At 45.1% G+C, this 115,343-nt stretch carries 98 protein-coding genes (2 of these 98 cut by a window edge); 41 read left to right on the top strand and 57 right to left on the bottom strand.

All coding sequences use genetic code 11. From position 1 onward, the window contains the following. Both L0660_RS19825 and lhgO read left to right on the top strand, forming a co-directional pair. Window positions 1–388, top strand: the final stretch of a protein-coding gene (locus L0660_RS19825; protein WP_235161027.1) for an anhydro-N-acetylmuramic acid kinase. It extends 806 nt beyond the left edge of the window; only the last 388 of its 1,194 coding nucleotides appear in the window; the start codon falls outside the window, past its left edge; the stop codon is at window positions 386–388. 34 nt (window positions 389–422) lie between these two features. Continuing rightward, window positions 423–1,622 (top strand): L-2-hydroxyglutarate oxidase, encoded by a 1,200-nt coding sequence (lhgO, locus tag L0660_RS19820; protein WP_233799077.1) that lies wholly within the window; start codon window positions 423–425, stop codon window positions 1,620–1,622. 81 nt (window positions 1,623–1,703) lie between these two features. Here the strand turns inward: lhgO and L0660_RS19815 are convergent, their stop codons facing one another. From L0660_RS19815 to L0660_RS19760, 12 genes are all read right to left on the bottom strand, one after another. Further along, complete coding sequence (locus tag L0660_RS19815) at window positions 1,704–3,164, bottom strand: amino acid permease (RefSeq protein ID WP_233799078.1); 1,461 nt, start codon at window positions 3,162–3,164, stop codon at window positions 1,704–1,706. 126 nt (window positions 3,165–3,290) lie between these two features. Further along, window positions 3,291–6,266, bottom strand: a complete 2,976-nt coding sequence (gene secDF / locus L0660_RS19810; protein WP_235161024.1) for a protein translocase subunit SecDF — start codon at window positions 6,264–6,266, stop codon at window positions 3,291–3,293. A gap of 178 nt (window positions 6,267–6,444) precedes the next feature. Then, entirely contained in the window at window positions 6,445–6,834 is a 390-nt protein-coding gene (locus L0660_RS19805; protein WP_233799080.1) for a hypothetical protein, read from the bottom strand. 102 nt (window positions 6,835–6,936) lie between these two features. Next, complete coding sequence (locus tag L0660_RS19800; RefSeq protein WP_235161023.1) at window positions 6,937–8,055, bottom strand: P1 family peptidase; 1,119 nt, start codon at window positions 8,053–8,055, stop codon at window positions 6,937–6,939. An 82-nt stretch (window positions 8,056–8,137) separates the two neighbouring features. Continuing rightward, window positions 8,138–9,091, bottom strand: coding sequence for a DUF4249 domain-containing protein (locus tag L0660_RS19795; RefSeq protein WP_235161022.1), 954 nt, complete (start codon window positions 9,089–9,091; stop codon window positions 8,138–8,140). A 23-nt stretch (window positions 9,092–9,114) separates the two neighbouring features. Continuing rightward, window positions 9,115–11,481, bottom strand: a complete 2,367-nt coding sequence (locus L0660_RS19790; protein WP_235161021.1) for a TonB-dependent receptor — start codon at window positions 11,479–11,481, stop codon at window positions 9,115–9,117. A 221-nt stretch (window positions 11,482–11,702) separates the two neighbouring features. Then, window positions 11,703–12,194: a 2-amino-4-hydroxy-6-hydroxymethyldihydropteridine diphosphokinase gene (folK, locus tag L0660_RS19785; protein ID WP_235161020.1), complete on the bottom strand. Its 492-nt coding sequence runs from the start codon at window positions 12,192–12,194 to the stop codon at window positions 11,703–11,705. A gap of 88 nt (window positions 12,195–12,282) precedes the next feature. Then, window positions 12,283–12,522: a 50S ribosomal protein L28 gene (rpmB, locus tag L0660_RS19780; protein ID WP_026632020.1), complete on the bottom strand. Its 240-nt coding sequence runs from the start codon at window positions 12,520–12,522 to the stop codon at window positions 12,283–12,285. Between the two features lie 93 nt (window positions 12,523–12,615). Further along, window positions 12,616–13,302, bottom strand: coding sequence for a response regulator transcription factor (locus L0660_RS19775; RefSeq protein WP_233799085.1), 687 nt, complete (start codon window positions 13,300–13,302; stop codon window positions 12,616–12,618). Window positions 13,303–13,308: 6 nt separating this feature from the next. Beyond that, on the bottom strand, window positions 13,309–14,553 hold the full coding sequence (locus L0660_RS19770; RefSeq protein ID WP_026632018.1) for a sensor histidine kinase KdpD: 1,245 nt from the start codon (window positions 14,551–14,553) through the stop codon (window positions 13,309–13,311). Between the two features lie 41 nt (window positions 14,554–14,594). Further along, complete coding sequence (locus L0660_RS19765) at window positions 14,595–15,440, bottom strand: N-acetylglucosamine kinase (protein WP_235161018.1); 846 nt, start codon at window positions 15,438–15,440, stop codon at window positions 14,595–14,597. A 54-nt stretch (window positions 15,441–15,494) separates the two neighbouring features. Continuing rightward, window positions 15,495–15,725, bottom strand: coding sequence for a cytochrome b5 domain-containing protein (locus tag L0660_RS19760; RefSeq protein WP_233799087.1), 231 nt, complete (start codon window positions 15,723–15,725; stop codon window positions 15,495–15,497). Window positions 15,726–15,862: 137 nt separating this feature from the next. Here L0660_RS19760 and L0660_RS19755 point away from each other — a divergent pair, with 137 nt between their 5' ends. From L0660_RS19755 to L0660_RS19745, 3 genes are all read left to right on the top strand, one after another. Further along, the gene (locus L0660_RS19755; protein WP_026632015.1) at window positions 15,863–16,318 is read left to right on the top strand and encodes a hypothetical protein; all 456 of its coding nucleotides are present in this window, start codon (window positions 15,863–15,865) and stop codon (window positions 16,316–16,318) included. Window positions 16,319–16,420: 102 nt separating this feature from the next. Next, window positions 16,421–17,440 (top strand): thiamine-phosphate kinase, encoded by a 1,020-nt coding sequence (thiL, locus tag L0660_RS19750; protein WP_235161017.1) that lies wholly within the window; start codon window positions 16,421–16,423, stop codon window positions 17,438–17,440. 127 nt (window positions 17,441–17,567) lie between these two features. Then, window positions 17,568–18,428 carry a hypothetical protein gene (locus L0660_RS19745; RefSeq protein ID WP_235161016.1) on the top strand — a complete coding sequence of 287 codons (861 nt, stop codon included), beginning with the start codon at window positions 17,568–17,570 and terminating at the stop codon, window positions 18,426–18,428. Between the two features lie 55 nt (window positions 18,429–18,483). Here L0660_RS19745 and L0660_RS19740 read toward each other — a convergent pair whose 3' ends face one another. After that, entirely contained in the window at window positions 18,484–19,314 is an 831-nt protein-coding gene (locus L0660_RS19740; protein WP_235161015.1) for an aminotransferase class IV, read from the bottom strand. Between the two features lie 139 nt (window positions 19,315–19,453). Between L0660_RS19740 and L0660_RS19735 the strand changes: the two genes are divergently transcribed. Further along, entirely contained in the window at window positions 19,454–20,425 is a 972-nt protein-coding gene (locus L0660_RS19735; RefSeq protein ID WP_409013447.1) for a polyprenyl synthetase family protein, read from the top strand. Between the two features lie 27 nt (window positions 20,426–20,452). Further along, window positions 20,453–21,073 (top strand): rhomboid family intramembrane serine protease, encoded by a 621-nt coding sequence (locus L0660_RS19730; protein WP_026632010.1) that lies wholly within the window; start codon window positions 20,453–20,455, stop codon window positions 21,071–21,073. Here L0660_RS19730 and L0660_RS19725 read toward each other — a convergent pair. Together L0660_RS19725 and secA are read right to left on the bottom strand one after the other, a co-directional pair. Beyond that, window positions 21,065–21,724 carry a phosphatidylserine decarboxylase family protein gene (locus L0660_RS19725; RefSeq protein WP_026632009.1) on the bottom strand — a complete coding sequence of 220 codons (660 nt, stop codon included), beginning with the start codon at window positions 21,722–21,724 and terminating at the stop codon, window positions 21,065–21,067. The genes L0660_RS19730 and L0660_RS19725 overlap by 9 nt on opposite strands. 134 nt (window positions 21,725–21,858) lie before the next feature. Further along, window positions 21,859–25,206 (bottom strand): preprotein translocase subunit SecA, encoded by a 3,348-nt coding sequence (gene secA, locus L0660_RS19720; RefSeq protein ID WP_235161013.1) that lies wholly within the window; start codon window positions 25,204–25,206, stop codon window positions 21,859–21,861. A gap of 295 nt (window positions 25,207–25,501) precedes the next feature. Here secA and L0660_RS19715 point away from each other — a divergent pair, with 295 nt between their 5' ends. The 7 genes from L0660_RS19715 (at window position 25,502) to bshC (ending at window position 35,965) form a co-directional block, all read left to right on the top strand. Next, window positions 25,502–25,735: a PspC domain-containing protein gene (locus tag L0660_RS19715; protein ID WP_235161012.1), complete on the top strand. Its 234-nt coding sequence runs from the start codon at window positions 25,502–25,504 to the stop codon at window positions 25,733–25,735. Between the two features lie 162 nt (window positions 25,736–25,897). Next, entirely contained in the window at window positions 25,898–27,076 is a 1,179-nt protein-coding gene (locus tag L0660_RS19710) for an acetyl-CoA C-acyltransferase (RefSeq protein ID WP_235161009.1), read from the top strand. A 102-nt stretch (window positions 27,077–27,178) separates the two neighbouring features. Continuing rightward, the gene (locus L0660_RS19705; protein ID WP_235161007.1) at window positions 27,179–28,195 is read left to right on the top strand and encodes a glycosyltransferase family 2 protein; all 1,017 of its coding nucleotides are present in this window, start codon (window positions 27,179–27,181) and stop codon (window positions 28,193–28,195) included. Next, on the top strand, window positions 28,182–29,297 hold the full coding sequence (locus L0660_RS19700) for a glycosyltransferase (RefSeq protein WP_235161005.1): 1,116 nt from the start codon (window positions 28,182–28,184) through the stop codon (window positions 29,295–29,297). Before L0660_RS19705 ends, L0660_RS19700 begins: the two co-directional genes overlap by 14 nt. A 1-nt stretch (window position 29,298) precedes the next feature. Next, window positions 29,299–32,190 (top strand): putative Ig domain-containing protein, encoded by a 2,892-nt coding sequence (locus tag L0660_RS19695; protein WP_235161003.1) that lies wholly within the window; start codon window positions 29,299–29,301, stop codon window positions 32,188–32,190. 144 nt (window positions 32,191–32,334) lie between these two features. Continuing rightward, window positions 32,335–34,149: an acyl-CoA dehydrogenase family protein gene (locus L0660_RS19690; protein ID WP_235161001.1), complete on the top strand. Its 1,815-nt coding sequence runs from the start codon at window positions 32,335–32,337 to the stop codon at window positions 34,147–34,149. 262 nt (window positions 34,150–34,411) lie between these two features. Further along, window positions 34,412–35,965, top strand: coding sequence for a bacillithiol biosynthesis cysteine-adding enzyme BshC (bshC, locus tag L0660_RS19685; RefSeq protein ID WP_235161000.1), 1,554 nt, complete (start codon window positions 34,412–34,414; stop codon window positions 35,963–35,965). 14 nt (window positions 35,966–35,979) lie between these two features. On the opposite strand, the gene L0660_RS19680 is transcribed toward bshC, so the two are convergent. From L0660_RS19680 to L0660_RS19670, 3 genes are all read right to left on the bottom strand, one after another. Then, the gene (locus L0660_RS19680; protein ID WP_233799101.1) at window positions 35,980–37,038 is read right to left on the bottom strand and encodes a hypothetical protein; all 1,059 of its coding nucleotides are present in this window, start codon (window positions 37,036–37,038) and stop codon (window positions 35,980–35,982) included. Continuing rightward, on the bottom strand, window positions 36,998–37,606 hold the full coding sequence (locus L0660_RS19675) for a hypothetical protein (RefSeq protein WP_235160997.1): 609 nt from the start codon (window positions 37,604–37,606) through the stop codon (window positions 36,998–37,000). Before L0660_RS19675 ends, L0660_RS19680 begins: the two co-directional genes overlap by 41 nt. Window positions 37,607–37,699: 93 nt before the next feature. Next, entirely contained in the window at window positions 37,700–38,263 is a 564-nt protein-coding gene (locus L0660_RS19670) for an RNA polymerase sigma factor (protein ID WP_233799103.1), read from the bottom strand. A 204-nt stretch (window positions 38,264–38,467) separates the two neighbouring features. On the opposite strand from L0660_RS19670, the gene L0660_RS19665 reads away from it, so the two are divergent. Then, window positions 38,468–39,691: a 4-hydroxy-3-methylbut-2-enyl diphosphate reductase gene (locus tag L0660_RS19665; protein ID WP_235160996.1), complete on the top strand. Its 1,224-nt coding sequence runs from the start codon at window positions 38,468–38,470 to the stop codon at window positions 39,689–39,691. Window positions 39,692–39,841: 150 nt separating this feature from the next. Beyond that, on the top strand, window positions 39,842–45,301 hold the full coding sequence (locus L0660_RS19660; protein WP_235160995.1) for an alpha-2-macroglobulin: 5,460 nt from the start codon (window positions 39,842–39,844) through the stop codon (window positions 45,299–45,301). Here the strand turns inward: L0660_RS19660 and L0660_RS19655 are convergent, their stop codons facing one another. After that, the gene (locus L0660_RS19655; RefSeq protein ID WP_235160994.1) at window positions 45,302–46,042 is read right to left on the bottom strand and encodes an MIP/aquaporin family protein; all 741 of its coding nucleotides are present in this window, start codon (window positions 46,040–46,042) and stop codon (window positions 45,302–45,304) included. It lies immediately after the preceding gene. A 151-nt stretch (window positions 46,043–46,193) separates the two neighbouring features. On the opposite strand from L0660_RS19655, the gene purB reads away from it, so the two are divergent. Continuing rightward, complete coding sequence (gene purB / locus L0660_RS19650) at window positions 46,194–47,549, top strand: adenylosuccinate lyase (protein ID WP_026631994.1); 1,356 nt, start codon at window positions 46,194–46,196, stop codon at window positions 47,547–47,549. A gap of 233 nt (window positions 47,550–47,782) precedes the next feature. Here the strand turns inward: purB and L0660_RS19645 are convergent, their stop codons facing one another. Then, entirely contained in the window at window positions 47,783–50,332 is a 2,550-nt protein-coding gene (locus tag L0660_RS19645) for an adenosylcobalamin-dependent ribonucleoside-diphosphate reductase (protein WP_235160993.1), read from the bottom strand. A 528-nt stretch (window positions 50,333–50,860) separates the two neighbouring features. On the opposite strand from L0660_RS19645, the gene L0660_RS19640 reads away from it, so the two are divergent. From L0660_RS19640 to L0660_RS19610, 7 genes are all read left to right on the top strand, one after another. Next, a complete protein-coding gene (locus tag L0660_RS19640) occupies window positions 50,861–52,129 on the top strand; it encodes a cation:dicarboxylate symporter family transporter (protein ID WP_255703598.1) in 1,269 nt (422 codons plus the stop codon). 37 nt (window positions 52,130–52,166) lie between these two features. After that, window positions 52,167–53,030, top strand: a complete 864-nt coding sequence (locus L0660_RS19635) for a KilA-N domain-containing protein (RefSeq protein ID WP_235160991.1) — start codon at window positions 52,167–52,169, stop codon at window positions 53,028–53,030. Between the two features lie 32 nt (window positions 53,031–53,062). Beyond that, window positions 53,063–54,793 (top strand): M3 family oligoendopeptidase, encoded by a 1,731-nt coding sequence (locus L0660_RS19630; RefSeq protein ID WP_235160990.1) that lies wholly within the window; start codon window positions 53,063–53,065, stop codon window positions 54,791–54,793. A gap of 76 nt (window positions 54,794–54,869) precedes the next feature. Beyond that, a complete protein-coding gene (locus L0660_RS19625) occupies window positions 54,870–55,121 on the top strand; it encodes a hypothetical protein (protein WP_026631989.1) in 252 nt (83 codons plus the stop codon). A 240-nt stretch (window positions 55,122–55,361) separates the two neighbouring features. After that, on the top strand, window positions 55,362–56,435 hold the full coding sequence (locus tag L0660_RS19620) for an NAD-dependent epimerase/dehydratase family protein (RefSeq protein WP_235128412.1): 1,074 nt from the start codon (window positions 55,362–55,364) through the stop codon (window positions 56,433–56,435). Between the two features lie 55 nt (window positions 56,436–56,490). Then, window positions 56,491–57,438: a glycosyltransferase gene (locus L0660_RS19615; RefSeq protein ID WP_235128413.1), complete on the top strand. Its 948-nt coding sequence runs from the start codon at window positions 56,491–56,493 to the stop codon at window positions 57,436–57,438. Between the two features lie 5 nt (window positions 57,439–57,443). Then, window positions 57,444–59,051 carry a hypothetical protein gene (locus tag L0660_RS19610; RefSeq protein ID WP_235160987.1) on the top strand — a complete coding sequence of 536 codons (1,608 nt, stop codon included), beginning with the start codon at window positions 57,444–57,446 and terminating at the stop codon, window positions 59,049–59,051. On the opposite strand, the gene L0660_RS19605 is transcribed toward L0660_RS19610, so the two are convergent. The 4 genes from L0660_RS19605 to L0660_RS19590 form a co-directional block, all read right to left on the bottom strand. Continuing rightward, a complete protein-coding gene (locus L0660_RS19605) occupies window positions 59,046–59,495 on the bottom strand; it encodes an Rrf2 family transcriptional regulator (RefSeq protein ID WP_233799112.1) in 450 nt (149 codons plus the stop codon). The genes L0660_RS19610 and L0660_RS19605 overlap by 6 nt on opposite strands. 181 nt (window positions 59,496–59,676) lie before the next feature. Next, on the bottom strand, window positions 59,677–62,082 hold the full coding sequence (locus L0660_RS19600; RefSeq protein WP_235160985.1) for a 3-hydroxyacyl-CoA dehydrogenase/enoyl-CoA hydratase family protein: 2,406 nt from the start codon (window positions 62,080–62,082) through the stop codon (window positions 59,677–59,679). A 16-nt stretch (window positions 62,083–62,098) separates the two neighbouring features. Next, on the bottom strand, window positions 62,099–62,563 hold the full coding sequence (locus L0660_RS19595; protein WP_026631983.1) for a MarR family winged helix-turn-helix transcriptional regulator: 465 nt from the start codon (window positions 62,561–62,563) through the stop codon (window positions 62,099–62,101). Between the two features lie 148 nt (window positions 62,564–62,711). Further along, window positions 62,712–63,959, bottom strand: a complete 1,248-nt coding sequence (locus L0660_RS19590) for a peroxiredoxin (RefSeq protein ID WP_235160984.1) — start codon at window positions 63,957–63,959, stop codon at window positions 62,712–62,714. Between the two features lie 139 nt (window positions 63,960–64,098). Here L0660_RS19590 and rsmH point away from each other — a divergent pair, with 139 nt between their 5' ends. The 5 genes from rsmH to mraY all read left to right on the top strand — a co-directional run bounded on the left by rsmH (window position 64,099) and on the right by mraY (window position 70,457). Next, the gene (gene rsmH / locus L0660_RS19585) at window positions 64,099–65,016 is read left to right on the top strand and encodes a 16S rRNA (cytosine(1402)-N(4))-methyltransferase RsmH (protein WP_235160982.1); all 918 of its coding nucleotides are present in this window, start codon (window positions 64,099–64,101) and stop codon (window positions 65,014–65,016) included. 25 nt (window positions 65,017–65,041) lie between these two features. Then, the gene (locus tag L0660_RS19580; protein WP_026631980.1) at window positions 65,042–65,467 is read left to right on the top strand and encodes an FtsL-like putative cell division protein; all 426 of its coding nucleotides are present in this window, start codon (window positions 65,042–65,044) and stop codon (window positions 65,465–65,467) included. Between the two features lie 60 nt (window positions 65,468–65,527). Further along, window positions 65,528–67,672 carry a penicillin-binding protein gene (locus L0660_RS19575; protein ID WP_233799117.1) on the top strand — a complete coding sequence of 715 codons (2,145 nt, stop codon included), beginning with the start codon at window positions 65,528–65,530 and terminating at the stop codon, window positions 67,670–67,672. A 7-nt stretch (window positions 67,673–67,679) separates the two neighbouring features. Further along, entirely contained in the window at window positions 67,680–69,158 is a 1,479-nt protein-coding gene (locus L0660_RS19570) for a UDP-N-acetylmuramoyl-L-alanyl-D-glutamate--2,6-diaminopimelate ligase (RefSeq protein ID WP_235160981.1), read from the top strand. A gap of 84 nt (window positions 69,159–69,242) precedes the next feature. After that, window positions 69,243–70,457 carry a phospho-N-acetylmuramoyl-pentapeptide-transferase gene (gene mraY, locus L0660_RS19565; RefSeq protein WP_026631977.1) on the top strand — a complete coding sequence of 405 codons (1,215 nt, stop codon included), beginning with the start codon at window positions 69,243–69,245 and terminating at the stop codon, window positions 70,455–70,457. Between the two features lie 228 nt (window positions 70,458–70,685). Here the strand turns inward: mraY and L0660_RS19560 are convergent, their stop codons facing one another. Together L0660_RS19560 and aroB are read right to left on the bottom strand one after the other, a co-directional pair. Further along, on the bottom strand, window positions 70,686–71,261 hold the full coding sequence (locus L0660_RS19560; RefSeq protein ID WP_026631976.1) for a DUF4136 domain-containing protein: 576 nt from the start codon (window positions 71,259–71,261) through the stop codon (window positions 70,686–70,688). Between the two features lie 90 nt (window positions 71,262–71,351). Beyond that, window positions 71,352–72,386, bottom strand: a complete 1,035-nt coding sequence (aroB, locus tag L0660_RS19555; RefSeq protein WP_235160980.1) for a 3-dehydroquinate synthase — start codon at window positions 72,384–72,386, stop codon at window positions 71,352–71,354. 295 nt (window positions 72,387–72,681) lie between these two features. Here aroB and L0660_RS19550 point away from each other — a divergent pair, with 295 nt between their 5' ends. Continuing rightward, window positions 72,682–73,737 carry a VOC family protein gene (locus L0660_RS19550; RefSeq protein ID WP_233799120.1) on the top strand — a complete coding sequence of 352 codons (1,056 nt, stop codon included), beginning with the start codon at window positions 72,682–72,684 and terminating at the stop codon, window positions 73,735–73,737. A gap of 42 nt (window positions 73,738–73,779) precedes the next feature. Here the strand turns inward: L0660_RS19550 and L0660_RS19545 are convergent, their stop codons facing one another. Next, on the bottom strand, window positions 73,780–74,715 hold the full coding sequence (locus tag L0660_RS19545; protein ID WP_235161139.1) for a 1-acyl-sn-glycerol-3-phosphate acyltransferase: 936 nt from the start codon (window positions 74,713–74,715) through the stop codon (window positions 73,780–73,782). A gap of 188 nt (window positions 74,716–74,903) precedes the next feature. Between L0660_RS19545 and L0660_RS19540 the strand changes: the two genes are divergently transcribed. From L0660_RS19540 to L0660_RS19525, 4 genes are all read left to right on the top strand, one after another. Beyond that, window positions 74,904–75,944 (top strand): hypothetical protein, encoded by a 1,041-nt coding sequence (locus L0660_RS19540; protein ID WP_233799122.1) that lies wholly within the window; start codon window positions 74,904–74,906, stop codon window positions 75,942–75,944. 47 nt (window positions 75,945–75,991) lie between these two features. Next, window positions 75,992–76,840 (top strand): TIGR01459 family HAD-type hydrolase, encoded by an 849-nt coding sequence (locus L0660_RS19535; protein ID WP_233799123.1) that lies wholly within the window; start codon window positions 75,992–75,994, stop codon window positions 76,838–76,840. Window positions 76,841–76,933: 93 nt separating this feature from the next. Beyond that, the gene (locus tag L0660_RS19530) at window positions 76,934–78,475 is read left to right on the top strand and encodes a YifB family Mg chelatase-like AAA ATPase (RefSeq protein WP_235160978.1); all 1,542 of its coding nucleotides are present in this window, start codon (window positions 76,934–76,936) and stop codon (window positions 78,473–78,475) included. 60 nt (window positions 78,476–78,535) lie between these two features. Beyond that, window positions 78,536–79,225: a Uma2 family endonuclease gene (locus L0660_RS19525; protein WP_235160974.1), complete on the top strand. Its 690-nt coding sequence runs from the start codon at window positions 78,536–78,538 to the stop codon at window positions 79,223–79,225. Here L0660_RS19525 and L0660_RS19520 read toward each other — a convergent pair. The 3 genes from L0660_RS19520 to L0660_RS19510 form a co-directional block, all read right to left on the bottom strand. Beyond that, window positions 79,189–80,004, bottom strand: a complete 816-nt coding sequence (locus tag L0660_RS19520) for a hypothetical protein (protein WP_409013440.1) — start codon at window positions 80,002–80,004, stop codon at window positions 79,189–79,191. The two genes, L0660_RS19525 and L0660_RS19520, sit on opposite strands and share 37 nt — an antisense overlap. Before the next feature lie 144 nt (window positions 80,005–80,148). Further along, window positions 80,149–80,970, bottom strand: a complete 822-nt coding sequence (locus tag L0660_RS19515) for an enoyl-ACP reductase (RefSeq protein WP_026631967.1) — start codon at window positions 80,968–80,970, stop codon at window positions 80,149–80,151. A gap of 114 nt (window positions 80,971–81,084) precedes the next feature. Further along, on the bottom strand, window positions 81,085–82,104 hold the full coding sequence (locus L0660_RS19510) for a carboxylesterase (RefSeq protein WP_233799126.1): 1,020 nt from the start codon (window positions 82,102–82,104) through the stop codon (window positions 81,085–81,087). Between the two features lie 63 nt (window positions 82,105–82,167). On the opposite strand from L0660_RS19510, the gene L0660_RS19505 reads away from it, so the two are divergent. The 3 genes from L0660_RS19505 (at window position 82,168) to L0660_RS19495 (ending at window position 85,535) form a co-directional block, all read left to right on the top strand. Further along, window positions 82,168–82,854 (top strand): response regulator transcription factor, encoded by a 687-nt coding sequence (locus L0660_RS19505; RefSeq protein ID WP_026631965.1) that lies wholly within the window; start codon window positions 82,168–82,170, stop codon window positions 82,852–82,854. Window positions 82,855–82,992: 138 nt separating this feature from the next. Continuing rightward, window positions 82,993–83,973: a porphobilinogen synthase gene (hemB, locus tag L0660_RS19500; RefSeq protein ID WP_235160973.1), complete on the top strand. Its 981-nt coding sequence runs from the start codon at window positions 82,993–82,995 to the stop codon at window positions 83,971–83,973. A 38-nt stretch (window positions 83,974–84,011) separates the two neighbouring features. Then, window positions 84,012–85,535 (top strand): M28 family peptidase, encoded by a 1,524-nt coding sequence (locus L0660_RS19495; RefSeq protein ID WP_235160970.1) that lies wholly within the window; start codon window positions 84,012–84,014, stop codon window positions 85,533–85,535. Between the two features lie 107 nt (window positions 85,536–85,642). Here the strand turns inward: L0660_RS19495 and L0660_RS19490 are convergent, their stop codons facing one another. The 5 genes from L0660_RS19490 to L0660_RS19470 all read right to left on the bottom strand — a co-directional run bounded on the left by L0660_RS19490 (window position 85,643) and on the right by L0660_RS19470 (window position 91,276). Next, the gene (locus L0660_RS19490; protein WP_235160967.1) at window positions 85,643–86,380 is read right to left on the bottom strand and encodes a hypothetical protein; all 738 of its coding nucleotides are present in this window, start codon (window positions 86,378–86,380) and stop codon (window positions 85,643–85,645) included. A 30-nt stretch (window positions 86,381–86,410) separates the two neighbouring features. Beyond that, the gene (locus L0660_RS19485) at window positions 86,411–88,591 is read right to left on the bottom strand and encodes a DPP IV N-terminal domain-containing protein (RefSeq protein WP_235160965.1); all 2,181 of its coding nucleotides are present in this window, start codon (window positions 88,589–88,591) and stop codon (window positions 86,411–86,413) included. A gap of 77 nt (window positions 88,592–88,668) precedes the next feature. After that, complete coding sequence (locus L0660_RS19480) at window positions 88,669–88,827, bottom strand: Arc family DNA-binding protein (RefSeq protein WP_157486768.1); 159 nt, start codon at window positions 88,825–88,827, stop codon at window positions 88,669–88,671. A 1-nt stretch (window position 88,828) separates the two neighbouring features. Continuing rightward, a complete protein-coding gene (locus tag L0660_RS19475; RefSeq protein WP_235160964.1) occupies window positions 88,829–89,692 on the bottom strand; it encodes an SPFH domain-containing protein in 864 nt (287 codons plus the stop codon). Window positions 89,693–89,824: 132 nt separating this feature from the next. After that, window positions 89,825–91,276, bottom strand: a complete 1,452-nt coding sequence (locus tag L0660_RS19470; RefSeq protein ID WP_235160963.1) for an energy transducer TonB — start codon at window positions 91,274–91,276, stop codon at window positions 89,825–89,827. A 177-nt stretch (window positions 91,277–91,453) separates the two neighbouring features. Between L0660_RS19470 and L0660_RS19465 the strand changes: the two genes are divergently transcribed. After that, a complete protein-coding gene (locus L0660_RS19465; protein ID WP_235160961.1) occupies window positions 91,454–92,326 on the top strand; it encodes a UDP-2,3-diacylglucosamine diphosphatase in 873 nt (290 codons plus the stop codon). Continuing rightward, entirely contained in the window at window positions 92,323–93,435 is a 1,113-nt protein-coding gene (locus tag L0660_RS19460) for a glycosyltransferase family protein (protein WP_235160959.1), read from the top strand. Before L0660_RS19465 ends, L0660_RS19460 begins: the two co-directional genes overlap by 4 nt. Here L0660_RS19460 and L0660_RS19455 read toward each other — a convergent pair. From L0660_RS19455 to L0660_RS19435, 5 genes are all read right to left on the bottom strand, one after another. Further along, the gene (locus tag L0660_RS19455; protein ID WP_235160958.1) at window positions 93,432–94,019 is read right to left on the bottom strand and encodes a hypothetical protein; all 588 of its coding nucleotides are present in this window, start codon (window positions 94,017–94,019) and stop codon (window positions 93,432–93,434) included. The two genes, L0660_RS19460 and L0660_RS19455, sit on opposite strands and share 4 nt — an antisense overlap. A gap of 24 nt (window positions 94,020–94,043) precedes the next feature. Next, the gene (locus L0660_RS19450) at window positions 94,044–95,333 is read right to left on the bottom strand and encodes an LVIVD repeat-containing protein (protein ID WP_235160957.1); all 1,290 of its coding nucleotides are present in this window, start codon (window positions 95,331–95,333) and stop codon (window positions 94,044–94,046) included. Between the two features lie 193 nt (window positions 95,334–95,526). After that, a complete protein-coding gene (locus L0660_RS19445) occupies window positions 95,527–96,762 on the bottom strand; it encodes a serpin family protein (protein ID WP_235160956.1) in 1,236 nt (411 codons plus the stop codon). A gap of 78 nt (window positions 96,763–96,840) precedes the next feature. Next, entirely contained in the window at window positions 96,841–98,400 is a 1,560-nt protein-coding gene (locus tag L0660_RS19440) for a hypothetical protein (protein WP_235160955.1), read from the bottom strand. Further along, entirely contained in the window at window positions 98,369–98,938 is a 570-nt protein-coding gene (locus L0660_RS19435; RefSeq protein ID WP_235160954.1) for an RNA polymerase sigma factor, read from the bottom strand. The genes L0660_RS19440 and L0660_RS19435 overlap by 32 nt, the downstream gene beginning before the upstream one ends. 283 nt (window positions 98,939–99,221) lie before the next feature. Between L0660_RS19435 and L0660_RS19430 the strand changes: the two genes are divergently transcribed. Continuing rightward, window positions 99,222–99,518: a muconolactone Delta-isomerase family protein gene (locus L0660_RS19430; protein ID WP_026631951.1), complete on the top strand. Its 297-nt coding sequence runs from the start codon at window positions 99,222–99,224 to the stop codon at window positions 99,516–99,518. A gap of 63 nt (window positions 99,519–99,581) precedes the next feature. Here L0660_RS19430 and L0660_RS19425 read toward each other — a convergent pair whose 3' ends face one another. Further along, window positions 99,582–100,067: a GAF domain-containing protein gene (locus L0660_RS19425; protein ID WP_235160953.1), complete on the bottom strand. Its 486-nt coding sequence runs from the start codon at window positions 100,065–100,067 to the stop codon at window positions 99,582–99,584. Window positions 100,068–100,207: 140 nt separating this feature from the next. On the opposite strand from L0660_RS19425, the gene purU reads away from it, so the two are divergent. Beyond that, window positions 100,208–101,017, top strand: coding sequence for a formyltetrahydrofolate deformylase (gene purU, locus L0660_RS19420; protein ID WP_026631949.1), 810 nt, complete (start codon window positions 100,208–100,210; stop codon window positions 101,015–101,017). A gap of 138 nt (window positions 101,018–101,155) precedes the next feature. Here the strand turns inward: purU and L0660_RS19415 are convergent, their stop codons facing one another. From L0660_RS19415 to ilvD, 16 genes are all read right to left on the bottom strand, one after another. After that, window positions 101,156–102,313, bottom strand: a complete 1,158-nt coding sequence (locus tag L0660_RS19415) for a 2-isopropylmalate synthase (RefSeq protein ID WP_235160952.1) — start codon at window positions 102,311–102,313, stop codon at window positions 101,156–101,158. Window positions 102,314–102,575: 262 nt separating this feature from the next. Next, entirely contained in the window at window positions 102,576–103,646 is a 1,071-nt protein-coding gene (leuB, locus tag L0660_RS19410) for a 3-isopropylmalate dehydrogenase (protein WP_233799143.1), read from the bottom strand. Between the two features lie 23 nt (window positions 103,647–103,669). Beyond that, entirely contained in the window at window positions 103,670–103,999 is a 330-nt protein-coding gene (locus L0660_RS19405; RefSeq protein ID WP_235160951.1) for a DUF86 domain-containing protein, read from the bottom strand. Continuing rightward, a complete protein-coding gene (locus L0660_RS19400; protein WP_235160950.1) occupies window positions 103,996–104,274 on the bottom strand; it encodes a nucleotidyltransferase family protein in 279 nt (92 codons plus the stop codon). Before L0660_RS19400 ends, L0660_RS19405 begins: the two co-directional genes overlap by 4 nt. Window positions 104,275–104,298: 24 nt before the next feature. Continuing rightward, window positions 104,299–105,870 carry an alpha-isopropylmalate synthase regulatory domain-containing protein gene (locus L0660_RS19395; protein ID WP_233799146.1) on the bottom strand — a complete coding sequence of 524 codons (1,572 nt, stop codon included), beginning with the start codon at window positions 105,868–105,870 and terminating at the stop codon, window positions 104,299–104,301. 17 nt (window positions 105,871–105,887) lie between these two features. Then, entirely contained in the window at window positions 105,888–106,484 is a 597-nt protein-coding gene (gene leuD, locus L0660_RS19390; RefSeq protein ID WP_233799147.1) for a 3-isopropylmalate dehydratase small subunit, read from the bottom strand. Between the two features lie 18 nt (window positions 106,485–106,502). Beyond that, on the bottom strand, window positions 106,503–107,906 hold the full coding sequence (leuC, locus tag L0660_RS19385; protein ID WP_235160949.1) for a 3-isopropylmalate dehydratase large subunit: 1,404 nt from the start codon (window positions 107,904–107,906) through the stop codon (window positions 106,503–106,505). Between the two features lie 199 nt (window positions 107,907–108,105). Then, window positions 108,106–108,447, bottom strand: coding sequence for a DUF86 domain-containing protein (locus L0660_RS19380; RefSeq protein ID WP_235160948.1), 342 nt, complete (start codon window positions 108,445–108,447; stop codon window positions 108,106–108,108). Next, entirely contained in the window at window positions 108,440–108,727 is a 288-nt protein-coding gene (locus L0660_RS19375; protein ID WP_235160947.1) for a nucleotidyltransferase family protein, read from the bottom strand. Before L0660_RS19375 ends, L0660_RS19380 begins: the two co-directional genes overlap by 8 nt. Window positions 108,728–108,778: 51 nt before the next feature. Further along, window positions 108,779–109,627, bottom strand: coding sequence for a response regulator transcription factor (locus L0660_RS19370; RefSeq protein ID WP_235160946.1), 849 nt, complete (start codon window positions 109,625–109,627; stop codon window positions 108,779–108,781). 3 nt (window positions 109,628–109,630) lie between these two features. Then, window positions 109,631–110,887, bottom strand: a complete 1,257-nt coding sequence (ilvA, locus tag L0660_RS19365; RefSeq protein ID WP_235160945.1) for a threonine ammonia-lyase — start codon at window positions 110,885–110,887, stop codon at window positions 109,631–109,633. A gap of 101 nt (window positions 110,888–110,988) precedes the next feature. Then, complete coding sequence (gene ilvC / locus L0660_RS19360; RefSeq protein ID WP_235160944.1) at window positions 110,989–112,035, bottom strand: ketol-acid reductoisomerase; 1,047 nt, start codon at window positions 112,033–112,035, stop codon at window positions 110,989–110,991. A gap of 61 nt (window positions 112,036–112,096) precedes the next feature. Continuing rightward, on the bottom strand, window positions 112,097–112,630 hold the full coding sequence (ilvN, locus tag L0660_RS19355; RefSeq protein ID WP_026631940.1) for an acetolactate synthase small subunit: 534 nt from the start codon (window positions 112,628–112,630) through the stop codon (window positions 112,097–112,099). Window positions 112,631–112,648: 18 nt separating this feature from the next. Then, window positions 112,649–114,379, bottom strand: a complete 1,731-nt coding sequence (gene ilvB, locus L0660_RS19350; protein ID WP_235160943.1) for a biosynthetic-type acetolactate synthase large subunit — start codon at window positions 114,377–114,379, stop codon at window positions 112,649–112,651. Between the two features lie 45 nt (window positions 114,380–114,424). Beyond that, window positions 114,425–114,889 carry a nucleotidyltransferase gene (locus tag L0660_RS19345; protein WP_235160942.1) on the bottom strand — a complete coding sequence of 155 codons (465 nt, stop codon included), beginning with the start codon at window positions 114,887–114,889 and terminating at the stop codon, window positions 114,425–114,427. A 221-nt stretch (window positions 114,890–115,110) separates the two neighbouring features. After that, a protein-coding gene (gene ilvD, locus L0660_RS19340; protein WP_235160941.1) for a dihydroxy-acid dehydratase crosses the window boundary here: on the bottom strand, window positions 115,111–115,343 show its 3' portion. 1,453 nt of this gene lie beyond the right edge of the window; the window shows 233 of its 1,686 coding nt (coding positions 1,454–1,686); its start codon lies off the right edge, out of view; the stop codon is at window positions 115,111–115,113.

Raw genomic sequence — 115,343 nt, 5'->3', positions numbered from 1 at the left:
CGAAGTTTTCAATTTCGATTACGTAGAATCCGCCATTCAGCAATCCAAACTGATCTCTGTGTCCCGACAGGACATTATCGCAACATTGACGCAGCTTAGCGCAGAAACTATTTCTGACGCGATCCGAAGTGTAATGGAGGAGGATGAGACTTACACCATTTACGCAAGCGGCGGTGGCGCGCATAACCCGGTCTTAATGTCGGGGATTTCTCACGCATTGAACCGTCCTGTGTTGAAAATTGATAAGCTGGGTATTTCTGGCGATGCTAAGGAGGCGGTTTTGTTCGCTGTTTTGGCAAATGAAGCGGTAGCCGGCCAACAAATGCATTTTGGGGAAAAAGAAGGCGTGCCTGGCGTGTCCATGGGAAAAATTTCGTTTCCAGGCTGATCGGGCGCTTTTCATTTTAGTAATTAAACAACCCATGTACGACATTACCATCATAGGCGGAGGCATTGTAGGGCTCGCCACAGCATTACGACTGAAAGAGCAGCGGCCGTCGCTTAAAATTCTTCTTCTCGAAAAAGAAAACGAAGTTGCCAAGCACCAAACCGGGCACAACAGCGGCGTAATCCACTCCGGGCTATATTACAAACCAGGCAGCCTCAAAGCCACCAACTGCATCCGGGGTTATCAAATGCTGATCGATTTTTGCGACCGGGAAGGCGTACATTATGACTTATGCGGGAAAATTGTGGTCGCAACGAGCGAAGACCAAAGGCCGTTGCTAAGGAATTTGTTTGAAAGGGGAAATCAGAATGGCTTGACAGAAAACAGGATGATCTCGCAAGGAGAAATCCGGGAAATCGAGCCGCATGTGGTTGGATTAGAAGGCATTTGGGTTCCATATACGGGCATTATCGATTACAAAGCAGTTTCGGAAAAGTATGCAGAATGTTTCCAAAAAATAGGCGGAGAGATCCGTTTTGGAGAAAAAGCTATTGATATTAAAGACCGGAACACCCATTCTGAGGTTGTTTCTGCAACGGGCAAAGTTTTTCAAACAAAACTGATCGTCAACTGCGCAGGGCTTTATTCTGATAAAGTTGCTCAATTAACACAACCTGAGGACATTAAGGTGCGGATCATTCCTTTCCGGGGTGAATATTATAAAATAAAACCAGAGAAGCAGCATTTGGTCAAAAACCTGATCTATCCTGTCCCAGATCCTAACTTCCCATTTCTGGGCGTCCATTTCACGCGCATGATCGAAGGCGGCGTGGAAGCGGGGCCTAATGCGGTTTTCGCGTTTCGTCGTGAAGGTTATAATAAGCTCGATGTCAATGTTCCGGAATTAATGGAATCCCTGGCCTGGCCGGGTTTCAGGAAAGTGGCGATGAAATATTGGAAAACAGGCATGGGTGAGTATTACCGTTCTTTTTCCAAAGCTGCATTTACCAAAGCATTGCAAGGGCTTATTCCAGAGATCCAAAGCAATGACCTTATTCCAGGCGGTGCGGGCGTTCGTGCGCAGGCTTGTGACTATGACGGCGGGCTGCTGGATGATTTCTCCATCATTGAAAACAAGAACGCGATTAATGTCTGCAATGCACCTTCTCCGGCTGCAACATCCTCCCTATCCATCGGGCAAACAGTTTCTGAACGCGTACTGGCAAGAATTTAACGTCTTTAAACTATATAAAAAAGACCCTGCTTCCAATGTGAAAGCAGGGTCTTTTTTGTATAACAACAAATCAGATTAAACTTAAATGTTACCTTCTCTACCTATTTTACTGTTTTTCTTTCCATAACCGAAATATACCGCAAGACCCAGTGCCAGCCAGACCGCAAGACGATACCAGCTTTCAACCGGAAGCGAATACATTAGGTAAAGGCATACGACAATACCCATAATCGGCACAAAAGGAACCAATGGAGTCTTGAATGAACGTTTCAGATCAGGTCTCTTCACACGTAGCATCCACACGCCCACACATACGAGGCAGAATGCAAACAATGTTCCGATACTCACCATGTGGCCCAGGTCACTAACCGGCACCAGACCTGCGAAAATGCTTACAAAGCCCATAAAGAAAAGGTTTGTTTTCCAGGGCGTAGCGAATTTTGAATGTACGTCACTGAAAAATCTTGGCAAAAGTCCGTCTTTACTCATTGAATAGAACACGCGGCTTTGCCCCAATAACATAACCAGCATTACAGATGTGTAACCAGCCAGAATAGCAATGATCAAAGCCGTTTGTAGCGAATCGTAACCTGTTTTGGCAAAGGCTGTGGCGGCTGGTTTTGCATCATTTGCGAACTCCGTATACTTTACCAAACCCGTCATAACGTGCGCAAAAAGCACATAAAGGATCGTACAAACAACAAGCGATCCAAGAATCCCGATCGGCATTCCTTTTTGCGGATTCTTTGCTTCCTGCGCTGCTGTTGAAACGGCGTCAAAACCAATAAATGCGAAGAAAACGACCGCGGCACCGGTGGCAATCCCTGTCCAGCCGAAGTTCTCATAGTTTCCTGTATTCTCAGGAATGTAAGGCACATAATTTTGTGGGTCAATGTGGCTCCATCCCAATGCGATGAAAATAAGCACAACTGCCACTTTTAATACAACAAGCATATTGTTCAAAAACGCAGAACCTTCTGTTCCTCTTATTAAAAGCAATGAAAGCATGCAGACAATGAATATGGCCGGCAAATTTACGATTCCGTTGTCTATGATGGTGCCGTCGCTCAGTTTAACGACTTCAAAAGGAGAGCAAACGAGCTGTGTAGGAAGGTGAATGTCAAATTTGCTTAGAAATTCGAGCAGGTAACGTGACCAGCTTACCGAAACGGTTGCCGCTCCCAATGCATATTCCAAAACAAGGTCCCAGCCGATAATCCAGGCAACAAATTCGCCCATAGTAGCATAGGAATAGGTATAAGCACTTCCCGCAATGGGTATCATCGATGCAAACTCTGCGTAGCAAAGTCCGGCAAATCCGCAACCCACGGCTGCAAGTATGAAAGAAATGGTAACTGCCGGTCCTGAATGTTCGGCAGCGGCAATCCCTGTTAATGAAAAGAGCCCGGCACCGATAATGGCACCAATGCCAAGGGCTACCAAACTGGTTGAACTAAGTGATCGCTTTAACTGGTTCGCTTCTCCGGTTGATTCTTGTAACAATTTTTCAATAGGCTTTTTTGCCCAGAGCTGATTTGCCATATAATGCGTTTGTTGTAGTTATATTAACATCTGTTAAAACTAAAAAGAAAATTTTCCATATGAGTATATAGACAAAATAAAAAGGGGAAAGTCATGAACTTAACCCCTTTTTATTCTAAAAAATCCTTATGCTTTAATCTTTTTGCCTCCCGCAGGCGCAACCGGCTCTGCAACCGTTAATGCTGGTTCTTTTCTTTTTTCGCGTTGCAGCAAGTCAACTACTATAGGCGCCGCTACGAACAGAGAAGAATATGTTCCGACGATTACACCAAGAAGCATACAGAATGTAAATCCACGAATTACTGCTCCTCCGAAGATCATTAGCACGATCAAAACAAGGATTACCGAGATACCCGTTACGGCCGTACGGCTCAATGTACTGTTCAATGCATTGTTGATAACCGTAGGCAGGCTTTGGTTATGTGCTTTGTCGTCTTTCAGGTAATCACGGATACGGTCATAAATTACAACCGTGTCATTCATAGAATAACCAATCATGGTCAGGATCGCACCGATGAACGCTTGGTCAATGTCAAGCGACCATGGCAACCAACCGTTAAACAGCGAGAAGATCGCCAGGATAATGATCACGTCATGCGCAAGAGACACAACAGCACCATAACTGAACGCAACCCTTTTGAAACGGATTAATATGTATACAAAGTTGGCAGCAAGCGCAAGCAAAATAGCGTACATAGCAGACCACAATGTATCATTCGCCATTGTAGGCCCTACCTTGTTAGAACTTACGATCTTAGCAGGATTGTTCGGAATTTTCTTGACACCGGCCAGAATTTTTGCCTCTGCCTTTTGATCTGCGTCGGTTGACGTTTCCTCGATCAGATAAGCTGTTGTGATTTTCACCTGATCCTGTCCACCGAATGTTTTCACTTCCGTAGTCGAGCCCAGGTCTTCATCCATAATGCTTCTCAGCTTGTCCGCATCAACGGATTCCTGGAAACGAACAACATAAGAACGTCCGCCTTTGAAATCAATACCCAGTCCAAATCCCTTGAAAATGAATGAACCAACCCCGATCGCAATGATAATTCCGGAGATAATGTAGAAACGACGGCGTTGTGAAACGAAATCGAAATCGTTGTCTTTGAACCAGTTTTTTGTCAAACCGGAATAGAAGTGGAAAGTTTTACCGTTTTTGATCTGCTGTTCCAGGAACAAACGTGTAATGAATATCGCGCAGAACAATGAGGTTAACAAACCAAGCACAAGCGTTGTAGCAAATCCAAGTACAAGTCCCGTTCCGAATGTGTACAGGATAATACCCGTCAGCAAGGTTGTAACGTTGGAGTCAATAATAGCACTTAGTGAATTTTTGAAACCATCGCGAACGGCTTGTGCAAAAGGTTTTCCTTCTTCCAGCTCAACCTTAATACCCTCATAAATAAGCACGTTTGCATCCACGGCCATACCAATGGAAAGTACGATACCCGCGATACCTGAAAGCGTCAAAACCGCTCCCAAAGAAGCCATAACGCCCAACAGGAAGAACAAGTTGATCAGCAATGCAATATCAGCGATCCAGCCGGCGCGGCTGTAATAAGCCACCATGAACACCAAAACGATAAGCAAACCAACCGCAGAAGAAATAAGTCCGTCATTGATCGCCTCAGCTCCCAGTGAAGATCCTACAACCGCTTCCTCTACAATGTGCGTCGGAGCTGGTAATTTACCCGCTTTCAATACGTTAGACATATCTTTTGTCTCTTCCACTGTAAAGCTTCCCGTAATGCTTGAGTTACCATTAGGAATCTCGCCTTGAACAGTCGGAGCTGTGTAAACCAGGTTATCAATGATGATAGCAACCGGGCGGCCTACGCTGCGCGCGGTTAATGTTCTCCATTTACGTGCGCCTTCGCCATTCATACGCATGGTTACTTCCGGGCGGCCACGCTCATCGTAGTCGTGCGTTGCATCTACGATCACGTCACCTTCCATAGCAGCCTGGCCATTTGCTTTTTTGATAAAATACAATGGCAGGATCAGCTGGTTGTTAACGCCTTCGGTTCCTTTACGATCCCACATAAATACGAGGTCGGCCGGGAACAATGATTTCACTTCCGGACGGTTCAAAATCTCATTTGCACGGGCTGTGTCTTTCAGGAAAACACCTAGTCCTTGCGGCATTGGAACGAACAAGTTAGTCAATGCAGCACTTTGTGCAGCCATTGCAGAGGAATCGGTTGCAGTAGAATCAGCTGATTTCTGAGCCAATTGTGCAGCAAGACCGCCGTCTGTTTTCTTCGTAGTGTCTGTTGCAGCAGATGCAGCAGCGGCAGGTTTGCCTGATGCTTTTTTAATTTCTTCCTGCTTAGCCAGATATTTTCCCAAACCGTCCAATCCGGAAGCCAGTTCGTTGGTCAGGTAAACCTCAGAGAATTCAAGTTTTGCAGCGCCAGAAAGTAAGCGACGCACACGCTCAGGGTTATCAACGCCTGGAAGCTCAACCAAAATACGGTTCTGGCCTGGCAAACGCTGAATGTTCGGGTTTGTTACCCCGAACTTGTCAATACGGGCCTGTGTGATCTGGAAGGCACGGTCAATAGAATTATTGACCTCAGTATTCAGCATTTTGATCACATCGCCATCCGATGAGCTACTGCTGATCTTGCCTCTGTTTGAGCTGGTTGAGAAAAGGGCAGCCAGACTTGAATTCGGCGCTGCTTCTTTGTATGCGGCTGCAAAACGGTTAATGAATTGGCTATTGCTGGCTGATTTGTCTTCGGCTGCTTTTTTCAAAGCTGTCTGAAATGCAGCGCCGCGAGCGTTTCCACCAGCCATTCCTTTCAAAATGTCGGCAGGAGCCACTTCCATCACCACGTGCATACCACCTTGAAGGTCAAGCCCAAGGTTCAGTTCACGCTCCATTACTTCCTGCAAAGTATGTCCGATATACACATCCTCGCGCCATAGCGAATCAATGTAGCGTTGTTTTTTTGACAGGTCCACCTCACCTTTCGCATCAGTCGCGTAAGCCACAGATTTGGCCTTAATGTTGCGTGACACGAATGTAAATGAGAGATAATAGACGCTAATCAGGGCGATCACGATGGTGAGCCCGATAATTCCGTTCTTATTAGTCATTATTATGTATTGGAAAAAATTGAAATGATATTCCTGAAATGTGAAGAAGATAGAACTGTAATGTTCATCTCAGTGAGCTGATAAAACACATTTAAACGACCGTTAAGCCCGTAAAGTGTTTTAAATCAATGTAAAAAAACAGATAAGCTAGCCACGAATGTCTGCCCTGAATGCAGCGTCAGGGAGCGTTGGTGACTATAAACCGACCGAAGATCCGGTGGAAATAGGAAAATAGAAATACGGATTCCTTAAGAACAACGGGAACAACCGATTCGCTGGCTACAAAATGCCAGATAGGTTGCGGTAAAAAGTAGAAGTAATGGGAAAAATCAAATGATAATGCAGGCGTAATAACCGCATCCAGGGATAATGCACTAATTTTTGCCTGGTTTTGCTCCGGCGATTGGGAAGATTGTTTTGCAAGATCCTTACCAATCTCTTTGGCGTGCGCAACGTGCTTCTGAACCGAATCCGATTGATCAGACCATGAACGCATTCCTGCAACCATCAACAGCATGATGGCCAGCATAAAGCTCATTGTCTGATTAATAACTCTTTGCGCTTTCACTTAGAATTCGGTTCTCTTATTAAACCGCAAATTTTAATCTAAAAAATTACAAACGCAAACTATTTTTTCCAAACAACCCGCTCCCGACCGACCGGCGCCTCATTATTTCACTCTGCCATATTTCTTCATGATTTCGAGAAGCTGCTCTTTGGGAAGTTCTTCAACTTTGTGTCCCTGGGTTCCTTCCATGGTCTGCGCCATTACGAGCGAATTGATAATGGCTTCTTCAGTAGATTCAATTACAGCCAGGAAGAGTGGGCTGATGGCATCATTATGAAGATAAGTTGCGCCATAAGTGCGTTCGGGCATTTCATGTAGCATGCGATTGGCGGTTGAAAATGCGATCACATAATCACCGCTGCCATTAGAAGCGATCCCGCCCGTTTGTGCCAGGCCCATAATTGCTCTTTTGGCAAGCCTTTTCAAATTCCTAGCGTCCAGCGGCGCGTCCGTGGCCACCACGATCATACAAGAGCCGTCGGAGGTTTTATCGAGCTGTTCTTTGAAGGCAAATTTCCCAAGCTCCTCTCCCACCGGGACACCATTGACTTTCAGGACGCCGCCGAAATTCGTTTGCACCAAAACACCAACGGTGTAGCCGCCAAGGTTGGCAGGAAGCTTCCGGGATGCCGTTCCGATTCCACCTTTGAAATTAAAACAAACCGTCCCTGTCCCGGCCCCCACATTTCCTTCGGCAACCGGACCATTCTGCGCTTGCGCCAATGCATTGAGTACATGCTCCTTGCGCACGTGACGCCCCCGAATGTCGTTTAGAAAACCATCATTGGTTTCTCCTACAACCGGATTCAAGGACCTGACATTCTCATTTCCAGGCTGTCCCAACGTCCAGTCAATGATGGCGTCGGAGACTGTGGGAACACTTAATGTATTAGTAAGCAAAATCGGCGTTTCAATGGTGCCCAGTTCCTCTACTTGTGAATAACCTGTCAGCTTGCCGAAGCCGTTGCCGATATAGATTGCTGCCGGCACTTTTGCCTGAAAGATATTCCCATCATGTGGGATGATCGCCGTTACACCCGTACGCACATCTGCGCCCTCCCGCAATGTCACCTGCCCCACTTTTACACCCGCAACATCTGTAATTGCATTGAGCGCACCGGTTGGCAATACGCCGATCCGGATGCCCAGTTCCCTGGCTCTTTTCTGGGCAAGGATTGGCATTGGAAAAAGGAGGAGGAGGATCAGGATATTCCGTTTCATACTATTGTTTATAAAAATGAAATATAACAAAAATCCACTGGCAAAACGTGTTTACCAGTGGATCAGCAGTGTTTTAAAGAAATTAATCCTCGTCAGGACGCGCCTTTTCGGGATCAATAATCGTTTCTTTCCGGCTTACTGCGGAAGCGCCGAACAAACCAAGCGCCCTGGGGCCTTTTGGATCGGCATTCACAACATTGGATTTAATGTTCGAGATCGGGACAGCGAAAAGTCCTCCGTTTGCAGCCTGTTCGCGGATTTGTTTTAGGTATTCAAAGGTTTCGTTTGTGATGCTGTGCAATTCGACACCAACGGATGCCCCGGCCGAGTAAAGAGAGTCTGTTGTAATGGATTCGCGGATGGGAAGGATGAAAATCAGCCCGTCAGAAGGAGCACCCGATCCGAACGCAGCATCATAGGCAATGGAAATGGTCACTGCTTTCTCAACTTTCGGTTTTCCATTGATGAGCGGCTTTATCCAGTAAGTGTCTCCTTCGCCTACGAAGTCACGTGCGTAAAACTGAGCAACATATCCTTCTTTTGGCCCCTTATCAGGCTCGAATGGTAATTTTTCTTTACGATAAACGATGGAATCGACTTGTGGAACGCGTTTCAGTTCGCTGGATGCCGTGTAAGTGGCAGCCTCATTGACGATCTTCAAATTGTAAGTTCTTCCTACATGCCCAAGTGTGTCTGCATTGGTCTTTCCCCAAACATACTGACCATTTCCTGCCACATCTTCAAACTGATAGATCTTTCCCTTATCATCGGTAACCATCACTGTCGCACCTAAAACAGGCTTTGCCGGACCATTATTGAAATAGCTGGCCGACCAGGAAAGTTTGATCGTCTGCGGGCCGGCCTCATTGGTGATCCAGCCGTCCACAACGAGCTGTTCCGGTCCCGTCTTTGTGTCAAGGTCTATTACATTCTCGCAGCCTGTGAGCACCACGAACATGGCAAAAAACAATGACAGCAGCCCGTAGTGCCTGATATTTGAAATTTTATTGAATTGTCTCATGGCTATGATTTTCATCAATGTGATGGATTTGATCTCTTTTAAAACTTGAAATTATAAGTGATAGCAGGAATGAAATTGCCAATAACCGAATAGCGGACCGCTTCCGTTTTAAGCGGCGTATCTTCATTGGCGCGGGTGTAAACCGAGAACGGATTGCGACGGTTGTACACATTATATACGGAGAAGACAAATTCGCCTTGACCTGTTTTAAATAATTTCCTTTTTGTCTTTAATGTAGCTGCCAGATCCAGGCGGTGGTAAGCCGGAATACGGTTGTTGTTTCTCGCACCATCATAATTATTACCGATCGGCCAGCCGCCCCACTCGTAACGGTTCGTAGGGAATGTTGCAGGTGTGCCTGATGTAATGGTAAAGTTGGCCGAAAGCGACAGCCTTTTGCTCATTTCATAGATCGCAACGGAAGTGAAGTTATGCGGTTTGTCAAATCGTGCAGGGAACCAGTCGTTGTTGTTGATCGTCTCCACCATTCTTTCTGTCCTTGATAAGGTGTAGCTGATCCAGCCTGTAAGCTTGCCTTTGTTCTTTTTTAAGTAAAATTCGGCACCATATGCACGGCCTTTTCCGAAAAGCAGATCGCCTGCAACGAACTCATTCAGCAGCAACTCTGAGCCAGGAACGTAGTCGATCTGGTTGTAAAGTTTTTTGTAATACACCTCAACCGATGCTTCATACATATTGTTATTGAAATTCTGGAACCAGCCTAATGCAACCTGATCCGCTTTTTCCGGCGCAATGTTGACCGAGCTCAGCGTCCAGACATCCAGCGGGGAACTTGCGGCTGTGTTCGACAGCAAATGCAGATATTGCGCAGTGCGGTTATAGCTGGCTTTGAGGGAAGCATTGGACGTCAACCCAATGTTCAGAGATGCCCGTGGCTCCCAGTTTCCGTAACTTTTGATCACGTCTCCCTTTTTATAGGTTTTGCCGGGAAACATGGGAAACTTGCGCTGTCCTTTATCCACTTCCAGATAATCATACTCCGTGCCCGGTCCTAAGCTTCTGAAATAAGAATAACGCACGCCATATTGAAGTGAAATCTTATCCCCTAACTTCTGCTCGTTACCTATATATAATGCAGATTCGTCGGCATAACGCGGATCTAAGCTAATGTCTGTGTTTTCACCTTCCGAAACGGCAATGGCTTTCCCCGGGCGTGTATCATAGTAAATATACTGTCCGCCGAATGTCAGCTGGTTGTTGGGCGTGATATAGAATGTAAAATCCGGCTTAATGCTTGTGCTGATGATCTTCGATTTCCAGTCAAACTTGTCTTTCGCGTCCGGCTTGTTCTGGTTCTGGCCCAGGTTGTAATCGTAGTTGCTGTAATAACCGGTCAGGTTCATGAACAATTTGTTGGAAAAAATGTGGTTCCAGCGAGCCGTAGCTGTTGCATTGCCCCATCCGAAACCAAAATCACCTCCACCGAAAACATCTTTCCCGAAATAACCCGACGCAAAGAATGTGTCCTTGTCACCTATTTGATAATTCACTTTGGCCGTCAGATCGTAGAAATAGAACTTGGAATCTTTCAGGTCTGAATTCAAAAATGGTTTTGCCAAAACATCAATGTAAGAACGGCGACCGGCTACAATGAATGAGCCTTTCCCTTTTGCAAAAGGCTGTTCGTAAGTCAATCTGGAAAAAATAGTCCCGATCCCGCCATTGATTTCCCGTTTTTTAGCATTACCCTCCTTCATTCTCACATCCAGAATGGAAGAAATACGGCCGCCGTAAAGCGAAGGAATTCCGCCTTTGATCAACTTTACGTCCTTAACCGCATCGGGATTGAAAACCGAAAAGAAGCCGAACAAATGGGATGAGTTATAAACCGGCGCTTCGTCCAGCAGTACAAGATTCTGGGAAATATCGCCGCCCCGGACATTAAACCCGGAAGCGCCTTCGCCTACGGAAGTTACCCCAGGCAATAACTGAATGCTGCGGATCAGATCCACCTCGCCTAATAATGCGGGCATTTTGCGGATCGTTTTCATTTCCACCTTATTGACAGACATTTCAATGCTCTTCACATTCTCGTCTTCCTTTTGTGTCGAGATTGTGACTTCCTGCAAATCGGTGCTTTCGTCGGACATTTCAATGCTGACCGTCTTGTCTGCATCCAAAGGGACCTGCTTTTCCGATTTCTGGTAACCTATATAGGTGAACACAAGCGTGTAATTTCCCTCGGGCAATGTCAGCGAATAAAACCCGTACGGATTGGTCACCACGCCAGTTTCGGCTTCTCGAACGTAGACAGAAACTCCTATAAGGCCTTCACCATTTGACTGGTCTTTAACATAACCGCTAACCGTGTGCCGGTTCTGCGCAAACGCGCTGACACAAAAAAAGAGCGAGAAAATGAATGGAACGAGTAATTTGTTTTTCATGGGCTTTAATTTCATTATTGAACTTTTCCTATTCTGATGACAACCTTAAAGACGTATACCCTCTTTAAATTCTTTAAAAGTTTTTCTGAACCTAATTCCAGGAGCCTACAAAGCACGTGTTAATCAACTTAATATGATAGAAAAAAGTGATGAACTCGTCTAAAAAGGGAATAAATGGCCAAAACCTGAAAATCAGAGACCTAACAAGAAATAGTATTTTTTCACGAAATTTTTGATACAACCCCGTTGTCTGTACACATTTGCAATAATTCGAGTGACGTTTTTTTCAGAAGCGGGTTTATATAGTCAGGTGCAATTTCGACCAGTGGGATCAGGTTGAAGAGGCGGTCTTGAAGGCGGGGATGAGGTAATGTGAGGCGGGCACTGTTGAGCAGCAATGCATTGTAATACAGCAGGTCAATGTCAATCACACGGGCTCCCCAGCGCTCGTAACGAACGCGGCCAAGCTCGTGCTCAATGTCGAGGATGATCCTCAAAACTTCCTCGGGAGCCAAGGCGGTTTCCACGCGGATCACCTGGTTCCGGAAAGCGGGCTGATCGGCCAGGCCCCAGGGTTCTGTTTCATAAACCGAAGACTCGCTGGATATTGTGCCGACCCGGTTTGCGATTTGTTCCCTCGCCAATGCAAGCACTGCCTGCCTGTCGCCCAGATTTGAGCCTAGCGAAAGAAAAATGCTGTTAGCGGAAGCCATGCCTGCGATCGTTATCAGGGGTGTGCACGATGCATGAAAAAAGGACTTCCCGGATAGGAGAAGTCCTTTTTAAAACTCGTAAATATTTTTAGAACGTAAGCGTTCCTTTGTCGTATGCTTTTTGAATCGTTGCTTCGATACCATTCTTGTTGATAGTACGAAGTGCAGATGTTGCTACTTTCAACGTAACCCATTCTCCTGTCGAAGGAAGGAAGAAACGTTTCTTTTGCAAATTCGGGAAGAATTTACGCTTTGTTTTATTGTTAGCGTGAGAAACGTTATTTCCAACGCGAGTTCTTTTACCTGTAATTTGACAAACCTTAGCCATAACCTTACTTTTTTTCCAAATGAGGGTGCAAAGATGCGCAATTATTTTTTCGTGACCAAACTCTGATAAAAGAAATTTTCAAAAAATACCGCATTACCACCTCATTCTGAACCCTACGCCATGAATATTATCGATTTTAATGTCGGGATCGGCCGATAAATATTTCCTTAACCTTGAAATAAACACATCCAGGCTCCGGCCCATAAAATAATCGTCATCACCCCAAATTGCTTTCAGCAGCTCATCCCTGCGAATGACCTGATCGGGTCTTTCGGCGAGATATTTCAGCACTTCCGCTTCCCGGAAGGTCAGGTTCTGGCTGCTTCCGTTGATAGCCAATGTCAGTTTTTGAAAGTCAAATGTGTATTTACCGACCTTGCTTGAATCTGCTTTGGTTGCCAGGGGCTGCTCCGATTTGCTGCGTCTGAGGAAAACGTCAATACGCAATTTGAGCTCTTCAATGCTGAATGGCTTGGTGATATAATCATCCGCGCCAAGTTTGAGGCCTTTGATCTTGTCTTCCTGCAAAGCCCGTGCTGTCAGGAACAGAATGGGCACCTGGCTGTCCGAATTCCTGATTTTCTCGGCCAATGTGAAGCCGTCCATTTTCGGCAGCATAATGTCCAGCACGCAGATATCGAAATGGTCCTTTCCGAAATATTCCAATGCTTTCACACCGTCCGGCGCATGAACGACCTCATAATCATACTCTTCCAGATTATCCTTCGTCGCAAATGCCAGGTTCGGATCGTCTTCTACGTATAAAATTCGCTTTTTCATTTAGGCTTATTTCTGAGGAATTGATATTTTAAATGTGCTTCCCTTTCCCAGTTCGCTTTCCAGGTCCAGTTTCCAGTTATGCGACCGGACGATCTGTTTTACGTAACTGAGGCCGATGCCAAACCCTTTTGCATTATGCACATCGCCATAAGGAACGCGGAAAAACTGGTTGAAAATCTTTTTGCGATATTCCGGTGCAATCCCGATGCCATGGTCCTGAACGGCTATAAACAGACATTTGCCCTTATTATAGGTTTCAATTCTTACGTCCGGAGTGTCATTGGAATATTTCAATGCATTGTCAATCAGGTTGTTGATCATACATCTGAAATGGAATGGGTCCGCTTCGATCAATGTGTTCTCAGCCTTGTTCAGAAAGGTTATTTTGTTTTCAAAAGGCAGCAAGACAGATTCGATAATGTCTTCCGCGCGCATCACTTCCTTTTGTAATGTCAATGCATTACGCTCGGCTTTGGCCATGGAAAGCACCATTTCAACTTGTCCCTGCAATCGCAAAATCTCGTCCTGCACGATCTGAACGTATCTCTGATGTCGTTTTGGCTGGTTTACAATGTTATCCGAGTTTAGAACATCCGCCGCAATGCGAATCGTCGAAATGGGCGTTTGCAGCTCATGCGTCATATTATTGACAAAATCCCGCTGCACTTCCGACAATTGTTTTTGTCTTAAAATCACAAAAAGCGCATAAGCAAAAAACGAGACCGCCACCAAAACGAGCACAGAAGACCAGATTGCGCCATTAATGGTGCCGGCAAAATAACTGTCCTGCTCAGGAAAACGAACGCCGAAATAATAGGGATATTTATCTGTTTTGATCCAATTCGAAGTCGGCGTGGGGATTTTATCATTGTTTTTGGTGCTCAGTGACATGCCATAGCGCATCCGGTTGGTCGTACAATCATAAATCCCGACTTCAAAATCGGTGATCAGGTTATTTTTTTGAAAACTGTCTTTGATAAAATTTTCCAGGAGTTCCGGCTGCGTGGTCGCGTTGGTATTTACGAGAAAATATTGCGGCGACAGCTGCTCCACGGGGTTGACGCTTTGCATAACGCCATTCACCTTCGCAAGCTTGGTCGCCACGTCCTGCAATGCGACGTGCGCATTCTGGTTAAATTCCCTGTGTCTGAGATCCAGCGCCTGCTTCACCCAATAGATCTGCGTAATCACCACACCAATGATGAGCAGGGCAGAAAAAACGGTGAGTGACTGAATGGTTCGTCGTGACATGGCGCAGGATTAACGTTCGATGCTTTTTTTATTGTAGCAGATCAGGAATAATACTGCAAAAGTCCTTCCAGCGGCGAGCGCAGAATGCGTCCGGGTTTTAGTCCTTTTTTTTCCAAAACATTTTTTAAAATATCCTGATAATAAAAGGCAATAGAACCGGTAAAATGGACCGGGACCATTGTTGCTTCGCTATGTTTGCAAATGTATTTTTCAGCAAAAAGCGTGAACGCGTTTTCGATCATATTGTGCAAGAATAAATGCTCCCTATGCGCTGCAATGAATGTCGAGAAAGATGCAAAATAGCGGTTAGGATAGGGTTTTTTGTAAGCACTATCTAAAACAGAGAGTCGGTTCAGGTCCGGAAATTGAGTTGTAAAATGCGCTTGCAAATCGGTAGGCAGCTCATTTTGCAGGAAATGAACAACCAATGTTTTTCCAAGATAGGAACCACTTCCCTCATCGCCGAGCCAGAAACCCAGCGAGCCAATGGAACGAACAATGTTGGTGCCATCATAATATGCATTGTTTGCGCCCGTCCCTAAAATACACGCCAAACCCGGCTCATGCCCGCACAACCCACGCGCCGCGCCCAGCATATCCGACGCAACTTCAATGATGTCAGCAGAAGAAACACATTTGGTTAATGCATCAAAAACGGGCTTACTTGTCTTTTGATCGGCACAGCCAGCTCCGAAAAAGTATATTTTGTCAATCGTCCCGATCAGATTAGGAACGACTTCCCTTTCCAGAACCGGAATAATTTCCTCCGCAGTCTGGTAAAATGGATTGATGCCGGCGGACTGAAACGAATGTTCGCCTTCCGGACCTTTTATGACCCAGTCGGTTTTCGTAGATCCGCTATCTGCTATTAAATAGGTTTGCTGCATGAATGTGTCTGGCGTTCAGCTGTAATGATAACGTTGTCTGGATTGGCTGGCTTTTCAGGACTGCAATTTTCCGATGGCATTGAAGCGCTTAAAAACCTTTTCCGAATGTGGCGCGTCGCCCAGTTCCTTGGTAAGATCCTGGCCTGCCCAATGCTCATAATGATGCCCGTTTCGCCAGAGTCGCGATGCGGTTACATCATAGATTATGCCTTTGTATGCGCACCAGATTTCCTCCTTATCCTGCCCGTTTCTGAGCGCAAGCTGCGCTTTTGTATATTCTTTCATTACTGCCGTTTAGCCCGCAATTTAGTGATTACGGATTTTCGGTTCGAAATTAAAAATGATCTTGGATGAATATTTTGATAATAAGACTAAAATGTAAGAACTTGGCGTTCTGTTTAGGAAATTCAAGAAAACGAAATATGAAAAAAAGTTACTCTTTAATTTGGTGTACAATACTGGCACTGACCCTGATTGCAACCGGATGTAAGAAAAAAGTGAAACCCGTATCAGAGCGTATTGCCAAAGCGTGGACGGCTGAATCTGTGAAGCACGGGCCGACGGTTGTCTACACCAGAGGAGGCTCAACCAATGCGGTCCCGGCTTATTCGGCTTTCAGACTGACATTGAATGACGCATCCGGCACAAAAACGGTTTCCTATACGGAGTTCGACGGCAGCACATTCAGCGGAACCTGGGAACTGGACGGTGATTCCAAACTGATCCTTAGAGAATTAACGCCTCAGCCAACCGGAAGCGGCGGAACCGTTGAATTCACAATTACATCCCTGGACGACGCCAGATTGATCCTGACCAGATTGAAATCCAGCCCTAAAACCGGCGGAACGATCAACGAATACACATTAAGCAATCCATAATCCTCTCCATTAGCATATTACAATGCTTTTGAGATAGTCTATAATATCACGAAGCCATTTCCCACAGGAAGTGGCTTCGCTTTTTTTAGCTAATTTTGCACCATGGAAACAAGAACTGAAATAAGCAGCCTGGGGGAATTCGGGCTTATAAAAAGAATAAACAGCGGAATAAAAACAACATTACCGGATACGATCAGGGGAATTGGCGACGATGCAGCGGTGATCGATACGGGAGAAGAATTCGGCTTGCTATCAACGGATATGCTGCTGGAAGGTGTGCATTTCGACCTTACCTTTTTCCCTTTGAAACATTTGGGTTACAAAGCCATCTCGGTGAATGTGTCAGACATTGCGGCGATGAACGGCATTCCGAGGCAAGTCACTGTGAATCTGGCATTAAGCAACCGGTTTTCATTGGAAGCGATTGATGAATTGTATGCCGGCATGAAAGCGGCTTGTGCGGATTTTAATGTAGACCTGGTTGGCGGCGACACTTCGTCTTCAAGATCGGGGCTTTTGATTTCCGTAAGTGTTTTTGGAAAGGTTAAAAAGGATAAAATTACTTACAGAAACACGGCAAAAGCCAACGATCTGCTATGTGTTACGGGCGATCTGGGCGGCGCTTACCTGGGTTTGCAATTGCTGGAAAGGGAAAAGCAGGTTTTCCTTGCCAATCCTGATATGCAGCCGGAACTGGAAGGAAAAGATTATGTAATCCAGCGCCAGCTTCGGCCGGAAGCACGTATGGACGTCATATACGAACTTGCAGAAGCAGGCGTGCTGCCTACTTCCATGATCGATGTGTCGGATGGATTGGCTTCGGATCTGTTGCATTTGTGTGCCCAATCTGGCGTAGGTGCCGTGGTTTTTGAAGAAAGAATTCCTATTGACGAGCAAACTTACTTGGCCGCTTCAGAACTGAACATTGGCCCGATTACTGCGGCTATGAACGGTGGTGAGGATTATGAACTGCTATTCACGGTTTCACAGGCATCTTATGATTTGATTAAAAACAATCCTAAAATCAGCTTTATAGGCTACATGACGGGAGATAAGGAAGAAATAGTGCTCCATACCAAAGGAGACAGCCGGGTGCCGATCACGGCGCAGGGTTGGAGCTGAAAAACGATTCGCATTCACTTAGAAAAGCATAGCCATTGGTTATGCTTTTTTTGTTGCGCAACCTTCGGATGGCTTTGCTCGTATTCACGACAATCCAATTCATCTCTAACAATAAAAAATTGAACCCATGAAATTATTTCAATTCACCCGCATGCTCTTTATCCTGGGCCTGATCATGTCCGTCGCCATATCCTGCTCGGATGACGACCCGGAAACGGATCCTACGCCTGTCGCCAATGACATTCAGCTCAAAGATAATGCCACATTAGGAAGGATTTTGACCGATAAGGACGGCAAAACGCTCTATTTCTTTTCTAAAGACGCTAACGGAAATTCCAATTGCTCAGGCAACTGCGAGTCGAACTGGCCTGTTTTCGCTGTAACCGATCTTTCCAAGCTTAAAATCGATGGCGACCTTACGGCCGGTGATTTTGCCAACATTACCCGTGCTGACGGCAAACCTCAAACCACTTATAAAGGATGGCCGCTGTATTATTTCGCAAATGATGCAGCTGCCGGTGAAACGAAAGGTGAGAATGTAGGTGGAATCTGGTTTGTCGCCAAGACGGATTACACGATTATGCTGGCCAATGCGCAGCTTGTGGGCAATGACGGAAAATCCTACAAACCCGATTTGACGGAAGGAACGGGAGAAACGCAGTTTTTTGTAGACGGCATGGGCAGAACATTGTATGCATTCGCCCGTGATTCATCTGGCATTAACAATTGGACAACCAATGATCCCGCGAAAGATGGAACATGGCCGATTTACGAGGTGAGCGAAGTGAAAGGACTTCCTTCCAATCTCGACAAAACAACGTTCGCGACCATTGATGTTTTTGGCAAAAAACAGCTTACCTATAAAGGCTGGCCGCTATACTATTTCGGGCCGGATGAGATGAAAAGAGGCATGACCAAGGGCGTAAGCGTTCCAAGACCGGGCGTATGGCCTATCGTCAACAAGGATTCACCTAATGCACCTAAATAAATTTTAGCTTATTACGAGAATCGGAAAGTGGCAGCCAACCGGCTCGCCACTTTTTTTATTTACCCCAATTGGCGACCAGTTTTTCAAACAACTGCTGCAAGAAAAGCGTCCGTTTTCCGGCCTCACCATTGCCCACCGGCAAATCACCAATTTGAACAACCGGCATCACCCACTTCGTTGTGCTGGTTGTAAACACTTCGTCAGCCATAATGACCTCTTTATACATTACCGGCCGCACCTCCACTTTAAAATGAGGCTTGGCAAGCTCCATAACCACTTTCCGGGTAATGCCTTTGAGAATGTTGCGGTCCGAAGTAATGAGCTTATCTCCCTGAAAAATGAAAATGTTGCTTCTCGTCAGCTCACTTATCTCCCCTTCTTTGTGGAAAAGCAAATCGGCAGCTTGCTGGCGTCGCAGTTCGTCGGCCATCAGCACCATATGCACGTAATTCGTCGTTTTCACTTCCGGCAAATCACGAACGTAGTCATAAGGCAAGACTTTGATTCCTTTCAAACGGCCTGCTGGATTGTCCTGGGGCAAAGCCTCAGTCCGGATCAGAAAATTAGGCTCAACAACATTAACGCTGTCCGGTGCATAGCCGCCGGTTAATACAAAACGGAAAGCAACTTCTTGTTCACCTGACATAGCATGCAGATCGGCCAGCACTTTTGCGGTTTCCTGCTGCGTTACGGGCAATGTCAGTTTTAGCAAACACGCCGAATTTTCAAACCGCTGCCAGTAATCATCCCAGCGGAACGGCACCCCATTATAAGTCCTGAAATAGTCAAAAAGGCCAAAACCGCGGAGTAAGCCAAGGTCATTGGTCTTGAAAACCGGGCTGTCAATAGGAAGGATTTCTCCGTTGAAATATTGGTGAAAAGGCATGCGGGGTGAATTAATATATGATGGGCGGAATCTCAAAGTTATTAATTTTCCCTACTTTGCATACATATCTGATCAAATCACGACGTTACTATTTTACCCGTCAGATTTATCTGAACGGACTTTTTTTACCCTGCGAATGATTAAACCCGAACAATTACTGCAGACGCTGCAAATTGAGTTTGAAAAACAATCCTACGGCGCACATCCTGCTGAGCTTTATGAGCCGATCCGCTACATTATGTCGCTCGGCGGCAAGCGTTTCCGCCCTTTGCTGACATTACTTGTCGCTTCAATATATTCTGATCAATGGGATAATGCTGTGAAACCGGCTATGGCCGTGGAGGTTTTTCACAATTTCACATTGATGCACGATGACATTATGGACCAGGCGCCGCTGCGAAGGGGAAAGCCGACGGTTCACGAAAAATGGAATGCGAACACGGCGATTTTGTCCGGGGATGTGATGTTGATAAAGGCCTATGATCTGCTGCTGGACATTCCTGCCGAAAAGCTGCGCCGTGTTTTGGAAAGATTCAATAAAACGGCTGCCGAAGTTTGTGAAGGGCAACAGCTGGATATGAATTTTGAAACCCGCTGGGACGTTACCGAAGAAGAATATCTGGGCATGATCCGCCTGAAAACTTCGGTTTTGCTCGGTTTTGCATTGGAACTTGGCGGGATTATCGGCGGTGCTGATGAAGAATCCATTCAGTTGCTTTATTCGGCAGGGGAAAATATGGGGATTGGTTTTCAATTAAAAGACGATCTCCTGGATGTTTATGGCGATCCCGATAAATTTGGAAAGCAGGTAGGCGGTGATATTATTTCAAACAAAAAGACATTCCTGCTGATTGAAGCATTGTCCAAAGCGGATCAGGAATCAAAAGCCGAACTGGATAAATGGATCGGTCTGGCTGATTTCGATAAGCAGGAAAAAGTGGCGGGCGTTACAGCCATTTACGAAAAGCTGGGCATCCGTGCATTCACCCAACAAAAAATCCAGGAATATTTTACCAAAGGGCTTTCCAGCCTGCACGCACTTAAAATTGATGAAGCAAGAAAGCAACCATTGCTGCAATTTGCCGAGCAATTGGTTGAGCGCGAAAAGTAACAGTCATTCAAACATTCAACACCGAACATGTCCATAACCCTCATACTCGTCATTATTACATCCGGAATCAGTTATTATGCATTAAACAATTACAGTTTAATGGACAAACTGATCCTTAATCCCTATAAAGTCACGCAGCGCAACGAATATTACCGTTTCGTAACATCCGGTTTTGTTCATGCGGATTTTGGGCATTTGATCTTTAATATGCTCAGTTTGTGGTTTGTAGGAGAAGGAATTGAAAGGCTTTTTGCTATGCTCTTTGGGCCGAGCGGCACCATTTATTTCCTGTTCCTTTACATTGTCGGCATCATTGTTTCAGACATTCCGACATTCCTGAAACACCGGAATAATTCCAAATACAATTCGCTGGGTGCGTCCGGCGGTGTTTCAGCCGTGCTTTTTGCCGCAATCCTTTATTCGCCTTTGATGCAGGTTTGTTTGTATTTCTTTATCTGTATGCCCGGATTTATCTTTGGATTGCTCTTTTTGGGATATTCATTTTACGAATCCAAGCGCGGAACGAGTTATGTGAACCACAGCGCGCACATGGTCGGCGCGATCTTCGGATTTGTGTTTATGGCCGTAGTTTATCCCAGCGCGGTTCCCGGATTTTTACAGCAGATTTTGAGCTGGCGTTTATTTTAATTCCGCCAGCACGGTTACGCTTCCCACAGTTTTATCTTGCAGATTAACCTTTACTTCCGCATCCAGCGGCAGGTAAATGTCCACGCGTGAGCCAAATTTGATAAAGCCCATTTCCGTGCTCTGCTCCACCTGGTCGCCTTCCTTCACATACCAGCGTATACGACGCGCTGCCGCACCTGCAATCTGGCGGAAAAGGATTTCGATGCCTTCAATGGTCTTGATAACAACGGTTGTGCGCTCGTTATCTGTGCTGGATTTTGGGTGCCACGCAACAAGATATAATCCGGGATGATATTTAAAATACTGGATGACCCCGCTGATCGGGTTCCAGTTGATATGCACATTAAGTGGAGACATGAAAATGCTGATTTGTCTCCTTGGACCTTTAAAATACTCACTCTCAACCACTTCTTCAATTACCACAACTTTTCCATCGCAGGGCGCGACGATCTGTCTGTCACTTTTATACACCACACGCTTTGGAACGCGGAAAAACTGAACTACGAGAAAGAATACGATCACACTGCCAATCAACACCAATCTTGGAATCCAATAACCGTCAGGCAGCAGATAATATATGCCTAAGTTTATCAGTATCAATATAATGGCTGTAATGGCCATGATGGTGTAACCTTCTTTGTGCAGTCTCATGCAGGGTTATGTTTCGTTAATGACTTGCTGTAAAATACAAATATCGTATAAATACTGATTTCCTTTCCATCAAAAGCCCTGCCAATCCATTCAGAAGGGCAGGGCTTTACAATTTATTAATGCTTTATGAATGATTATTCGATCACAACGCAATCTCCGTTCTTCACTTCCTGCTCCACTTTTTTGAATTTTACATCACGCAAAATCCGGCCATCGCGATACTGGACAGATACTTTCTGGTTCCTATCGGCGATTTTAATAGTGCGAACAGGCTGTGCCTTTGTGGTTGACTCCATATTACGGGCGTACTCGTTCGGGCCGCCGTCCATGTCTAGGTCAAAATCCTCCTCACGGTTGGTATGCAACTCAGGCGCTGGCGCAGGGCGACGCACGGTTTGCTGCACCGCAGTAGCCGGAACCGCCTCTTCCTGAGGAATATCCGCCTTCATCAGGAAGGAGATCATATCAAAGTTAACCTTGCTCAGGAAGCGTTTGAAAAGCTCAACCGACTCAAATTTATAAATCAATAAAGGATCCTTTTGCTCAAACACCGCATTCTGAACGGATTGTTTCAAATCATCCATCTCACGCAAATGCTCTTTCCACTCCTGATCGATCAGTGATAGCACAATGGCTTTCTCCATTTCAGTCGTGATTTCCCTTCCCTCGTTTTCGATAGCCTTTTTCAAGCCCACTACAACGCCCGTCTGACGAATTCCGTCGCTGAACGGGATCATGATTTCAGAGATAGTCGCACCGCGCTCTGCGTAAATAGAGCTCAAAACCGGTAACGCTTTCGCTGCTATCGAGGCATTCTTTTCTTGATATTGCTTCTCAGCTGCTTCATAAAGCTTTTGTGAACGGTCCGCAGGCCTCATTGAACCATATTCCGACTCGCTGTAAGGAAGTTCCATTCCTAATGTTGTGATCACAGCCAGTTCAAGTTCTGCATAAGAAGTTGCAGAGCCAACCAACTCGTCACATACATCATATAATGTATTCGCAATGTCAACGGCCAGACGTTCTCCAAACAATGCGTTGCGGCGACGTGTATAAATGGCGTCACGCTGATAGTTCATTACGTCATCATATTCCAAAAGACGCTTCCGCATACCAAAGTTGTTTTCCTCAACCTTTTTCTGCGCGCGTTCGATGGATTTGGTAATCATTCCGCTCTGGATCACTTCGCCTTCTTCCAATCCCATCCGGTCCATCACCTTCGCCATCCGGTCGGAACCGAAGAGACGCATGAGGTTATCTTCAAGCGAGACAAAGAATTGAGAAGAACCCGGGTCACCCTGGCGACCGGAACGACCACGCAACTGCCTGTCTACACGACGGCTTTCGTGACGTTCTGTACCAATGATGGCAAGTCCGCCCGCTTTTTTCGATTCCGGTGTAAGCTTAATGTCCGTTCCACGACCAGCCATGTTGGTTGCAATCGTTACCGTTCCCGGCTTACCGGCTTCTGTCACCACTTCCGCTTCACGCTGGTGTTGCTTGGCATTCAAAACCTGGTGCTGGATTTTTCTTAATGTAAGCATCCGGCTGATGATCTCAGAGTTTTCAACCGAAGTTGTACCTACTAAGACTGGCCGCCCGGCTTCCACAAGCTCTACAATTTCATCCGTTACCGCATTGTATTTTTCACGAACAGAACGATACACTTTATCTTCATGGTCTTTCCGAACCGCATTAACATTAGTAGGAATCGAAACCACATCCAGTTTGTAGATTTCCCAGAATTCACCTGCTTCCGTCTCCGCCGTTCCGGTCATACCGGCCAGCTTGTGATACATCCGGAAGTAATTTTGAAGGGTAACTGTCGCGTAAGTCTGAGTCGCATCTTCAACGCGCACATTCTCTTTTGCTTCAATCGCCTGGTGCAAACCGTCGGAATAACGACGGCCATCCATGATACGGCCAGTCTGCTCATCGACGATCTTAACCTTTCCGTCCATGATCACGTATTCCACGTCTTTTTCGAAAAGCGTAAATGCTTTCAAAAGCTGGTTAACTGTGTGGATACGTGCTGTTTTTACAGAATAATCGCGGATTAATGCTTCTTTCCTGATAATGCGTTCCTGCTCATTCAATGATGCGTCTTTTTCAATTGCATCCAGATCAACCGCAATGTCGGGCAGAATAAAGAAGTTGGTCTCTTCCGACTCACCTGTCAGGAAGTCAATTCCTTTTTCTGTTAGTTCAATGCTGTTATGACGCTCGTCAATTGTGAAATAAAGCGGTTCATCCGCTTGTGGCATCAGCTTTTGGTTTTCAGCAAGATAAATCGATTCCGATTCCTGCATGAGCGCCTTAATGCCTGATTCACTCAGATATTTAATCAACGGCTTGTATTTCGGCATTCCGCGATGTGCACGGAACAAGGATAATGCTCCTTCTTTTTTATCGCCGGCTGCAATTTTCTTTCTGGCGTCGGTAAGGAAATCCATCGCCAGCTTTTTCTGTGCTTCAACGATCCGCGAAACGCGTGGTTTTAATTCCAGATATTCCTGCTCATCACCTCTTGGCACTGGGCCGCTGATGATCAATGGCGTACGCGCATCATCGATCAAAACGGAGTCAACCTCATCGACCATCGCAAAATGGTGCTTGCGCTGAACGAGTTCTTCGGGCGTACGTGACATGTTGTCACGCAGATAGTCAAAACCGAACTCGTTATTCGTTCCATAAGTCAATGACGCTTTATATGCATTTCTGCGCGCAATGGTATTTGGCTGGTGGCGGTCGATGCAATCGACGCTCATGCCGTGAAATTCAAAAAGAGGTGCATTCCATTCCGCATCACGTTTTGCCAGGTAATCGTTCACGGTTACAATGTGAACGCCGTTTCCTGCCAATGCATTAAGGAATGCGGGAAGCGTTGCAACAAGCGTTTTACCTTCCCCTGTCGCCATTTCAGAGATTTTCCCCTGGTGCAAGACGACACCACCGATCAGCTGCACATCATAATGCAGCATGTTCCATTTAATAGGCTGGCCAATTACATCCCAGGTTGTATTCCAGTAAGCTTTGTCACCTTCAATGGTAACGTGTGACTTTTTGGTTGCCACTTCCCTGTCGAAGAAAGAAGCCGTCACTTCCAGCTTTTCATTTTCCTTGAAGCGGCGCGCCGTTTCTTTTACAATGGCGAAGGCCTTTGGCAAAATCTCCAGAAGAATCTTTTCAAGTTCTTTATTACGATCCAGATCAAGCGCATCAATTTTCTTGAAAATCGCTTCTTTGCTATCGACATTGGGCTCATCAGCAGCTTGTTGTCTTAAAGCAGCAATCTGATCATCAATAGATTTCAGGTTGTCGGCAATATGTTGTTTCAGACCTTCGGATTTTGCCCGCAGGTCATCATTGGTTAAAGAAGCCAGGAGTGCGTATTCGGCATTGACTTTATCAACGTAGGGAGTCAATTCTTTTAAATCCCGTTCTGATTTTGTGCCGAACAGCTTTGAAAATATTTTAAACATGATTTTAGTATATGTTTTTAACCGATCATTTACAGAAAAATAATTGAGCCTGCCCGTTAATCGTGCCAGATTGTCAGCAAAGCTATCATTTTCAAACTCAAAGGTAATTCATTGCAAATAGTATTGTATATGAATCAGAAGAATCCTAATGTAACTCTAATGTTTTTTTACCGTTTGCTCAAACCAATAAGGCACCCATACTCAGGCAAGAGAACCGTTTGTACCAATTATTTTCAACTACTATGTAATACACAGTACCTTTGAATCATCAAAGAAAAAATAAACAACGACAGCCATGAACAACAACAGATTATTTCGCAATACAAGCAGCAAAATCATAGGTGGTGTAGCATCCGGAATCGCAGATTATCTGGATATAGATGTAACGATCGTCCGTGTACTTTTCGTTTTGGGCGTTTTCATTCCGGTAACATTTCCTATCATCCTGTTTTACATTATCCTTTGGATCGTGATGCCCGACGGCGCTAAAAGGCCCAAAACACACGAAGAACATCAGATTTACTCTTAAAATATCAAAGGTTCCATCAGTAAGACTTGGTAATTGCAAACCACCGGAAAACAAATTCCGGTGGTTTGTTGTTTTATGATTAATTGCTATTTTTACCAATGGTATGCAGGCATACTATTCTCCAGTGCCTGTGTTACGCTCCAAACTAAAAATCAGACATATATGAATGCATACATAGTTGCCGGTTACCGTAGCGCCGTCGGAAAAGCTTCCCGGGGAGGCTTCCGTTTTACCCGTCCCGACGACCTGGGAGCAACTGTCATTAAATATCTGCTTGAAAAAATCCCTAGCCTCGATCCTGCCCGCGTAGACGATGTGATTGTTGGCAATGCGGTGCCAGAAGCTGAGCAGGGCATGCAAATGGGTCGTTATGTGGCTTTGCTGGCACTTCCAAAAAACGTTTCCGGCATTACGATCAACCGTTATTGCGGCAGCGGCGTGGAAGCCATTGCCATGGCGTCAGCGAAAATTCATGCCGGAATGGCCGATTGCATCATTGCGGGCGGAACAGAATCCATGTCACTCGTTCCTACAATGGGATGGAAAACAGCATTGAACTATGAAATTGCGCATACAAATCCAGACTATTATTTAAGCATGGGCCTGACCGCCGAACAGGTTGCAAAAGATTACAATATTAGCCGCGAGAAGCAGGATGAATTCGCTTTCAGCTCACACCAGAAAGCATTGAGAGCGCAGAAAGAGGGCTGGTTTGCGGATGGAATTGTGCCTGTAACTGTTACAGAAACCTATTTTGACGCGGCTTCGGGCAAAAAGAAAACGAAAGAAATTGTTGTAAAACAGGATGAAGGGCCTCGAGCGGATACAACATTAGAAGCACTCAATAAACTCAAACCCGTTTTTGCAGCCGGAGGAACCGTAACCGCCGGAAATTCATCCCAAACTTCCGATGGTGCAGCATTTGTCATGGTCATGTCGGAGAAAATGGTGGAAGAGCTGAATTTGAAGCCCATTGCTAAAATGCTTTCCTATGCAACTGCCGGCGTGGACCCCCGCATAATGGGCATCGGACCAGTGGCTGCTATCCCTATTGCATTGAAACAAGCGGGATTGAAACTGAACGACATTGAACAAGTAGAACTGAATGAGGCATTTGCGGCACAATCGCTGGCAGTGATCCAGGAACTGGACATTAACCCGGAAATTGTGAATCCCAATGGTGGTGCCATCGCTTTGGGACATGCATTGGGATCGACAGGTGCGCGGCTTTCTGTTCAGTTATTCAATGAAATGGAACGCAGAAATCAAAAATACGGCATGGTAACAGCCTGTGTTGGTGGCGGGCAGGGCGTTGCGGGAATTTTTGAAAGGTTAAATTAAACCGTTCGGTAATTGCATAACTTATTTTACGGTCTCCGTTGAAGAATGAACCATCTTCGGCGGAGATTCTTTATTTTTGCCCTAAAACATACACACCTCTGCATGGATGTATCCATTATCATTATCAATTATCGGACGCCTCAGCTCATAATCAATTGTTTAGACTCTATTCATAAGTTTACTTTAGGCATTTCTTTTGAGATTATTGTTGTTGATAATGATCCGGAAAACGGTGGTGGCGAATTAGTAAGAAGGGCATATCCGGAGATTACATGGATTAACGCGCCTTCTAACGACGGTTTTGGGATTGCTAATAACAGGGGAATGGCCATAGCAAGAGGAAAATATTTTCTGCTGCTGAATGCGGATACATTAATTACTGACAATGTCATTCACCGCTGCTTCGAACGCCTGAATGTGCGAACCGACATTATCGCATGCGGCGCACTACAATATTACGCCGACGGCACGCCAATGCCTTTTTACCAAAGTTTTAACGACTTTCGGCGCACATTTTTCATCCTTCCGATCAGTAATACCGTAGATAGGGTCGTGAAAAAGCTTTATCCCGATCCCCAACATGCCGATCCTGACCAGTATGACTGGCTTGTGGGGGCTTTCATTTTTCTTCGCAGGGAAGGATTTGAGAAAACAGGCGGGTTCAGTGATGATTTCTTTATGTATGGCGAAGATGTGGAATGGTCGGGACGGCTTGGGAAGCTGGGGAAGCTTTGCTATTTCAAAGACTGCAAGTTCATTCACCTGGAAAACAACAATCCTTTCCGGCGGACGAATATTTCCTGGATCAACCGTTTCAGCACGCAAATGCAGATTTCCAACTTCCTTTGGGTGAGAAAACAATACGGAATGTTCCAGTATTTGCTGCTCATTGCGCATTACATTTTCATGATCCCCGTTATTTACGGCTGGAAAATGGCTTTTAACCTAAAAAAAGACGGAAACCCATTCGCAGAACTGCGCACGCAGCATATATATGTGCGCAAGACGCGGGTAATCCTGAAATATTTCTGGCGAACACTCCTATTGAAAAAAGGGCTCTACAAGATAAAGCCCGAAGAAAATATTGATCTGCTAACAGCTGTACATGAACAACGTTAAGAAAAAGATCCTCTTCTTTACTCCTTATGCAACGCGGACAGGGTCAGAAATGATGCTGCTTTATATCGTGAACAAAATTGACCGAAGCCGCTTTGATATCGGCATTGTCAGTTTTGCAAATGGTGAATTATTGAAAGAGTTCCCCTCGGACATTCCCGTTTTTATAGCGCCTAAAACTTTCAATATGGTGGAAAAGATCTCTTTTCACCTCGGGATTCATCCAACATTAAAATATCTCAGAAAACTGGCAAAGGATTTCAAGGCTGATTTTTGGTACGTAAATACAACGATGATGCCCGAAACGATTGTGGTTGCCAAGGAATTTTCCATTCCGGTGATCACACATTTTCACGAAATGCCGTTGACATACACCTATTTAAGTTCACCGGATTTCAAAAGCATTATCGATTATTCCAGCCTGCTTATCGGCTGCTCGCAAACAACCTGTGAGCCGATCAAAGATGCCGGTGGAAAAAATGTGGAGCTGCTTTATTCCTTTATCGATCACACGCTCGTAAAAAAAGACGAAAAGCGCACCGCCGAGTTGAAACGTGCATTAGGCATTCCGGCCGACGATTTTGTATGGATCCTGTCAGGAATGACCTCGGAAAGAAAAGGTTTTGATATGTTACCCGATCTTGCACAAGAACTTAACGATCCGCGCGTTCACCTGATATGGGTGGGAGCAAGCATTGATGACGGGCTCGTTTATTACACAGAACAACGTTGCAGGAATTCGAAATCGGCGACGAAAATTCACCTTGTCGGAAAGCAGAAAGAAGATTATTATAATTACCTTAACATGGGAAATGGGTTTTTACTCACGTCCCGGCAGGACCCGTTTCCTTTGGTGATGATTGAAGCTGCGCTGCTCGGTAAGCCTATTGTTTCATTCCCTTCTGGTGGTGTTTCGGAATTTGTAAAAGAGGGCATGGGCATTGTTACTCAGGATATTAGTATCAAACAAATGGTAAAAGGAATCCGCTCGGTAATGAGTGGGGAAACGGCAACCAGCAGTGAAAAAAGCGTTGAAGTAGCCAGTCAGTTCAACGTGGACAATGGTTATAGAAACTGGATCGAATTAATAGATAAAAATTATTAGCATGCACCATTCTACGTACGGGTCTAAATTTCTCACGAAGCTATTCTTTGTGGTTTTGGCTTGGACTATCTCTTTTCAAACGCTCCATGCCCAGACCAGTCCTGGAACGACCGAGGCGGACAACCAGCGCTATCTGGCACTGATGCTACTTAATGTGTTGGATAAAGATGAAAAGGGCCCTGAGCTGGATCTGATCAGATCGGCACATGCGTACGGATTGAATGCGGTTTATCTTACCATTCCCTGGGATAAGATCTATTATACCTCACCGACAGACAAGCCGCTTTGGGACAAATTCGACCAGCAAATCAAAACAGCCACGGATTTGGGAATGAAAGTGGCGCTGCGCATTCACCTGGGCAGGCATAGCACGCGGATCAAGGGCTTTTGGGAACCTTCGGACAGCCACATGAGCTCCACGGGCAAGCCGGTGATCAGTGGATATCAGGATACTTCATTTGGATTTGATAATGATGCGATCTCGGCAAAAGCACAAGCATTTGTCAAGGAAACGGTTACGCGATATAAATATCTTCAGACCAACAAACAGCTGTTATTCGTTTCCATAACCACCACCGGAACGCAGGAAGGCGAATATCCGGGCAGTCTGATCGAAAATGGCAAGGAAAGCCCTGCGGTGTACGATTATTCCAGGTCCATGATAACCGGGTTCAGGGAGTTTTTGATATCACATTATAAAAAACTCCAGCGCCTCAATTATTTATGGGGGATCAATCACAAGAATTTCGAAGAGGTGTTACCGCCTGCAACGCCCTGGGAACCGTCGGAATCCTTCCGTCAGCGTGCTGGTAAGGACTGGTACATTTACCGTCACCTTGTCCTGAAGCGTTTTACAGAGCAAATGATCACGGCTGTTAAGTCTGTTGATCCGAACGTCAAATTTGTATCTGACTATGGCTCTGTTTTTGACAGAATTTCCAGTGTACGTGGAACGCTGGGTTTCAGGAGTTTAAATGAAAAATCTAATGGTATCAAAATCAATGATGACCTTGCCACGCACGATCACAGATGGTCCGTTGATATCATTAAAAGTACTGCTCCTGCCAACTTTATAATTGCTAATGAGCTGTTTATCAACACCGTATTTGATAACAATGCTCATTTAAGGCAGATCAACGAGAATTTCGCTCACGGCGCAAATGTGGTTGCTGTTGTCGCATCCGTTCAGAGCACAATGTCAAGGGCCGAGCCTTTTCTGCGGCAGGCCGCTCAGACCTGGCTCAACCAGCCAATGAAACCCATTGTTTATACCGATTCCGTGAGTTACAGGCTTTCGGCAGCTGTGGAAAAAAGCGGGCCGATGAATGTTGTTTACGACGAATGGAGAAAACGTGCTTACGCCGATCCGAATAACCCAAAACCGGTTTATATTGGCTTGAATGAAGACATTCTTGCTCCTGAATATTGGGACGATGCATCTAATTACCCACCTTATGTGTTCAAGCCGGTCCCGATGCAGATCATTGCGGTTAACAAAGATTTTGCTTACAAGCTGCCTATTGATACTTTTTCTGATGTCGACGGAACGGTTGTGAGAATGGAGGTCGGCACTTTGCCATCCTGGCTGAAATTTGAAAACGGTCAGCTGAGAGGACGGCCAGCAACGCTTGGAGATTACCGCATTCAGGTAAAAGGAATTGATGATGAAGGCGGTGTCACGGAAGCATTTCTGACTGTTCGTGTGGACACGCGTGAAAATGCCAACAAGCCACCAACGGTAGATGCCAGTTTTTCAAATCAGACTATTGCTGTAAACGAGCCATTTTCACTGCCCATCAACGATGGCGCATTTGAGGATGCAGATGGTGAAGTGACCAAAATAGAAGCAAGCGAGCTTCCAGGCTGGCTTAAATTTTCAAATGGTGTCCTGACCGGAACGCCGCCTAGCTTGGGTGAATTTCGCATTAGTTTGAAAGCATATGACGATCTGAATGCGTTTGTGGAAACGTATTTCACGATTAAAGTCGTCGAAAAGCAGTTCCTTAATGCGCCGCCTTATGCTGCTGGTTCATTACCGGTCAAGTATGGCCAGTTAAACATGCCGTTTAATTACATTTTACCAACAGAAATCTTTGGTGATCCCGACGGGTATATTTCTTCCATAACATTACAAAACCGCCCATCCTGGCTCAACTTTGCACTTAATACATTTTCCGGAACGCCAACAGAGGAGGGAGAATACAGGCTCATTATCAGGGCTTACGATAATGCAGGAGCATATGTGGAAGTGCCGTTTATACTGATCGTTGAAATTCCCAAGTTCCGTTTCGAACTGGTGCAAGGCGGAAGCAAAGTGGATCAGCGTGTCATCAGGAAACTCACGGGCGATGACGTCCTTGCGCACAGCGATTTACCATCCTCCCTGAATATTTACGCACACGGGAATTTTGACTACGACAAAGTTGATTTCAGTTTAACAGGTCCGTATAACAGGAAATCACAAACGAAAAATTTCCCGTTTGCACTTTACGAAAATGCCAGCGGATTTGCACCTTATATCGGCCGTTACACCCTTACGGTCACTGCAACGAAAGAGGATTCGGCGATTGTCACAAACTCGATCCAGTTCAGCATTTCCTACGGCGATTCTATCAACATTACAAAAGACCTGGAAGACTGGCGTTTTTTCCCGAATCCGGTGGAAAGCGTTTTTAATGTGAAGCTCCCGGCCGGTTTGGACGCTAATGACATTTCCTACGAGCTGATTACAGTTTCAGGGAAAAAGATTGATTTCCCAAAGGAATTTGTCACTGTTTCCGATGACCTGGCCAACATTGATCTTTCCAGATTATACATTTCTTCGGGCATTTATGTTGTCCGTCTGCACAGCAACGGCACGGTCTTAAAACAGTTTAAAATCTTCAAAAAGTAAGGCTTCAAATCACCACTTTTCTCCTTTGGTTTTTGCGAAAGGTATGCTTGCATAATACTGCGAATGATTTATATTTGCAATACAAGAAGTAGTATGCAAGCATACCTTAATTCAAGCCTTAACCATCAATAAAAGTTAAAGAATATGGCCGTTGCAGAAGCGAATAAGACGTCTATTAAGGGAGGTGAATTTTTGATTAAAGAAACCTTATCATCCCAAATTTTTATTCCTGAGGAGTTTACGGAAGAGCAGCGTATGATTGCAGACACTTGCAGGGAGTTTCTCGGCAAGGAAATATGGCCCATCCTGGACGAAATTGATCATGCAAAAAGTCCCGAGCTGATTTCAGGATTGATGGACAAAGCGGGTGAGCTGGGCTTACTGGGAACGGCCGTTCCGGAGGAATATGGCGGTTTTGGCATGAACTTCAACACTTCCATGCTCGTTGCAGAGGCCACCGGCGCAGGGAATTCATTCTCCGTCGCACTTTCGGCGCACACGGGCATCGGCACATTGCCAATTCTTTACTACGGAAATGAAGCACAAAAAAGCAAATATCTTCCCAAGCTCGCCACGGGTGAATGGAAAGCAGCATACTGTTTAACAGAGCCGGATTCGGGCTCGGATGCCAACTCTGGTAAAACAAAAGCGATACTCACTTCCGACGGTCAACATTATGCGATTACCGGCCAGAAAATGTGGATTACCAATGGCGGTTTTGCAGATGTATTTATTGTTTTTGCCAAAATTGAAGAAAACGGACAAACTGATAAAAACCTGAGCGCCTTCATCATTGAAAAGTCATCCGGCGGCATTACAATGAATGCACCGGAACATAAAATGGGGATTAAGGGCTCGGATACGCGGCAGATATTCTTCAATGATTGCCTGGTTCCCGTCGAAAACATGCTTTCAGAACGCGGAAACGGCTTTAAGATCGCAGTTAACATTCTTAATATCGGGCGGATCAAATTGGCTGCGGCAGCATTAGGCGGTGCCAAAAGAGTAACGCAACAGGCCATTGCATATGCCAATGAAAGGAAACAATTTGGCACGGCTATCTCCCAATTTGGTGCGATAAAGCATAAGCTGGCGGAAATGGCTACGCAAATGTTTGCCTCCGAATCAGCTTCTTACCGCGTTGGGCAAAACATTGATGACCTGATTTCCGCCTTTCAGGAAAAAGGGATGTCAGACGCGGAATCCAAACTGAAAGCACTGGAAGAATTAGCCATTGAATGTGCCATTATGAAAGTGCATGGCTCGGAAGTGGTTGATTTTGTGGTGGATGAAGGTGTTCAGATCTACGGCGGCATGGGCTTTTCCGCAGATGCGCCTATGGACCGGGCTTACCGCGACAGCCGTATTAACCGGATTTTTGAGGGAACCAATGAGATCAACAGGCTCCTCGTTGTGGATATGCTCCTGAAACGCGCCATGAAAGGCCAGATCGATCTGATGGGCCCCGCGATGGCGGTTGGAAAAGAAATTATGTCCATTCCTGATTTCAGCATGAGCGAAGACGAAACGCTCTTTGCAGCTGAGAAAAAGGTCATTCAAAATCTTAAAAAAGCAGCCTTAATGGTGGCGGGTGCGGCCGTTCAGAAATTCATGATGAAACTTTCCGAAGAGCAGGAAATTATCATGAACCTGGCCGACATGGTAATTGAAATTTATGCTGCTGAATCGGTGCTGTTACGGGTTGAAAAACGAATTGAGTTGCTTGGAGCTGATGCCAATAAGCTGCACCAGGATATGGCTATCATTTACTTACACCGCGCTGTTGAGAAGGTAAACAATGCCGGAAGAGCTGCCATCACAAGCTTTGCAGAAAGCGATGAGCTGCGGGTGATACTGATGGGATTGAAACGGTTTACGAAAATTGAACCGGTTAATCTCAAAGATGCGCGCCGCAGCGTTGCTGATGAACTGATTGCCAAGAATGATTATGTTTTTTGAAACAATATTTTGGGCGGAGAGCCGGGTTTAAAGCTCGATTACAATGCCTGCACAACTAAAAACCAAATGAATCATGGAAAGCCGGACCTTTGTAAGGTCTGGCTTTTTTGTTGTGATGAAAGGTTTTTTATTCTACCCCAAAATGCGCAAATTTGGGAAACCAATATCCTTTGTTTTCACGTTAGGTTAATGGTTGTTTGAATAAAATATCGCTAAATAATTTACGTTGGATTCTCTATTAGTTACTGAAAAACCACCTTTCATGACCCTGCATTCCCTGGATCTTCGTACAACGGGCCAATTTCCTGCATTACTCCTTGATTATCTCGATCAAAAACCTGCATTGGAATCGTTTTACAGTATTTATCCGACTTTGGAGAATGCAAAAGAGGCCATCATTAGCAAGCAGAATTTTGATATTGAAAAGCGTGAAACGCTGGTTGATGTTTTAGAAAAACAATACACAGGACTTCCTTATCTGCCCGATTTTTCGATCCTTTTAAAGGAAAATACATTCACTGTCACAACAGGTCACCAGCTCAATATCTTCACCGGCCCGCTTTACATTATTTATAAAATTGTAACGACGGTAAAGCTCGCGAGAGCATTAAAAGAGGCTTATCCCGAATACAATTTCGTGCCCATTTACTGGATGGCCACGGAAGATCATGATTTCGAAGAAATTGCGACTTTTCATCTGTTTGGACAAACGCATAAATGGACCGGCGAGCACAAGGGAGCGGTTGGCCGCCTGAATCCGAAGGAGCTGGAAAGCATTTTAAAGCAATTGCCGGATAAGCCCATGTTGTTTGCAAAAGCTTATCTCGAAAACACCACGCTGGCCGATGCAGTGCGATGTTATATGCACGAATTATTTGGAAAACAGGGCCTGATCACGCTTGACGCAGATCACGCAGATTTAAAACGGCACTTCCTGCCCATTATTAAGGAAGAACTCACCGACTCAGTTTCCGAAAAACTGGTCACAGAAACCACCGGCAAACTCAATGCACTGGGTTATCACACGCCGCTTCACGCACGAGAAATCAATCTTTTTTACCTGGCCGACGGACTTCGCGAGCGCATTACGCGTGACGGTGAGAATTTCCAGGTTTTGAATACAGACATTACATTCACCAAGTCGGAAATCCTCGATCTGGCTTCTAAAAATCCCGAATTTTTTAGTCCGAATGTGGTTCTGAGACCATTATACGAAGAAGTAATCTTACCAAATCTTGCGTATATAGGCGGGCCGTCAGAAGTGCCTTACTGGATGCAGTTAAAAGGAGTTTTTGAGCATTTCAATGTGCCCTTTCCCATGTTAATGCCGCGTAACTTTGCATTGTATATCAATCATTTGCAAGGCAAAAAGGTCGAGAAATTGAAGATCAATTACAAGGATCTTTTTCTGGATGAAGTTGCGTTAAGGAAGACATTTGTTGAGCGGAATACTGAGCATATTTTAAGTCTGGAAGATCAGAAAAATGCGTTTAATGAGATTTTTGAGGCAATTTTAAATAAAGCAACCGCAGTGGACCAAACCATGCACGGAGCTGTTAAAGCCGAGCAAACGCGGTTACTGAATTCGCTGAAACATCTTGAAAAGCGCATTATTAAAGCCGAAGAGCGCAACCACGAGTCTGAAATTACGCAACTGATCAGCCTCAAAAACAAGCTGTTCCCGAACGGAATCGCCCAGGAACGCTATGATAATCTGCTGAATTTCTACATCAATGATCCACAATTTATCGAAAAGCTGTTCGATCTTTTCGATCCGCTGGATTTCAGATACAATGTGTTAGTTGAAGATAAATAACTGGCTTACAGACATTAATCTTTCAATTTCACATCACCGAATCGCGATACGACGGTTATCCGCGTTCCTGATCCGGTTCCTACTTTTCCTTGATATTGCTTTTGTTTATAAGCTTTATCATCCTTCGCCGGCTGCATGGAAAAATTCACATTGGAAGAAGGATAACTGAAATTCCCATAAGTAACCGTCACATTGAACTGGTTTGCATCTGCCGGCAAGATAATCGACGAGTAAGACGCCTGAATGTCAATGTTCTCCGCTGAATTGGTGAGCTGATCAATCTTGAAATTACCTGAGTAGTTCAGCTTAATTTTTCCCGAACCTCGCATAGTTCCGATTTTCGCGCCCGAATAATCAATGTCGGCGTCCAGATTTGTCACATCACCAATGTTCAGCTCGCCGAACTTGTTGGTAATGAACACTTTTTTAGCCATATCCAGTTTCAGGTTCGAGTATTGGAATTCCAGCTTTCCGCCGTCCATTTTCCCAATTTTAGCGCTGCCATAACGCACATCGATCACGTTTTCAGCATTATCCAGAATGTTGGCTACGAAATGCCCATAGCGTGAATCCACCGTCAGCGGCGCGTGGAAGGAAGGAATGTCTGTGTCGCCAAACTTGTTGCGCACGATCAGCGCGTTTTCTTTTGGCATATATACCGTGTAATCGATCTGAATGAAGTTCTTGTCACCTTTTTTGTTGTTCCAGCCATTGTTTCCAAACTGGCTCCTGTCAATATGTGTCGTCAGGTTGATCTGGTTCTTGATCCGTTTTTCGTCGATTCTAACAGCCCCGAGATATTCCGAAGCGCGGCCGTCCGTAGGCGCATTCGCCGTTACAATGATCTCAACCTTAATCTCTTCCTTATTCCAAAGATTGATTTTGACCTGCCCAAACTGATTGTCAACGACAAGCTGGTCATTATTTTTAACATCAAAAACCTTTACAATATTCCTTCGTTTTTCAATGAGCCCGTTCTGTTCCGGATCCGGGCTTACTGCCAGCAACAGCTGCGGCAGCATGAAAAACATGCTAAATAACAGGCGCGCTGTCGACTTCTTTATCGTCTCCATTTTTTACTTTATTAATGCGTTGCAAAATTTCTAATTGTTGGTTGAGCAGGTCAACCTGCCATTGTAAGTTCTGGACCATCGCTTCCAGTAATGCTTCCTGGTTGGGAGCATTCGATAAGTTGGAGCGCAGATTTTTATAACTCACTTCCAGACTTTCCAGATCTGCAGAGAAATCTTTATACACTTCCGGATTATTCCGCGCGAGTTTGATGATCTCCTCTCTTTTCTGGTCTATTGCAACATTGTAAGCATTGAATTCCTTGGCATAGGTAGGGACTTTGAGCGCCACTTTCGGGTCGCGGGTTATGCCGTATTCATTATTGAGGTAAACTAAAAAACCAATTCCAAGCGCCAGGAACACACCGGCCGCTATGCGCCAGTCAAAATAAGGGCTGCTCAGTCGCCTAATTTTTTTTTTGGATTGCTCCGGCACAATCGGAATCTCGTTATGTAATTTGCTATCGATCTGGCTCCATAAAGAATCTTGCGGTAAGAAAGTATCAAATCCATCCCTGTTATCTCGCACAAACCGCTCCAATCGATCTTTTTTATCAGAAGAATTTTTCATAGGTTAATCAACTTGTCATGTGTAAATAATGTTCTCAAATCCTTATTAGTTTAGATGGAACTCAAACGATTAAGTTTAAAATTATTGCTGCAACTATTTCGAAAGCATTTCTGTGAGTTTTCTTTTAGCTCTCATATATTGCGTCCTTGACGTCGTTTCGCTGATCCCCAGCACCTCTCCTATTTCCTCGTGATCGTATCCTTCAAATAGGTAAAGGCTCAAAACCACTCTGTAACCATCCGGCAGCTTCTGCACTGTGTTGCGCACCCGCTCCACTTCCAGGTTCGTCTCATGCTCATCCATCCCGAAATAACTTTCATTCCGGTCGATATTCTCCGCCGTCTCCTGCCATTCTTCAATTTCCACCCACTTCACTTTCCGGCTCCGCATGTGATTAATCGCCTTATTGACAACGATCTGCTTCAACCAGGCACCGAATGTCGACTGCTGCCGAAACTGGTGCAGGTTGGTAAATGCATCCACGAATGCTTCCTGTAAAGCGTCCTCTGCCTCCCCCAAATGATTCAATATCCGCATGCAGATGTTGAACATGGCTTTCGAATACAACTTATAAAGCTCGTATTGCGCTTTGCGCTCACCGAGTTTACAACGTTCCACCAGTTCGACGTGCCGGTCAGGGTAAAAATGTGTTTTCAAGCAGAATGGCTAATATATATTTGAACGTTCTGTATCAAGGACAGCAGATGCGCCTGCACGTTGCATCAACGGGAAAAAAATTTTCCGTAAACGTCGTTCGAACAATGTTTGATGAACCGTTGTTCTTAAAAAAGGATCGTATATGTTTGATTTTTGGTCATAATATACCCTAATTTGTTTACTGCAATCTACCAAATTTAGTCAATGAAAACGTTCAACATTCCTGATTTTTACCGGAGCAGGATCATTACGCCGATTAAGGAATTCCGCCGTAAAAATGACAAGCTGAAACGTGACTATGCACCTACATTGCTGGATTTCGGCCCGGTCCAATTTCTGATTGCGCGGCATTTTGGATTTTGCTACGGGGTTGAAAACGCCATTGACATTGCTTATAAGGCCATTGCTGAAAACCCGGATAAACGCATTTTCCTGCTCAGTGAAATGATCCATAACCCGGACGTAAACCGCGATCTGGTGGACCGGGGCGTGCGTTTTATCATGGATACCAAAGGAAATCCGCTCATTCCCTGGGAGGAACTGAATGCAGATGACATTGTGATCGTCCCCGCTTTCGGCACAACCGTCGAAAACCAGCAAAAACTGACCGAACTGGGCATTAACGCCTACGTTTATGATACAACCTGCCCGTTTGTAGAGAAAGTCTGGAACCGCGCCGCGCAGATCGGAGAGAAAAATTACACGATCATTGTCCACGGCAAGCCAAATCACGAAGAAACCCGCGCCACATTCTCGCATAGCAAGGAAAACGCGCCGACCGTTGTGGTTGAAAACATGGCGCAGGCCGAACGTCTTGCCGAATACATGAAAGGAACATTGCCTGCAGAGCAGTTTTTTCAGGATTTTAAAGGTCAGTATTCCAATGGCTTCGATCCGGAAAAAGATTTGCAGCGCATCGGCGTCGTGAACCAGACTACAATGCTGGCATCTGATACACAAGGCATTGCCGACTTTTTGAAAAATGTAATGATCAAACATTACAGCCTCCGTCCCGAACAAGTGGAAGATCGTTTTGCCAACACGCGCGACACATTATGCTATGCTACAAATGATAACCAAGATGCTACTTACGCCTTGCTCACGCATGAGGCTGATCTGGTGATCGTTGCCGGTGGTTATAACAGCTCCAACACGACGCATCTGGTCGAGCTTTGCGAGCAGAAATTCCCGACTTATTTTATTGAGTCAGTTAATAAAATTTTGGATAAACAGCTGATCCGCCATTTCAACCTGCATTCCAAAGAAGAAATGGTGACAGAAAACTATCTCCCGCAACATACGCCTGCCCGCATTATGCTTACGTGCGGTGCTTCCTGCCCGGATGCAGTCGTAGAAGGTATTTTGATGCGCTTACTTTCATTTTTCGAGGCCTCGAAAGACATTAATGAAGTGATGCAGCAATTTTAAATTGAACCGGAAAAACATTTAACTCACCGTTCGCTCAATTAAGTGGGCTAACCGGTTTTGCTGAAATTATATTCGTAGGATGGCTCAAAACGGCCGTCCTTTTTTCGTTTCTTACGTGTGTTCTCACTTACGTTTACTCCCTTCGTGATTATGAAAAAGACTTCTGCTTTTGCGATCTTTTTATCCCTTTTTATTCCAATCCTTTTTAACAGTTGCTCTTCTCTTAATGAAATTCGCGTTGCCGGGACCAACTTTACCGATGAGATCAGCCAATCCCAAAATCTGATTTTTACATTCAACAAAGACATTGTCTCCGAAAGCGAGCTGAATGATTGGGACTCCACACAATATGTACAATTCGAACCGGCAGTGCGTGGAAAGTTCAAATGGTCTGCGCCTAATGAGCTCGTTTTCTCGCCTGTCGCGGGATTTGGAGCCGCTACAAAATATACGGCCAAACTCACCGATCAGCTGACGGAGAAGATTGATAAAGACAAAAAATTATCTGTTTCAAAAGAGCCGCTCGACTTCCATACGCCTTATCTTCAATTGGTTGAAACAGAAAGCTGGTGGGCACTTTCGCAGGAAAGCGGCAAGCAGGAAGCCAGATTAAGGTTAATTTTCAACTATCCGGTAAGCAGCCAGAATGTCGCTGAAAAACTGAAAGTATCGCTCGGGGATAAGTCTTTGGATTATAAAATATTGCCAGTTACGAACGAACATTCTGTCACGCTCGCCATCAGCAACGCTGGTAAGACAGACAACAACCCCATTCCTGTTAACATCGCCATTGAAAAGGGCCTGAAAGTCCAGAACACTTCTTATATAAGCCACGAAGCGATCATCAAAAGCGCAAGCCTGCCTTCGCCGCTTCATCTCGAAATTGTGAACATTAAAACCGGTTTTGAAAACAATTCCGGATACGCCCGCATTATTACGACCCAGGAACTGGATAAGGAAAGCATTGCAAATGGCTTCAAGCTAAGCCCGGAAATTCAGGTTCAAACGGAACCGACAGAAAACGGCTTCATCATACGCGGTGAATTTAACGAGACAGAAACTTATAATTTACTGATTAATAAGACACTGAAAGGTGTTTTGGGCGCATTTCTGGGCGATGAAACATCCAAGGATCTGTTTTTCGGGAAAATGCCTGCGTCCATTGCTTTTGCCAACAAAAAAGCACTTTATATGACGCCTAAGGGCTCCAAAAACCTGGGCGTTCAGATCGTGAACATTCCCAAAGTGCAGGTGAAAGTTTCCAAATTATACGCCAATAACATCCTGAGTTACGTCCGTAACAACCGCTGGAACGAATACGGCTATTCGGGCGACGAATGGGTGGAAACCGGCGCCTTTAATTACAGCGACGACCGGGATAATGAGCTGAGTGACATCATTGTTGACAAAACCGTTGAAACCGAAAACCTGCCGAAAAGCAAAGGAATTTCAGCATTGAATGTGGCCCTGCCCGAAGATAATCAGCGCAAAGGCGTATATCTGGTTTCGGTCAATTCAAAAGATGAAGCCTATCTGGGTGCAACAAAGCTTGTTTCCATTTCCGACATTGGCTTGATCGCGAAACAAGGCAAAGACGAAATGTGGATTTTTGCCAATTCCATTAAAACAAATGAGCCGCTCGGCGATATAGAAATCACGCTCATCAGTTCAAATAATCAGACTGTGCATACCGCAAACACCAACGGCGACGGCATTTTGCACATTGAAAAACTCAGCGAAAAAGCGCCGGGATTCAAAATTGCCATGTTAACAGCGACTTTCAAGGAAGATTTTAACTATCTGATCTTAAAGGATACGCAAGTGGAAACCTCGCGATTTGAAGTGGAAGGTTTGCGGGATAATGCCTCTGGTTTACAAGCCTTTATTTACGGACAAAGAGACATTTACCGCCCGGGTGAAACCATGCATTTCAACACGGTTATCCGCACAAAAAAATGGGATAGCGCCAAAGAAATTCCCCTCAAACTACGCATGCTGACGCCTAATGGGCGTGAATATCGCACCTGGCGTAAAAATACAAATGCTCAGGGCGCCGTAGCAATTGAAGTGCCTGTTGATGCGGCCGGGCTTACCGGAACATATGTGCTGGAAGTTTACAATGGTAACGACATTCTGCTTGCCTCGCATGCTGTTAGCGTGGAAGAGTTCATGCCGGACCGGATCAAAGTGGATTTGAGCGGCGCAGCAAAGGAATATGTATCCGGAAACAATGTATCATTGACCGCAACTGCAACCAACTTATTTGGGCCACCAGCCAGCAACCGCACGTATCAGATGGACGCGCAGTTTAAAAGAAAAGGCTTTTCCTCGGCTGCTTTCCCCGAATTTGTATTCGACATTCCAGGCGAAACAGCGTTTGAAAAACAGAGCCGCCAGGGTGTTACCAATGAGCAGGGACAAGCCACCGAAAGTTTCCCGATAGCCGCCGGCCTGAAAGATATTGGCGTGCTGGAAGGAAAAATATTCGTGACCGTTTTTGACGAAAATGGTCGCCCGGTCAATCGTTTACAGCGGTTTGATGTTTTCACGCAGCCAACATTCTATGGAATCCGCCTTCCGGACGCCTATGTAGGAACCAATGCCCCGGTTCCTGTTGAAATAGTCGGTGTAAATAATAAAGGTGTTTTGAAAAAAAGCGCTGCCAAGATCGAGATCGTTCGCCTTGAATATCAAACCGTTGTAGAAAAAAGATATGATGTGCTGCAATACACTTCCCGGAAAAGTGAAAAGACGGTGTATGCTACAACATTAGACCTCAAAAACGGAAAAGGAAGCATTCAATATGTTCCCACGATCTCGGGAGAATATGAGGTTCGGGTGCGTCGCCCAGGCGCAGAACATTATACACTCGCTCATTTCTATGCATACGGCTACGGTTACACGCAATATTCTTCATTTGAAGTAAGTAATGAAGGCCGCGTGCTGATGGAAACTGATAAGCAAAATTATAAGGTTGGAGAGTCGGCTAAGGTTTTGTTCAAAACACCTTTTGACGGAACGCTGCTGGTTACAGTCGAACGCAATAATGTACTTGAACAGCATATTTTGAAAACGGAGAAAAAGGCTGCGGAATTGACATTCAAGCTGAAAGAAGAACATTTACCCAATGTCTTTATCACCGCCACATTAATCCGCCCGTTCGACACCACGGACATGCCCCTCACCGTAGCGCACGGATTCACTCCTATCCTGGTCGAAGACCCGGACCGAAAACTGCCTGTTGCTATAACGGCCATTGAAAAATCGAGATCCAAGACAAAACAACAAATCAGGATCAAAACCGCACCGAATGCGCAGGTAACGCTGTCCGTTGTGGATGAAGGCATTTTGCAGATCAAAAACTCCAAAACGCCCGACATTCACGGCCACTTTTACCAAAAATGTGCTCTGGAAGTGACCACGCACGATTTATATGCGCAGCTATTTCCTGAACTGACTATAAGCGGCTCTTCGAGTTTTGGTGGTGATGGTTATGATCTGGAAAGAAGGATTAATCCTTTGAGCAATGGCCGGACAGAACTGGTTTCATTTTGGAGCGGCATATTAACCGCAAATAGCAGCGGCGAAGTCAATTTCGACGTCAATCTGCCACAATTCAGCGGCGATCTTAGGATTATGGCCGTGGCTTATAAAGACAACGCCTTTGGTTCGGCAACGAAAAACATGAAAGTCGCCGATCCTGTGGTGATCAGCGCAGGTTTACCCAGATTTTTAAGTCCCGGCGATGAATTAACCTTGCCTGTCAACATTAGTAATACCGAAAACAAAGCCGCCAATGCGACTGTTTCCGTGCAACTTAGCGGCCCACTGACATCAGGAGCGATTCCTTTGACTCAAAAAATGACGATCCTGCCTGGAAAAGAAGCACGTGCTATCTTCTCGGTGAAAGCGCTTCAATCAATCGGACTTGCGAACATTACGGTGAAGGTTTCGGCATTTGGCGAGACTTTTACCAATCAAACCAACATTACGGTCCGGCCCGCATCGCCGCTTCTGAAATCGAGTAACTCAGGGCAGATTGCAGCCGGGAAATCAGGATTGATCAATCTTGCCTCCACCTTCATTCCTTCTACCAGCAGAAGTCAGATCGTTTTGAGCCGGTCGCCATTGGTGCAGGGTGGCGGAAAAGCGCTTTCAACATTGCTCGGTTATCCTTACGGCTGCCTGGAACAGACCGTTTCCAAAGCATTTCCTCAGATTTATTTTGCTGATCTCACCAAAGCAATGGCCGCGCCGGTCTACACAGTGAAAAGTGGCGCGAGCGATTTCAATCCCATGACCAATGTGCAACAGGCGATCCGCAAAGTGGAGTCGCTGCAACTATTTAATGGCGGAATGACGATGTGGCCGGGTTCGACGCAGGAAGACTGGTGGGCAACCGCATATGCTGCCCATTTCCTCGAAGAAGCGCGGCGCGCAGGCTTTGAAATCAATACGAAAACACTCAGCCGTGCATTGGATTACCTTAAAACGCAAACAGGAAACACGGCAAACAAAGAAGTCATAACCGCAAGCACCGGAAACAGCTTGAATTATGGGAGTGAGCCATCGGCCGGATCTCAATCCAGGAAAACGGTGGCGCGCAGAGAAGCCATTTATTCGCTTTATGTCCTGGCGCTGAACAGTCAGCCTAACCGGGCTTCCATGAATTATTACAAGCAAAACCCACATTTGCTGACATTGGATTCCAAATATTTGCTTGCAGCCGCGTTTCAGCTGGCAGGTGATACAAGAAGTTTTAATGCGCTATTGCCCAAAAAGTATGTTCCTGAAAACCGCACACAAGGCTTTGACAACAGCTATTCTTCTCCATTGCGGAACATGTCATTGGTTTTGAACACACTTATAGAGTCTGATCCAGACAATATGCAAATCCCTGTTTTGGCCCGCCAGCTATCCAAAACAGTTCAATCGGCCGCATATCTGAATACACAGGAAGCAGCATTCTCCGTTCTGGCATTAGGAAAACTGGCTAAAAAGACCTCAGGATCAACTGTTACTGCGACCGTTTCAGCCAATGGAAAGAATGTGGGAACATTTACGGGCAAAGAGCTTAAAATCGCAAAAGGAATTGAAAATCAGAAGGTTTCGATCCAAACGCAGGGCTCAGGCGATTTGTATTGGTTTTCGCAATCGGAGGGCATGTCCGCAACAGGCACATACGCGGAGGAAGATCAGGGGTTAAGCATTCGCAGGCAGTTCCTTACCCGTGACGGCGCACTTGCTAATACATTCAAACAGAATGATCTGGTCATCGTAAAGCTAACATTAACCAGCACAAACGGCCTGCCGATTGATAACATTGTAATAACTGATATGTTACCATCCGGCTTTGAAATCGAAAACCCAAGAATTACGGAGCCGCGGGATATGCCATGGGTTAAAAATGCTTCAAGCCCTGAATATCTGGACATTCGCGACGACCGCATTCACTTTTTCACCACTGCCAATAATACGGCCAAGACATTCTATTACCAGGTTCGCATTGTTTCCAAAGGCACATTTACAGTAGGACCAGCTGCCGCTGACGCCATGTATCAGGGCGAATATCGCAGCTATTCGGGTGGCGGAAAAATTAAGGTTGAGTAATTAAAAATAAAAGAAACGAAGAATCAAACCACCGGCGATGGCTCCAAAAACGGGGCCGGCCACCGGAACCCAGCCATAAGACCAATCGGAACTGCCTTTATTAGGAATGGGCAGAATGGCATGCGCAATCCTTGGTCCCAGATCCCTTACCGGATTAATGGCATAACCTGTGGTGCCGCCTAGCGACAAACCAATGCTCCAAACCAGCATTCCCACTAAATAAGGCGCAAACCCGGAAGGGATTCCACCTTTTTCAGGATCCGAAGTGCCGGCATAACCAATGGCTACAATGCCCACGATTAGAATGACAGTCGCAATAAATTCACTTAGAAAGTTAGCACCTGACGACCGGATAGCCGGACCCGTGGCAAAACAGGCCAGTTTAGAACCCTGATCCTCAGTGGCTTTCCAGTGTGGCAAATATTGAAGCCACACGAGCACTGCACCCAAAAACGCGCCGATCAATTGCGCCGGAATGTAACTTGCAAGCAAGCTGTAATCCTGACGCAAGAACGCAAATCCAATGGTAACGGCAGGATTCAAATGGGCCGCCGCGCTGCCAAAAGCATTGGCCGTAAAAACCCCGATCATTACTGCAAATCCCCAGCCTGCGGTAATCACAATCCAACCCGCATTTTCTCCCTTGGTTTGTTTGAGAACGACATTGGCGACGACCCCGTTACCTAATAAAATAAGGACCATTGTTCCGATTAATTCTCCAAGAAAGGGTGAAGGCTGCATGAGTTACAAATAAGGTTGGATCGGCGAATATGCGAATTGTTTCATAATTTCTGACATCAATACCAAAAAGAATATTTCCTGCATTTTTTACCAATTTTCGACGCCGTTTTCTACTAACTTTGCCTGATAATCAATTTTTGTATTGAAAATCATGTCATTAAACCAACTTACGGCTATCTCTCCTGTCGACGGCCGTTATTACAAGCAAGTATCCGAGCTTTCTGCTTATTTCTCCGAATATGCCCTAATTTATTACAGAGTTTATGTGGAGATCGAATACTTTATCGCTCTTTGTGAAATTCCATTGCCACAGTTAGCGGAGTTTGACAAGAAACATTATGCTTCCCTGCGCAAGATTTATGAGGATTTTAGTGAGGATGATGCGCTGCATATCAAAGACATAGAAAAAGTTACCAACCACGACGTTAAGGCCGTTGAATATTTTATAAAGGAACAATTCGAGAAACTAGGCATCGAGTCATGCCAGGAATTTATCCACTTCGGGCTTACATCGCAGGATATCAACAACACAGCCATCCCGCTTTCCCTTAAAGACGCGCTCGAACGTCAGATCAAGCCCTTGTTCCGTCAGGTTCTTTTTGTATTGAAAAGAATGTCGATCGAGTGGAAAAACGTGCCGATGCTGGCATTCACGCACGGGCAACCGGCCTCCCCTACACGCGTAGGAAAAGAGTTTCTGGTTTTTGTGGAAAGGCTGGAACGTCAGCTGGAAATGCTGGACAAAATTCCGCATTCGGCTAAATTTGGTGGAGCCACCGGAAACTTCAACGCACATCACGTGGCTTATCCGAAACAGGATTGGATGGCTTTTGCCAACCACTTTGTAGAAGGTTTGGGATTAAAAAGAAGCCGCCACACCACCCAAATCGAACATTACGATAACCTCGCCGCCACATTCGACTGCCTGAAGAGACTGAACACAATCCTGACCGACTTGAACCGGGATATGTGGACGTACATTTCAATGGGTTATTTCAAACAAAAAATCAAAGCAGGCGAAGTAGGTTCCTCTGCCATGCCACATAAAGTTAACCCGATCGATTTCGAAAATTCAGAAGGAAACCTGGGATTAGCAACCGCATTATTTGAGCATTTCGCTGCAAAATTGCCCGTTTCCCGCCTGCAACGCGACCTTACGGATTCAACTGTTTTAAGAAATATTGGCGTGCCGTTGGCGCATTTGGCCATCGCATTGAACTCGTTGATGAAAGGCTTGGGCAAAGTTGAGCTGAACGGAGAAATCCTGAAAGCCGAACTGGAAGACAACTGGGCAGTAGTTTCGGAAGCGATCCAAACCATCCTGCGCCGCGAAAGCTATCCAAAACCTTACGAGGCATTGAAAGAGCTAACCAGAACAAACGAAAAAATTACCCACGACTCCATTTCCCGCTTCATCGAGACATTGGATGTTTCTGAGAAGATCAGGGAAGAGTTAAGGGCGTTATCGCCGTTTAATTATCTGGGTGTTGTAGAGGACACGCATTAAAAATCGCGCAGCGAATAATATTCAGGCCTTACGGTATAATGTTTGTCGGCCTGTAACAAAAACGGGGAGCGACGTAATATTGGTAGAAATAATCGTTGCACAAATAAAATAATAATCCCGGAGGGATGTAACAACTAACTAACTGTTACATCCCTCCGGGATTATTTTGTTTCAAATATGATTTCCTGCTACCGATGTTATGTCCCGCTGGGACTTTGTTATCACCTGCTGGACTAGCCACACTTCGAAGAGCCGCAATCCTTGCAAGTCAAGCAGCCTTCCTGATACAGCAAATTCGTTGAATTACAATTCTGGCATTTCTGCTTTTTTGCTTCCGTTCCATCCGGAATGTATTGTTTCAATGCACGTGCAACGCCGTTTTTCCAGGTGTTGATGGATTCGTCCAGTTGCAGGCTGCTGATCAGGTCTACGACTTTTTCAATCTGCATTCCGTGACGTAACGTGCTGGAAATCAATTTCGCGTAATTCCAATATTCGGGATTGAATTTATACGAGAGCCCTTCAATAGTGGTTTTATAGCCACGCGTATTTTTATATTGAAAATCATAACGCGAACTGCCGTCTGCTTCGCGATTCTTAATAATTACGCCTTCATTAACCCATCTTGGCAAAAGGATCCCATCTTCATCATCGGCAAGACCGGTGAAAATTTCATAAGGCTGGTTATCGATCAAACCTACAAATGCAATCCATTTGTCTTTTTTGTTTTGGAAGCGGACAACATCAGCTTCCAGAATTTGTGGCCTGGTCGTTGGGAAAGGCACATTACCGGCAACAGTTTCCTCCTTTTTCTCCGTATTGGCAATCAAAACGCCGGATCTTGAACCGTCGCGATAAACTGTAACTCCTTTGCAGCCAGCCTTCCAGGCTTCCATATAACATTCGCCTACCAGCTCTTCGGTCACGTCATTAGGCATGTTAATGGTTACACTGATAGAATGGTCCACCCATTTCTGGATAGCGCCCTGCATTTTTACCTTTTTCAAATAATCCACATCATTGGACGTGGCTTTGTAGTAAGGCGATTTTTTAACAAGATCATCCAGCTCTTTCTGCGCGTAATTTTTGCTGATATCATGGCCATTGATCTCCATCCATTCCTTGAAACGATGGTGGAAAACGACATATTCTTCCCAGGAATCGCCTACCTCATCCACAAAGTCCACACGAACGTCCTTATCGCCCGGATTCACTTTTCTTCTTCTCTTATAAACGGGCAGGAAAACCGGCTCGATGCCCGACGTCGTCTGAGACATTAAACTCGTTGTTCCTGTTGGCGCAATGGTAAGCATAGCGATGTTACGACGGCCATATTCCAGCATTTCGTAATAAAGCTGCGCATCAGCTTCTTTCAGCCTCAGAATGAATGGGTTATTCTTTTCCCTTTCTGAATCAAAAATAGAAAATGCGCCTCTTTCTTTGGCTGTCTTTACAGACCCACGGTAGGCTTCAAGTGCAACGGTTTTATGTATTTCGACTGCAAATTCGGTTCCTTCGTCACTTCCGTAACGCAGGCCCAGCGCGGCAAGCATATCGCCCTCTGCGGTGATGCCGATTCCTGTTCTTCTGCCTTCTCTTGCTTTGGTTTGAATGTTCAGCCAAAGGTTGCGCTCCACTCTTTTAACCTCTTCGTCTTCCGGATCCTCATCGATCTTGTGAAGAATTGCATCCACCTTTTCCAGTTCGAGGTCGATAATGTCGTCCATCATGCGCTGCGCGGCTGCAACATGTTTTTTGAACAAATCCCAATTGAATGATGCCTCGCTCGTAAAAGGTTTGTCCACATAAGAGAACAAATTAATCGCCAGCAGGCGGCAGGAATCGTAAGGACATAATGGAATTTCGCCGCAAGGATTGGTAGAAACCGTTTCATAACCCAAATCAGCATAGCAATCGGGCACAGATTCGCGAATGATCGTATCCCAGAACAAAATCCCGGGCTCGGCCGATTGCCAGGCATTATGCACAATTTTTTTCCACAAAGCCGTCGCATCAATGTCCTTAATGTGCGTTGGCGTTGTGCTTTTGATCGGATATTGTTGCTTGTAAGTTTCGCCGGATTCGACAGCGCGCATAAATTCATCGTCAATGCGGACCGAAACATTGGCGCCGGTTACTTTGCCCTGCTCCAATTTTGCATTAATGAAATCCTCAGAATCCGGATGCCTGATTGCCACCGACAGCATTAATGCCCCTCTGCGACCGTCCTGAGCCACTTCTCTCGTCGAATTCGAGAAGCGTTCCATAAAGGGCACAATGCCCGTGGAGGTAAGCGCAGAATTTTTAACAGGCGATCCTTTCGGACGAATGTGCGACAAGTCATGGCCAACACCGCCGCGCCTTTTCATCAACTGAACCTGCTCCTGATCAATCTTCATAATGCCGCCGTAAGAATCCGACGCACCATTGTTACCAATCACAAAACAGTTTGACAAGGATGCAATCTGATAAGGATTGCCAATGCCCGTCATCGGACTTCCCTGCGGAATAATGTATTTGAAATCTTTGATCAGATCAAAAACCTCGTCTTCACTTAATGGATTCGGGTAAATGGCCTCTATCCTTGCAATTTCCTTCGCAATGCGTCGGTGCATGTCGTCGGGCGTGGCTTCGTATATGGCGCCGTATGAATCTTTGAGCGCATACTTATTAACCCAAACGCGCGCCGCCAGATCGTCTCCTTTAAAGTATTGAAGCGAAGCCTGGTACGCCTCTTCTGTCGTATAGGTCTGTTGTGTTTGTGTGGTTTTGGTAGATTCCATATCGCTTATATATCAAGAACATTGAAGAAAAATCAAGTATTAAAAGTAACTCTTTTCTCGCTTGCATCTTCAAAATTTGTTCACTTTATTAACTTAATGTTAAACAAATGTTTACAAACTTTTTTCGTAACATTTTGAAAATGAGTAATCTGGTCTAGCTTCGTTAAGAAAAAGTTCGCAAATTTTATTTTCACATCTTTTTTTACAAGAAAATATTTACAAAAAAAACCGGCTTCAATGGAAGCCGGAAATTTAGAATTACCATGGCGAAATTTTGTCTTAACTCCTAACTACTGCTTAAAGCCGGCTAACAGATCTTTCAACTTAGTTTTTTCTGGTGATTTCAAAGCGGAGGCGTTTCCGTCTTTTAGTACTCAATTATATAAAGCAAATATAGAATTATAATTTAGACCAAATATAAATAATTAAGAAAAAATTACTTTTCCATTCTTGAAACAATTCCTCGGACTTTTATTATTGTATCTTGAAAACTTGCACAAACCGCCCCGATCCTAGACCCCTATCCTATTGAAAAAGTTAGTCACTAATCTTACCTTCTGGGTTCTCACCGCCATAACGGCCGGTGCCTTAATGGGACATTATTTTCCGGAGCAGGCCGTGCAAATGGAGATTCTCGGAAAGGGATTTATTTCCATTGTCAAAGTATTTATCAACCCCATCATTTTCCTGACCATTACATTGGGGATCATTGGAATGGGTGATTTGAAAAAAGTTGGGAAAGTAGGTGCTAAGGCGCTGATTTACTTCGAAGTGGTAACAACGCTGGCGCTGATCGTGGGTGTTGTGGTGGCCAATGTGATCCGGCCCGGAGATGGCGTCGTAACCAGCAGTTTGCAGAAAGGCGACGCGTCTGCTTATACCAGTAAAGTGCAGGATTTCAGTTGGTTGCAATTTTTTCTGGATAATGTTACGCTTCAAGTCCTGTTGTTCTCATTGGTTTTGGGAACTGTTTTAAGTAAATATTCGGGTAAAGAAAAAGTCACAGAATGGCTTACTTTTTTGTCCAAATACGTTTTCCGCGCCCTGCACCTGGTGATGATTTTCGCCCCCATCGGCGCTTTCGGCGGAATGGCTTATACTATCGGAAAATATGGCATTGATACATTATTGCCGCTTGCCAAGCTCATGGGAACCGTTTACGCCACGATGGCCGTCTTTATCTTTGGCGTTCTGGGGCTGGTGATGCGAACTTACAAGATCAGTCTCTGGTCTTATTTGAAATACATTCGGGAAGAATTGCTGATTGTGCTCGGCACGTCTTCCTCGGAAGCCGGTTTGCCTTCATTAATGGTCAAATTAGAAAGAATGGGCTGTTCCAAACCAGTTGTAGGGCTGGTCGTTCCGGCAGGTTATTCCTTCAATCTCGACGGAACAACGATTTATCTTTCCATGGCAACGATCTTCCTCGCGCAGGTTTTCGATGTGCATCTCACATTTGGGCAAATCTTGTCATTGATCGGCATCCTGATGGTAACCTCCAAAGGCGCTGCGGGCGTTACGGGAAGCGGCTTCGTGGTGCTAGCGTCCACATTAACCGCCATTAAAGTGATTCCTGTCGAAGGCCTGGCGCTGCTCCTGGGTGTCGACCGCTTCATGTCCGAAGCCCGCGCCATCACGAATTTCATCGGAAACGGCGTCGCCACAATCTGGCTCGCCAACAACGAAAAAGAATTCGACCGCAGCAAAATGGAATACGCCTTCGCGAATGTTAACGAAACAGAAAACGTTATTACCGATAATTTGACCGATACAACGCAGCGGAAGGATTCGGTTTAAGGCAAAAAATTCACAAACACTTTAAACACACTTATACATGTCAAAAAGCACCAAACTGGTTGTCCAAAACATTGAAATCGGACTAGTAAGTATTAATTCTGAGGACTATATATGTTTAACAGATATGGTAAAAGCTAAGGACGGAGACTTCTTTGTCAGCGACTGGCTCAGAAACGTTAATACACTTGAATATCTTCAGGCCTGGGAAGGAATGTACAATCCAAATTTTAATTCTGGCGAATTCGCTTCAATTAGAAGCCAGTCAGGCATTAACTCCTTTAAAATTAGTGTCAAAGAATGGGTTGCGAAAACCAATGCAATCGGAATAGTGGCGAAAGCAGGTCGGTACGGAGGAACATATGCACATAAGGATATTGCATTCACCTTCGGTATGTGGATTAGCCCTGTTTTTCAATTATACATAGTAAAAGAATATCAGCGGCTAAAAGAAGTTGAATCTAATATATACAACCTAGAATGGAACGTTAAGAGAGTCCTTTGTAAGGCAAATTATAAAATCCATACGGATGCGATCAAAAACTACATTATCCCGCAGGCAGGTTATACAAAAGCGAAGGAATGGCTGCTTTATGCCGATGAAGCTGATTTGTTGAACATTGCTATGTGGGGATGTACTGCACGTGACTGGAAACAAGCCAATCCTCAGCGAGTCTTACAAGGCGAAAATATCAGGGATATGGCCAGCATAAATGACTTGGCCATCTTGTCGAATATAGAAAGTTTAAATTCGATTTTGATCGGCCAACGGCTTTCAAAGGCAGAGAGACTCCGATTTCTTGCCAATACAGTTGAACAGCAACGGAAATCGCTGGAAGGAATTGATCTCATTAAGGGCATCAAAAAACTAAATGATAGCACATTCTTAAATGCCAAAAATTAACTTTGAAAATTCAGTAACAAGCTTTTTACAAAATGACAACGGATAATATTGAGATACTGACCCGGGGAAAAAGGGGTTTCATAGGGGAAGAATTTGATTTGAAAAAATGGGAGGATGTTGAGCCGTTTTTTGAAAACCTTAAAAATAGGGAGATCAATTCGGCCGAGAATTTGCAGCAGTGGTTTCTGGATAGGAGTGAAATTGAATCTTATTTGTCGGAAAACTTTGCGTGGCGATACATTCGGCAGACTTGCGATACGGCTAATACGAGCCTGATCAACGCTTTGCAATTTTTCATCACTGAAATCCAGCCGAAACTTGCGGAATATGGCAATGCTTTGGACAAAAAAGTGGTCGACAGCCCTTATCTGAGCGAATTAACGGAACCTGGATTTGAAATTACAGTGCGCGGCATGAAGAAAGCCATCGAAATCTTCCGCGATGAGAACATTCCGCTGATCACAGAAATGCAGACCGAAGAGCGCCGCTACGGAGCCATCGCGGGCGCCATGACGGTGACATTGGACGGTGAGGAAATGACTTTGCAAAAAGCCGCCGACCGGCTACAATCCACTGACCGCAACATTCGGGAAGAAGCCTGGCGCGCTATCAGCGGCAGACGCTATGACGACCATGAACAACTGGACGAGCTGCTGGGCAAGCTGGTAACATTGCGCGACCAGGTTGGTAAGAATGCCGGTTTTGCCAATTACCGCAACTATATGTTTGCTGCGATGGGCCGTTTTGATTACACGCCGGAGGATTGTTTCAATTTCCACGGGTCGGTGAAAAAAGCAGTCGTTCCTATGCTGGATGAAATGGCTGCGAGCAGAAAGTCGGCTTTGGAGGTGGATGCGCTTCGTCCGTGGGATACAAAAGTGGATCCGCAGGGATTGGCGCCATTGAAGCCGTTTGCAACGGGCCAAGAATTGCTGGACAAAACAATCCGCTGTTTTTCAAGGCTGGACCCATTTCTTGGAAATTGCCTGACCACCATGAAGAATATGAAGCATCTCGATCTGGAATCCAGGAAAGGAAAAGCGCCGGGCGGCTACAATTATCCGCTTGACGAGATTGGCGTTCCGTTTATCTTCATGAATGCAACGTCGAATCTTCGGGATATGGTAACATTGCTGCACGAGGGAGGTCATGCGGTGCATTCGCTGGTAACGCGGAATTTGAAGCTGAATTCATTCAAACACACGCCTTCCGAAGTTGCGGAACTTGCTTCCATGTCGATGGAATTGATCACAATGGATTATTGGGATGAGTTCTTTGAAAACGAAAATGACTTGAAGAGAGCGAAAATCCAGCATTTGGAATCCATTCTCGAAACACTTCCCTGGGTTGCGACGGTTGATAAATTCCAGCATTGGATGTATGAAAATCCACAGCATTCGGCCACTGAACGCACAGACGCATGGGTTCGCATCTATGAAGAATTTACAGATAAAGTAATGGACTGGAGCGGTCTCGAAATTTATAAAAAATATCTTTGGCAGCGTCAGCTACACATTTACGAGGTTCCTTTCTATTACATTGAATACGGAATTGCACAACTGGGAGCAATCGGCGTTTGGAAAAATTACCGCCAGGATCCTGCAAAAGGCCTGAAAGGTTATCTGGATGCGTTGAAGCTGGGCTATACGGCCACAATTGGCGACATTTATCAGGCAGCCAACATCCCGTTTGATTTCTCGGAGCAGCATATCACTGATCTGATGCAGTTTGTCCGCAACGAACTGGCCGAATTAAAAAAGTAACATTTCGTCAGGGCTGATTTGGTGGTTATGAAAATGACGGTTATTTTTGCCCATATTACTATGAACGATCAAAGAAATGAAATTCTATAAAATTGTTGCATTTGTTGCCTGTCTTGCATTGCTTTCTTCATGTGACTATCAGAAATACAATCACATCGAGCAAAAAGACCTGAATACTGGCAACGAATTGGTTTACGGCGTAAGCCCGGATTCATTGCCACGTCAAATGTCTTTGAAATATGAGGCTAAGCCAGAACTTGAAACACGTGTAAACGACATCCGTGCCAAATTATACAGCGGCACGACGAATGCAGTGGTTAAACAATAGTATATTTCTGCCTAAATATGAAGATATCCTCACACAACTGGGGATATCTTTTTTTTGAAATGCTGCCTATATCTTATTGAACAATTTTAATACAGGTTGCAGCGTATAATCCTTCTGATACAGTTCCATTGACTAACTGAGTTGTGACAATTGAACATTTTTAATTTACTTTACGTATTCGAGGCAGTAGAATACTCGTATTAATCAGGAACGGACAGGCAAATAAAAATACACAAAAACATGAATATAGCTTTGGTAACCGGCTCGGCCGGTCTGATAGGAAGTGAATCGGTTGCGTTTTTAGCGGATAAATTTGATCTGGTAATCGGTGTTGATAATAATTTAAGAGAATACTTTTTCGGCGCTGACGGAAATACAGAATGGAACCGTAACAGGATCCAGGATCAGTTTAACAACTACAAGCATTATGCTGCTGATATTCGTGAAGTTAGCCAGTTGGAACCGATCTTTAAGGAATACGGAAACGACATTAAGCTGATCATCCACGCAGCCGCACAGCCAAGCCATGACTGGGCAGCGAAAGAGCCGTTTACAGATTTTGGTGTAAATGCGGTTGGAACGCTTAATATGCTGGAAATGACACGCTTGCATACACCGGAAGCTGTGTTTATTTTCACTTCTACCAATAAAGTTTATGGCGATAATCCTAATTATCTGCCATTGATCGAGCTGGAAACGCGTTGGGAAATCGATCAGAACCATCCTTACTTCGAGAATGGAATTGACGAGCAGCATAGCATTGACCACACAAAGCATTCGGTTTTTGGTGCTTCCAAAGTGGCTGCCGATATTATGGTTCAGGAATATGGCCGCTATTTCGGGATGAAAACGGCAGTTTTCCGTGGCGGATGCCTTACGGGCCCGAACCACTCCGGCGCTCAATTGCACGGATTCCTAGCTTACCTGATGAAATGTGCCATTACCGGCAACCATTACACGATTTTTGGTTATAAAGGAAAACAAGTTCGCGACAACATTCACAGCCATGACCTTGTGAATATGTTCTGGCATTTTTATCAAAATCCACGTCCGGGTGAAGTGTATAATGCGGGTGGCGGACGTTTCGCAAACTGCTCAATGCTGGAAGCGATCGCGCTTTGTGAAGAGATTACCGGCAACAAGTTATCATACTCATACTCAGAAACAAATAGAATCGGTGACCACATCTGGTATGTGAGCGATTTGTCGAAATTTAAGTCGCATTATCCAGGCTGGAACTGGGAATATGGCTTGACTGAGACACTTACCCAAATTCACGACGGTATTTCTTCAAGACTAGCAAAAACCGTTTAAAATCTTTCCGAAGCCTCCGAATTTAACTTTTCGGAGGCTTTCAAATTCCTCCCCCATGCCCGAAAATTTTGTCATTATCATTCCTCAATTCAACGACTGGGAGGCGCTGAACCTGCTTATAGAAAAGATTAACGCGGATTTAAACGCCTCGATCTTAAAAAACACCACGCTATTTATCGTTGACGACTGCTCCTCCAAGGAAAGAACATCACCATTTGTAAGTTTTGGGGGGAAAGAAATCAAAGTCCTGCGCTTATATCGCAATCTGGGACATCAAAAAGCGATTGCCATTGGCCTTTCCTATGTTGCCGAGCACATTGCAGCGGATAAAGTTATTGTCATGGATGCGGACGGCGAAGATGCTCCCAGCGACATTAACTTGCTGGCAGAAAGATCATTACAAGAGCCGGGCAAGATCATTTTTGCAGAACGTAACAAGCGCACAGAGAACTTTCTATTTAGATCTTTCTACGTGATTTACAAAATGCTTTTCAAGTTGCTGACCGGAAAAGTGATCACATTTGGAAATTTCAGCCTTGTTCCGCAAAATCGTTTGCAAAATCTGGTCCGCGTTTCAGAGATCTGGAACAATTATCCGGGCGGCATTATCCGTTCGAGGATTCCTTATGATTCCGTCTTGACGAACCGCGCCAAAAGACTGGCCGGAGAAAGCAAAATGAATTTCGTTTCGCTGGTTTTGCATGGGTTGAGTGCCATTTCTGTGCTGGTTGACACCACGGCTGTCCGCATTCTGATCTTCTCGATTTTCATGTCGGGCATAGCCATTGCTTTTATCATCTTCATCATTTTCTTGAAACTCATTGGCAATGCAACGCCTGGCTGGGCATCCACATTGGGCAGTACGTTAATGATTTTGATGTTGCAATCCTTCCTTATTTCGCTATTTTTGGTTTTCATGGTATTGCAATATCGTTCTCAACAACATTTTATTCCGGCAGTTCATTACCGCGATTTCGTTGAGAAGGTGGACACTTTCAGCTAAACCGCATGCTCACTTTTGACAATTCACCGCCTGTATATTGGCTCATCGGATATGTGCTGGCGGCGTTTGTAGTCTTTTCGGGTTTTTATAAATCCATTTCAACAAAAATCTACATCATATCAGCAATTATTCTGCTGATTTTCATGCGTTTACCAGTGATCGTTTTCAACCGGGAGCTTAATCCTGATGAAAGCCAGATGCTGAGCCACGCGATCACGTTGTTCAAAGATCCTATTTACTGGCGCGCGGTGGACGGCACGACCATTGGTCCGCTCGACAATTATTTACTGGTTATCCCAAGGTTACTAGGCTTCGAGATCAACTACACATCCGGCCGGGTGATGGGCCTCATTTGTGCGGCGGGTGCGCTGGTAATGCTGTTCTATGCTCTTAAAAACTGGTTTGGAGCGTCTGTTGCCCGTAAAATCTCCCTGGTTCCGCTGCTGTTTCTGGCTTTTACACAGGAGATTGACTTCGTCCATTATTCCAGCGAACAGCTTCCCGTTCTCTTGCTTTCTATTTGTGTCTGGTTACTTTCAAGAGCGACGCAAGGCCTTGGAAATGACAAGACTAACTTATATTTCCTTGGACTAGCCGCAGGTGCCGTTCCTTTTGCCAAGTTACAAGCCGTTCCACAGGCACTGGTTCTTGCTGCGGCTGGTTTATGCGTTGGTTACCAATGTTTTAAAACAAAAAAGGAGTTTAAGCCGATTCTGTTTCTCTTGTTAGGAGGTCTTACATTTCCTATCCTGACACTCATTTGTACATTGATTTTCAATGTCTTTTCTGACCTGATCTTCTTCTATATCTTAGGAAATGTGATTTACGCGGGCGGAAAAGGATTTCTCGACATCCCAAGCCAGTTCATTACAATTTTCAGATTAAGCGCTGATTTCCAAATATTTACATTAGCATTGATCTTGCCGATATGCATTGCATTTTACCAGATATTTCGTAAACCGAGTATTGGCAAGATGAAGCCCATTATTACTGTGTCCATTCTATTGCTGTTGTTTTCAAGCATTTACGCGGTTACCAAGTCAGGTAATGATTTTATACATTATCTCAATTTCTGCATTATCCCCTGCACATTGCTGGCGGGTTATGGTTTATTTAAAATTGAAAAATGGTCGGTTGCCTTCCCTGTTATCGTTTTGCTCTGGTTTGCTTCCAATGACGCGTATCACTATGTTAAAGAGCGCAGGCTGAACGCTTTTAACTCTGTCAATGCAAGAACATTGGCGCAAAGTCCTGTTGTAACTGCTTTGAAAAAATATAGCAAACCTGACGATTACATGGCCGTATGGGGTTGGCAATGTGCATATTATGTAGAAGCCCAATTGTTACAGGCCACCGCAGAAAACCATTCCGAGCGGTCTATTTTCCTTCATCCGATGCAGGATAAATACAAGAGCCGCTATATGGCTGATATGGAGCGAACTAGGCCTGCTATTGTCCTGGATGCGGTGGGGAAAAACAGCATGTGGGTGCAAAACAAAAAAGCACAGGGAATTGAGAGTTACCCTGCGCTTTTGGAATATGTTAAAGCTAATTACAAACTGATCGGCGACTTTGACGACACGCGCTTATATGTGCGCAACGACCGCCTATAATTGTGTCAAAACGTCTGTTGGCTGTGCGTTTTCGGCTTGAAGCAAGTCGTTTAATGTAGTTTGGTCCAATACGGCGAGGTTAGCGTCGCGCCATCTTTCTAGCACGGAGCGCAGGCTGCATGTTTCTTCATCCTTACAATCGTCGCAACGGCCATAAAAGAACATCGAAACACAAAGTGCCGGCGCGATCGGACCGTCGATGATCCGCAATACTTTTGAAAAATTAACCTCACCCGGCGGAATGCGCAGCAAATAGCCGCCTCCTTTTCCCTTTTGACTTTGTAAAACTCCGTTGTTACGCAAGTCAAGTAGTATCGCCTCCAAAAATTTCTTCGGAATCTTCTCTTTTTCAGCAATGTAGGAAATCAAGACCGGCCCTTTCCCGTATTGTTCTGCTAAAACTTTTAAGGCTTTAAGCGCGTATTTTGCTTTTTTAGAAATCATTTTTGCTCAAATGTACTTTTAGTCAATTTAGCATAAAGGGCGAATCTTTTTCATCCCGGATTAACAGATGATCAGTTCTAAATATCGAACATTTCACCAAATATCCTGCTAAATGCAGAACATTAATTGGTTAAACAATAATTCCCTTGAAAATTTACGAAGAAATTGCAGTGTCTAATTGCTAGTTTCTAGGCGGCTTCCCGCCGTTCAGCAAGCCTTGCATTCTTTCAAGCGTCTTCTTTTCGCCGCAAAGAGAAAGGAATGCTTCTCTTTCCAAATCGAGTAAATATTGTTCGGTAACATTCTGCGCATAACTCAAATCTCCACCGTTGATCACATAAGCCAGTTTGTTGGCAATTTTAGCGTCGTGATCTGAAATATAATTGGCCAGTCGCATCTGCGCAATGCCCGCCATAAAGAGCGCAATCCCGGTTTTACCCTGGACTTTAATGTCATTTCGCTGCTTCGGCTGCGTATAACCGTTATCCGCCAGATCCATCGCTGCCTGTTTCGCCTCCACAATAAGTCTTGAACGATTCAATACGATCTGATCTTTATCCTGTAAATAATTCATCTCACGCGCTTCCTGTGCCGAGGTCGACACTTTCGCTTGCGCAATGTTCATGAATGCAGTTTGAAGAATGTTCAATTCCGTATCGCCTGCGTGATACATATCCGAGCATCGAAGCGCCATTTCCTTCGTTCCGCCACCTGCGGGAATGATCCCGACGCCAAACTCAACTAGGCCGATGTAAGTTTCCGCATGTGCCACAACTTTGTCGGCATGTAAATTCAGCTCACAGCCACCGCCTAATGCCAGCGAATGTGGTGCGGTTACCACTGGAATCGCAGAATAACGTGCCCGCATCATGGTCTGCTGGAACTGTGCAATCACCATATTGATCTCATCGAATTCCTGCTCGATGGCAAACATAAACAGCATAGCCAGGTTCGCACCGGCGGAAAACGCCTCGGATGATTCGTTGCCGATCACCAATCCACGAAAGTCCTTTTCTGCCAAACTAATGCCTTTATTAATCCCTTCGATCACCTCAGAACCCATCGTGTTCATTTTTGACTTGAATTCCAGATTCAGGATTCCGTCGCCAATGTCATACAGATTCGCCCCGGCGTTTTTCCAGACAATGTTGTTTGAAAGATTGCTCAGAAGAATAAAGCTCTCCTGTCCAGGGATTTTTTTATAGGTTTTTGAAACAATATCATAGTAAGAACGCTTACCATTTTCAACCTTATAAAAAGATTCGTTTCCGGCTGCGATCATTTCGTAAACCCATTCCGCAGGTTTCATATCCAGGCTTTCCATGATCGAAAGCATGTTTTTCACACCAATGGCATCCCAGGTTTCAAATGGCCCATATTGCCAGCCAAATCCTGCGGCAATGGCCTGATCGATCCGGAAAATTTCATCCGAGATCTCTGGAATCCGCAAGGATGCGTATCGGAAAATGTCAGCGAAGGTCTTTCTGTAAAATTCACCAGCCTTGTCCCTGCCGCCAACCAGCACGCCAAAACGTTTGGAAACGTCGCTAATGGCCTTGGTTCCTTCCAATGTTTCAAACTTAACTTTTTCAGAAGGCTTATATTCTAATGTATTGAAATCCAGTGCGAGAATGACAGATTTGCCTTTTTCATCCTTTATTTTTTTATAAAAACCCTGTCCCGTTTTATCGCCTAACCATTTATTATCATACAATTTCTGCATGACCTCGGGCACCACAAATGCGTCCCTCGATTCATCTTTCCCCTCTCCGGAAGCATACAAATTGTTCGCGACATGAACGGTTGTATCCAGGCCTACAACGTCCGAAAGACGATATGTCCCTGACTTGGGCCGTCCTACAACAGGCCCGGTAAGCTTATCCACTTCATCCACGCTCAAACCGATTTCAGCAGCGACGCGGATGGTTTGGATTAATGCATAAATTCCCAGCCTGTTAGCAATGAAACCAGGCGTATCTTTTGCTAAAACTGTGGTTTTGCCCAGAAAAAGATCTCCGTAATGCATCAGGAAATCAACAATTTCCTGATCGGTTTCTGAGGTTGGGATTATTTCCAGTAATCGTAAATATCTGGGTGGATTAAAAAAGTGCGTTCCGCAGAAATGCTTACGGAAATCCTCGCTCCGGCCTTCCGCCATCAAATGGATCGGGATTCCGGAAGTGTTGGAAGTTACGAGCGTTCCCGGCTTGCGCAATGCATCCACTTTTTCGAAAATGCTTTTCTTAATATCAAGCCGTTCCACAACGACTTCCATCACCCAATCGTAATTTTTTATATCGGCCAGGTTATCATCAAAGTTTCCTGTTTTAATGCGTGAAGCAAAAGCCGGGCTGTAAAGTGGCGCCGGCGACGATTTTATGGCCTGCTGCAAGGCATCATTCACGATCCGGTTACGGAATGCCGGGTGTTCGCTGGTCATTCCTTTGGCCTTTTCAGCGTCATTAAGCTCCTTAGGGATGATGTCAAGCAACAACACTTCCACACCAATATTGGCAAAGTGGCAAGCAATGCGCGATCCCATAATGCCCGAGCCCAAAACGGCTACTTTACGAATTGAACGATTCATTATTTAAAGGTTTGGTTTAAAGCTCTTCTTCTATTTCGCCGGCTTTGAGTTTTTGATTCTCCTCTTCTACCAGTTTGTTGATATCTTTAATTACATCGAAAAAAACGACCAGCTTATCCAGCGGAATCTTGTCCCTGATCATCGTATTGAACGAAATAACGCCTTCCCGCGCCAGTTCCCGTTTTTCTTTTCCTAAATCAGTCAGCACAATCCGCACAAACCGCTTGTCCTGCTCGCTGACCTCGCGCTTGATGAGTCCGCGTTCTTCCAGGTTTTTGAGCATCCGCACGAGGCTTCGGGGTTCCATGCCGAGCAACGGGGCTATTTTTGTTGCCGGCGTTCCGTTTTCAATGTCAATGTTGAGCAAAACATAGCCTACGGCCATAGTTGTATCAAAACGTGCGGCATAAGCATTGTACATTCTGGAAATCGAATGCCATGCCCATTTTATCTGGAAATCAATTGTTTTTTCCTTACGCATCCTTAAAAATTCTGAGTAGTGTCAGGAGTGCCCCTTCTCACAAATGTAAGAAATCAGCCCACTATTATGCAAGCATACTAATTTTAGTTTAAATAAAAAACGCATCGCCCGGAGCCGGACAATGCGTTCTTCAAAACCCTGTTAAAATCTATTTTTCAGCAATCAGCTTATCCATTAAGCCATTGAAATCGGTTACAAATTCATCGAAATAAGCGCCTGTTCCCTGGCCTGAAAAACCTGTATGGATCTCCCGAACCTTCCCTTTTCTGTCTATAAAAATGGTGGTGGGGTAAGACATTACCTTATTCAACATGGGCAATGCTTTTGCAGTCGCTTCGTCGGTGTTGGTTCCGGCCAAGAGGATCGGGTAATCGATTCCCATGCGCTCGATCATGCGTTTGATCTTTGGATTCGAAACTTTCGGATCGTCCGATCTTTCGAAAGACAAGCCGATAACTTCCACACCGCGCTCTTTATTCTTTTTGTACCAGGGCGCTATGAAATTGGTTTCGTCCATACAATTCGGGCACCACGAGCCCATGATCTGAATGATCACAACTTTGTCTTTAAATCTTGGATCTTTTAGAGAAACCGGCTTGCCGTCTGAATCAGGGAATTTAAAATCAACCGTTTCGAAACCCGGCTTTAAGTAAGTAAGACTTGCCGCATCGGGCAGTTTCGCTTTATCATTAGGCTTAGCAGTAAAGCTCCGCAAGCTCTTAATGCCAGACCACATCGAACCTTTCAGCGTGCCGTCGCTTTGAATAGCCGCTTTGAAAAGCTTGGCATTGGAGCCATCAAATGTGGATAAAAACAAACTATCGCCGTGCACATTGCCCGTAAGAAAGCGATAATCGCCCGTTGTGGTCAATATAGAGCCTTTTACATCCGTTCCACTTTGTGAAAAAGTCCCTACCGACTGCGTCGTGTCACCCGTAGCCTCCGTAATGAATGTTGCGTCCCACTTCCCGGCAATGGTTTTAGTGCTTTTTGCTTCGCCGGGTTTGAAAAACTTATAATCCTTGCCAAACTCTGCTTCAAAAGGGATCGAGCCGGCCACTTTGCCTTTTGCATACCGGTAGTAAGTCCCTTTCAGCTTTTCTCCTTCCGCTTTTGCGATGATTTTCATGTCAAAAAGCTCCATCGGGATCACAAGCGAATCGTTCTGGAAGAACGCGGTGTCCATTTTGAGCCTTTCCGTGTCATTGATTACAACAACGGAATAAGTTTTCCCATCCGGGTTTTTGGATACATCCATAATAAACGGGATCCGGTTTGCCTCCCGGCTCAGCGTTGCGCGCCAGGTGCCGGTTTTCAGGTCGGTTTGCGCAGAAGAATTGCAACTTATCAATGCAAATAAAATCAGAACAGTAGCAATCTGATTGAATAGTCTCATATACAGGGGATTGTTATTAAATTAACCAAATGCTGCCGAAATTAAATCCTTTGCTGACAGCGATTCGTACGCTTGAAAATTGCTAAGTTTGTAACTGCCTCCTGGCAAGAATAAGTTCCTATTACGTTGCTTTTAACAAATGGATTTACAAAGTACATATCACGAGCCTGTCATGTTGTCCGAATGCCTGGAAGGGCTTAACATTCAACCGGAAGGTGTTTACGTGGATGTGACTTTTGGCGGCGGCGGCCATTCCCGCGCCATTCTGGAAAAATTAACAACGGGCAGGCTGCTCGTTTTCGATCAGGATCCTGATGCTGCTGCCAATGCTGCCGAATTTAAGGACGACAAGCGATTTACATTCATAGCGGCGAATTTCAGGCATTTGAAGCGTTACCTGAAACTGCATAAGGCCGAAAAAGTGGACGGAATCCTGGCCGATCTGGGCGTTTCTTCACACCAGATCAATACGCCTGAACGCGGTTTTTCCACAAGGTTTGATGCCGACCTGGATATGCGTATGAACCCGAACATTGAAAAAACAGCGCGGGAAGTGATCAATTCCAGGTCGAGCGCGGAATTGCAGCGGATTCTGGGCATGTATGGGGAGGTTACCAACGCCCGTACAGCCGCCGAAGCGATATTTACATCAAGACACAGCACGCCAATTGACACGATTGCGGAATTGAAAGGGATTTTACTCAAATATGCCCCTAAGCATCGTGAAAACAAGTATTTCGCTCAGGTGTTCCAGGCATTAAGGATTGAAGTGAACGATGAGCTGGCGGTTTTGGAAGAGTTTCTGACGCAGGTTCCGGAAGTGCTTAACCCGGGCGGACGACTGGTCGTCATGTCTTACCATTCGCTGGAAGATCGTTTGGTCAAAAATTTCATTTTAAAAGGAAAATTTGACGGAGAATTAGAAAAGGACTTCTACGGAAATGCGATTAGGCCCCTCAGCAGCGTTACCAGAAAGCCGGTGGAAGCAACTCCCGAGGAAGTTGCGCGAAATCCGCGGGCAAGGAGCGCAAAGCTCAGGATCGCAGAAAAAATATAATTTGTTTAAAATCCCCACTTGAGAGATGTCGGAAAATAAAAGAAGACCTAAGCCCATTCCGCCTAAGCCTCCAAAACCAGCGAAGCGCAAGCGGGAATATCATTTATTCAACTGGCTGAACAAGTTTTTACCGCTGGACAAAGTTTTCGGTGAAAAAGCGCCAGGTAAGGAAGAGCGGCTTCCGGTTAAATATTTCTACTATTTCGGCTGGATCGTCATCCTGCTCGTGGCTTACGAACGCATTGGTTTTCAATCGGAACAATATGTGCGGAATAGCATTAAGCTTAAAAAAGAAGTGGATGATCTCCGCGCTGAGTACACGTCCATTCATGCCGAATACATGAAGAGCGGATTGCAGTCTGTGATCATTGAAAAAGTAAAATCCGAAGGTCTCGAAGAAAACCTTACCCCTCCCAAAAAAATCATTATCAAGTCGGAAGAAGACGATTAGTCGATGCTGACAAATAAAAAATACTCAATCTTTATAAGCTTAATTTTCTTCTGAAAAGTAATGAAGAACGACGTTGAAAGCGGTCAGAATAATAAGAAAGCGCTGATTGCCCGTGCCAGAACTGTGGGGTGGCTTTTGTTTTTACTGGCCATAGCGGTTTTTGGTAAACTGATCCGTGTGCAGTATTATGACGAATTCAAAGGCAAGACCTGGGCAGAATATTCGGCAAAAAACGACCTGAAGATCGACACCATTCCGGCCATGCGCGGAAACATTTATTCTGTGGATGACCGCCTGCTGGCCACATCGCTGCCTTACTACTATGTGGGTTTGGATACGAAAGTGGCTGATTCGGCATATTTCAGGAATAACATTGATGAGCTGTCGTCTCTACTCGCCAAAAGTTTTGGAGAACATACTGCCGCTGGTTATAAAAACAAGATCATGCGTTACCGCGTGAGTAAAAGCAAGCGCTATTTAAGGCTTAAATCTCGTCAGATCAGCCATTTGGATCGGGAGAAAATCAAGAAATGGCCATTCTTTGTAAAAAACAGAAAAGGCGGCGGAGGCAAGTTTGAAACGATTTACAGACGCTATAAGCCTTTCAGCCCCATGGCTGACCGGACCATTGGCGGGATCGATCCCAAAAGCGGACGTGGATACATTGGCCTCGAAGCCAGTTTTGACAAAAACCTGGAAGGAAAAGCGGGTATAGGATGGGTTGAAATGGTGGAAGGCGGCATGAAAATTCCTGTAGGCGATGCATTGAATGTGCAGCCGGAAGCTGGAAGAGACATTTATACCACGCTGGATATGAATTTTCAGGACCGGGCAGAAATTGCTTTGCGCAGAAAACTCATTGAAAGTAAAGCCAATTACGGCTGCGTGATCATTATGGAGGTGGCAACAGGCGAGATCCGCGCGATGGCCAATCTCACCAAACGCGGCGAAGGCAAATACGAAGAGGTTTTCAATTACGCCGTCGCGGGTGGCGCCGATCCTGGCTCAACATTCAAGCTGCCGACGATGATGGCGCTTTTGGAAGAAACAAAAATGAACCCCGACCAGATTACGGTGAATACAGGCGCAGGCTCGGTTCGCTTCCGCGGGACTTCTATCAATGATTCCAAAAGGGGCGGTCACGGTGTTTTAACGGCAACGCAGGTTTTTGAAAAGTCGTCCAACATTGGCGTGCATATGCTTATGCAGCGCTATTTTTTCTCAAAACCGGATACTTACCTGTCCTATTTGAAGAAATTCCACCTGACAACGCCGACTGGAATCCATATGAAGGGCGAAAAGCCGCCTTACATCAAAGACCGCACATCAAAGCAATGGAGCGCTTATTCCCTGACATTCATGTCTTACGGCTACGAAATGTCCATGACTCCGTTGCAAACGCTGGCGCTTTATAATGCTGTTGCGAACGATGGTTACTGGGTCAGGCCAATGATCGTGCGCGAGATCAGGAATGCGGAAGGTGTGGAAGATAAAATTCCACCGTATGTAGAAGACAAGCCGATCGCTTCGCCTGAAACGATCAAAAAAGTAAAGACAATGCTGGAAGGCGTCGTAAAAGCAGGCTCTGCCAAAAATATCAGTTCGGAACTTTACCAGATCGCCGGAAAAACGGGAACGGCACAGAAGCTGATCAACGGCATTTATACTCCCGGAAAATATTACACGTCATTTGCAGGCTATTTCCCTGCCGATAAGCCCAAATACAGCGCTATTGTGATCATTGATACGCCTCAGGGCTCAGGAGCCAACTATACATTGTACGCAGGAAGCGTTGCTGCGCCGGTTTTCAAAGAAGTTGCCGACCGGATTTACGCCTACGATGTTAGCATTCAAAAACCGATCAAAGACACATTGCCTGAAACGTCGAAAGACGTGAAATGGGCGGGAAGATCAGCAGATCTGAACATTATCAGCAAAGAACTCAAACTGACACCCGTTCCGGAAGGCAGCGAATATGCCGCTGCATCGCTTCTGAAAAAGGGAAAAACCAATTGGCAGTCACGCAATATGAGTTCAAGGGATGTGCCTGATTTACAGGGTATGGCCATGCGTGATGCGTTGTATATTTTGGAAAATAAAGGATTCAATGTCACATTTAAAGGTTCGGGCAAAGTGGTGGAGCAATCCCTGCCACCCGGAACCAGCGCTGCCGGCAACAAAACGATCCTATTAACATTACAGTAATTCCTTCATGGAGAGCACCCCAGAAAAAATTTTAAGCGATATCCTGATCGGCGTGGCCGGCGCAAATGTTACCGGCTCTGATATAGTAATAATTAAAAGCATCATTCTGGATTCCCGAAGGGTTATGCCCGGAAGCCTGTTCGTAGCGCTCAGGGGAACGCAAACGGATGGCCATCAGTACATTGGGACTGCAACGGAGCTTGGAGCGACTGCTATTCTTTGTGAAGAACTTCCTGAAAAAATCAGTGACAATGTTACTTACATTCAGGTTCCGGATTCGGCGGAAGCGATGGGGCTTATTGCCGCTGCATTTTATAACCATCCTTCTCAAAAGATCACATTAGTAGGCGTAACCGGCACAAATGGTAAAACATCTGTCGCTACATTTCTCTTCCAGCTTTTCCGTGCACTCGGCTATCGCTGCGGCCTGATTTCGACGGTCCAGAACCAGATAGAGGATGAAGTTATCCCATCTACACACACGACCCCCGATGCTGTTGCGCTGAACCATTTGCTTGCTCAAATGCAGAGAAACAAATGCAGCCACGTTTTTATGGAGGTAAGCTCTCATGCTGTTGCACAACACAGAATTACCGGTTTGCACTTCGCAGGAGGCATTTTCACCAACATTACCCACGATCACCTCGATTTCCACAAGACATTCGATAATTATATCAAAGCCAAAAAAGGATTCTTCGACCAGCTTCCTAAAACTGCCTTTGCGCTCGTGAATGTCGACGATCGCCGCGGCGCGGTTATGGTCCAGAACACAAAAGCCAAAGTCGAAACATATTCTTTACAGACGCTTGCCAGTTTTAAAGGAAAAATTATTTCTGATACGCTGGCGGGCATGCATATGGAGGTTAATAATCAGGAAGTTTGGTTCCGGGTTATTGGCCGGTTTAATGCTTATAACTTGCTTTCCGTTTATGGAGCAGCGGTTCTTTTGGGTGAAAAACCAGAGTCGGTGCTGACCGAACTTTCGAACCTGAAAAGCCCTCCCGGACGTTTTGAGCAATTCCATTCTGCGGATAACATTGTGGGGATCGTCGATTATGCGCATACGCCGGATGCTTTGGAAAATGTGCTGGAAACCATCAATCATTTGCGGAGCGGCAATGAGAAAGTGATCACGGTTGTAGGCTGTGGCGGGAACCGGGATGCAGAAAAAAGGCCTAAAATGGCTGCTATTGCTTGTAAACTGAGCAACCGGGTCATTTTGACATCGGATAATCCGCGCTATGAAGAGCCTATGGATATTCTGGAACAGATGAGAAAGGGAGTTCCGCCACTGGACTACAAAAAAACATCGGTTATTGAGGATCGTTACGAGGCAATTAACAGGGCTTTTGAAGAGGCGAATCCGGAAGACATTATTTTAATTGCCGGGAAAGGCCATGAAAATTATCAGGAAATCAAGGGTGTTAAGCATCATTTTGATGATAAGGAAGTTTTGCTGGAAGCTTTTGCCAAACGTTATTCCTGATATTGGCACCAAAAATCACAATTGCCTTTTTGCGTAGTCTTTGAAAAGAACCAACTTTGCAAAGTCATCCCCAATACATTATTCATGCTCTATTACTTATTCGATTATCTCGACAAGCACTTCAATATCCCGGGAGCGGGTGTTTTCCAATATATTTCATTCAGGGCGCTGGGAGCCACGGTTCTATCCCTTTTCATCGCCGCCACTTACGGAAAGACCATTATTAACTTCCTGAGAAAGAAGCAAATGGGCGAGACGATCCGGGATTTGGGATTAGCCGGGCAGATGGAAAAAGCAGGAACGCCGACCATGGGCGGGTTCATTATTTTGGCTTCACTGCTCATTCCCGTGCTGCTGTTCGCAAAACTGACTAACGTCTACATTGTCCTGCTCATTATTACTGCGCTCTGGACAGGAATGATCGGGTTTGTGGATGATTATTTGAAAAAATTCAAAAACAACAAAGACGGCTTGCATGGGCGGTTCAAGATTGTAGGGCAGGTTGGTTTGGGCGTCATTGTAGGCCTTACGCTCTCTTTTAATGATAATGTAAGGATCAGGATTTACGAACAACCATTGCTAAGCTCCAATTTGGGCGAAATCCAGCGTTATCGGGACATTATTCACCCGACAGTAACGACAATCCCATTTATCAAGAACAACGAATTTGACTATAAAGCCCTACTATTCGGCTGGTTACCAGAAGAATACACCTGGGTTATTTACACAATCATCGCTATTTTCATCATCACCGCCGTTTCCAACGGAGCCAACATTACCGACGGAATCGATGGTCTAGCCGCAGGTGTTTCGGGGATCATTGCGCTTACGCTGGGCGTTCTGGCCTATTTATCCGGAAATACGAAATTCTCACAATATCTGAACATCATGTATATCCCGAATTCGGGGGAGCTGGTGATTTTTTGCGCCGCATTTATAGGTGCCTGCGTCGGGTTTCTCTGGTATAATGCTTATCCTGCCCAAGTTTTCATGGGCGACACGGGAAGTTTAATGTTGGGAGGAGTGATTGCTGTTATCGCATTAGCCATCCGCAAAGAATGGCTTATCCCTTTCATGTGCGGAATTTTCATCGCCGAAAACCTGTCCGTAATCGTCCAAGTCAGTTATTTCAAGTGGACCAAACGAAAATACGGCGAAGGCCGAAGGGTGCTATTAATGTCTCCTTTGCACCACCATTACCAGAAAAAAGGCATCCACGAATCGAAAATTGTAACCCGGTTCTGGATAGTTGGGATTATTCTGGCGATTTTGACGCTGGCGACTTTGAAGTTAAGGTAAGTTATTGATGCCCTGTCAGCCTTGGCGGCGGGGCCGGGGGGGGGGCCGCGGGCGCGCCACCAGGTTTTCGCGCCCCTTCTCTGTCACACTGAGCGGAGTCGAAGTGCAGGTACATCGTGCAAGCACTTCGACTCCGCTCAGTGTGACAGGGTATGTAACGCTCAGTGTGACAGGGTATGTAAAGCTCAGTGTGACAGGGTATGTAAAGCTCAGTGTGACAATGTAGGTTTACCGCCCTACTGCTTCGCTATAACGTCTCGGATCATAACCCTTTGCAAAGAGCGGATATTGGTCGAAGATCCTTCTTACAACGCTTCTGTAATGGTTATTGGAAGTTTCTACGCCTTTGAAAATTCCGGACGCGTAGCCTCTCCATACAACCTGGTCACTCTCGGCGTCGATCAGGGAAACGATAAGTGTTCCTTTATCCAATGCGTATTTAATCGGCTCATAACGGAAGCCGTCATTTTCTGTGTCGACCCAGTTTTTGATGACCGGTTGCATATAGCCCTGGTAACGCAGGTTGTCGTAGAAAATTCCGTAGTTAACAAGTAAGGTTGGTTTTTCAGCCGTTAGCTTGTAGCCGCGCACCTGCATCTGGCGACGGATGGCTTCGTAGATCTCTGTGCAGAGATTGTTGGTGTCGCGTTCACATTCCAGGAAAGTATAGGAAGAATAATCCTTGAAGTTGGTCTCGTAGCTGTAATCATGCTCCACAAAAACTTTCCGACCACTGGAACAGCCCGCTATAATGATGACTAGGAGTAAAGCGGCATAAGTAAAAATTGACCTTAGCATAAGCATTTAATTTGTCAGGTTTATGAAAATATGTATCAAGCATGTATTTATACAAATCCATCAAAACCAACAGCTTATGCCAGATATTTTTAAAAACTATCCCAAATAATAAGCTATTGATTTACGCATTTCAGAAGCAGAAACCACTATGTCAAACGCACATTGCCCTGCTCCTTTCAACAATGAAAACCGCACTTCTTTTCCTTTATTTTTCTTGTCCTGACGGGTCAGGTTTATGATCTCTTCGATATCCTCCTGCTTAATGTCCACTTTGCCATAAGTAGCAAAAAGGAACTCTTCAATATTTGTAAGCGTCTGCTGGTCAATCATTTTTCGGGAAAAGGAAAGATAACTTTCCATGATCATTCCTACTGCAATCGCTTCCCCGTGATACAACCTCTGGTTCGCAGGTTTATTTAGAAAATAAGTCTCTACGGCATGCCCGAGCGTGTGTCCGAAATTCAATATTTTTCGCAAACCCTTCTCCGTAGGATCCTGATCTACAACCGATTGCTTGATCTTTACAGAATGTGCGATCAGATCTGTCCAGTTTTGTTCTTCAAAATCCTTTGACCTGATCTCTTCCCATTTCGCTGCATCTGCAATCAGGCAATGCTTGATAATTTCTGCAAACCCGGACCTGATTTCCCGTTCCGGTAAGGTTTTCAAAAAAACAGGGTCTATCAATACTTTTCGAGGCAGCGTAAAAACACCTAAGTGATTTTTAAAACCTTGAAAATCAACACCTAATTTACCTCCAACACTTGCATCGACCTGCGAAAGCAAAGTCGTCGGCACCTGTATAAAATCTATTCCACGCTTGTAAACTGCCGCACAAAAACCGCCCATATCCCCAATCACTCCGCCGCCCACATTGATCACCAAAGCATGCCTGTCCAAAGCTTCTTTTGTCATCGCATCCCATATTTTTTCACAGGTCGACAACAATTTATTCGATTCTCCGCTGGGCACACTTACAATGCTATGCGCTGGTAAAACCGCCTTAAAATATGGGTAACAATGCTTTTTTGTATTGTTATCCGCAATTACAAAAACCTTGGAATACTCAGACGAACTCAAAAATTCACTTAAACTTTCACTAATTGGGGCAATGACTACGGAATCGTTCATTCTACTATTTTGTGAGACAGCGCTCGTAACACATACGACGAATGCACCATAATGGATGCGTTGATATCCAGGTTTTTAGAAATAATATTCTGGAAATCTCATTTAAAGATATGAATTATTATGTTTATCAAATATGCAATGAGGTTCTGTATCCCAAGAAAATTTTTCCACACTCCACATTTTCACCTCAATTGCGCTTACAGCTGCCTGGTTTGCGTTTTATTTTGTAAAATTGTCGTCCGCTTAACCCCGGAATTGAAATATTAAGCCTTTAACTAATTATAATTTTTAACGAATGAGTACTCCGCTGATTTCAGGGATTCAACAGGTAGGAATTGGTGTTCAGAATGTGCCAGACGCATGGAAATGGTATCGTAAGATGCTTGGTTTTGATGTGCCCGTGTTTGATGAAAAGGCCGAGGCGCCGCTGATGACGCCTTATACGGGCGGAGAAGTGCATCAAAGACATGCCGTTTTGGCTATTAACCTGGCTGGTGGAGGCGGACTGGAAATCTGGTCATTTACGAGCAGAAAGTCGCAGCCTGCGAATTTCAAGATTGAAATCGGAGATCTCGGCATCAATGCCATTCGTTTTAAGGCGCCCGATGTTAAAAAAGCACACGAATGGTTAAAAAGCCAATCCAAAGAGACTGTGGCCCCATTGGTTTCGCTGCCGGAAGGACAGGGATTCTGGGCCAATGACCCTTATGGAAATACATTTCAGATTACAAGCGACGAAACGTGGTTTCAAAAAACCGAAAAACCGGTTGGCGGCGTATCAGGCGTTGTTGTGGGCGTTTCTGACATGGATCAATCGCTTGTTTTTTATAAAAATTTACTACAACCGCTGGAAGTCGTTTATGATGAAACGGGTGTTTTTGAAGACATTCCAGCATCGGTTAAAGGACAGCGTTTCAGAAGGGTGTTATTAAGAAAAAAGTTTACGCCGCATGGTGCATTCAGCCGTTTGCTGGGTAACGTTCAGATCGAACTTGTGCAGGCGCTGGACCGTACGCCTAAGAAAATCTTCGAAAACCGGTTCTGGGGTGACTGCGGATTTATCCATTTGTGCTTTGATACAATTGACATGGATACATTAAAATCCAAACTGCAATCACAAGGTTATCCATTCACTATTGACAGCGAAAGATCATTCGGTATGGAATCGGCTGCGGGTCGCTTCGCCTACCTGGAAGATCCGGACGGCACATTGATCGAGCTGGTGGAAACGCATAAATTGCCCATTTTGAAGAAAATAGGCTGGTTCCTGGACATTCAGAAGAGAAAACATCAAAAGCCTTTACCCGATTGGATGCTGAAATTGATGGGTTTGAGCCGGGTGAAAGATTGACCCACAAGCCATAGACTTTCCAGGTTTATAAACTTGGAAAGTCTAGTATCTGGCTGCAAACCAGGCTAGTAAAGGCAGTATGAAGAACAATGCCAGCCCCACAGCCCAGCCAAAAATCAACCCGGCGATCAGCGACAGTAAAACAACGATCGTGGGATATAAATACATTAGCAAGCCAAACAGGACCGAGTCATAAAACACAGACCTGGCGGTTAGCTTGGCAGTTTTTCTTTCAAAAAAATGATACAAAGGGCGATGAATTGCACGCCCGAACCAGCCGATAACTTTCTGAATCGCATTACCACCAGGTGGAAGCGGACAATCGCCAAATAGTGCATTTAAACGCTGTGTACGTTCCGCTTTTGAAATGTCAGCAGGGATACTCCATACTTCGGCACTCATTTTCCGCTCTAAAATCTCATTGAATTCGCGTAACCATCTTTCGTATTCCTGCGGGTCCGTTTTGATATCATGAATCAAAATAGCCTCTCCAAAGTGCAGTGAAACACGTTTTCCAGGCCCACGAAAGTGTTCGTAGTTAACGCCTGTTGGCACAACACCCATATTTTTAAGGGGAGCATCGCCATACCAAGTCTGATAAGCCATTCTCGCTGTGCCTTTTCCCAACGGACGCAAATTCCATTCGTTCACACAAACGCCCTCCGAAAAAATAATCACTGCTCCGCCGCCTTTCATGGCATCATAGCCTTCCTTGACGGTAATATCATGATTCTTGACATATTGACGACCTTCCGACCCTCTGAAAACCGGGATAAGCTTGATTTGCCGGAGCCAGAACGCTGCCGCTTTTTTCTTGAAAACATCGCCACGGGTAAGCGTGAAAATAGGCTGTGTCATGATTGAGCCAATTACGACAGCGTCAAAAAACGAGCCTGAATGATTGGAAGCTAGCAGCACTGGTCCTTTGTGCAGCTTCTCGAAGCCTTTTACACAGAGCTTTTTTAAATAAATCGGCAACGCTAGTCGAACCAGGAAACGGGAGAAGTAGAAGAACAAAATGTATATGGTAAAATTGACCTGCAAAATTATTCAAAGTTTCGATATATGCCTCGTGTCCGCTCCCCCGAAGTTGCTAACTTTGACATTGAATTGAGCTCTTAAAGAGCATAGCATCAACATTTTGCAATGCCCAAATAATAGAATAAATGCGTTTAAAAGATTATCCTGAAATTATCCGGAAGGCCTGGGCAGGGTTTGATAATTCGATTGGAGTTAAGTTTGTTGAAGATATAAGTGCCAAAGTGTCAACGAATCACGTCTTTCGTGTGACGCTTGATAACGACGATATTGTTGTTGCCAAACTGTCCTATTTTGGCAAATATGAGCATTTCAAAGAAGACCACAGGATCATTCAGGCGCTTGCCAATAATTTGCTCTACCCTTTTGAGAATGTGCTTGCCAGGTCGCTGGTAAAAAACAACCAGGTTTATACTTATCGCTATCAGGAAGATTTTGTAGATACATGGGTCGTTTTTTATAATCCGATCCGGGCGATGAACCGGCTGCCGAAACGACTTAATGATGAACAAATCAAGAAGTTAGGAAACGAGACAGCAAAATTTCATCTTGCTTGCCTGCGGGCGGGAAAATCCATTCCAAAATCTTCCAAGAACCTGCGCACGGACATTCAGCATTTGCTGGAAATTCTGGACACAGACACCGGGCAGTATGAGCATCGCGGCTATATTCAGCTGTTACGAAAGCAATGCGATATTTTCATGAAAAATATCCAACGCCTGAATGTCAGCTCGTTTGATAAAATGCCCGTTTTTGTCGATTGGAACATTGGCAATTTTTCGGTAACCGATGATTTGAAGCTCTATTCGAGATGGGATTACGACTGGTTCCGCGTTTCGTCCAGAATCATGGACTTTTACTTTTTCGCGAGGGTCTGTTCCAATGTAGGCGACCGGACGGTTTTTAGCTATCTGCTGGGGCCATTGATGGAGGACCGTTTTATGATTTTTTTGAAAGAATACCATCAGGTTTACCCACTGACGGTGAATGAAGTACGGTTTATGAAAGAAGCCTACCGGTTTTTCATTCTGAATTATGTGATTAAATATGGTAAATATTTCTTTCACAGGTCCTATTGCACGAAATTACAAAAGGAAGCATACGAACTTTATTTCCCTTCCATCGAAGGTTTTGACGAAGACAAGATCCTGAGAGCGCTTAATTTATAACCCGATTTTCCGCTCGCATTTTATTCACTCCTAAGACACCACCCATAATGATCCTTGACAATTTTAAGTCTGTAATCTCAAAATATGAAGTAATTTTCTTTGATGCTTTTGGTGTTCTTAAAACCTATAATGGCCTTATCCCGGGCATTGAGAACACATTTGCCTATCTTCGCGAAACGGGTAAGGACTTTTATGTAGTTACCAACGATGCATCGCGGAGCCCTGAACAGCTGGCAGAATCCTATGTTAAGCTGGGCATCGACGACGTTACGCCCGACCGTATCATTTCTTCGGGAATGTTGGCGAGAGAATATCTTGAATTAAAGGTGAGAAAAGGCGTGGTTGCCTATCTGGGAACGGATAACTCTGCACACTACATTGGCTCCACTGATCTTAAAACGCTGTCAATCAGAGAGCTGGATCTTAATGCAGTTCATGATGTTAATGCATTGGTTTTTCTGGACGATGAAGGTTTCGACTGGAATACGGATTTGACCAAAACATTAAATTTGCTTCGAAAACGCAACATTCCTGTGATTGTAGCCAACACGGACAAGACTTACCCTGCTTCAAAAAGCCGCTTATCTATTGCTGTTGGCGCGTTGGCGAAAATGATTGAAGACACCATTGGCCGGCAATTCATCCGCTTCGGAAAGCCTGATCCTCAGATGTTTATTTTTGCTTACCAGCACATTAAGAACTATCCTAATGTCAATAAGCAGAACATTCTGATGGTGGGCGATACATTGCATACGGATATTTTGGGTGGCAATAAATTCGGTTTAGACACTGCCCTGGTGCTAACTGGCAATACGCAAGCGGAAGACGCAGAGGTCCGTATAAGGGCCACCGGAATTATACCAACATACATTTGCGTTTCGGCTGTCGTTGAGTAACAAGTGGTTAGCAGTTTTTGGCAAGCATTATTGGATTAATGATTTCTTTTTCCGATTTCCTGCTATTTTTGCCAAAAACTAAACTACACACACATGCTTGCCAAAACTTACGGAAGTGCCGTTTACGGCGTGGATGCGACGATCACTACGATCGAAGTAAATGTGGCCCAGGGAATGGGCTTTTACATGGTCGGGCTGGCCGATAGTTCTGTAAAAGAAAGCCAGCAGCGCGTTGAAGCCTCGCTCAAATATTACGGCTACAAAATGCCGCGGCAAAAATTGGTGGTTAATCTCGCCCCGGCCGACATCCGCAAAGAAGGCTCTGCCTATGACCTGCCCATTGCGCTCTGCATTCTCCAATCCTCGGAACAGCTAAATTGCCAGCACAATCTCGAAGACTACATTATTCTTGGAGAACTTTCACTGGATGGCATTTTAAGACCCATCAAAGGTGTTTTGCCGATTGCCATCGAAGCACGCAAGCAAGGCTATAAAGGGTTTATCCTACCGGCCGAAAATGCGCATGAAGCTGCAATTGTAAACAATGTTGACGTCATTCCTGTGGAAACCCTTGCGGACGCGATTGCTTTTTTTGAAGGCAAATCCGATGTTCAGCCCATCGTTGTGGACACGCGTGATTTATTCTTCACATCGCAGAATGAGTACGATGCTGATTTTGAGCACGTTCAAGGACAAGAGAACATTAAGCGGGCGCTGGAAATTACCGCTGCTGGTGGCCACAATGCAATTATGATCGGCCCGCCGGGAGCCGGGAAAACAATGTTAGCGAAGCGTATCCCGAGCATTCTGCCGCCATTGAGCTTGCCTGAAGCTTTGGAAACAACAAAAATCCACTCCGTTGCCGGTAAGCTTGGAAAAAGCGCTACGCTCGTTTCCAGGCGGCCTTTCCGGGCACCGCACCATTCTATCAGCGACGTGGCGCTGGTGGGCGGCGGGAGCTTTCCGCAGCCAGGAGAAATATCCCTGTCACATAATGGTGTACTGTTCCTGGATGAGCTGCCCGAATTCAAACGCTCGGTGCTGGAAGTGATGCGGCAACCATTGGAAGAACGGAAAGTAACTATTTCGAGAGCCAAAATGACGGTTGAGTTTCCAGCCAATTTCATGCTTATCGCCAGCATGAACCCTTGCCCCTGCGGCTACTACAATCACCCTGAAAAGCAATGTGTTTGCGGAACGGGCGTTGTTCAGAAATATCTCAACAAAATCAGCGGCCCGCTCCTGGACCGCATTGATCTACACGTAGAGGTTACCCCCGTTTCCTTTGATCAGATTGCCTCCACGCGCAAATCCGAGAGCAGCGAGCAGATCCGCGCCCGCGTGATCAAAGCCCGCGAAATGCAGACGGAGCGGTTCAGGAATAATAAGGAAATTTATTCCAATGCCATGATGTCGCCTGAAATGGTCAAGGAAATCTGCATTATCTCCGACCCCGGAAAAGCCCTCCTACGCACCGCCATGGAACGCCTAGGCCTCTCCGCCCGCGCCTACGACCGCATCCTAAAAGTCTCTCGCACCATTGCCGACCTCGCTGACAGCGCTGACATTCAAGTGCAGCATCTTGCTGAGGCGATTCAGTATAGGAGTCTGGATCGGGAGAATTGGGCTGGGTAAGAGCTAAAAACGACTTTTATATACATTTTTGAATTTGAAAACACACTAATAAGAAAGGATATGAGAAGCACTATTATTTCTGAAATCTTAGACCGGCCTGATGCTTACCTTATTATCGAAGAAATAAAATCTGCATTAGACCGAGAGAAAGAAAACCGGCTAAAATTTTATGACGCCATCGCCGAAAACGACAACGTTGAATTTATCAATGGCGAAATTGTTGTTCAGTCAAATGTAACAATGCGACACAATCAAGTGACGGGATTGCTACTCTGTCTTCTCAATATATATGTAGATAAGTCGGAACTCGGTTTTATCGGATCTCAAAGGTTAATGATCTCGTTAACGCGCAATGACTATCTGCCGGGCATTTGCTTTTTTCGCCAAAAAAAGTCGGCTCAATTCACCGATGATCAACTGTATTTCCCAGAGCCTGACCTTGTCATAAAAGTACTTTCCGACTCCACAGAAGCCATTGATCGCGGCTTGAAGTTTCAGGACTATCAAGCGCACGGAATTGGGGAATACTGGGTAATTGATCCAGAACATGAAACATTGGAGCAGTATCAGTTATTAGGAAAGGAATATCAGCTAATTCTAAAATCTGCACAAGGTGATGTGAGAAGCTTCGCAATTGAAGGCTTTCAAATTCCTATCAGAGCCATTTTTGACAATAAAGAATATTTGACAGTACTTCAAAACATATTAGGTTCTCAAAGTTCCTCTACACTTACTCCACCCAATTCCTGAAATAACGTTTGCCAGTAATGTGTAACATGCGGGTTGTTTTCTTTGCTTGACGCGGTGGCTTCGAAGGGGGAAACTATTGTGACCTGCGGGGAGCCTATGGTGTATTTTTCCAATTGTTTTACGTCCTCTTTCGCGTCCTGCTCGGCTTCGGAGTCTGATTTTGGGGGTTTGATGTGGAAATCGCGGCGGTCGGCGCCCTTTACGCTTTCCACCATGTCGCTGAAATAGTAGACTTTTACTTCCGAACCGCTTTCGCCCGCTTTGGCAATGACGGGCAAACTCGCCCAAATGTCGGTCGACTGGTTAGAAGCACCTGTATTTTGCTGATTAAGCTTGGCCAGCAATTGTCTCAGATAGATTCCCTTTTCTTTTTGCAACGAAAGCTGAAATGCGGTTTCAATGCCTGCGCGGTCTGTGGCATTAACGCCTTCTACATTATCTTTTTCACTTCTTACAGTAAGCGAAAGTGCGCGGGCTTTGGATGTGTTTTCGTGTATAAAATAGACTTCCAGCTTATCACCCTTGTTCTTCATGTTATTTTCAATGATATCGGTCAGCGCCTGGCGATATTTATCGTTAACATAGGCCTTATCCACATGTACACTTTGCGTTTTGTCTAAAAAGACCAATGTGTACATCGGCGCATCCGGAGCGGCTGGTTTTTCTTGTTCTTTATCACCTCCGCAGGAGCCCAGCGAAAGCATTATTACCGATAGCAGCAGCAGCTTCCACTGTGCATTGAAAGTCTTCCAAACAGGCATAGTCACCTTTAAATCCATAGGGTTAAATTGTTGAGCGAAACTAACTGGTTCACAAATATTACACAACGCGAAACGGACGATCGGCTGCATTATTTTATATAAAAACAGAAACCCCTCAAAACGTGTGCCTTGAAGGGTTTCTGCAATGTATTTTGTGAAATGTTATTTATGCTGATTCTGGATCATTGTAACCAGCTCTTCTGAGATCCCGGTTGACGAATAACCACCGTCGTGATAGAGATTTTGCATTGTCACAAATTTCGTCAGATCGGAGAACAGTGTGATTGCATAATTCGCGCAATCGTCGGCCGTTGCGTTTCCTAATGGACTCATTTTCTCAGCAAAGTCATAAAATGCATCAAAACCTTCGATTCCTGAACCAGCTTTTGTTTTGGTAGGTGACTGGGAAATGGTGTTTACACGAACATTCTTCGCTTTTCCGTAACGGTAGCCATAGCTGCGTGCAATGCTTTCCAACATCGCTTTGGCCTCCGCCATATCACTATAAAAAGAATACGTGCGCTGTGCTGCAATGTAGGATAACGCTACAACCGATCCCCACTCATTGATCGCGTCCAGCTTTTCGCCAACCTGTAAAAATTTATGTAGGGAAATTGCAGAAATATCAATGCCTTTTTGCATCCATTCGTAGTTCAGGTCTCCATAGGATTTTCCTTTACGAACATTGACAGACATTCCTATCGAATGCAGGACGAAATCGATTTTTCCGCCCAGAATTTCCATGGACTGTGTATAAAGATTTTCGATATCCTCAACAGAAGTGGCATCGGCGGGAATAATCTGTGCGTCGCATTGTTTGGCCAGATCATTGATTGCGCCCATTCGCATGGCAATCGGCGCGTTGGTCAATGTGAATGTGGCTCCTTCCTCTTTCGCTTTCAGTGCGACTTTCCAGGCGATGGAATTTTCATCCAATGCACCTGAGATAATTCCTCTTTTTCCTTTTAATAAACCGTAAGCCATGTTTTCCTTTTATAATTGATTAATTAGGATAGTCCGTTTAAGGCGGCAAAGTAAAGCATTTTTGGTTTCCTAAACCAGATCCTTTGCCCGATCCGGTTTTCGAAAGCCATTAAATCAAGGCTGTAAAACGCTATTTTCTACTGGTTTAAGGTGCAGCTTTTGCTGAAAAAACTGGTCTGTGGCGTCATAAACGCTTTTCAGATCCTTTGAGCGCAACCGGGATGCAATTACGTGGTCGCCGCTCTCGGGAAATGCTTTCAAAACTTTCTGATTATCGGGCGTGCCCAGCTCCGGGAACATTTTTTCAATGGCTTTTACCGAAACCACCTGATCCTGCTCCTCTTCGTTTTTGTAATAATAACCCACAAAAATTGGCATCTTGATTTTCTCAAAAACCTCCGGCCGGGAAATAGCGTCCATCATTTGCTGTAATGTAATGAGGCCATTGGTATGATAGCCCTGCAACCAAAATTGCGCACGCTCTGGAATGCTGTCCCGTGACTTGCTGTATTCGCCGATGGCTTTATGCAAAATCTGCTTGCCCCAGGGACGCGTAATGAGCTTTAATGTTGAGTTTTTGACCTCAATACAAGGCGAGTAAAGCACGACGCCTTTGATCTCAGGATGGGTGGCCGCGAGATAAGTGGTTAGTAAGCCTCCCGCAGATGTCCCGATCATGATCACACTGTCTCCCAGCACTTTCCCGATCGCCAATGCGCGTTTTGCGCCTTCCAGGAAATTTTCAGGCGTAAGATCCTTCAATGCGTTCGTATCCGCAATGCCGGCGTCGTGCATACGCGCCACGTATAGGTTCGCGCCATATTTTTTGGCTAAATCCTTGTGAATAGGATCACCCTCCGCCCAGCTGGCGCCAAAGCCGTGAATGTAGACAACGCTATAAGGTGTTTTCTGCTTTTTGGACGAATCGGCCCAGATAATGCGGGCTTCATTGTCGGGTTTAATGTTGGGTGTGGCCTTTTCGGTTTGGTTAATTTCTTGTTCCAATGCGGTCAAATTACTGGTTACCGCAGGCAAAACGGGCGTGAGTTCCGCCTCCGGGACTTTCGGTCCGACGAGGTAAACGATGCCCAGGACCGCGATGATTCCAACAATCCAAAGTAGGAATTTTAACATTTTTTATGAGTTAAGAAGGTTTATCAATATTATCTTGCAAACATAATTTAATTATCCTTCCCCATGCCGAATCTTTTACTCGTCGAGGACGATGCCAACCTGGGATCTTTGCTTCAGGAATATTTGATAGATAAAGGCTTTCCTACCGATTTAGCTACTGATGGGCAAAAAGGCTGGCAATCATTTGTAGACAAAACCTACGACCTCTGCATTTTCGATGTGATGATGCCTAAAAAAGATGGGTTTTCTCTCGCTAAGGAAGTGAGAATGACCGGTCGTGACGTGCCCATTATCTTTTTAACGGCAAAGTCCATGAAAGAGGACACCATGCAGGGTTTTCGGGTGGGCGCAGATGATTATGTAACAAAACCGTTTGATAGGGAAGAGTTGTTGTTACGCATTGAAGCCATTTTACGCCGCTATAAAAAACAGCCGGACGCGCCGGAAGAAGCGAAGACATTTCAGGTGGGTCAATACACATTTGATTATGACCATCAGCAGCTTTCTGCAAATGATAAATCGGTGCGGTTGACTAGTAAGGAGTCGGAATTGTTAAAATTGTTTTGCCAAAATCTCAATCAGCCGATCAGCCGCAGTTTTGCTTTGAAAACGATCTGGGGTGATGATTCCTATTTCAATGCGCGGAGCATGGATGTTTACATTACCAAATTGCGAAAATATCTTCGTGAGGACACTTCTATCCAAATCATGAACCTGCACGGCGAGGGTTTCAAGTTGATGGTGGGCTGATTCGGGCCTCTAATTTTGGGTAAAGAATTTCAAAAAACGTTTTTGCCGGAAACTCTAACATTTTCCGGATGGTTCTTTACCTAGTCACATAGTAAAAATGCCGACAGCCAACCGCTGATCGCCGCAAGCCAATCAATCATGATCAATATATCCCGTCGTCCGCGACGCAATAGAAAATCTTCTGCCATCAGGGATCTGGTTCAGGAAACGACGCTTCAGGTTTCTGATTTTATTTATCCAATGTTCGTTCAGGAAGGCACAAACCTCAAAATTGAGGTGAAATCTATGCCCGGCATTCACCGTTATTCGCTGGATAATTTGCTGGAAGAACTGAAAGAAGTCACAGACCTGGGCATCCGCGCCATTGACCTTTTCCCTAATTATCCTGAAAGCAAAAAAGATCGTTTTGCCTCTGAAAGTCATCAGGAGCACACATTTTATCTCAAAGCGATCACTGCCGTCAAGGAAAAATTCCCCGAACTGGTCATTATGACGGACGTTGCCATGGACCCATACAGCTCTGATGGTCACGACGGTTTGGTTGAAAACGGTAAGATCCTGAATGACGCAACATTGGAAATCCTGGGCAACATGTCACTCGCGCAAGCCAAAGCAGGCGCCGACATTCTGGGACCGAGCGATATGATGGACGGGCGCGTCGGATACATTCGTAAGCATCTTGACGATCATGGCTTTACGGATGTAAGCATTATGTCTTACTCAGCCAAATACGCCAGCGCATTCTACGGACCTTTCCGCGATGCATTGGAATCCGCACCAAAATTCGGAGATAAAAAAACCTACCAAATGAACCCGGCCAACAAGCGCGAAGCATTGCTTGAAGCGCAGCTGGATTTTGAGGAAGGCGCTGATATGCTGATGGTTAAGCCCGCATTATCCTATCTCGACATCATCCGCCAACTGGACGAAAACTTCGACATCCCCATCGCCGCCTACAACGTCTCAGGCGAATACGCCATGATCAAAGCCGCCGCAGCAAACGGCTGGCTCGACGGCGACCGCGCCATGATGGAAGTCCTCACCAGCATCCGCCGAGCCGGCGCAAAATGCATATTAACATACTTCGCGAAGGAAGCGGCGGTGATTTTGAACAGATAATCGCTATCTTCAAGTTGATAAAACACCAAACTCTGCCCATGAAAAAAATATTATTGTCGGCGGCGCTTTTCGCCTGCCTAACCTCCTATTCAGCCTACGCTCAAAAGAAAACGAACTCCCTTCCCGAATTCCAGATAAAAAAGGCCGATACCGAAGCGCATATGCGGTTTTTGGCGGCGGATGAGTTGTTGGGGCGCAGGACTGGGGAACAGGGGAACCTCGTGGCGGCGCGGTACATTGCGGAGCAGTTCAGGAAGCTGGGCGTGGTGCCGGTTCCGGGAAATGGGACAAATAATTCGACTTATTTCCAGAATGTCCCTTTTGAGAAAATGGGCGCTAATGGAAGTGGGGAGATCATTGCGGATGCGGAGGTGATGAAAAGTGGCGTGGACTGGATCCTGATGAATGGCGATGAAATGACTGTTAAGGCGCCGATCGTTTATGCGAGTTTTGGTTTGGTTAATGCCGATAAAAATCAGGACGATTATAAAGATCTGGATGTGAAAGGTAAGATTGTGCTCGTGGAAAGCGGCACGGCAGAGACGCAGACGCCGCGTGAAATCATCAATACTTCCAATGAAAAGCGTAAAACGGCGATGGATAAAGGCGCCATTGCGGTGATTGAATTGTTCAATGCACCTATCCCCTGGAATGTAGTAACCAAAAACTTTTCTGGTGAGAAATTGTCGTTGATCGAGGGAACGGGAGCTGAAAAATCTATTCCGCACGTTTGGATCAATGGTAAAGAAGCCAAATATGCACGGGCGTTGCGGGCTGCGAAAGAGGTGGAATTCAAAACCTCCGGTCGGAAATCACAGACTGTAAATAGCTACAATGTCGTAGGTTACATTGCCGGAACCGATCCAAAACTGAAAGAAGAATATGTGCTGTTAAGTGCTCACTATGACCACATTGGCATAGGAAAGCAAGGGGGACAACCTTACACTGCGGAAGACAGCATTTTCAATGGAGCGCGGGACAATGCTTTTGGAACCGTTGCTTTACTCACTGCTGCCGAGGCACTTGCCAAAAATCCGCCGAAGCGTTCAGTGCTCATTGTTGCATTGACAGGCGAAGAAATTGGCTTGCTGGGAAGCAAATATTACGCTTCTCATCCGCTAATGCCTTTGAACAAATGTATTTTTAACATTAACTCGGACGGCGCAGGTTACAATGACACGACCATTGTTTCTGTAATGGGCTTAGACCGGACCGGAGCGCGGGCGGAGATAGAGGCGGCTTGTAAGGCATTCGGCCTGGGCATTTTTGCCGATCCTTCGCCGGAACAAGGCCTATTCGACCGTTCGGATAATGTGAACTTTGCAAAAGAAGGAATCCCTGCACCGACATTCACGCCTGGTTTTAAAGAATTCAATGGTGATATCATGAAAAACTATCACCAGGTTTCTGATAATCCGGAGACGATTGATTTTAATTATTTACTGAAATTCAGCCAGGCTTATGCTTATGCAACTCGCTTAATTGCGGATCGGAAAGTGGCTCCGCAATGGAGTGCAGGCGATAAGTATGAAGCGGCTGCTAAGAAGTTGTATGGGAAGTAGTTAGGTTAGCATCCCTGTCAGCCTGAGCGGAGTCGAAGGCAGGTCACTCCTTGGGTGACGTGCCTTCGACTCCGCTCAGGCTGACAGACAGAGGAACAGTGTCAAGCCTACTTCTTATTATAAAAATCAAACACGTTTTTCAAATCAAGGTCACTCTTTAGGGTGGCCTTGTTTTCTTTTATGTAAGCTTCAACTTCCTTTTCTTTATCTGCCATCAGCGCCAAAACAGCCTTCTTGCCAGCATTAAACTTCTCTGGCTTGCTGTTTGAAATCACATAATAATCACTATCCAGCCGCACAATCGTGTTTTTCTGGCCGGTTCCGAAGCCTGGGTTGTAGTTGGGTTTTGTGATTTTGGGTTTGTAATGTTTTATCAAGGTTAGTTTGCCGGAGCTGAGGACTTCGCAAACGCCTTTGAGATCCGTACCTGGAGTTAAAGATTTGATGCTGACGAAGCGTTGTGACGTCCCGCGATTTTTGGTTTCAAAACTCTTTATATAACTGGATTTAATGACCCGGACGTCATTCTTTTTGGCCAGCACTTCCAACTCATCGTTCAGGACATTATAGCGAATGGTTATGCCCGCCAGACTGTCTGATTCCATGCCTCCGAACTGGGTCATAGGTGCATTGAGCTTAACGGATCCTTCGTGCCATAATGAATCAATGTAGAAGTCGCCGATCACATTGGAGGATTCGGTCGGGGATGACCAAAAAACACCGGATCTATCCGTATTAAGGCCTTTTCCGGTTGCTACGCCTACTTTTGTTCCTTCGCTCAGTTGTGCTTTTACAGCGCCGACGGAACATGTCAGCGCTGCTAGTATGCTTAGAAAATATTTCATCTGGTCAAACTTTTGGCTTGCAGTTCAACATTATCTTGCTCCCGGAGGGCAATTCTTTTTAAGATAATCCGTGAATAAGCTTCTCAAATGCTTTGATGTCCCTTCGCCTTCTGAAATGCCATGCGAGCGGTTAGGGTAAGGCATGAATTGGAATACTTTATCATGCTTAATGAGCTCGTTGACAAGCATTTCAGCATTTTGATAATGCACGTTATCATCTCCTGTTCCATGAATGTAAAGCAGGTTTCCTCTCAGATTTTTGGCATGCGTAATCGGCGATCCTTTGACAAAATCTTCGCGGTTCTCCTGAGGAACGCCCATGTAACGCTCCTGATAAATGTTGTCGTAAGTCAGCTGATTGGCCACAGCGGCCACGGCAATGCCGGTTTTGAAATGCTGCGGATATTGGAACAACAAATTCAATGTGGACGAGCCGCCACCGCTCCATCCATGTACGGCAACGCGGCTGGTGTCGATGAACGCATATTGCTTGAACATGGCCGTTGCGGCGCCGTCGATATCCTTAATGTTGATTGTTCCGATGTTTTTATAAATCGCTTTCCGCCAGGCAGCTCCTTTTGGCGACGGCGTTCCGCGGTTGTCAACAGAAGCATAAATGTAACCATCATCGGCCATGCTTCCTGAATAAAGGCGGTTGCGGCCCGTTCCATAAACGTCTTTCACGGTGCTTCCAGCTGGCTCACCATAAACCATAAACACGATCGGATATTTTTTAGCCGGGTCAAAGTTGGTTGGTTTCACCATCCAGGCGTCTATTTCAACTCCTTCCGCGGTTTTTACCTTGAAAAACTCAATGTTTAACTTCGCAGCATTGATCTTGTCGGTGGATTGTGCAATGGAGTTTGCCGGGTCGATTGAAACGTGCTTTGGCAAAGATATCCACTCCTGTAACGGGGCGGTTTTGGCATTGGAAAACTGATGTCTGGCAAATTTTCCACCCGGAGAAATCTCATAACTATGTGTTCCCGACTGATTGGCAGGCGTTATGCGCTCCGCTTTCCCTTTTCCGTCCAGTGAAATTTTATACAAATATGTCTGCGTAGCATTATCAGGCGATGCGGTGAAGTAGTAGACATTGTTTTTCTCATCAATGCGCACCGGATTGATCATATCGAAGTTTCCGATGGTGATCAAAGTCTCTTTTTTCCCATCACGGCTTACGCGGTAGGTGTGGCGCCAGCCATCTTTTTCACTAACCCAGAGGAACTCCTTGCCATTGTTAATCCAATCCCAGCCCATCGGGTCATTTTCCCAACGGCTTTTAATGTCAATCCAGGCGGCGTCTTTCTCTGTGTAAAATGGTTTTGCACTTCCGTCGGTTGTATTAATGTATAACAGTGTGCTTTCGTTTTGTTTGCGGTTTAATTGCTGGATCACCAGCTCATTCGGCATGCCCGACCACTCCATTCGAGGCACATAAGTGTTTTGCGGATCGCCCGGAATGTTCATCCATTTGGTTTGCGCGCTTGCAATGTCTACAACGCCAATTTTATAAGGAGAAGGCGTTTCACCCACTTTCGGATATTCCACAGGAACATTAAATGAGTAGATAGAATCTGTGGTGTTGATCATCAGGAAGTTGCGGATCTTGCGCGCGTCCAGTTGCCAGTAAGCGATGGATTTGCTGTCGCCGCTCCACCGGAAACCATCGCGGCAATCGAATTCCTCTTCGTAAGCCCAGTCAAATGTTCCGTTAATGACGCGGTCGGTGCCGTCGGTGGTAAGTTGTTTTATTTCACCGCTTTGAATGTCTTCCGCATAGACATTATGCTTGCTTACATAACCTGCTTTTTTTCCATCCGGGGAGAATTTTGCGAACATTAAGGAGGATGCCGGCAATCCTTTGCCGAGCTGTTTCAATGTTTTACCAGCAACATCAAAAACCCAATAATCCCCACGCGTCTGATAACGCCATACGCGCTTTGAATTGGTGTATATCAACACTTTATCACCCGCCTGACTCATGGTGTAACTCCTGATTTCCATTGGAGACCCATCTGCTTTTTTAAGTAAATCCTGTGCTACGATCACTTTTTCTTGTCGGGACGGCAATGTAGTTTCTACAATTCCCTGCTCGGTAACATCACGATAGCCGGTTCCGTCGGGGAGCCATTGAAATGTATCCGGAATTTGGGCTTGAATTTGAAAAGTAAGCAGTATTAAGATTAATGTGCTGACAAAGTGCTTCATCTGAAAATTTTGGTAAATAGATAGTACGACAACTAAGTTACACAAACTTAATATATTTGATCAGAACGATCCGATTTTTACTCTTTTGCCTTGGAGCGCTTCTGTTTTTTCAGCGCCTCGCTCAGCAAAAATTCGATCTGACCATTCAAACTACGAAAATCCTGCTGTGCCCAAGCTTCGAGTTCTTTGAGCATATCAGGATTTACGCGTAAAACAAATGCTTTTTTTTCTGCCATATTAAGGATACAAAGTGCCCGCGTTCAGGATCGGGGTTGCCGCTTTTTCACCGCAAAGTACAACAAGCAAATTGCTTACCATAGCCGCTTTCCGCTCTTCATCGAGCTGGACAATCCCTTTTTCGGAAAGCATGGCCAAGGCCATATCCACCATTCCTACCGCTCCATTCACAATCTGCCTGCGTGCTGCCACAACGGCCGACGCTTGCTGGCGCTGTAACATGGCCCCCGCAATTTCCGGGGCATAAGCAAGGTGACTAATGCGTGATTCCAGGACATCAATGCCGGCACGGCTCAAACGTTCGGTCAGCTCGGCTTCCAGCATTTCATTGATTTTTCCGCTTCCATCGCGTAATGTTACTTCCTGGATTTGCAGGTCTTCATCTTCCATCGTGTCATACGCATACACTCCGGCGAGATGCCTTACCGCTGCTTCCGACTGGATTTCAACGTATTTTACATAATCATCCACTTCAAAAGATGCCTTTGCAGTGTCACCCACGCGCCATACCACCACGGCGGCGATTTCGATGGGGTTACCAAGCTTGTCGTTTACCTTTAATTTCTGACCATTGAGGTTTCTGGCACGCAGGCTTATTTTTTTTCTGCGAAACAACGGATTAACCCAGCGCAAGCCGCTTTGCTTCATGGTACCCATATAGTCGCCAAAAAACGTAGTTACAACAGCTTCATTGGGATTAATGACTGTCAGGCCAATTAGGATAATAAACCCTATTCCGAAAACCAGGCCACCGCCAAGCACAGAGCCGGCTGCTGCAACGAAACCTACGCCAGCAAACATTAAAAGCAGGCCGAGCCCAAAGAGCGCATAGCCTGAGGACGATCGTAATTCTTTCTCATTCATGATCATATTTATGATAGTAAAGTGATATCACAATATTATCAAATCAGGATCAGATTCTGTTGTTTTTTAGGACAAAAAAATTCCAAAGCTTTTGACCGGCTTTGGAATTGGATAAGTGGCAGATCTCCTGATTCAGTTCATTTGAAAATTGATCGGCAAATTGTATTTTACTCTCACCACTTTCCCGCGCATCATGCCGGGCTCCCACATTCCGCTCATCTTTTTCACCACGCGCAATGCTTCATCGTCAAGCCCGAACCCGATGCCGTTTTCAACCTTATAGTCGCACATGCTGCCGTCTTCACAAACCACGAACGAAAGATAAACGCGACCCGTAATGCGTCTTTGGGCTGCGTCCATGGGATATTGGATGTTTTCGGCTAAAAATTTATAAAACTTGTTGAGTCCTCCCTTAAACTGCGGCTGAACGATTGCATTGTCGTAAGTCCGTTTCGCTCCATCCTCATAAGCGATGCCTTGCTGCAGCTTTCCTTTGTCATCATATGTTTCCTCATAATGCAGGGTCCCGTCTGCCCATTTCCCATGCCATTTCCCGCTCTTCCGGCCTTTTGAAACAGCGCCTTCCTCGGTGAGTAATTTCGATGCGCTGATCCTGGTTACAGACTTCCAGTAACCGTCGCCGTCCTTTACAATCTGTGTTCCATCCCTGTTCCAGGCATTAAAAAACATTCGCTCCTGATATTCATTGCTTTTCACGGCCGGCATTTCTGTAACCGTTTGGATCTGCCCATTGTCATACCACGACAAATGCAGGGTCGCACTATCAGAAACCACCGTAATGTCCCTAACTACACCATTAAGGTCATATTTTTTGATCAATGATGCTTTATTGCCAACACCATATTCTGTATAGGCGAGCAACTTCCCGTTCATTTGAAATGTGGCTTCCGATGAGTGGCTTGCCTCGTTATCGTCCCTGGCAATCACCTGATAGGCCTTCACAGAGTCGACAGCGTCATTCAAGAGATTCGTATGATACCAGATCTCTTTCTTTTTAAAGGGAACCCGGGCTACTTCTTTCCATTTCGAGCCTTTTAATTGTTCATAAATTACATCACTGCTTATGTAACCTTGGTCGTTAACAGGCATTATGCTCCTGTATTCATACTTTTTAGGATCTTTGGCAATTCTGTAACGGTCATCGAAATAGTTAACGATCGCGAATTTAGTGCTGTCGAAGCTGGTATTTGGGGGTGTTTTAAAAGCAATGGGATAAATCATAGACTGCCGCACTTTCTCACCATTCAATGTTGCCGGTTTCCAGGCTTTATACAGGCTCATAATGCGGATCGCTTCTTTATTCGTCAGCGAATCCAGTCCTTTTGAAATTTCGAGCTGGGACATGCTGCCATCGGGTTCTACGATGCCTTTAACATAAACCCGGCCATTGACTCCCTTCACTCCGCTTAAAAATGGAATCCGAACATTGGAAGCAATAAACTGGCTCAGATACGACACTCCGCCGGTTGGCTCCGCGCCCTTTTCAACTTCGTGGGGAAGGTAGATTTTTTGCCCGTAAACAGATGCACTGAACAGGCAGAATAAGAGAAGAAGTCGGTTCATAGATTGTAAAAATATTCAATCAAATATAAAAAAAGTATTCTTTTGAATTTCATATGTAACCGCAAATAACCCCTAAATACTTCTACAAGCCGGTTTTAAGAGTTTGCAACCAAATTCTTAACCATCTGATAACCTGCCAGTAACATCCAGGTAATGTTAAATGAGAATATTTGTAATATGGGAGATACAACTCACTTCAGAACAATCATCATTTCTGACTTACACCTCGGAGCAGGTGGTTCGAAGGCGGAAGAGGTTACTAATTTTTTGAAAAGCTATTCCTGCAAAAAGCTTATCCTGAACGGCGACATCATTGATGCCTGGCAACTGAAAAAATATGGGGTCTGGAAACGGAAGCATACCATGTTCTTCAAGCGGGTTCTGAAGATGATCGAGGAAAACAAGACCAAGGTGATTTACATCCGCGGAAATCATGACGATTTCCTGGATCAGATCATCCCCCTGAGGCTTGGAAAGCACTTCCAGATCCGGAAAGATTACATTCTCACATCAGGTTCTCAACGATATTATATTACACACGGCGACGTTTTTGACTCTATTACCACACACCTGAAATGGCTCGCTTACCTGGGAGATATGGGTTATACATTTCTTTTATGGGTAAACAAGCTCTATAACCGATATCGCGAATGGCGGGGGTTATCGTATTATTCACTCTCACAGCGCATTAAGCAGTCTGTAAAGATGGCGGTGAACTACATGACCGATTTTGAAGAGAAGCTTACTGAGCTGGCGCGTTCCAGAAATTGCGACGGCGTGATCTGCGGGCACATTCATCACCCGGCAATCCGCGAAATCGATGGCATTATGTACATGAATTCCGGTGACTGGGTAGAAACATTAAGCGCATTGGTTGAAGATTTTGAAGGAAACTGGAGCCTGCTGTATTATGATCAGCATACGGTTCAGGAGAAGGGTTTTTCCAAAAAATCGGCGAACAAAACGATCATTGAAAACTTCCCCGCAAGCATGGATAAGCAGGTTGCATTTTCAAGTTTGCTTCCCGGGAAAAACCAGCGGTTCCTATGAAAATCCTTTTCTTGGTTCAGGGAGAAGGGCGCGGACATTTGACGCAAGCCATTTCAATGAGCCAAATTCTGGGCCATGCCGGACATAAAGTTGCAGCGGCAATGGTAGGCGTATCCCCCGGACGCGTTATTCCGGCATTTTTTGAGGAACAGGTTGCTGCACCGGTTTTTCATTTCTCTGCACCTAACATTGTTTATAACAGCCAGGCCGAGGGGATTAATTTAAAGGCAACTGTTTACAACTTGCTTAAAAATCACAGCGCCTATTTAGCCGGGCTGCGCCTGATCCACAACACAATTCAGGACGTTAAGCCCGATCTGATCATTAGTTTTTACGAGACGTTCAGTGGCATGTATAATGTGCTATATCGGTCCAAAATTCCGATGGTATGCGTCGCGCATCAGTATCTCCTCTTGCATCCGAAATTCATTTTTCCGAAAAACAGCAAGGTTAATCAGCTGATTATCAATTTCAATTCAAAACTTACGTCCTGGCTTGCGGTTAAGCGCCTGGCGTTGTCGTTCCGGGAGATCGAATCGAGGAATGACCTGAAAATAACGGTTGTGCCACCATTATTACGCAAGGAAGTGGTTCAGATGCAGACAATTAAGGAGAATTTCTTCCTGGTTTACATGACACATCACAGCCTTAGCAAGCAAATTATCCAATGGCACCTGTCGCATCCTGAGGTGAAATTGCATTGCTTTTGGGATAATGCGGAGGTTTCCGATGAATTTGTTTATGATGAAACATTAACTTTTCATCGCATTAACAGCAAAAAATACCTCCAAATGCTGGCAAGCTGCACTGCGCTGGTGACAACGGCGGGTTTTGAATCGGTTTGCGAGGCAATGTATCTTGGCAAGCCGGTAATGATGGTGCCCGTTCCCAATCATTTTGAACAGGAGTGTAATGCCATGGACGGCGTCATTTCCGGTGCCGGCGTCACTTCACGATCGTTTGACCTCTCTGTTATCCTTGACTATTTACCTAAACACCTGGACCAGGCGCAGAAATTTCGCGCCTGGTATCACCGTGGTGAAGCAATGTTCTTGAGAGAAATTGAGTCTTTCGACATAAAAAGTAAAGCAACTGCTGCACAGGTCTAGAAACTGATTCCCAACCTGAGCGCTAAGCGGTTGTAAACCCTGTCTTCCCAGCGTTCCAGCTGATTCCATTGAGGGACTTTGGTAATATGCGCTTCCTGCCGTTTATAGCTCATTGTGAATGTAACTGCCGTGCCGCCCGGCTTGCCCATGCGAAGGCCCAGGCCGGGATTCAACATGAGCCCGCCGGTGGTTCCGAAACCATCTGAGTCATCCTGAAACCATGCAAAGCCGTAACCCGCATCAGCCGTTGCGAATAGCTTTACGTCGCCTTGGTTTGTCAGATCATATCTGACTCCTGCTGAGATAGGATTCAGCAGCGCTGTTTTATACCAATCTATCCCCACAGTCACACCGGCAGCCAGGCGCTTACTTAGCATGACTCCGTTGAATGTCTGTAAGGTCAGATTTAACCTGTTGTCCACCTGGCTCTGGCCGTTGTTGCCTTGAAAGTCATATTTTACCCTGCCAAACAGGCCACCGAATTCGGTATGGTTCGTGTATTTCAGCGGAATGTGGTTCTGCGCATGCAAACTGCTCGCCATGAGCAAGGAGCTTGCCATAATTAGAAATGCTAACTTTTTCATCGGGATCGTTTTGAAGAGGAATGCCTAGATCGCTTTGCCGACCGGAATTTTACTAAGCAGCCGCAGATCCTTCGGATTGCTGGAATCGTATTGGTAAAATCCGTCTTTTCCAATGAGCAGTAATGTTTTTCCCAATGAGATCACATCAAAGGCGTCCATATCCTTGCAGTGGGCGAGCAGATTTTTGTCGATTTTGAATTTATCTTTTACATCAAAAACTTTAAGCCCATGCTCGCCTTCGCAAAGGAACAATGTGGGCGAGTCAATGCTTAAACCGTGCGGATTTTCCATTTGATAGCTTTTGATAAGCTGTGGCGAGGAAGGATTGCTTACATCTACGAGGTCCAGCTGATTCTGCGATCCCTGGCAAAATGTTCCGGTCCTGATCGTTACATAGGCAATGTTGTCCTGCACCACCACCGGATCGCACGCGCGGCCATGCTGGAATGTAGACAATTGTTTTGGCTCCGCCGGATTGCTGTTGTCAAAAATGAACATTCCGGTGTTGGAGCCGATGAAAAGCTTGTTGTCGTGCGGGAAAATGGTCTCAATCCCCCACCCGAAGTTTATGGTTGAGAAATCTTTTGGTTTCGAGGGAATAGCAACATCAAAAAGATGCAGGCTGTTTTGCGTTACCGTGTATAGGAAGTTCTGATGCAGTGCAAACCGCGCCATGGAGCCTGCTTTTCCACTGCTTCCGCCGGAACTGGGCGCCGATGACGATGATCCGGAAAACGACGACTGAGCAAAGGAGTCATTCATCCATCCGCCCCACCAGCCCGGATTTACACCTTCCTCGCAATTTACAGTGACCGTTTCAGTTACAAAATCTACATTCTGATCGTTGATAGCGCCTGTTGTTTCGTTCAATGTCCAGGTGCCGCCATCGAAAAGGCCGTTTTTGAAGACATTCTTAATCCGTTGCATTTCTTTTGGATTCGAAGGATCGCTGACGTCAATCGCGAGGAGATCCGAAAAGCTGTCGGCATACAGAATGTTGTCACGAACCGCCATATCACCGTTTCCAGGTATACGGATGAAGGTTATAAATTCGGGGTGCGATTTGTCTTTATTATTGATGATGTGAATCCCTGATTTGATCTCATTTACAAAAAGATAATCGCCCTTAATGTACATTTTACCAGGCCGTTCCAGCGCTCTGGGTGATTCGTTCTTAACCATCGTCCGCAGCTCCAGAAGAGAGTGTGTAACATTGGTAAAGCGCCTGGTAATACGCGTTTCCTTGCATTGGTCGTTGCATGACCAGCACATTGCAGCAAGAAATAATAACAAGAGTAAAGGATTAAGTTTCATAGCAGTTAGATTATAGAGGCCAGTAATAATTACATTTAAACTTGACTTATTGCATGACACGGTGATTTTGTAAATGGTTGTAATACAAAACAAAATCGTCCGAAAGCAAGGCCTCCGGACGATAACGCACCCCGAAAATGCCAGGACTACCGGCATTTTTTATCTTAAATATCTTTATGGCTGAAAGACCCTGCTATTTGCTTTCAGGGTTCTTGATCCTGCCCATGAAAAGTATCGTATTCGATGTATTTTCGCTGATGATCAATGCAAACGGACGATCACAAAGCACCTGTTGGTTGGGGCCAACGGATGTCATGCCCACTCCGATCGAAGTCACTGCCGCAGCTTCTGTTCCTTTTTCATCAATGCCTAAGTAGGCGTCTTGCTTTACGAAATCCACAAACAGGTCCGCTTTCGGATTTATTCTGCCCAGTTCGGCCTGGGTAGTAAATGCTTTTTGAATACCCATTTCTTTCAAAGTTTCTTTGAGCTGAGCCGAATATTCCAATGTAAATCTGGGTAAGCCTACTTCAATGTTTGCTTCCGGCATTCCTCCGCGAATCCGGTCCCAGTCGCTTGCATTGAAGCTTGTGAGCATGTTATCCACCGTATTTTGCCCTTTCGGAACGAGTAATGTCATATTGTACTGCCCGTTTCCATAAGGAAGCTGGACCGCCGAATAGGTTTCGGTGCTGGTTGTTTTAAATTTTGATTTGGTAAACATCATTTTAACTGGTTTACCGCTCCCGTTTTCCAGCTTAAATGTTTCTTCTCTGGTATTCTTGGCGTCAAACTGATATTTCCAGTCTCCTTTGAAATACAATGCGTTCAGCAGGAACATGACGTGCTCAGGCTTGATCTCATCTATTACTTTTTTGATCTTACCATTTGTTTTATCACTCGCCCATTGGTTAATCTTGTCTTTGGCTGCATTATCAAACGGAAGACCGGTTGCCTCTGCATTGAAGGAATTTTTCAAAACAGATTGGAAGTCGGGCTGCACACTGAAACCGCTTTTATACCAAAGAGAATTTGCGAGGCCAAGGCTCACTTTCGAATCTGCGATGGGCAGATCGTTCAGCAGCGTTTTGTACGCATTGTTAAGATCTGTGAGCGAAACGCCTTCCATTTGCAGGCTTTTCAGTATTTCGTCGGCCGTTTCCTTCTCGGCTCCATTGAGCAGCATACCCAATGCCATATGCAGGCTCAGCGGTGATACGAACAGGTTTTTGTCCGAAGCCTCTGTCTGCTGTAAGGTGTGAAGGAATTTAAATGAAAATTCATTTGTCCCTGCTGAAATGCGGGAAGGAACCTGAACCGGATAAATCGGGTCCGGCAAATTGTCCGGACCCGGATTGTCGTTGGTACAACTGATGATCGTACCGGCAATGATTCCTGGGATTAATAATGTTTTAAGAATCTTGTTCATGGCTAATAGATCGTTTTTAATCTACATTATCCTAGAAACTCAAAATCAAAAAATGGTTGGAACTGATTTGGATTTATTTCAAAAAGAATAGCGCATTCCCCATGAAACGCCGTACAGATACGGCCGGGAATCCAGGCTCTGCGTAGACCGAAAACCTGATGTTACCGATTTCTGGTAAGATCCTGTCAGGTTTGCATTCCAGCGCGGGGAAAGCCTGTAATTAAATCGCAGACCGGTTGTGGCTGCCCAGTTCATGCTTCTGTAAATCTCGTCGCTGGCCTTTGTGGTGATGATTTCACCTGATGCGGATTCCAACTCATTGCTGAGGAAGAAATTAGCCATCATACCGCCTAAGATAGAAGCATTAAATTTTTTCTCGGGATAAAGCGTAAACCCGGCCTGAACGGGGAGTTGCAGATATTGATAGTTGTTGCTTACTGTTTTGGCTACATCAATATAGAGTGCACCATTGTTAACAAAATCAGCAGTTTTATCACCATTTACCCCTGCATAACCAGAGGCCAGACCCGCATAAGCGTTTTCCAGAACATTCGCAGACTTGTTGCTGAATGCATTCAAAACATAGCCGCCACCTTCATAAGTCGAATTTCCTTTCAGATAACTCACACCCATTTCCAGGGACCAATGCTTGGAAATTTTCATCCCACCTTGTGTTTGTACGGCATAGGAAGCACCTGCTTCGCTCGTTCCGGAAACTGCTCTACGCATGGATAATGATTGCCCTGAGAAGCCTACGGGAGCTTCCTTTACAGTAAGATTAGGATTGAAAGATGCTGGCATAAGGCTCAGCCCAGCGTAATATTCGGTGTGTTTTGCCGGCGCCAGAGGCTCTTCCTTGATAACGTCAGGCTGGAAAAACACATAGCGCTTCTGCATGTGAATGTCCAGGTCGCTGTAAGGTGTTGTCGGCAATAATGCTACCGCCATTGTGGATTCGGACGGAGCATTCGCAACATTTGCCGGAGCATTAGCGACATCTGCCACACCATTAGCAAGGCCTGCATTGTTATCTATGACCGAAGCCGCAGGTGTTTTAGTGTTCGTAAAAGCTGGTTTTTCGGATGACGTCGAAGCGGCGCTTTCTGGCGATCTCTCTAATGCTAATATCTGATTTTCATTGCTGATGGCAGGCTTACGAATAGCAGTTGCGCTTCCCTTCTTGCTTTTCACAACAGCCAGTTGCTCTTGACCAGCATCTGCACTTGTTTCAGTTTGTTGACTTTTCTCAGTTGGAGCGCTTGTTTCAGCTTGTGAATTTGCCTCGGCGTCTGCGCTTTTTTCAGCCTCTCCTATTCCACCTTCCGGTGTCTGGTTGTCAGTTGTTACACCTTCTTTTGCATTTTGTTTGACAGCAATTTCAGTATTAATTTTATTTCCGCTCATTTTTGAATTGGAATACCAAATCCCACCACCCACCAGCAAAAGTGCTACAATGGAGGCTGCTGCATACCATAGCCTCGATGACTGCCACCAAAGCGGCAGTATCATTCCTTTATCCTGCTGATCGAGACGTGCTTCTATGCCCTCCCAAACTGATTGAGGAGGAGCCTCGGAGGCTTCTTTCAAAGCCTTTCGCCACTGATCTTCAAAGTTGTTTATCTCGGACGGATCCATCATTAAATCTTTTTTCTTTGTTCAATTTTTGTTGAAGGAGCCCTCTCGCCCGCGCATATTGCGACTTTGAGGTTCCTTCTGATATGCCCAGCTTTTGGGCTATTTCATTGTGCTGATAACCTTCAATGGCATAAAGGTTAAATATGGTCTGACATCCGGTTGGCAACTCTTTTATGACTTCCAAAAGTTGTTTCAACTGAAAATCCCCCAATGTTACTTCCCTATCAGCAATGCCATTATGGTGTAAATCAATGTCATCCAGGTCTTTCAGATATTTCTGCTGCCTCAGATGGTTCAATGCTGTGTTCACTACAACAGAACGGAGCCAATACTCCAACGGGCTATCGTTTCTGAAAGAATCTATATTTTCATAAATCTTAATGAACGCATCCTGTAAAACATCCTCCGCATCGGTCCGGTTTTTAGTGTAACGCAGGCATATAGCAAACAGCTTGCCCCCGAAGACATCATAAAGTTGTCTTTGGGCAGACCGGTTGCGCTGCTTGCAGCCTTGCACTAATTCCTGTTCGTTAAAGGTCATCCGAAGTTTAGGGGTGCTTCGTTCGGTTTATTGTTATAAAAATCAGCACCGCTATCCCAAAGATAGATGAATACTGCTTCATGGCTAACGCATTGCACAATTCTGACCAGGGCAATTCGTATTAGGTTGGACACGATGCACATTGAAATGGTTGGAAAAAGTAAAAAAGGTTTTTTGATAATGTTTGCTACATTACATGCCGGAACTAATCATTGATACATATCCTTTTATTACAAGTGAAGTAAACGCTAAGGTATTTCTGTACACCTAACTTCTATCACCTATGAGCCAATACATGGTTGAAATTCAACTTCCGGCTGTTATGTCGGAAGATTTTACAGCGAAAATACCTGCTCAAAGAAAAAAGATTAATGAAATGATGGAGCAGGGACGGCTGATGTCCTATGCCCTTTCGGAAGATTACTCCAGACTTTGGTGCGTGGTAAGAGCAGATAGCGAGTTTGAGGTAATGTCACTTGTGTCTGAATTCCCGCTGATTGATTATATGGATCCAAAAATTTCCAAACTCATGTTCAACAATGTGGTTGCACTGAGGTTGCCGATGTTTTCTTTGAACTAGGCCGAAGACCATACAAAAAGCCCTGTTACGAGACCGTAGCAGGGCTTTTTGCTTTTAACTCAATTATAGTTTTCGCTCAATAAGTCTCATGATCTTGCCCAATTCTTCGGCATCGACTTCACTGAAATCATTTAATTCATCACTATCCACATCCAGCACCATGGCCACAGTTCCATTCCGGTGAAAAACGGGTAAAACGATTTCTGATTTGGAAGCGGAATTGCAGGCAATGTGGCCCGGGAATTCTTCAACGTCGGGCACTATCAATGTTTTTTTCTGGGAGTAACTGGCTCCGCAGACACCTTTGTCGAATGCAATGCGCGTGCAGGCGATCGGCCCCTGAAATGGCCCGAGCACTAATTGGCCTTCTTTTACGATATAAAATCCAACCCAAAAGAAGCCGAATGCTTCCTTCAATGCCGCGGCAACATTGGCCAGATTGGCGATGAGGTCACTTTCTGTTGTTACTAATGCTTCGATTTGTGGAAACAGGGCTCTGTAAACCGTCGCTCTGTCTGTGCTTGTGGGGACTATTAGTTCTTCTGCCATATTGGTAAATATCTTTGTCAATTATTGAAACAGGCCTGGAAGTCGATTAGTTACCGCAACCTTTGGAAAAGATAACGGGTTAAATACTAATTTTAAGTCCATTTAGTTTAAAACGAATGATCCAAAGACATATCCTATTAATGGACGGCCCCGATCACAAGGGCTTGATTTACCAGGTTACCCGCATCCTTTTTGCTCATAATCAGAACATTATCCGCAACGATGAATATGTAAGCCCATCCAAATATTTCTTTATGCGGACGGAGTTTGAGGGCGAGACGGACATTGATAAGTTAATGGACGTTCTGAAATCTGATTTACCAGCCGGCCTGAACCTTCGCATTAATCCTAAAAAGAAAAAGGACATTGTGCTCATGGTGACTAAGGAGCACCATTGCTTAGGCGAACTTTTGATCAGATACGCATTTGACGAGCTGGATGCCACAATTCTGGCCGTGATCAGCAATTACAACACATTACAGCCGCTGGTTGGCAAATTTGGCATTCCTTTTCACTTCATTTCCCACGAAAACCGCACGCGGGAAGAGCATGAAGAAGCTATTTTGAGAACACTGGACATTTACCGTCCGGAATATCTGGTTCTGGCCAAATACATGCGCGTCATCACCCCCAATTTTGTCAATCAATTCCCGGACAAGATCATTAACATTCACCATTCCTTCCTTCCTGCGTTCATCGGCGCAAATCCTTACCGGCAGGCTTATGAGCGCGGCGTCAAAATTATTGGAGCCACGGCGCATTTTGTAAACAACGATTTAGATGAAGGGCCTATCATTGCGCAAGACGTAAAATCTGTAGATCACAGGCAAACTGCATCGGATATGGCTACACTGGGAAGGGATACGGAAAAGGGTGTTTTGTCGAAGGCGTTGAAGCTGGTTTTCAATGATCGCGTGTTTATCCACGGCAACCGGACCATTATCCTGTAACAAGAAAAAAGCCCTTAGTCAGAATCACCGAGGGCTTTTTGCAATCTGATGGATGTTATTGAATATGTAATGTTACAAATAATTCTTTAAAACATCAAATTCAGATTCAATGGGTTATGCTTTTTAATGATTTTCTAATTATTCCACTGGGATCGCCGTTCTGGCCAAATCTACCAGATCCGCGTCGTTCACTTCCTTCTTCAAATCGGCTACTTCAAGGAATCTTGTATATAATTCGTCCAATGCTGGCTTGTCGAAGCTGAATCCAAGTAATTCTAGGCGGTGCTTCAAAGCATGTCTACCACTACGGGCAGTCAAAACGATGTCCGACTTATCCACACCCACATCCTGCGGGTTCATAATTTCGTAAGTCAACTGGTGTTTTAAGAAACCATCCTGGTGAATTCCGGATGAATGTGCAAACGCATTACGTCCCACAATCGCCTTATTCGCCTGAACCGGCATGCGCATCATTTTCGAAACCAGCTGGCTCGTTGGATAAATGAATTGCGTGTTAACTCCCGTTTCCAAACCAAGTTCTTTGTGGACTGTCAAAGCCATCACAACTTCTTCCAAAGACGTATTTCCAGCTCTTTCACCAATTCCATTGATCGTAACCTCAACCTGGCGCGCTCCCTGGCTTATGCCCGCGATAGAATTCGCAGTCGCCAATCCCAAATCATTGTGGCAGTGAATGGAAATAACCGCTTTATGAATGTTCGAAACGTTCTCGAAGATGTATTTGATTTTGGACCCATACTCGTCCGGAAGGCAATATCCGGTTGTGTCCGGAATGTTTACCACTGTTGCGCCAGCACCAATCACTGCTTCAACCAATTGCGCAAGGAAAACGAGATCCGCACGTCCTGCATCTTCGCAATAAAACTCCACGTCCTCAACCTTGCTTTTTGCGTATTTCGTGGCCGTAATCGCTCTTTCGAGGATCTTTTCCCGTGTTGTATTGAATTTGTGCTGAATGTGAATGTCCGAAGAACCGATGCCCGTGTGAATGCGTCCGCGACGTGCGTATTGCAATGCATTGGCAGCCGCATCAATGTCGCCCGGCACCGCCCGCGAAAGCGCGCAAATGATAGGCTCGCGCACTGCTTTGGATATTTCAACAACAGAATTAAAATCGCCAGGGCTTGAAACCGGAAAGCCGGCCTCAATAATGTCTACACCGAGTTTTTCGAGCTGCTTGGCTACAACAACCTTTTCTTCTGTCGTTAATTGGCTGCCTGGAACCTGCTCGCCGTCTCGCAAAGTTGTGTCGAAGATCTGGACTCGATTACTCATTGGTGGGTATCAAAATTTTAATGGATACGAATTTAATAAATTTCAAACAATATAAAACCCTTTCCGGATTAGAGAAAGGGTTCAAACGAATCAAAACATAACCTTTCCCGTATTTACGGTATCAGCAAATTCAGGAGATTAAGGTTCAATTCGAGTGCGTTCATGATATCAGGTTGCGAAATTTCGCTAACAACATTTTGTTCTGCAAATAAAACATAAGTTTTCCTTCAAACAAATATTATTTGGTAAAACTTCTATTAAATCAGATTCTCTTCAAAAGCTCAGCACCAGCCGATTGCGTGTTCAATAGCAAGTGCGCAGGCGTCGAAGCATCCGAAATGTCTTTTGTACGGAAACCATCTTTCAAAAGTTTATCAACCGCCGCAATAATCGCATCCGATTCTTCTTTCAAGCCAAATGAAATGTCCAGCAACAATGCAGCAGAAAGAACAGAAGCTAACGGATTAGCAATGCCTTTTCCAGTAATGTCATGCGCTGAACCGTGGATCGGCTCGTAGACGCCCGTGCTATCGCCCACAGAAGCAGACGCCAACATGCCCATAGAGCCTGCAATCTGGCTTGCTTCATCCGTCAGAATGTCTCCGAACAAATTAGCCGTTACCACAACGTCGAAGCGTCTTGGATCTTTGATCAGCAACATTGCCGCTGAATCCACAAACTGGTGTTCAACCGTAACATCCGGATACTCAGGAGCAAGCGCCTGGATCACTTCTCTCCACAAACGGCTTGTTTCCAAAACGTTGGCTTTATCCACTGACATCAATCTTTTGCCACGCGTACGAGCAGCTTCAAATGCCTTGCGGCCAATGCGTTCTACTTCGTATCTGCTGTATTCCGCAATGTCGTAAGCAGTGTTGTTATCGTTTTTACGACCTTTTTCACCAAAATAAATATCCCCCGTAAGCTCACGGAAGAAAAGAATATCCGAACCTTTCAGAATTTCAGGCTTAATCGAAGACGCACTCAAAAGCTCATCAAACAACTTGATAGGGCGCAAATTGGCATACAAACCAAGCTCCTTACGCATTTTCAGCAAGCCTTGCTCCGGACGAACTTTGGCAGTTGGGTCATTGTCATATTTCGGATGGCCTACGGCGCCGAATAGGATTGCATCCGAGTTACGCATTTTTTCAAGCGTTTCATCCGGAAGCGGGTTACCAGTCGCTTCAATCGCAACGTGGCCCATTAATGCTTCGTCATAGCTGAATTCGTGACCGAATTTCTCAGCAATTTTTACCAAAACACTTTTCCCAACTTCTGTAACTTCCTGTCCGATTCCATCCCCCGGAACGATTAGAATATTTTTCTTCATTAATTGTTTGAATTGATAATCAATTATTTAATCATTTTCATTCTCGCCAAAAGTAGTGGCAAATCTTCTCTTATGGTTGCAAAAACGGCGTTGGATGAGATTCCAAAATATTCATGAATCAGCTTATTTCGCATTAGTTTCATCAATCGCCATTCAATATCTGAATGTGCTTCTTTGAAAGCATCTGAAACTTTGGTCGCTGCTTCACCGATGATTTCAAACCGGCGATAAACCGCATCCTGTAACATCAGACTTACTTCAAAATCCGTTTCCGATTTCCCTTCTACATAGTCCATTATAATCTCAATCGACTCTATAATGTCCTGAATGTAAACCTGATCGTCCCGAATCATATAAGCTCGACCGTATTCTCAAAAACATATTTTTGAATGGAAGACTTAACGGCCTTGAACTCAACCAGATCAATTTTCCGCTTGAACATTGATTCTAATTCATCTTCAATACGCAAAATATCAAACATAGTAAGCCCACTCGCTTCAATTAAAAGGTCAAGATCACTATCATCATTCTCCTCATTTCGTGCAAAAGAACCAAAGACAGCCGCCTTTGTCACTTTCTTTTGCAAAAGATAGTTTTTGAGGTTTTGATATAATTGTGCCTTGTCCATTCTATTATTTTTTGGTCAAATTAATCAAATCGCGCTAACCAGCGGGATCTCACCGATCAGTTCCGGGCTTGCGGGAATGCCGATTAGGTTTAGCATTTTTTGCGTGGCCATAATGGCTGAGACGGTTTGGTCAGAGTCTAATCCTCTGGTTTTTACGTCCTTGCCGTTGATTTCCCAGGTAATGATCGTTTCGCAAAGAGCGTCGGTTTTGCCGCCAGGCGGGATGCGCACTGCATAATCCGTCAGCATGGGCAGACTGATTCCTTTACGGCAATATATTTTCTTCAACGCATTCATAAAGGCATCATACTGACCGTCGCCCTGCGCATTTTCTTCGAAAATCTCGTCTTCAAACCTGATTTGCAGTGTGGCAGAAGGCTTTAAATTTTTAGAATGCGTGAGCACGTAATTGACGATAACAACCTTCTCCTCAATGGCATTACTAGCCAGAATATCAGAAATGATATAGGGCAGATCCTCAGGCGTCACCGCTTCTTTGCGATCGCCGAGTTCAATAATCCGCTGCGTGACTTTTTTTAGATCCGAGTCAGAAAGGGAGATTCCCAGATCCCTCAGATTATTCTCAATATTAGCTTTTCCGGAAGTTTTACCCAAAGCATAAAGCCGCTGACGACCGAAACGCTCTGGCATTAACTTACTGAAATACAGATTGTTCTTTTTATCGCCATCCGCGTGAATGCCAGCTGTTTGGGTAAAGACACTTTCACCAACGATTGGCTTATTAGATGGGATCCGGACACCAGAAAATGTCTCAACCAGCTTGCTAACCGTGTATAATGAGCGCTCGTTGACAGACGTTTTAAATTCCGGCATGAGGTCATTGATGACTGCAATTGTGCTCGCCAGCGGCGCATTACCCGTTCTTTCACCCATGCCATTCACCGTCAAATGCAACCCATGCGCACCTGCACGCAATGCTTCCATGACATTCGCAACGCTCAGGTCATAGTCGTTATGCGCGTGGAACTCGAAATGGCTGTCAGGATAACGGTCAACGATCGACTTGACAAAAGTATAGGATTCCGAAGGCGTTAGAATTCCCAGCGTATCAGGCAGCAAAATCCGTTTTACCGGCTGAGTCACCAGGAAATCAAGCGATTGGAAAACATATTCGGGTGAATCCCGCATGCCGTTGCTCCAATCTTCAAGATAGACATTGCAATCGATACCTTGGTTTTCAGCCAATTCAATCACCTTACGAATGTCTTCAAAATGTTCGGCAGGCGATTTTTTGAGCTGATGTTTTAAATGATTCAGCGAACCTTTGGTCAAAAGATTCATTACACGCGCGCCCGATTCCAGCATCCAGTTAATTGACGCGTCGCCGTCTACAAAAGTTAAAACTTCAATTTTATCCAGAAAACCATTGGCCCTTGCCCATTCAGTGATTTTCCGGACAGCCTGAAATTCTCCTTCCGAAACCCGGGCCGAAGCGATTTCAATGCGGTCTACCTTCACTTCCTGCAACAGGATTTGCGCAATGGTCAACTTTTCTGATGCGGAAAACGACACGCCGCTGGTCTGCTCACCGTCGCGGAGTGTCGTGTCCATTATTTCAATATAGCGGCTGTTCATAAGTGCGGCGGCCGGCTTTAATAGATTCTTTCTGCTTCAAACTCCTTGATCTCGCCTTTCATAGCTTGCAGATAATCAATATCGTCGAAGCCATTCATCATGTTATGTTTTTTATAACCATTGATGTCGAAAGATTCAGATTCGCCGGAGCCTACGATCGTGATCGTCTGCGCATCAAGGTTCACCTCGAATTCCGCATTTGGATCCGCCTCAATGGCCTGGAATATTTTATCCAGAAATTCGGGACTAACCTGAACCGGCAAAATGCCGATATTCAATGAGTTACCTTTAAAAATATCCGCAAAAAAGCTGGAAACCACGCAACGGAAACCATAATCATAGATCGCCCAGGCAGCATGCTCCCGGCTCGATCCGCTTCCGAAATTGTGACCGCCTACCAAGATTTTTCCTTTGTAAATCGGATTGTTTAATACAAAATCCGTTTTCGGCGTATCATCGCCATTGTAGCGCCAGTCACGGAAAAGGTTGTCGCCGAATCCTTCGCGCTTGGTTGCTTTCAGAAAACGCGCAGGGATAATCTGGTCTGTATCAACGTTTTCTATCGGCAAAGGAACTGCCGTACTTTTTAAAACTGTGAATTTATCGTAAGCCATGTTAATGTCGGGTTTGAATTAAAGAAGATCACGTGGGTCTGTAACAACGCCGGTCACTGCCGCAGCCGCAGCCACCAATGGACTAGCCAGAAGCGTTCTCGCGCCCGGGCCTTGGCGACCTTCGAAATTCCGGTTTGACGTGCTGACAGCATATTTTCCGGCTGGAATTTTGTCATCATTCATCGCCAGACAAGCTGAGCATCCTGGCTGACGAAGCTCAAAACCGGCTTCCGTAAGAATGTCCAAAATCCCTTCTTCTTTAATCTGCGCCTCCACAATGTGTGAACCCGGAACAACCCAAGCCGTCACATTATCAGCCTTTTTACGACCTTTTACAATCGAAGCAAATGCACGGAAATCTTCAATGCGACCATTGGTGCAGCTTCCGATGAAAACATAGTCGATTTTCTTTCCTAGCATGGATTCATTTTCATGAAAGCCCATGTAAGCTAATGACTTATCATATGTAGACTTTCCGCCTTCGACTTGTTCCGAAGTTGGGATATTCCTGGATATTCCCTGACCCATTCCCGGATTCGTTCCGTAAGTGATCATGGGCTCAATGTCCGCTGCATCGAAAGTATATTCTTTGTCAAAAACAGCGCCTTCGTCTGTTTTCAGTGTTTTCCAGTAAGCAAGCGCCTCGTCCCACTTCTCTCCTTTTGGAGCCTGGTCGCGACCATCAATGTATGCAAATGTAGTTTCGTCCGGAGCGATCATGCCGCCGCGTGCACCCATTTCAATGCTCATGTTACAAACCGTCATACGGCCTTCCATGCTCATATTTCTGAAAACGTCACCCGCATATTCAACAAAATAACCCGTTGCGCCGGCTGTTGTCAGTTTGGAAATAACATAAAGCGTCACGTCTTTCGGCGTTACTCCCTTTCCTAATGTTCCGTTAACATTCACACGCATTTTCTTAGGCTTAGGCTGCATGATGCATTGTGAAGAAAGCACCATTTCAACCTCAGAAGTGCCTATACCAAAGGCAATTGCGCCAAAAGCACCGTGTGTAGATGTATGTGAATCCCCGCAAACGATCGTCATGCCGGGAAGTGTAATTCCATTTTCTGGGCCCACTACGTGCACAATTCCGTTTCTGGCATGGCCTAGGCCCCAGTGCGAAATTCCGTATTTTAATGAGTTGGTTTCCAGTGCTTTCAATTGATTCGCAGAAAGCGCATCCTGAACCGGAAGGTGTTGATTGATTGTCGGCGTGTTGTGGTCGGCAGTCGCGAATGTTCTTTCAGGATACATTACACCAATATTTCTGCTTTCCAGACCCAGGAATGCAACCGGACTGGTTACTTCGTGGATAAAATGACGGTCGATAAAGAACACATCCGGACCATCTTCAATTTTGCGTACAACGTGTGCGTCCCACACCTTGTCGAAAAGGGTACTTGCTTGATTACTCATTTTTTTATTATTAAAATTTCGCCTCTTCAAGACTGACTTCTAAGAAATTGCGATTCAAACCGCCCTTTTCCCAAAAGGAGAACTGAGATTACAAATTACCACAAATTCAACCGAATAACGATAACGTTAAAGGTTCAAAAAATAGTGATTTTGGTTTTTAAGAGAAGTTTGAGCGGAAATTGTTATTGGCAGTGTCGACTTAGCGCCCGGCGGTCATATTAAGCAGCGCATCTTTTAAAGGAGGCAAATGGATTTCTATGATGCGCCAGACGATTTCATAATCAATTCCGGCATAATCGTGCACCAAAATATGTCTTGATCTAATGATCCGCATCCATTCAATTTCCGGATATTGCTCACGAATGTCTTTTGGAACGCGATTGGCAGCCTCACCCAAGATTTGAATGTTCCTAATCACCGCATCCCGCGTTTTCCGATCTGCCAGGAAATCATCGAAGCCCATTCCCAATGTATATTCCAGAACCGTTTCAACGGAATCCAGCATATCCAGAAATAATATGGAAGGTGCCCGCTCAGACATAAATTAAGCTTTTTTCAATAAAAGGCAATAATGGGGCTTTCAAACCTTTTTTACTCACGAGGTCAACCTTCGTTTGAAGAATATCTTCCAGTTCAATAGCAAGATCGATGAATTCAAAACCGACAGGAGCCGAGAATTCGACAAGAATGTCTACATCACTGCTTTCATTGGCATCATTTCGGGCATAGGAGCCGAAAAGAGCCATTGATTTTAAAGGATATTTGTTGAAAAAATAGCCTTTTGATTTGTTCAATTTATCTAATACGGTCTGTGTAGTCATGGCAAGCACATTATAACAATGAAGCTAGGCTTTTCAAAACACAATCCCAAATTACGCCTGCTTCTTCGGCGTCCTACCGAACTTCTCCTTATAAGTCTTTATAAAATGGGAAACGCTTTCGTAGCCGATCTCTGTGCTGATTTCCGAAACGTTTTTAGTGCTGTTCCTTAGCAAAAAATCGGCGTAATCGATTCTTTTGTTTTTAAGCCAAAGCGCTGGGGAGGTGTTAAATTCGTCTTGGAAATCTCTTTTGAATGCGGATAGGCTGCGTCCGGAGAGCCGTGCTAGTTCGTTTAATGTGAGTGGTTTGAGATAATAACTGTTCATCAGGAACGACAAATCGGCTTTTTCTCCTTTGTACAAACTGTAAAGAATAGCGCGAAGCTGTTTTGAATTGTCCAGTTCGAGTAAATGAAGCAGTAACTCCTGAAATTTAAGCCGGAGGAAATGATTTTTCAATTCAGTACGCGATCGGAAATAAGGGAAAACCGATTGAATGAACTTCTCAAAATTCTCGTCTGACTTTAAAAGCAAAATCGGGTTTTCCAGCACTGCCGTTGCTTTGGAAGGATTAAAAAGCTCAGGATGCAGACTGACGAATTCCTTTAAAAGCTTTTCATCAAAGAAGAAAACCAGACTTTTATAAGACTCATTAATCGACTCTGACATTAGATAAAAACCGCGCTGGACAAACAGAATGTCACCTTTTTCAACATGCACTTCTTGGGTAGGACTTGTAAATTTCTTTTCCCCTTCCAAAACCACAATCACGGCATGTTCTTCAAAAAACACGTCATACTTGGACGGATAGACCTCGTTGCGATACGCAACAAAAGTCATATCCTGAATCTTTAAGGATTCAAATTCCTGAGAGCTGATATCGGAAGGGACGCGGAGCATTTGTTAAACCATAAATTGAAACAAATCCGGCTGGTCATTCAAATATTCGTAAACAACCCGGTTCGCGTCCATTCGCTCGATTAATGGTGCGAAATCTTCGCGATTTTTCAGCTCGATGCCGACTAATGCAGGGCCTTGTTCGCGGTTGGTTTTCTTGACATATTCAAATCTAGCAATGTCGTCGTTGGGTCCGAGGACATTCAAAAATTCGCGAAATGCGCCGGAGCGTTGAGGGAAACGGATGATGAAGTAATGTTTTAAGCCTTCGTAGAGCAACGAGCGCTCTTTGATTTCTTCGGTTCTGGTAATGTCATTATTGCCTCCACTGATCAATGCGACGACATTCTTGCCTTTTATTTCTTCTTTTATTAAATCCAATGCTGCAACCGTGAGCGCACCTGCGGGCTCTGCAACGATGGCTTCTTCGTTATAAAGCTGCAAAATGGATGAGCAAACTTTGCCTTCCGGAACGAGGATCACTTTATCCAGACTTTTGCTGCAAATCTCAAATGTGATTTCCCCGGCCCTGCGAACCGCCGCACCATCAACGAACTTGTCAATGTGCTCCAAAGTAACGACGTGCCCCTCCTGCATGGATTGATACATGCTCGGTGAACCTTCGGGTTCGACGCCTATCAGCTTTGTTTTGGGCGAAAGTTGTTTGAAAACCGTTGAAATCCCCGACGCCAGGCCTCCGCCGCCAATCGCCATCAGCAAATAATCAATCTTGAAATCAGCGTCTTTGAAAATCTCCAGACCCACCGTTCCCTGACCTTCAATCACCTGCAAATCATCAAATGGATGCACAAAGACGGCATTATTCAAGGTTTGATATTCTTTGGAGGCATAGTAGGCATCGTCATAAGTATCGCCTACCAAGTGGATCTCGATCCATTCCTGACCAAACAATCTAACTTGTTTTACTTTCTGCGCTGGCGTGGTTGTAGGCATGAAAACCGCTCCTTTGACCTGCATTTTCCGGCATGCATAAGCCACTCCTTGCGCATGATTGCCAGCGCTCGCACACACAATCCCGCCTGCAAGCGCTTCGGCGGACATGCTTGCCATTTTGTTATACGCACCACGAATTTTGTAGGAACGCACGGTTTGCAGATCTTCCCTTTTCAGATAAATGTTAGCCTGATATTGTTCCGAAAGATGCGCATTGTAGAAAATCGGTGTGTGGTTAATGATGCCTCGAAGCCTCTCGGCAGCAAGAAAAATATTATCTAATGTCGGAGCGGAGTGAGCTGTATCCATTGCTGTTAATGAAAAAAGCCTTGCATGCTGCAAAGCTTCATATTTCTTTCTCAATTCTCAATTGCCGTTGGCTTAAGCCAACGGCAAAGAAAAAAATCTAATTAATTGTTCTCTGGGCGCAGGCTGCGAACAGTTTTGCCTGATTGCCACATTTCTGATTCGCGAAGCTCAGCCAATTCTTCTTCCAATTTCACGCGATAATCAGGTTGCGAGTTACGGGTAATAGAAATTTTAGCTTGCTCGCCGCTTTTCACAGAGTTGTAAAGTTGTTCGAAAACTGGCTTAGTAGCGTCACGGAATGGTTTCCACCAGTCCAATGCACCGCGTTGTGCTGTTGTAGAGCAGTTTGCGTACATCCAGTCCATGCCGTTTTCAGCAACAAGCGGCATCAACGATTGCGTCAATTCTTCAACTGTTTCGTTGAATGCTTCTGATGGAGAGTGACCATTTGAACGCAACACTTCGTATTGTGCTGCGAAAATTCCCTGGATAGCACCCATCAATGTTCCGCGCTCGCCTGTAAGGTCAGACGTAACTTCACGGTAAAAATCAGTTTCGAATAAATATCCTGAACCAACACCGATTCCCATTGCGATGCATTTCTCACGCGCTTTGCCTGTTGCATCCTGGAATATTGCAAAAGAAGAGTTCAAGCCTTTTCCTTCTACGAACAAGCGGCGAAGTGAAGTTCCTGATCCTTTTGGAGCAACCAAATACACGTCTACATCCGCAGGAGGGATAATTCCGGTTTGATCTTTGTAAGTTACACCGAAACCGTGTGAGAAATACAACGATTTTCCGGCAGTAAGATTAGCCTTAACAGTTGGCCATAATTCAATTTGAGCGGCGTCAGAAAGCAGGTAACAAATGATTGTTCCTTTTGCCAATGCTTCTTCCAATTCGAAAAGTGTTTCGCCAGGAACCCATCCGTCAGCAACGGCTTTGTCCCACGACTTACCTCCTTTGCGCTGTCCAACGATCACATTGAATCCGTTGTCACGCATGTTCAAGCTTTGGCCTGGGCCTTGTACGCCGTAACCAATTACAGCTATGGTTTCATTAGAAAGTACTTCACGTGCTTTTTCAAGAGGAAATTCTTCACGGGTTACTACTTCTTCTTCGACCCCGCCGAAATTTAATTTTGCCATTGATTATTGATTGGATTATTGATTACTCGATTTAAAAACAATATTAGGTAAAGTTGACCGGTTACTGATAATACTCCCACTCAGCCTCAGGAAGATAATCGACCAGCGTCTGAGGCGATTTACTCACCGCAACACGTCCTGATCTCACAAATTCCAGGATTTCGTGCGGTTTTATATAGTCAAAAAATTCAAAGATCTCTTCTTCCGTGCCCGTTTTCTGGATGATCACATAAGTCAAATGCCAGTAAACGACCCACGCTTTGTAAGTTTTGTTAATGGTCTCAATATCAAGTGGTTTTGCGCCAATTGGCGTTGAGATTTTAAACAATGCGATCTCATTATAAGCGATATCGTCATTGAGATAACCAAAAACAGCCAGCACTTCAATCACTTTACGGATCTGGCGCACGAGCTTTTCAACTGCATCGCGCGACTCATGGCGAATGACGATGGTAAACCTTGAAATACCCTTACGCTCCGTTTCGGAAACAGTAAGACTATCGATATTAATGCGTCTGCGTGTCAGAATGGTGGTAATCTTGTTCAGAATACCAATCGTATTTTCTGTAAAAACACAAATGGTGTATGTTGTCATGATCAATTAATGTCTATTTTATTCCAATCTGATATCTGCCACGCAAGCTCCGGTTGGAACCATTGGGAACACATTTTCTTCTTTTTCTACCAAAACTTCCAACAAGTAAGGCTTATCGGAAGCCAGCATTTTATCCAGCGAATCATTCAAATTCTCCCTGGCACCGCAAGTGTGGCCGTCGATCCCAAAACCTTTTGCTATGGTGATGAAATCGGGGTTTTGCAGCTCTACAAATGAATAGCGTTTCTGGTGGAAGAGCTGTTGCCACTGGCGCACCATTCCAAGGAAATTGTTATTCAAAATGATGATCTTAACCGGCAAACCGCTTTGTGCAATGGTCCCCAATTCCTGGATCGTCATTTGGAAACAACCGTCGCCAATAATCGCAACAACCTCACGATCAGGCGCTCCTACTTTCGCCCCAAATGATGCAGGCAATGCAAAACCCATTGTTCCTAATCCCCCGGAAGTAATGAAAGAGTTTGCTTTTTTGAACTGATAATAACGCGCAGTCATCATTTGGTGCTGACCCACATCCGCTACAATCACCGCTTCGCCTTTTGTTTTATCGGAAAGCGTCCGGATCACCTCAGCCATTTTGATCTTTTCCGTTGTCGGAGCAAGTTCTGGCTGCGTAATTTTCTGATCCTCAATCGCATCGTATCTTTTAAATTCCTCGCGCCATGCTTCGTGGTTATTTTCCTTAACCAGTGGAAGCAACATTTCAAGCGCTCTTTTAGCATCACCTACAACCGGTGCGTCCGCTTTTACGATCTTGTCAATTTCCGCAGGGTCAATTTCAATGTGAACAACCTTCGCCTGCTTGGCATAACGGCTCAAATCACCCGTAACGCGGTCATCGAAGCGCATTCCTACTGCAATAATGACGTCACATTGATTGGTCAACACATTAGTCCCGTAATTTCCATGCATTCCCAGCCAGCCGACATAATTAGGATGGTCGCAAGAAACGGAAGAAAGTCCGAGTAATGTTGAAGCCGCAGGAATATCAGTTTTTTCAATGAATTGGATCAATTCCGCTTCTGCATTCGCAATCTGAACACCATGTCCAAAGAACAGGAACGGACGTTTTGCCTGATTGATCAATTTTGCAGCCGCTGCAACCTGCTCATCTTTTGGAGACAAGCGTGGGTGATAGCTAACCAGTTTTTCACATTTTTTGTGAACAAATGGCCGTGTCATCAATTTTTGCTGCGCATCCTTTGTAATGTCGATCAGGACAGGTCCCGGGCGACCGGATTTTGCTATATAAAACGCTTTTGCAATAATCTCTGGAACTTCATCCGCGTTGGTAATCTGGTAATTCCATTTTGTGATCGGAATGGTAACGCCCATCACATCCGTTTCCTGGAATGCATCCGTTCCCAACAAATGAGAAGCCACCTGACCAACAATGCAAACCATTGGTGTTGAATCGATTATCGCGTCAGCGATTCCGGTTACAAGGTTCGTCGCTCCTGGGCCTGATGTTACCAGGCAAACGCCCACTTCACCCGTAATGCGTGCAAAACCTTCCGCCGCATGTGCCGCACCTTGCTCATGACGCACCAGAATATGGTTAACCTGATCCTGATAATCGTAAATCGCGTCATAAACCGGCATGATCGCCCCACCCGGATAACCGAAAATGGTCTCAACCCCTTCCGCGATCAGCGACTGGATCACCGCATGTGAACCATTGATCAACTCCGGCTTAGCAATCGAAGCCACCGGCTCAACTGCTTGCATTGTTTGTGTTTGATTTTCATTAAATCCCATGACTCCTCTATTTATTTAGTCGGATGAATTTTCAAGATTTTCAATGTCATTTATATCTCTCGGCCTTCCTGCCGCCTTCTTTGCCGTAATCAGATCTTTGTAATGTATCAATCTAATTATCAAATCGTCTACAATGTGATCTGACGCATTTTGGAAGGCATAATCGAATTCCAAGCCTTTCAAATTGGTAATTATATCTATCGAAACGGGCGCTCTTCCAAAGGTGAAAACATCAAACTTCGGATTTGACAAAAAATTTTCTTCGGTCATATCAAACAGCGGCATGCCGAATTTTCCAAATGCCTTTGCTATTCGCGAATAGTTATCTTTTGTTTTATTCACCCAAATATCCATATCACCGGTTGTTCTGGAATAACCATGAAGGATTACCGAGTAACCTCCCACTAATATGTATTCGACCTCACTTTCATTTAATGATTCCAAAAAATCCTGAAAGTCATCATTAAAGATATTGGCCATTATAATGTGTGTTTCCGCATAGAAAAGGCCGTTCTGTCCATCTTCGGCGGATTATCTATGTCAAATTGAAAAGCGATACTATTCAGGTAATTCGCTGCTGACAGCCTTTCATTTGGTGTCTTTGGCTGATTTTTAGCGTAATACTTTTCAGTTTCCTGATGGGATCCCGCGTGAAATGCCGTCCTGTCCAATTTAAACTCGCTTTTCATAAGCTATCATGTTTACGCTTCGTCCGTTACGCAGCCTTCGGCGGCGGATTTTACGGTTCTGATGTATCTTCCTAGCATTCCTTTTGTGAAAAGGGGCGCAGGCTGAACCCAAACCGCTTTGCGCGCTGCCATTTCTTCGTCTGAAATGTGTAAGGTTAGCTGGCGGGTGTTGGCGTCGATTGTAATGCGGTCGCCGTCTTTTACCAGTGCGATTGGTCCGCCGTCGAATGCTTCCGGTGTAATGT

Source organism: Dyadobacter sp. CY351 (assembly GCF_021502625.1).
Classification (GTDB): Bacteria; Bacteroidota; Bacteroidia; order Cytophagales; family Spirosomataceae; genus Dyadobacter; species Dyadobacter chenhuakuii.
Note: the sequence above shows the minus strand (reverse complement) of the source record. Positions and strands in the feature narration are given on the sequence as shown.

Coding starts and splice junctions, on each gene's coding strand:
- L0660_RS19480 (WP_157486768.1), bottom strand. CDS start 88,827: ATGGCAGAAAAAAAAGCATTTGTTTTACGCGTAAATCCTGATATGCTC.
- secDF (WP_235161024.1), bottom strand. CDS start 6,266: ATGACTAATAAGAACGGAATTATCGGGCTCACCATCGTGATCGCCCTG.
- rsmH (WP_235160982.1), top strand. CDS start 64,099: ATGGATTTACAAAGTACATATCACGAGCCTGTCATGTTGTCCGAATGC.
- L0660_RS19540 (WP_233799122.1), top strand. CDS start 74,904: ATGCGTTTAAAAGATTATCCTGAAATTATCCGGAAGGCCTGGGCAGGG.
- aroB (WP_235160980.1), bottom strand. CDS start 72,386: ATGAACGATTCCGTAGTCATTGCCCCAATTAGTGAAAGTTTAAGTGAA.
- leuC (WP_235160949.1), bottom strand. CDS start 107,906: ATGAGTAATCAAGCAAGTACCCTTTTCGACAAGGTGTGGGACGCACAC.
- L0660_RS19775 (WP_233799085.1), bottom strand. CDS start 13,302: ATGAAAAAGCGAATTTTATACGTAGAAGACGATCCGAACCTGGCATTT.
- L0660_RS19700 (WP_235161005.1), top strand. CDS start 28,182: ATGAACAACGTTAAGAAAAAGATCCTCTTCTTTACTCCTTATGCAACG.
- L0660_RS19495 (WP_235160970.1), top strand. CDS start 84,012: ATGAAAAAAATATTATTGTCGGCGGCGCTTTTCGCCTGCCTAACCTCC.
- L0660_RS19560 (WP_026631976.1), bottom strand. CDS start 71,261: ATGCTTATGCTAAGGTCAATTTTTACTTATGCCGCTTTACTCCTAGTC.
- L0660_RS19610 (WP_235160987.1), top strand. CDS start 57,444: ATGCTCACTTTTGACAATTCACCGCCTGTATATTGGCTCATCGGATAT.
- ilvN (WP_026631940.1), bottom strand. CDS start 112,630: ATGACAACATACACCATTTGTGTTTTTACAGAAAATACGATTGGTATT.
- L0660_RS19680 (WP_233799101.1), bottom strand. CDS start 37,038: ATGGAGACGATAAAGAAGTCGACAGCGCGCCTGTTATTTAGCATGTTT.
- L0660_RS19695 (WP_235161003.1), top strand. CDS start 29,299: ATGCACCATTCTACGTACGGGTCTAAATTTCTCACGAAGCTATTCTTT.
- L0660_RS19625 (WP_026631989.1), top strand. CDS start 54,870: ATGAAATTCTATAAAATTGTTGCATTTGTTGCCTGTCTTGCATTGCTT.
- L0660_RS19395 (WP_233799146.1), bottom strand. CDS start 105,870: ATGAACAGCCGCTATATTGAAATAATGGACACGACACTCCGCGACGGT.
- L0660_RS19400 (WP_235160950.1), bottom strand. CDS start 104,274: ATGGACAAGGCACAATTATATCAAAACCTCAAAAACTATCTTTTGCAA.
- L0660_RS19490 (WP_235160967.1), bottom strand. CDS start 86,380: ATGAAATATTTTCTAAGCATACTAGCAGCGCTGACATGTTCCGTCGGC.
- L0660_RS19705 (WP_235161007.1), top strand. CDS start 27,179: ATGGATGTATCCATTATCATTATCAATTATCGGACGCCTCAGCTCATA.
- L0660_RS19415 (WP_235160952.1), bottom strand. CDS start 102,313: ATGAGTAATCGAGTCCAGATCTTCGACACAACTTTGCGAGACGGCGAG.
- L0660_RS19745 (WP_235161016.1), top strand. CDS start 17,568: ATGAAATTATTTCAATTCACCCGCATGCTCTTTATCCTGGGCCTGATC.
- L0660_RS19380 (WP_235160948.1), bottom strand. CDS start 108,447: ATGTCTGAGCGGGCACCTTCCATATTATTTCTGGATATGCTGGATTCC.
- L0660_RS19375 (WP_235160947.1), bottom strand. CDS start 108,727: ATGACTACACAGACCGTATTAGATAAATTGAACAAATCAAAAGGCTAT.
- L0660_RS19590 (WP_235160984.1), bottom strand. CDS start 63,959: ATGAGACTATTCAATCAGATTGCTACTGTTCTGATTTTATTTGCATTG.
- L0660_RS19575 (WP_233799117.1), top strand. CDS start 65,528: ATGAAGAACGACGTTGAAAGCGGTCAGAATAATAAGAAAGCGCTGATT.
- L0660_RS19690 (WP_235161001.1), top strand. CDS start 32,335: ATGGCCGTTGCAGAAGCGAATAAGACGTCTATTAAGGGAGGTGAATTT.
- L0660_RS19550 (WP_233799120.1), top strand. CDS start 72,682: ATGAGTACTCCGCTGATTTCAGGGATTCAACAGGTAGGAATTGGTGTT.
- L0660_RS19520 (WP_409013440.1), bottom strand. CDS start 80,004: ATGGATTTAAAGGTGACTATGCCTGTTTGGAAGACTTTCAATGCACAG.
- L0660_RS19570 (WP_235160981.1), top strand. CDS start 67,680: ATGGAGAGCACCCCAGAAAAAATTTTAAGCGATATCCTGATCGGCGTG.
- leuB (WP_233799143.1), bottom strand. CDS start 103,646: ATGAAGAAAAATATTCTAATCGTTCCGGGGGATGGAATCGGACAGGAA.
- L0660_RS19445 (WP_235160956.1), bottom strand. CDS start 96,762: ATGAACAAGATTCTTAAAACATTATTAATCCCAGGAATCATTGCCGGT.
- L0660_RS19470 (WP_235160963.1), bottom strand. CDS start 91,276: ATGAACCGACTTCTTCTCTTATTCTGCCTGTTCAGTGCATCTGTTTAC.
- L0660_RS19460 (WP_235160959.1), top strand. CDS start 92,323: ATGAAAATCCTTTTCTTGGTTCAGGGAGAAGGGCGCGGACATTTGACG.
- L0660_RS19630 (WP_235160990.1), top strand. CDS start 53,063: ATGACAACGGATAATATTGAGATACTGACCCGGGGAAAAAGGGGTTTC.
- L0660_RS19790 (WP_235161021.1), bottom strand. CDS start 11,481: ATGAAAAACAAATTACTCGTTCCATTCATTTTCTCGCTCTTTTTTTGT.
- L0660_RS19815 (WP_233799078.1), bottom strand. CDS start 3,164: ATGGCAAATCAGCTCTGGGCAAAAAAGCCTATTGAAAAATTGTTACAA.
- L0660_RS19405 (WP_235160951.1), bottom strand. CDS start 103,999: ATGATTCGGGACGATCAGGTTTACATTCAGGACATTATAGAGTCGATT.
- ilvC (WP_235160944.1), bottom strand. CDS start 112,035: ATGGCAAAATTAAATTTCGGCGGGGTCGAAGAAGAAGTAGTAACCCGT.
- L0660_RS19450 (WP_235160957.1), bottom strand. CDS start 95,333: ATGAAACTTAATCCTTTACTCTTGTTATTATTTCTTGCTGCAATGTGC.
- ilvB (WP_235160943.1), bottom strand. CDS start 114,379: ATGCAAGCAGTTGAGCCGGTGGCTTCGATTGCTAAGCCGGAGTTGATC.
- L0660_RS19635 (WP_235160991.1), top strand. CDS start 52,167: ATGTCAAAAAGCACCAAACTGGTTGTCCAAAACATTGAAATCGGACTA.
- purB (WP_026631994.1), top strand. CDS start 46,194: ATGTCATTAAACCAACTTACGGCTATCTCTCCTGTCGACGGCCGTTAT.
- L0660_RS19530 (WP_235160978.1), top strand. CDS start 76,934: ATGCTTGCCAAAACTTACGGAAGTGCCGTTTACGGCGTGGATGCGACG.
- L0660_RS19795 (WP_235161022.1), bottom strand. CDS start 9,091: ATGAAAATCATAGCCATGAGACAATTCAATAAAATTTCAAATATCAGG.
- L0660_RS19730 (WP_026632010.1), top strand. CDS start 20,453: ATGTCCATAACCCTCATACTCGTCATTATTACATCCGGAATCAGTTAT.
- L0660_RS19655 (WP_235160994.1), bottom strand. CDS start 46,042: ATGCAGCCTTCACCCTTTCTTGGAGAATTAATCGGAACAATGGTCCTT.
- L0660_RS19505 (WP_026631965.1), top strand. CDS start 82,168: ATGCCGAATCTTTTACTCGTCGAGGACGATGCCAACCTGGGATCTTTG.
- L0660_RS19600 (WP_235160985.1), bottom strand. CDS start 62,082: ATGAATCGTTCAATTCGTAAAGTAGCCGTTTTGGGCTCGGGCATTATG.
- L0660_RS19345 (WP_235160942.1), bottom strand. CDS start 114,889: ATGGCCAATATCTTTAATGATGACTTTCAGGATTTTTTGGAATCATTA.
- L0660_RS19725 (WP_026632009.1), bottom strand. CDS start 21,724: ATGAGACTGCACAAAGAAGGTTACACCATCATGGCCATTACAGCCATT.
- L0660_RS19755 (WP_026632015.1), top strand. CDS start 15,863: ATGAAAAAAAGTTACTCTTTAATTTGGTGTACAATACTGGCACTGACC.
- L0660_RS19675 (WP_235160997.1), bottom strand. CDS start 37,606: ATGAAAAATTCTTCTGATAAAAAAGATCGATTGGAGCGGTTTGTGCGA.
- L0660_RS19800 (WP_235161023.1), bottom strand. CDS start 8,055: ATGAAACGGAATATCCTGATCCTCCTCCTCCTTTTTCCAATGCCAATC.
- thiL (WP_235161017.1), top strand. CDS start 16,421: ATGGAAACAAGAACTGAAATAAGCAGCCTGGGGGAATTCGGGCTTATA.
- L0660_RS19425 (WP_235160953.1), bottom strand. CDS start 100,067: ATGGCAGAAGAACTAATAGTCCCCACAAGCACAGACAGAGCGACGGTT.
- L0660_RS19515 (WP_026631967.1), bottom strand. CDS start 80,970: ATGGCTTACGGTTTATTAAAAGGAAAAAGAGGAATTATCTCAGGTGCA.
- L0660_RS19370 (WP_235160946.1), bottom strand. CDS start 109,627: ATGCTCCGCGTCCCTTCCGATATCAGCTCTCAGGAATTTGAATCCTTA.
- L0660_RS19430 (WP_026631951.1), top strand. CDS start 99,222: ATGAGCCAATACATGGTTGAAATTCAACTTCCGGCTGTTATGTCGGAA.
- L0660_RS19455 (WP_235160958.1), bottom strand. CDS start 94,019: ATGAAAAAGTTAGCATTTCTAATTATGGCAAGCTCCTTGCTCATGGCG.
- hemB (WP_235160973.1), top strand. CDS start 82,993: ATGATCAATATATCCCGTCGTCCGCGACGCAATAGAAAATCTTCTGCC.
- purU (WP_026631949.1), top strand. CDS start 100,208: ATGGACGGCCCCGATCACAAGGGCTTGATTTACCAGGTTACCCGCATC.
- L0660_RS19760 (WP_233799087.1), bottom strand. CDS start 15,725: ATGAAAGAATATACAAAAGCGCAGCTTGCGCTCAGAAACGGGCAGGAT.
- L0660_RS19475 (WP_235160964.1), bottom strand. CDS start 89,692: ATGAATGAGAAAGAATTACGATCGTCCTCAGGCTATGCGCTCTTTGGG.
- L0660_RS19665 (WP_235160996.1), top strand. CDS start 38,468: ATGAAAACGTTCAACATTCCTGATTTTTACCGGAGCAGGATCATTACG.
- secA (WP_235161013.1), bottom strand. CDS start 25,206: ATGTTTAAAATATTTTCAAAGCTGTTCGGCACAAAATCAGAACGGGAT.
- L0660_RS19615 (WP_235128413.1), top strand. CDS start 56,491: ATGCCCGAAAATTTTGTCATTATCATTCCTCAATTCAACGACTGGGAG.
- L0660_RS19715 (WP_235161012.1), top strand. CDS start 25,502: ATGAACAACAACAGATTATTTCGCAATACAAGCAGCAAAATCATAGGT.
- L0660_RS19595 (WP_026631983.1), bottom strand. CDS start 62,563: ATGCGTAAGGAAAAAACAATTGATTTCCAGATAAAATGGGCATGGCAT.
- L0660_RS19740 (WP_235161015.1), bottom strand. CDS start 19,314: ATGCCTTTTCACCAATATTTCAACGGAGAAATCCTTCCTATTGACAGC.
- L0660_RS19465 (WP_235160961.1), top strand. CDS start 91,454: ATGGGAGATACAACTCACTTCAGAACAATCATCATTTCTGACTTACAC.
- L0660_RS19485 (WP_235160965.1), bottom strand. CDS start 88,591: ATGAAGCACTTTGTCAGCACATTAATCTTAATACTGCTTACTTTTCAA.
- L0660_RS19710 (WP_235161009.1), top strand. CDS start 25,898: ATGAATGCATACATAGTTGCCGGTTACCGTAGCGCCGTCGGAAAAGCT.
- L0660_RS19440 (WP_235160955.1), bottom strand. CDS start 98,400: ATGATGGATCCGTCCGAGATAAACAACTTTGAAGATCAGTGGCGAAAG.
- folK (WP_235161020.1), bottom strand. CDS start 12,194: ATGGCTTCCGCTAACAGCATTTTTCTTTCGCTAGGCTCAAATCTGGGC.
- L0660_RS19645 (WP_235160993.1), bottom strand. CDS start 50,332: ATGGAATCTACCAAAACCACACAAACACAACAGACCTATACGACAGAA.
- L0660_RS19660 (WP_235160995.1), top strand. CDS start 39,842: ATGAAAAAGACTTCTGCTTTTGCGATCTTTTTATCCCTTTTTATTCCA.
- lhgO (WP_233799077.1), top strand. CDS start 423: ATGTACGACATTACCATCATAGGCGGAGGCATTGTAGGGCTCGCCACA.
- rpmB (WP_026632020.1), bottom strand. CDS start 12,522: ATGGCTAAGGTTTGTCAAATTACAGGTAAAAGAACTCGCGTTGGAAAT.
- L0660_RS19535 (WP_233799123.1), top strand. CDS start 75,992: ATGATCCTTGACAATTTTAAGTCTGTAATCTCAAAATATGAAGTAATT.
- L0660_RS19510 (WP_233799126.1), bottom strand. CDS start 82,104: ATGTTAAAATTCCTACTTTGGATTGTTGGAATCATCGCGGTCCTGGGC.
- L0660_RS19435 (WP_235160954.1), bottom strand. CDS start 98,938: ATGACCTTTAACGAACAGGAATTAGTGCAAGGCTGCAAGCAGCGCAAC.
- L0660_RS19580 (WP_026631980.1), top strand. CDS start 65,042: ATGTCGGAAAATAAAAGAAGACCTAAGCCCATTCCGCCTAAGCCTCCA.
- ilvA (WP_235160945.1), bottom strand. CDS start 110,887: ATGGATACAGCTCACTCCGCTCCGACATTAGATAATATTTTTCTTGCT.
- L0660_RS19770 (WP_026632018.1), bottom strand. CDS start 14,553: ATGTCACGACGAACCATTCAGTCACTCACCGTTTTTTCTGCCCTGCTC.
- mraY (WP_026631977.1), top strand. CDS start 69,243: ATGCTCTATTACTTATTCGATTATCTCGACAAGCACTTCAATATCCCG.
- leuD (WP_233799147.1), bottom strand. CDS start 106,484: ATGGCTTACGATAAATTCACAGTTTTAAAAAGTACGGCAGTTCCTTTG.
- bshC (WP_235161000.1), top strand. CDS start 34,412: ATGACCCTGCATTCCCTGGATCTTCGTACAACGGGCCAATTTCCTGCA.
- L0660_RS19605 (WP_233799112.1), bottom strand. CDS start 59,495: ATGATTTCTAAAAAAGCAAAATACGCGCTTAAAGCCTTAAAAGTTTTA.
- L0660_RS19525 (WP_235160974.1), top strand. CDS start 78,536: ATGAGAAGCACTATTATTTCTGAAATCTTAGACCGGCCTGATGCTTAC.
- L0660_RS19765 (WP_235161018.1), bottom strand. CDS start 15,440: ATGCAGCAAACCTATTTAATAGCAGATAGCGGATCTACGAAAACCGAC.
- L0660_RS19620 (WP_235128412.1), top strand. CDS start 55,362: ATGAATATAGCTTTGGTAACCGGCTCGGCCGGTCTGATAGGAAGTGAA.